Below are 115343 nucleotides of genomic sequence, written 5' to 3'. Positions count from 1 at the left end.
CGAAGGAGTCGGTGGTCTCCTCCGGTTCGGCGAGGAACTCCTCGACGCGGCGGCCGATCATCAGTTCGACGAGACCGGATTCGTCGAGACCGTCGAGGGCCCTCGTGGTCACGATCTTGCCGTCTCTCATGACCGTCACGCTGTCGCAGAGGGTGAAGATCTCGTTCAGGTGGTGCGAGACGAACAGCACGGCCACCCCGCGGTCACTGATTCGACGGACCAGATCGAACAACCGAACTGCCTCTGCGGCAGGGAGATTGGCAGTGGGTTCGTCGAGTACCAGCACACGGGCTCCACCGGAGCGATCCTGGACCGCACGGGCGATGGCAAGCATGGTGCGTTCACTCATGGTCAACGCCCCGGCAAGCTTGTCGAGGGCGAGGTCGACACCGAGCTCGGCAAGAGCCGCCTTGGCCCCAGAACGTTCTGCCCTGAAGTCGATGGTGCCGATGGCACTGGTCTTGTATCCGTGCCCGAGCGCCAGGTTGTCGACCACGTCGAGGCTCTCGACCAGTCCGAGTTCCTGGTGGACGAAGCGAAGACCGGCAGCCTCACCGCTGCCCGGAATTCCGAGGTGCAGCTCATGACCGCCGACCGCGATCCGCGCACCGTCGTCGGGATCGTGATATCCGGCAAGCACTTTGATGAGAGTGGACTTGCCGCACCCGTTCTGCCCGACCAATCCGCGGATCTCGCCGGGTGCGAGGAGAAGCTCGACGTCGTCGAGTGCCCGATGACCGCCGAAGGTCTTGGAGAGACGGCTGATGCTGAGCGCATCTGTCATGGAATCCTACCTACGTGAGGTGAGTAACTTGAATTCTTGTGTTGTTACCTAGGTCATACTCAACTATGTACATGAATAAGTCCAGCATTCCGACAAAGTTGGTTTTGTGCACTGACGTGCCAAAACAGGTCCGTCGGGCGCGCGCTCGAGTGAAGTTGACACGATTCGGGTCTCGACGCCCATCGAAGTATTTATAGTTGCCGCCAAGTTAGCCAAGGTCTCCGAAGGAGAAACCAGTGCGCGAGTATCAGCTGGGCAGCGTCGTACAGATCGCCTACATGGTCGACGACGTACGGAAGGCGGCCGCGGACTTCTCGTCCCGCACCGGCGCCGGGCCGTTCTTCGTCCGACGCAACCCCGGAGCGTTCGATCACACCTCTGCCTACGGCCAGTGGGGGCACACCCAGATCGAATTGGTGCAGGCCCATAGGTCGACTCCACCGGAATTCGCGGAGACCACGACGGCACGACACTGCGTACACCATGTCGCGATCATGGTGGCCTCGTTCGCCGAGCAGCAACGCATCTTCACCGAAAGCGGTTGGCCCGCAGTGTTTTCTTCCACCACGCCGAACGGGAACAGCTTTGCGTTCCACGATGCCCGCGGCGAGCTGGGACATCTCGTCGAGATCTACGAACCGCGGCCGAGCATTCTCGCGTTGTACCGTCACGTCGCCGACGCAGCCACGAACTGGGACGGCACCGACCCGGTTCGTGACCTCTGACGGCGTTCGGTGCCGAACCGGTCAGGCGGCGAGCAAGGCGGCCGCGCGCTCTCGGGCCATGTCCAGAATTTGCGGGTTACCCGAGTTCCACAGCACCGTCAGTTGCTTCTTGCAGATCTTCCACTCACCGTCGACCCGCCGGAGCGAATCGGTGTAGTAGCCCCCGATGGTGAACATCGCGTCGCCGGCTGTGTTGGGGAGCACGTGCTCCGCGCGCACATAAGAGATGACTGTTCCGCTGTCACCGTCGACGGTGATGTCGAGATTGGACAGAAAGTGCTGAGACGCTGCGAGTCCCGGAAAGAGCATCCGCCCTCGCTGCACCCAGTCGTCCGCCTTGAACGGACCACCGTTGCCGGCGCGGTAGCTCGTGTAGTCGATCTCGATGTCGTCGGTGAACACCGACCGGTACATGTCCCAGTCCCGCAGATCGATTCCGCGCGCGAAGCGGGACATGAGCTTCGTGATCTCCTGATGATCGTCGGCGCTCATGTCACGTCGCCTTTGCGGGCAGCTGCAGCGAAACCGACTCGAAGTACTCGTCGAGGCCGTCGGGTCCGAGCTCGCGGCCGATGCCCGATTTCTTGAAGCCACCGAACGGTGCAGCCGCGTTGAACCGGCCACCGTTGACGGAGACCTGGCCCGTGCGCAACCGGCGAGCGATGGCAATCGCGGCGTCGTCGTCGCCGGCGAACACTGCTCCGGAGAGTCCGTAGTCGGAGTCGTTCGCGATCGCGACTGCGTCGTCGATGCCGTCGTAGGTGATCACGGCGAGGACAGGACCGAACACCTCTTCGCGCGCGATCGCGGACTTGTTGTCCACGCGGGAGACCACAGTTGGCCGCACGAAGAATCCCGATCGCAGATCCGCGTCGAGTCCCTGGACGTCGCCGGGTCCACCGACCAGGAAGACTGCGCCTTCCGGCACCTCGGCCAGATGTTTCAGCACGGACTGCTGCTGTTCCCGAGACGCCATCGGTCCGATGTCCACCGACTCGTCGAGGGGGTCGCCGACCGTCTGTGACCCCACTAGGTCCACCAGCTTCTTCTCGACCTCGTCGATACGGTCGGCGGGGACCAGCAATCGCGTGGTGGCGGTGCAGGTCTGACCGTTGTTGACATAGCAACCCCGAACGGCTGCGGTGACAGCGGCGTCCAGGTCGGCGTCGGGAGCGACGATGAACGCAGACTTTCCGCCGAGTTCCAAAGTGACTTTCTTGATTCCGGCTGCAGCTACTTGTCCGACGCGGGCACCGGCCGAAGTGGAACCGGTGAGGCTCACCAGGTCGACGTCCGGATGACCGGCCAATCGCTCCCCGACCTGGCCGCCCGAACCGGTCACGACGTTCAGCACGCCCGGCGGCAGCCCGGCCGAGTGGGCGATCTCGGCTACGACGAACGCCGCCAGCGGCGCGACGCTGCTGGGTTTGACGACGGTCGTGCAACCGGCTGCGATCGCGGGTGCCACCTTGGCTGCCAGCTGATACAGCGGGTAGTTCCACGGCGTGATCGCCCCGACGACTCCGATACCCACCTTGATGATCAGAGATGTACCTCGGCGCTCTTCCAGCGAGATGCTCTCGAGGGTATCCGCCATCGATCGGAAGATCGTGACGCCGAGTCCGACCTGCACGGTCCGCGACCGCGCAATGGGCGTACCGACTTCGCGCGCCATCATCTCGGCAAGCTCGGTCTCACGCTCGACGAGCCCGTCGGCGATCTGCCGCAGCACTGTCACTCGTTCGGCGATCGTCGACCGGGACCATCCACCGAATGCGCTGCGCGCTGCGGCGACAGCATCGTCGACGTCCGATTCGGTGCCGGCCGGTACCCGGGCCAGCAACTGCCCCGTTGCCGCTTCTAGCACGTCGATCGTTCCGTCGCCTGACGACGGAACCCATTTGCCGCCGATGTAGAGCTCATGCCGGTCGTTCATTCGAGGCCTCACTTCGTCTGCTACACGGCCGAGTGGCGGCCATCACAGTCACCCTAGCGGGGTTAGAGGACTTGTTGTCAAGTAACTATGCCGAATCAAGTCTGTACATAGTTTGCGGATTGTTTCTTGACATCCACTACTAATTGGGTAGGTTATGAGCACCGTCACAGTCCTACCGACAGCAAGCGCCGCATCACTTGCCGATGACCGTCCCGACAGGGACCGGAGAAGAACGAGGAACACCATGAACGACCTCGCGATCAACATGTCCGCACCGACCGTCGTCACGAGCGAGTTGGTCGATCTGGTGGTCAAGGGCATGGTTCGTGGCCCGATCACACCCGAACTGCAAGCAGTGGTCGATGCCGGAGATGCCGTCGCGAAGGGCCCCGTCGTCATGCCGACACAGGCCGGTATCGACCACGCCGGAGCGCAGGTTCGCCTCCCCGAGGGCAGCGACGAGGTCAAGGCCGTCGCCGATCTGCTCCATGTGTTCCTTCCGGTCAACCGTCGCCTGCGCGAGCTGTGCACTGCTTGGCAGTGCCGCCCCGACGGCTCCGCGAACGACCATTCGGACGCCCAGTACGACGCGAGGATTCGCGATCGGCTCGAAGACATTCACAACGACGTGACCAAGATGCTCCGTCGGTCGGGAAAGCAGTGCCCGCAGCTCCTCGACTACCGCGAGCGGCTGATAGCAGCGCTCGAACGGTTCGACAACGGCGACACCGCGTCTCTGACGTCGCCTCTGACCGACGGCTACCACACCGTGTGGATGTGGCTGCATCAGCACGTTCTCATGATGCTGGGTATGACCAGGGCCGAGGATGAGGCCCTCGAAGAGAAGCTCGTCTCCGGTAGCGCAGAATGACCCTGTTCGACAACGTCATCCACGCATCGACACGAGCGGCAGTGCCCTACGGTCAGGGCCGGGCCCGAGGACTCGGCGCCGACGTACTGGGTGTTCACGGTGTGGAGATGGACAACCTCGTGGCGCTCGGGTTGCCGGTGGTGCCCGGGCTGACCGTACCGATCGGGTCCGGTACCGGACTCGAGAACCGCGAGACCGCTTCCACCGCAATCGATCTGCTCGAAAAGCTGGCCGTCCGCGGAATCTGGCCCGATGTTCGCACCGAACGCAGGCCGATGTTGATGCATCTGCGCTGCAGCGCCCCGGTGGCAGTATCCGCTCTACCGCCCGCCATCTCGGCTATCGGTCTGTCGAGCCGCAACATCGACGCGCTCGTCGAGGTGATCGGCCGCGAACGCGACATCTACGATTCCTGGGCTGCCAATCTTCGGTTCGTCGCCGAGGGCGCTCTGGAGATCGACACCGACGATCTCGACGACCTCGACGACGACCACCCCGACAGTCGTGCCCGCGTGCCGGCACTTCTCGAACTGATCGAGAAGTCCACCGGTGCACCGTTTCCCACGGATCCAGCCGAACAGCTCGGCCTCGCCGCCAAAGCCATGCTCGCTCGCTGGGCCTCTCCGCGCGGACAGCGGGCGCGCAACGCCCTGTCGTTGCCGGGCGACCTGGGAATCGCTCTCCACGTTCGCGCCCTGCGGCTCGGTTCCTGGGACGAGTCCGGGTACGGATCGGCAATCAGTCGCGACCTGGAGAGCGGAAAATACGCGCCGCACGGTGTCTTTCATCTCGGAGTGCGCCGGGCCGACCCCAATCCCGGTCCGGGCGCACCACTCACACACACTCCCGGTGGCGTGCAGATTCTCGACCAGATCTTCGCCACGCTCGAGCCGCATCTCCGCGCGGTCGCAGAAGTGGAGTTCGAGGTCCGCGACCGCCAGCTAGCACTGCTCAGCGCCGGCGCGCTGGAACACCCGGGCCCCCGCGCGGTCACCAATCTTGCCGTCGATCTCGCCACCGGTCGGTCGATCGGACGCGACGATGCCGTCCGCATGCTCGAACCGGACCTGATGCAGGACCTCCTCCACGCGCAGCTCACACTCAGCGGCCGGGAACACCTACTCGCCCATGGTCTTCCCGCGTCGCCGGGTGCGGCCACGGGCGAGATCGCCCTGTCGAGCGAGCGGGCCCTTCGGCTCGCCGCCGAAGGCAAGAACGTCATCCTCGTTGCGTCGGAGACCAGCCCGGCAGATGTCCCCGCCCTGCTCGCCGCGACCGCGGTGATCACGTCCAACGGTGGACTGGCGTCGCATGCTGCTGTCGTAGCCCGCGGCGCAGGCCGTCCGGCGGTGTGCGGGGCGACGACGCTACGCATCGACCTCGGTGCCGCCACCGTGACGTCCGACGGCATCACCCTGTCCGAGGGTGACACAGTGTCCGTCAACGGCCGAACCGGCGACGTCTACGCAGGTGCCGTGCCGATCAGGCCCGCGGAACCATCGCCGGAACTGGAGGTGCTACTCGGGTGGGCGGACGAGATTCGTCAACTGGGTGTGCGCACCAACGCCGACAACGCCGAAGACGCCGCGACCGCGTTCCGTCTCGGTGCCGAAGGGATCGGGCTGTGCCGCACCGAACATCAATTCCTGGGTGACCAATTGCCGCTGGTGCAGCGGCTCGTTCTCGCCGAGAACGAAGCCGAGGAGATCGAGGCGATCGCCGCTCTGACGGCGGCTCAACAATCGGACTTCACCGACCTGCTTCGCGTCGTGGGCGACAGGCCGATCACCGTCCGGCTACTCGATGCACCGCTGCACGAATTCCTGCCGTCGGACGGGCACTACCGAGACGATGCCCAGGCCGAACGAGCGGCTGCCACACACGAGTCCAACCCGATGCTCGGTCTTCGCGGGGTGCGCTTCGCCATGGTGCAGACCCGCCTCTATCCCGCACAGGCGGAAGCATTGTTCCGCGCATGGGTCACGGTGAACGCCGAAGGACTCACGCCTGCACTCGAAGTCATGATCCCGCTCGTTTCCCTGCCAGGGGAGCTGACCGAGGCCATCGCACAGGTTCACCGCGCCGCCGAGACCGTCGCCGCGGACACCGGGGTCACGGTTCCCTATCTCGTCGGCAGCATGATCGAGACTCCACGGGCAGCGCTACTCGCGGCACCATTGGCCGCCGAGGCGCAATTTCTCTCCTTCGGCACCAACGATCTGACCCAGCTGACGTACGGATTCTCGCGAGACGACGTCGAGAAGACGATGCTCGCGCACTACCTCGAGCACGGACTGCTGACCGACAGCCCCTTCGCGGTACTCGACCGTGACGGTGTCGGCGCCCTGGTCTCTCTGGCCTCGGACAGCGCGCGCTCCGTTCGCCCCGACGTGAAGCTGGGCGTCTGCGGCGAGCATGGAGGCGATCCGGATTCCATCTCGTTCCTCAGTTCGGTTGGGCTGCACTACGTCTCGTGCTCCCCGAGGCGTGTTCCGGTGGCCCGGTTGGCGGCTGCGCACGCAGCACTCGAAGCCGAGTGAGCAGACCTGACGTGACTACGGAACTCGACGACCTACGGGCAGCTGTGCGCGCTGCGACGGCCGATCTCGGCGGACCCGACCTGTGCCGCTCGCTCGATCCTGCAGGCCCGGGCTGGGATGCCGACGCATGGTCGGTCATGGCAGGACAGATCGGGGTCGCCGGCTTGGGACTGCCCGAATCCTGCGGCGGTCTCGGTGGTCGGGCCGAACTGACGGTGGTCGCCGAAGAGTTGGGCACCGCCCTGTTTCCGGTCCCATTTCTGTCGACGATCTTCGCCGGACAGGTGCTCGTCCACGCCACCGACGCCGACGACGTGATCGCGGACATTGCCGAGGGACGGCCGGCCGCGTTCGCGGGACTCGACAGGCGTGGATGGTGGTCACCCGGACACGAAGTCTTCACCGCCACCGAAACGGGCACCGGGTGGTCGTTGTCCGGCCACGCACCGGCTGTCCTCGGTGCCGCCGGCGCGCGGTGGCTCGTGGCCGTCGCGCACACACCGGACGGTCCCGACGTATTCGTCGTGGACGCCGCCGCAAGCGAACCTACGGTCACACCGCTGCGAACCCTCGACCTGTCGCGGGCGCAGGCCGCGCTGACCTTGTCGGGTACGCCGGCCCGGCGCCTGACGTTTGGTGGAAGCGCCTGGGCTGCAGTCGGTCCCGCTCTCGATGTGGTCTGCATCGTGCTGGCCGCCGAACAACTCGGCGGTGCACAGGTAAGCCTTGACCATACCGTCGCTTACGCGAAGGAACGACGCCAGTTCGGGAGAGCCATCGGCAGCTTCCAGGCCGTCAAGCACACGCTCGCCGACCTGATGATTCTCGTGGAGTCCAGCCGATCGGCAGTGGTTCGCGCGGTGGAGGCCACCGACCTCACCGAGGCGAGCGCAGTGGCGCAGGCGTGGTGTTCGGACGCCTACCGGACCGTGACCGCCGAAGCCGTTCAATTGCACGGAGGTGTCGGCTTCACGTGGGAACACCACTGTCATCTGTATTTCCGGCGAGCCCGCGCCGACGCTCAGCTCTTCGGCGGGGCCGCGTTCCATAGGGAACGGCTCGCCCTTTCTCTCGCCTGGTGAAAGTTCAGCGCTTGTCGCGCTGGGACCACGGCTGGTCGCGGTTCTCCCGGGGCTCCGGCGGCAACCCGAGTACCCGCTCGCCGATGACGTTGCGCTGAATCTGGTCGGTGCCACCTGCGAGCCGGTAGCCCGGGCTGCCCAGTAGGTGTTCGGTCCAGGCGAAGCGGTCGTCGTCGACCGCGGCGGTGATCTCGGTGCCCAGCAGATCCGCCGCGATCTCGCCGATCTTGCCCAGGACGTCCGAAGCCATCAGTTTGCCGACCGATGCTGCCGGCCCCGGAGATGCACCCGCGGCAGCAGCGCGGGCAACCCGATCGGCCGTGGCCACCCGCAGTTCCGATCGGATGTACACATCCGCGATGTTCTGCCGTACCAACGGATCGCTCGCGACACCGAGAGATTGCGCCAACGAGATCAATTCGGTTACCGAGCCACCCTTCTTGCGAGTCACCGATCCGGACGCGGTGCGCTCGAACGCCAGCGTGGCATTGGCGACCTTCCACCCTTGACCAACCTCGCCGAGGCGCATGCTGTCCGGCACCCGGACCTCGTGTAGGAACACCTCGTTGAACGATGATCCTCCGCTCATCTGCCGAATCGGCCGAATGTCGACTCCCGCGAGATCCAGGGGAATCAGAAAAGCGGTGATGCCCTTGTGTTTCGGTGCATCCGGGTCGGTGCGGGCCAACAGCATCCCGAGATCGGCGAAGCGAGCTCCGGACGACCACACCTTCTGCCCGTCGAACACCCAGTCGTCACCGCGGCGGACGCCGCGGCACCCCAGAGCCGCCAGGTCCGATCCAGCCCCGGGCTCGCTGAACAACTGGCACGCGAGAACGTCGGTGCGAAGCAACGAGTTTGCGTAGGTGCGCCGCTGATCCTCGGATCCGAACATCACCACCGCGGGCCCGACGAGACCGGTTGTGACGCTGATGAGTTCGGTGGACGGCGGGACGTCGAACTCACGCTCGGCCTGCGCGATGGCCGAGGCGTAGGACGCGGGCAATCCGCGACCGCCGTGCTCAACGGACAGGGTCACCGCCCCGTAGCCGGCGTCGAACCGTTGTCTGCGGTAATGCCGTGCGGCGTCGAGCAACGATGTTTCGTCCTCGTCCGACAGGTTGCGGAAGACGGCGAGGTCGGGCCGGTCCTGCGGTGACGGTGCCGGCCGAGGCGGCAGGATGGACCCCAGCCACGAGCGTACGTCCGCCTGGAATTCGGCCAGTTCGGGGATGGTACCGAGACCCGTTGTCATGGTGCCCCTCTCGTCATTCTGCGGTCAATACGGTGCACGCCGACAACCCGGGTGCACCGTAAACGTGGGTGAAGCCGATTGTCGGCCGGCTCGGCACCTGATTTCCCAAGGCCCGGCCCTGCAATTGCCGGACGACCTCGTGTACCTGCCGCAACCCCGACGCACCTATCGGCTCGCCGCCCGCCAAACACCCGCCGTCGGTATTGATCGGCATGGAGCCGTCGTGGTGTGTGGCACCGGAGTCGAGCAACTTCGCCTGCTCGCCGTGCGCGCAGAGACCTGTCTCCGCCATATGGATGATCTCGGAGCCGGAGTCCGTGTCCTGCAACTGCGCCACGTGGACGTCGCCGGGTCCGAGGCCGGCGGCGGCGAACGCCGCCGCGGCCGCATCGATGCTCGGACTGCGTATCGGACGAGGAGCGAGCCATGGCGAGAACACCTCGAACGATCCGGACCGCCGAGTACGCACCTCCACCGCAGCAAGCCGAATCGGTCGCTCGCACAGGTCGTGCGCTCGGTCTCCGCGCGCGAGAACGAGTGCGACGCCGCCCTCACCCGGCGAACAGAACATGTACTGGGTGAGCGGGTCGTTGACCATGACGGACGCACGGACCTGCTCGGCGGTGAATTCTTTTCGCCGCCACGCCATAGGATGCGCGGCCCCGTTTGCGAAGGCGCGCTCGGACACCGCCGCCAACGCGGACTCGTCCAGCCCGTGCTCGTGGAAGTACCGGCGGGTCTTCATCGCGAAGTACTGGGTGGTGACCATCATGCCGGTCCGGGCGTACCAGGGGTCCAGACCGTAAGCGGCCGGGTCGGACGCGAATGCACCGCGCGGGTGTTTGTCGAAACCGACCACTGCCACCACGTCGGCTCGGCGTGCGGTGAGCATGTCGGTGGCCGTGGACAAAGCTACTCCACCTGTGGCGCAACCGTTCTTGACCGTGATGAACGGAATGCCGGTCAGGCCGAGCCGCGAGACGAGCGAGTCGGGCTTTCCGGAAACATTGCTACCCCCGACAGCGGCGTCGACGTCGGACCACGCGACTCCGGCGTCGGCCAAGGCACCGCGCAGAGCGTACTCACCCATGTCCAGGCCGGAGACCCCGTCGTGCCGACCGAACGCATGCATGCCGGCTCCGACGACGTAGACGTCGTCGCTCATCGCTCGACCTTCTCGAAGGCGAACGTGACCTCGGTCTCGTTGACCGGAAGCAATCGAAGTTCGACTTCGTCACCTATAGCGACGACGCCGACGATACGAGATTCCGCCAGCACGCTGCCAAGGTCGACGTAGCCGACCACGAACTGCTCGAATCCCGACGCGGGCACCTCGAACGGCGGCTTGGGCGCGAACGACTGAGTGGTCCAGGTCCAGACCGACCCGCGTGTCGGCAACGCGCGCCGCACTACCGCCGACCCAGCGCACCCCGGGCACCGCGCTACTGGCGGAAACGCCACGACTTCACAGTCGCCGCACTCGCTTCCGGCCAGCACCGGCGGATCCAGTTGCGCGAAGAGCCCCTCGTCGACCACGAGCATGCGCGCTATCCGGCCAGCAAGGCCAGAGGCCGGGCGAGAATCGTGCCGAGAGTGCGCAGGTACTCCGCCGCGGGAGCACCGTCAACCGCCCGATGGTCGAAGGTCAGGCTCAGGGTCATGACCTGCGTCCGCACCGGAGTCTCACCCTCCCAACGGAATCCGTCCTTGACCCTGCCGACGCCGAGAATGGCCACATTGCCCGGATTGACGACCGGGGTGAAGAAGTCGACGCCGTAGGCACCGAGTGTGCTGACCGAGAACGTCGCACCCTCCATATCCGTCAGCCCCAGTTTGCCCGTCCGAGCAGCAGTGGCCACCGCGCGGGTGCGGCGGGCGATCGCGGCGAGTGACACAGCGTCGGCATTGCGCACAACGGGAACCACGAGTCCGCCATCGACGGCGACCGCGATTCCGATGTTGATCTCCTCGAACAGTGTCACCTTGTCGTCGGCGATCCCGGCATTCAGCGCCGGATGCTGTTGCAACGCAAGGGCAGCGGCTTTGACGACGAAGTCGTTCAGGCTCGGCGGCTTCGAATTGGCTTGCACGCTCTCGGTCTTGAGTTGTTCGCGAACGGCGACGAGCGCAGTGACGTCCACCTCGTAGCCATGGGTGAGCTGCGCCATCGTGTGGAGGCTGTCGACCATGTTGCGGGCGATCGCGCCGCGCATACCCGAGAGCGGGATGACGTCACCGGGCTGCGGACCGGAGACACGGGCATGATTCGTCGCAGACGTATTCGAAACAGACTGTGGCGCAGCTGCGTTCTCCACATCGGCTTTGGTGACGCGGCCACCGATTCCAGTGCCGACGAGCCGAGTCAGGTCCACGCCGAGCTCGGCCGCCCGGCGCCGGATCAACGGGCCGACGAACTGTCCGGCCGCAGAGTTCGGCTCGGAGGCGGTGGATTCGGAGACAGTGGCCTCGGCGATGATCGTGGGCTCGGACGCCACAGTCATGGGTGCCGGAGAACCGGGTGTCGGAGAAGCGACGAGGAACTCCTCGACGTCTTCGGAGACGATGCGCCCGCCGGGACCGGTGCCCCGAACGGCAGCGAGGTCGACGTTCGACGCCGCTGCGACGCGACGGGCATTCGGCGACGCTTTGAGTCGAGTGCCGTCGGCCGAAACCGGTGCTGCGGAAGCCACTGCCGATGCGGTGTCGTCGACGACGGCGTCGGTGGTTGCGGGCGCGGCGACACCGTTCGGTGCCTGCTCTCCGTCACCGAGAAGCCAGCCGATCACCGCGCCGACCGGTAGGACGTCGCCGGCCTTCGCGGAAGTGGCGAGGATGCCTTCGGCTTCGGCTTCCACGTCGACATCGACCTTGTCGGTCTCCAGTCGCAGGAGCACGTCGCCGAGGCCGATGCGCTGGCCCGCCTCGGCCACCCACTCCCCGATGACGCCTTCCTGCATCGTGAGACCCAGCTTCGGAAGCACGATCTGCTGTGCCACTTCTCAATTCCTTTCGAGCAGGCGGCGGGCTCCGGAGACGATCCGGTCGGCGTCCGGCACGTAGGCCTTCTCGAGCGGGGTGCTGAACGGCACGGGGGTGAAGGGTGCGCCGATGCGCAGGACCGGTGCGTCGAGGTAGTCGAACGCTTCTTCCTGGATCTGCGCAGCTACTTCGGCCCCGATGCCACCGAACGTGACGGCCTCGTGCACCACCAGAATGCGGTTGGTCTTCGACGCCGACTTCACAATCGTGGCCGTGTCGAGTGGCTGCACCGACCGCGGGTCCACGACCTCGACCGAGACTCCGGATTCGGCGAGAATGTCAGCGGCCTTCAGGGCTTCGGTGACCATACGGCCGAAGGCGACGATGGTGACGTCGTCACCCTGACGCGGAATCGCGGCCTGACCGATGGGGATCGAGTAGATCTCCTCCGGCACCTCGGCACGCGCTCCGAGGAGCACCTTGTTCAGCATGAACACGACAGGATTGTCGTCGCGTACGGCCGAGACCATCAGGCCCTTGGCGTCGTACGCGTTGGACGGCATCAGTACCTTCAGTCCCGGCGTGTGAGCCAGCCAGGCTTCGAGCGACTGCGAATGTTGTGCACCCGCGCTCACGCCCGCGCCGTAGGCGACCGCGATGACCATCGGTACCTTGACCTCGCCGCCGTACATGAACTTCATTTTGGCGGCCTGGTTCACCACTTGGTCGAGGGCGACGGCCAGGAAGTCCATGAACATGATGTCGACGACGGGACGCAGCCCGCGCGCGGCGGCACCGACACCGAGCCCGATGAGACCCATCTCGGCGATCGGCGTATCGACCATGCGCCGTGGCCCGAACTCGTCGAGAAGTCCGTCGTACATGTGGAAGACGCCGCCGTATCCGGCCACATCCTCGCCGATTACGAAGACGTTCTCGTCCTCACGCATGGTCTGCGCGACGGCCTCGTTGTACGCCTTGACGTAGGTTGTGATGCGTGCCGACGCGGCCTCGGCCGGTGTTGTCGAATTCGGTGATGTTTCTGTTGCAGTAGACATCGTTCCAGCCTTTTCGATTCTTCAGTCGCTGTAGACGTTGAGGGCGAAGTCGGCCACGTCCGGGAAGGGACTGGCCTCGGCGAAGCTCACGGATTCTGCGATGTCCGCGTCCACTTCGGCCCAGACGGTGGCGAACTCGGATTCCGTCACCAGACCTTCGGACACGGCCCGTGCTTCGAGGAGCTTGATGGCATCGCGCTCCTTCCACGCCTCGACCTCTTCCTGAGTGCGGTAGGTCTTGCGGAGTCCCTTCACACCCTGGTGGTCGTAGTAGCGGTAGGTCTTGGCCTCGACCAGAGTGGGTCCACCGCCGTTGCGGGCCCGTTCGACCGCACGCCCGACGGCTGCACGCACCGCGATCGCATCCATGCCGTCGCAGATCTCACTGGGAAATCCGTAGGCCGGTGCGCGATCGGCGACGTTCTCGAGCTTCATGTGATCCCGCAGTGCGGTGAATTCCGCGTATCCGTTGTTCTCGCAGACGAATACAACCGGGAGTTCGAGGATGCCGGCCATGTTCGCGGCCTCGTGGAACGCGCCGATGTTGCTTGCCCCGTCACCGAAGAACGGGATGGCGACGGAGTCCTCGCCGCGGTACTTGGCGGCGAACGCTGCCCCGACGGCGATCGGAATACCGCCGCCGACGATGCCGTTCGCGCCGAGCATGCCGATGGACAGATCGTTGATGTGCATCGAGCCTCCGCGACCCTTGCAGTACCCGCCGACGCGGCCGAACAATTCGGCGAACATCTCGCGGAACTGGGCACCCTTCGCGACAGCGTGACCGTGTCCGCGGTGTGTCGAGGAGATCTGATCGGTGTCTCGCAAATTGCTCATCGCACCGGCTGCGACGGCCTCTTGGCCGACGTACAGGTGCAGGAAACCTGGCAGCTTGCCGCCTTCCATCAGCCGGCCGGCCTCGGTCTCGAATTGCCTGATCCGAACCATGCGCCGGTGCAGATCCAGCAGGATCTCCCGGCTCGGTGTCGGATCGTTGGATCCGATGGGCTCGACGGCCTCACGGGTTGGGTCGGTCGCGGTCGAAGTCACCACGTACACCTCTTCTCTGGTCCGAACGATGCAACGAGCATTCCGGCGGGGACTTTGTTTACGTCTTCTACAGTATGGCCGCAACAGTAGCCGAATGTAAGTAGAATCACTATAAAGTTACTATTGCACATCCGAGGACCGAACCGTTGAAGGAGTGAGCCATGCTCGACCTCATCAGGGACCGAGCGACGGCCGACCCGCACGGCCTGGCTCTGGTGGACGACCGTAGAGCGATGACCTGGATGGACGTCGCCACCACCCTCGATGCCCTGGGCGAGGGACTGATCGGCATCGCCCCGAACTCCGACGAACGCGTCGCGGTGATCGGGGAGAACGCCGTAGAGACTCTCCTGGCGCATGTAGCCGGGATCCGGCGCGGTGTCGGCACGGTAGCCGTCTCCCGGCAGCTCAAGCCCGACGAAATGGCCGATCAGCTGGTGGACTCCGGGTCCGTGGCGGTGGTGACGGGGCCACTCGGCCTGATGTCATCCCTCGCAGCGGGCCTCGAGGTCGGCCTTCGGGCGGTGATCATCCACAACGCCGACGCCTTCGGCGGCGTCGACTGGTCCGAGTTCGTCGTGTCGCGAGAGGACGTGTCCGCGTCGGCACTTCCACTCGAACGCCCGGCTCGACCACCGCTCGTGTACACCTCCGGCACCACCGGCCGCGCTCGCGGCACGCAAGTGCGTTGGTTGCCCGCTCCCGCCGAGACCGCCGCGGACTTCGTCGACGCGGTGTCCGCGCGGTCGGGATATCCCGCCGGCGTCCATCTCGTCGTCGGACCGCTGCAACACAACGGTCCACTGACCGCGATACGCCATCTGCTCTCCGGTCAGCCGGTGGTGGTGATGGGCCGCTTCGACGCCGAACGCACGTTGGAGCTGATCGACAGTCACCAGGTCACGTCGACACTGATGGTTCCCACGCACTTCCAGCGTCTGCTGGGACTCGACGATGGCGTCCGCTCGCGCCACGACGTCTCGTCTCTGCAATACGTCGCGCATACCGGCTCCGCGTGTCCCCAGGACGTAAAGCGGTCGATGATCGACTGGTTCGGTCCGGTACTCGTCGAGTCGTACGGCGGCAGCGAAATCGGGTCGGTGTGCAAGATCGACTCGACGGAGTGGCTCGGGCACCCCCGGTCGGTCGGCCGAGCGGTCCCCCCGTTCGAAGCCGTGGTCGTCGGATCCGACGGCGGCGAACTCGGCCGCGGTGAGGTGGGTGTGCTCGGCTTCCGAACGCCGCCCGAGCGCAGCGTCGTCTTCCACGCCGATCCCGAAAAGACCGCTGCGGCTTACATTCTGCCAGGAGTCGCAACCCTGGGCGACGTCGGCTACGTGGACGACGACGGGTACGTGTTCATCACCGATCGAGTGGCCGACATGGTGGTTTCCGGCGGTGTGAACCTGTATCCCGCAGAGAGCGAGCGCGTTCTGTCGACGTACCCGACCGTCGCGGAAGTCGCGGTGATCGGCGTGCCGGACGACGACCTCGGCGAAGCCCTGCTGGCCCTGGTGGTGGCGCGGCCCGACACCTCGCTGGACGTGGACGAACTCGCCCGCTTCGCGAAGGACTCGATGGCCTCCTACAAATGCCCGAAGAACTACGTCGTGGTCGATGAACTGAGCCGCAACGCCATGGGCAAGCTCGACAAGAAAGCCATGCGCGCTCCGTATTGGAGTACCGAACGCACCATCGCCGGCTAGCTCCCACACCACCGAAAGGCAATCGATGATCGAGGTTCTACTGGTCCGGCACGGCCAACCGGTCTCCCGAGTGCGCAATCCCGGGTTGGCCCCCGAAGGCGTCGCGGATGCCCGCAAGCTGGCGACGTGGCTGCGGCACGAGAACATCGATGCGATTGTTGCCAGTCCCCTGGTTCGGGCCCGGCAGACGGCGGAAGAGCTTGCGGCAGGGATGGATCGGGAGCTCGATCTGGTGATCGAGGACCTGCGCGAGTGGGACGACGACATCAGCCCCGCGGACTACATGGCCGTCGAGGACATGGCACCCGACGATGCTCGACTGCGCGCGGTGGCCGACGGCCGGTTCGAGGAGTACGTTCCTGCCCTCGATCTGCCGAAATTTCGCGCCCGCGCTCGGTCGGCTCTGGATCAGGTCTTCGACCGGTATCCCTGCGGGCGCGTGGTGGCCGTGGCGCACGGCGGCATCATCAATGCAGTCGTCGCCGACATCCTCGAGATGCCGAAGACGTTCTGGCACAACCCCGCCTACACCTCGATCGCACGCGTACAGAAGTTGGACTCCGGCGTGATCGTGGTCGCTTCCCTCAACGACACCGCACATCTGCGCGGCACGGTGTCCGCATGACGCAGGACACTCTCGCCACGGCGAGCCGGGTGATTCTGGTGCGGCACGGTCTGCCTGGCGAGGAGGGCGCGGCCGATCCCGGACTCGGGGACGCCGGTCACGGCCAGGCCCAACGCCTCGGTGCGTGGCTGCGCCGCGAACCGGTGGCGCAGGTGGTGTCGAGTCACTACAAGCGCGCCCATCAGACCGCGCTACTGGCGGCAAGACCACACGGACTCGACGTCATCATCGACGAGCGGTTCCGGGAATGGGACAGCGACCGCACCAGCTACGCCACCCCGGAGGCCATCGCCGACACACCTCAGGGTCGAGCATTCGCCGAGGGGCGGTTCGAGGACTTCGTTCCGAAGTACGACAAAGCCGAAGTCGCGCAACGAATGCGCGCTGCGGTCCTCGACGCCACGCGACGGGCACCGGGTCAGCTGACTGTGGTGGCGTCGCACGGCGGCGCCATCAACACGCTGTTGTCCGACATCCTGCAGGCACCGTCACCGTTCTTCTTCAACCCCGGATACACGTCGATGAGCCGCATCGCGGTGCTGCGCTCGGAGCGCTTCGTCATCGAATCGGTCAACGATACGGGGCATCTCCGCTGAGCCGTCAGGACAATCGGACCAGCATCTTGCCGACGTTCCCGCCGCCGAGCATGGACAGGAACGCGTCGACCGCGTTGTCCAGCCCATCGTGGATGGTGGACTCGGCGATCAACTTCCCGGATGCCAGCCAGTCCGCGACCTGATCCTCGAACTCGGGCCGCAGATCCTCGTGATCGCGGACGATGAAGCCCTGCAACGTGATCCGTTTCAGAATGGCGTTCATCAGGTGATCCATGGGCGGGCTGTCCGGACCCCCGTTGGATATCATGCCGCACAGCGCCACCCGACCACGCTGATTCATGGACCCCAGTGCAGCAACCAGGTGGTCGCCACCGACATTGTCGAAGTAGAGGTCGATGCCGTCCGGTGCGACTGTGCGCAGCGCGTCACCGATCGGCCGCTCGCGGTAGTCGATGCCTTCGTCGAAACCGAATCGTTCCGTGAGCAGCGCCGCCTTGTCCGGCCCACCGGCGCTACCGAGGACCCTCGACGCACCGAGCAGTTTCGCGAACTGGCCCGCAGCACTACCGACCGCCCCGGCTGCTGCGGAGACGAACACGGTGTCACCGGTCCGAAATCCACCCGCGCGCACCAGTCCGACGTAGGCGGTGAAGCCCGTCTGGCCGAGCACTCCGAGCCAGTGGTGCAGGTCGATCCCCCGCGGCTCGATCACCGTGGCCGCAGCGATGTCGACCACCGCGTGCTCGCGCCAGCCCAGGCGATGCCGCACGTAGGAACCTGCGGGCACGTCGTCGGTACCGTCGACGACCACACCGAGTGCGGACCCGTCGAGCGGCGCGCCCACCTGAAAGTTGGTGGTGTAGTGCATCTCCGACGTCGCCAACCGTCCCCGCATCGATGGGTCGACACTCATGAACAGGTTGCGCACGACTACCTGGTCGGCGGTGCGTTCGGCGAGAGGGAGGTCACGGATCTCGAAATTCTGCGGCCCGGGGTCACCACCCGGACGCTCCGACAGGAAAACGGCCCGCGTGCTGGTGCCGACCCCGGTCGTCACGGCAGTTCCAGGATCGTGACCGTGCCCTTGGATCCGTCGATCTCGACGAGGGTCCCGTTGGGTATGCGACGCGTCGCGGCCTGAACGCCGGCCGCGCACGCGATACCGAGTTCACGGCTCACGATCATCGCGTGCGAGCCCATGGCACCGACGTCGGTGATGGCACCGCCGGAGACCATGAACAACGGGGTCCACGACGGATCGGTTTGCGGTGCAACGAGAATATCGCCGACCTCGAACGTGTCCAGTTCTGCCATCGACGTGATCACGCGTGTACGCCCCTGCGTGATTCCAGGCGAGGCTCCGGAGCCCTGCAGGACATCGCCGACTTTCACGGGGGCGGCGGCCGACTGACCCGTGCGGCCCAGTGTCGACAGGGCGGGGATCGGTTCACGGGTGTCGAGGAAGGTGGGCAGCTCCAGTCCGAACAGCTCCCGCCAGCCGCTGTGTCGTTGCGCCAGAGTGGTTCTCATCGATTCAGGGGCACTCGCCAGCGCGTCGAGTTCGTCGTCGACCGCCATGAAGACGTGGTCGGCCGAGTCGAGGTGACCGTCGGCGTGCAATCGGCGACCGAGTTCCACGAGCGGCACGCGGGCCTCGTGCAGGACCTTGATGCAGTTGGTCTTGGCGCGTTCACGCCATGCAGCGAATCTGCGGGCCGACGCCAACGCCGCCGCGAGCGTCGCCTGCCCCGCCTCGTCGTCACCGACGATCTCCCGCGCTCGGGCCCATGCGTCGGCTCCGCCCGACGCCTGGTCGGACAGACGTACGTCCGGCGCGGCCGAGTCGTCCTGGAGCCGCAGCCGGTCGATGAGGCCGAGAACCAGCTCGGGCCGGGTCTCCCACGACACGGACCCGAGATCCCACTCGTTGGGCCCTCGGTATCCGTAATCGAGAAGGAACCGGTCGAGGGTGGCGTCGAACTTCGGGTCGATTCCGACAATGCGATCACCGACACCGGCAACCCCGGAATCGAATGCCGCCATCAGTTTGTCGTCGGCCCGCACCAGGCGGCCGAGTTCCCACAACGCGTACGACGGCATGGCCGAGTCCACGTCACCGGCTGCACCGACCAGGGTGACGACGAGGTCTTGGTTCTCTGCGCCCAGCAGCTGGCCCAGAACGGCGGGACCCACCGCGGCACAGTTGGTGGCGATCACTTCCCCGCGCCACGCGACGCGCTCGAGCGGCATCACCGACCGGGCTCGCGCGACGAGCGCTGCCGGTGTCAGTGCGGACAGGTCGGGACGTTCGGCCCGCAAGCGGTCGGCGAGAATTCGGTCCTCTTCCAGTTCCGGGAATGTCTCGGTCGACAGCGCCCACGCGTTACGGGCCTCCAGGCGGCTGCCTGCCTCGGCGTTCTCGTCGTCGGGATGGCCGACATACGCCGGGATGTTCGGGTCTCCGCCGTAGAAGAGCTGATCGACGAGTTCCACCGGTAGACCGCCACGGATGCCGACCAGGCGAGACATCGACAGGTTGATGTAGAGGTGCCCGTAGAAGATGCCGGACGAGGCCGCCACATCGGGTCTTTCCGCGAGCGAATAGCTACCGAGGCTGGCGTACCCGAAGTTCCACCCGGGCAGGATGTTCTGGATCCAACCCAGATCCGCACCGAGTGGCGTGATCGGGTCCGACAGCACATCGCTCGCGTTCAGACGCGTGTACACGGGCAGACGGGGGCTCGGGTCGGTGTCGACCAACCAACGCTGGTCGGACATTTCACTTCTCGTCTCTGACATCGGCGACTGCACCTCGTAGGTAGTTTTTTGTATCCGTCTGCAGAATTACTGTGACGTGAGCCACTCTACATGCCAGACTGTAGTCGATGACAAGTTACTTGTCTCTGGTCCTGAGCGAATCGGTATGGGAGAAAATCAATGAAGCTGCAAGACAAGGTTGTTGCCGTCACGGGCGGAACGCAGGGAATCGGTCGCGGTATCGCTGAAGCGGCGCTGGCCGAAGGGGCGAAGGTGTCTCTCAACGGACGCTCGAGAGACAAGGGCGAAAAAGCTCTCGCACAGTTCGGGGTCGGTGATCGCGCTGCCTTCTTCCCCGGAGACGTCACCGTGCAGTCCGATGTGGAGGACTTCATCGAGCAGACGGTCGCCACGTTCGGGCGGATCGACGTTCTCGTGAACAATGCCGGCGGGGCCAAGGACCTCCAACCCACGGCCGGCCTCAGCGACGAGGAGTGGACTCTGGTGATGAACTGGAATCTGAACTCGAACTTCTGGGCCACCCGCCGAGCCCTTCAACATATGCTGCCCAACAAGTCCGGCCGCATCATCAACATTTCGTCGGTGGAAGGCAAGCACGGCAAACCTGTGTTCACCGCCTACGTGGCCGCGAAGCACGCCATCAACGGCATGACGAAGTCCATCGCCCGTGAGGTCGGTACCGAAGGCATCACTGTCAACTCCATCTGCCCCGGTCTGGTGATCACCGACATCATCAAGGACAACGGCCCTGCCACGGCCAAGGCCATGGGAATGTCCTTCGAGGAGATGGTCGCGCTGTTCGCCGAGGAGTCGGCGCTCAAGCGTCCCAACACGATCGAGGAGGTTGCCGCGATGGCGATGCTCCTCGCCTCCGACGCCGGAGCCGGCATCACGGGCGCGATCCTCAGCGTCGACGGCGGCACTGCGAACTACTGACCGCAGTTTCCCCGACCGAACACTCCAAGGAGAGAACTTCGATGGACGTCACCGCTTCCGAATACTTCATCGACACCGGTACGGTGAGCAGGTCATGAGCCGGGCAGGCTTGTCGGCGAGTCGCGAGCTTGCCGACCGATACGGGTCCGTGGTCCGCAGTCTCACCGTCGACGAGTGGTCGGCTCCCAGCCGTTGCGCAGGCTGGTCGGTGAAAGATCTGGTGGCGCATACCGGTTCGAATTTCGCGGTCATGGTGGATCCGCCGCCTTCCGATCCGGCCGCGCCTACGCCCAGCACCGCCGAAGAATTGCAGAACCAGTTGGTCGACGCACGCCGGGAGTGGTCCAATTCGCAGGTTGCCGACGAGTTCCTGGACAACGTCGACGGCGCGATGGCGGTCCTCGAAGCCATGCAGCAGACCGAGACGGCGTCGGCCCCGATGACACTGACCGATCTGGGAACCTATCGCACGCATCAGCTTTCGGATGCGTTCGCCTTCGACATGTGGTGCCACATGTATGTCGATCTGCTCGGATCCGACGGACCGGTCACCCGGGAGGTGCCCGACCCTGAAGACGATCTGGTGCGCACCGCCGTCGAGTGGATGTGGACCGGGTTGCCGCAGATGTGCACTCCGGTGAGTGGGGTACTCGACCGCCCGCTGGGGGTGCGACTCACCGGTCCCGGCGGTGGCGAGTGGACCCTGCGGCCGGGTTCGAAGCTGCTGACCGTCGAACCCGGGGCGGCGGCCGCCGACACCGTGATCACCTCGGCCGCTACCGATTTCGTCCTGTGGGGCACCACCCGCAGCCCGTGGCGCAAGCACGTGACGATCGTCGGCGACTCGGCCTACGCCGAAAGGGTTCTCGACACGGTGGACATCATCTGACCCAGCTCAGTGGTGGGCCGTCAGCTCTCCGGTGACGGCCCACGACACACAGCGCTGGAGGACCGTTCGGAACTCCGGGACTGTCCAACTCCCTCGGTCGACCCGGCCCAGATCGTCGATTCCGAGGTCCTGGACGTCGACCCGACCCCGGCAATGTCCCAACGTGAAGTAACAGACCGTCCCGTCGCCGTGGTCCTTCAGGTACAGGACCGGCCTGGGCTCGTCCTCAGTGGTGTGCCCCTCGGCGAATCCCGTGGACTCACCGACGAAGCGAGTGTGAGCGAGCACGCGAATCGGTGGATGAAGCTCACAGACGTAGAGCTCGTCGGTGACCTCGAACGGGCCGATCCCGGCGACGAACGGGTGCTCGGGTTCGGTGAACTCCACCGTGTACGGAGCGATCGGCGGGTGCCCCAGGAATTGGCTCCCCAGCACACCGGCCAGGTCACCCAGGGTCCGCGGTGTCACGTACTTGCTCGGCGATCCGTTCGGCGTCCGGTCGATCGCGGAGTTGGTGCCGTGCAATGCCAGCCAGCGACCACCGCGAGAAACGAATGCCTCCAACGCTTTCTGCTGCACGTCGGTCGGGACCCGATTACACGTGTAGGTGACCAGCAGATCGGCCGAAGCCAGAGCATCGAGACAGTCGTAGTCCTCGAACACCCTTGTCCGGACCAGCTCGTACTCACTCAGCGACGACAGCAGTTGCAGCCTCGCATAATCGAAGTCGTGCCACTGCCCACCGCACACCACGACCGCGTCGAGCCGGCCTGCAGGTCCCGCCATCGTGTCCTCTTTCGGTGATCAGCCGTGCGCGTGCAGCGCTTTACCTGCCAGGGCCAAGTGCGCCTCGCCCAGTGCCTCTGCTTGAGTAGGGTGCGCGTGCACGTGTTGGGCGACGTCCCCCGCTGTCGCCTCCCAGTTGTAGATGAGCTGCGCTTCCCCGATGAGCTCTCCGACGCGCGCGCCGACGAGGTGGATGCCCACCACCGGTCCGTCCGGGCCGGCCTGGACCAGCTTCACCCCGCCTGCCGTGCGGAGTATGCGGCTCTTGCCGTTGCCACCGAGGTCGTAGACGACGGTCTCGACATCGCCGTACTTCGCTGCCGCTTCGCTTTCGGTCAAGCCGACCGACGCGACCTCGGGGTTGGAGTAGGTGACTCGCGGGATTCCCCTGTCCGCGACGGGCGTGCAATCCAGACCGGCCAGTTGCTCGGCCACCATGATCCCCTGCGCGAAGCCGCGGTGGGCCAGCTGTGGCCCCGCCACGATGTCGCCGACGGCGAACACGCCCGGCACGGATGTCTGCAGCCACTCGTCGGTCACCACGAAGCCGCGATCGAGATCGACGCCCGCTTCGGCGAAGCCCATGTCCGCGGTGCGTGGACCGCGGCCGACGGCCACGAGCATGAGGTCGGCGTCGACGGTGGATCCGTCGGCGAGCTCGACGTGCACTCCTCCGCCTGTTCGAGCGGAGACGGCGGTGAACGACGTCTTCGTCTTCAGCACCATCCCGCGTTTGCGGAACGCTCGCTCGATCTGTTTCGACACCCACGGGTCTTCGGTCGGCAGCAACGTGGGTGCCGCCTCGACGATCGTCACATGTCCGCCGAGCGACGACCAGACGCTGGCGAACTCGCACCCGATCACTCCGCCGCCGAGGACGACGACGCTGTCCGGGACGGTGTCGAGTTCCAGTGCGAGGTCACTGGTAACGATCGAACCACCGATGTCCAGGCCCGGCAACGACTTCGACTGCGAGCCGGTCGCCAGGATCAGCGCCTCGCCGCGGTAGGTGGCGACACCACCGTCTGCGAGTTCGACCGCAACGGTGCGGTCACCGACGAGGCGACCTCGCCCGGCGACGAGCTCGATCGCACGGGAGGCAACGAGGCCCTGCAACCCGCGGTACAGGCCGGCGATCACGTCGTCCTTGTAACTGTTCACCGCACTCATGTCGACACCGTCGAGGGTCGCCTTGATTCCGAAAGTCGAAGCCTCGCGGACGGAATCGGCGACCTCGGCCGCATGCAGCAGTGCCTTGGTCGGAATGCATCCGTTGTGCAGGCAGGTACCACCGAGTTTGTCCGCCTCGATCAAGATCACCGACATGCCCAGCTGGGCAGCCCGCAACGCGCAGGCGTACCCGCCGGACCCGCCGCCGAGGATCACCAGGTCGGCTGTGCCGGTCACATCAGACGACATGTCGGGACTCAGAAGTCGAAGCGGTTGGTGAAGCCGCCGTCGACCACCATGTTGATTCCGGTGACGTGTCCTGCGGCGGGTGACGACAGAAAGGTCACGGCGTTCGCAACGTCCTGTGCTGCACCCAGTTTGCCCAGCGACGCCGATCCGAGCGCAGCCTCGTAGAGAGCAGGACGACTCGTCTGGATGGTCTCCCAGGCGCCACCCTCGAAAAAGATGGGGCCCGGCGACACGGCGTTCACGCGAATACCCTTCGGACCGAGTGCCCGCGCCTGCGCCGAGGAGTGCTGCAGTACGGCAGCTTTCAGCGCACCGTAGCTGTTGGCGGTGCTGATCGGACCGGCCTCGAGCGCCGATGTGGTACTGATGGTGACCACCGACGCCGAGGCACTCGCTTCGAGATGGGGCGCGGCCGATTCGATGAAGTTGACCAGGCTCATGAGGTCGACGTTGAAACTGTCGATCCACGCCTGCGGGCCTTTGCCGGTGGCGGCGGAGGCGTTGACCACGACGATGTCGATACCACCGAGCGCCTCGGCGGCGTCGTCGACGAACGACTTCACGGCGTCGGCGTCACCGACGTCGACTGCTTTGTGGAAAACCGTTCCGAGCTCGGACAATTCGGCGGACACCTCGTTCAGGTGTTCTTCGCCGCGTGCGCACACACCGACCGATGCGCCTTCGGCGAGCAACGTGCGGGCTATCGCTAGGCCGATGCCGCGACTGGCACCGCTGACGATGGCGCGCTTGCCTTTGAGGTCGAGATCCATGTGATGACTCCTTGATCGGTGTTCAACTGCAGGACTTAGAGATTCATGGCTCCGACGGAAGTCTGGAAGTCGAGTACATGAGAGAAATCGTTGACCGACTGGACCGCTCGGCGCGTGTCGGCACCTCGGACCACGCTGATCGAGGTGTGGTGGACTCGAACAGGCATGTCCAGACCGCTGCCCAGAGCGTCGGCGAGCACTGCGTTGATGACGCCGCCGTGGCAGGTCACCACCACCCGCTCACCGCGATGGGAGTCGACGATCGTGGAAATCTGCCCGAGCACACGGCCGCGGAACGCCGCCCCGTCCTCGGCGTAAGGGAACGCGTCGTACCGACGCGTCCTGATGTGCTCACGAAAGATCGTGGCGATCTCGTCGTGTGGCAGGGCGTCGAAGGGACTGCGGTCGGCAGGAAACTTCTGCCAGGGCTCGTACTCGGTGAGGTCGTCCCGCACCACGGGGACGAGTCCGTGTCGATCGGCGATCTCGGTTCCGGTACGTAGCGCTCTCCGAAGCGGAGAGCTGTAGACGGCATCGACGCGAGCCGTGGCCAGCCTCTGCGCCACAGCCTGTACCTGGCGTTCCCCGAGGTCGGACAGCGGCGGATCTACCGTCTCACCGGCACTGAGTTCTTTGCTCAGCACCTGCTCGCCGTGCCGGACCAGGACCAGTTCGCACAATCCCGTCAAAGGTGCGAACGGGTTGTCGAGATCGATGGATCGGGCACGCGACTGACTGAGCATGGTGCAAGTCAACCATAAACTGTCGTCGGTCTAAAGATACTTCCGCAAAGTTCCGGGTCAACGGCCCGCGGACGAGCACTTAGTTGTGTTCGGCTCCAGCAGTCCTCACAAACTGGCGATGTCGGCGGCCAGTTCGCGAACCTCGTCGGAAAATCTCCGTCGTCCGAGGTTGGCAAGAACCGTGTCCTCGGTCAGCCAGGACGACACCGAGACCTCGAGCAGACTCGACAGTGCAGTCGCGGCGGCAGCCTGTTTCGCTCGCGTCGTGACTCCGCTGCGGCTACGCAACTCGGCGGTGAAGATGTTGAGCATCGTCAAACGCACTTCCCTGCGGAGCGACTCGATCGACAGGCTCCATCCCGGCGATCGCACGAAGTACACGAGCGACGCGGCCCGATGCCGATCCGTCCACTCCAGCAATCCAACGATGATGTCGCCCAGAGAGGCGTCCGGGTCGCTCTCGACCTGGGTGCGAAGTTCATCGAGCAAACCGTCCGCATAGAGCCGCAGCCCGCCGAGCAGAACCTCGTCTTTGGACGGGTAGTGGTAGTAGACGGCGGCGGAGGTCATCTGGGCTTCCGCGGCGATATCTGCAACCGTGACGTCCTCGATGGACCGGACCGAGTACAGATGCATCGCGGCGTCGACGACGACCTCACGCCGCGACGGACGATGCGCCGCTCGCTTTGCGCCCTTGCTCGTCGGAGCCGTCGCAGTCCGCTTCGGTGCCACTCCCTTGCCTGCCATGCAGTAGATCATGGCACCCACCGCTCGATCAGGGTGTCGCGACGTGCACCAGCGAGTAAATTGAGCCCGGTGCCACGACGACGAAACAGCGACCCCGAAAACGGTCACGCAGACGAGACGCCGAACGGCTGGGATTCATCGCCCGCCACCGACGACGATCCGGTAGGCACCGTCTCGTCGAGTTCTGCCAACGCAGACGATGAGAACACCGTCGACACGCCGGCCGAGCCCGGTGCACCGAAGGGTTCTGCCCATCGGCCGTCGCGCCGGCACCTCATCGTCAAAGCAGCCGTCCGCGTCTTCTCCCGAAAAGGCTTCGCAGAAACGTCGATACAGGAGATCGCCGAGGCCGCAGGCATGGTACCGACCGCGGTCTACTACCACTTCGCGAGCAAGGAAGAGCTGTTCGAGAGCGCCCTCGGGTATGCGATGGACGCCAGTTCCGCCGCCGCGCAGCATGCCCGGCCGGACGACGCCGAGGCCGACGCAGACACGTTCAAGAGCGTCATCGACGCCGTGTGGGACTGGACGGCCGAGCACCCGAACGCGGCGCGAATGCTGTTTCTGCAAATGGCCGGCGGCGCGACGCCCGGAACTCGCCTGCTGACGAAGGAGTACGAGGACCGGCACATCCGACGTGCATTCGATTACTTCCCGGTCGCGGAGACACCGGCCAACAAGCGGTCCGCGGCAGCGCAGCAGGCCGCGCGGTCGTTGCGGGTGCGGACGATGATCGCCACGACCATCGCCATCCAGCCGCTGCGCATCGAGGGTGGGCCGCTGGCCGGCATATCGGCACCTCGGCTGCGGGCGGCGACCACCGAGGTCTGTTCGAAGATGATCGAAGGACGCTGAACTACCGCCCTCGCCGAGTAACTTGACTGCATCACAAGTTGAAATTGATCGATGGGACACCCGTTCATGCGTATTGCGGCATTCACCGGTGGGCATTCGTTCGACCGAGATGCTTTCACCGAACTCCTGGACTCGTTGCCCGGCGACGTGTCTTGGCACGAACACCCGGACGCGGATCTCGGCCCGGACGACCTGGCCCGGTTCGACGTCTCGTTGCACTACGACATGCCCGGCACATTGCCCACACCGGCCGATCCACCGGAGGCCGTGCGCGCAGCTGTAGCCGCGGCTCCGACCAGCGGACACGGTTACGTGGTGCTGCATCACGCCATCGCCTCGTGGGCGAACTGGGACGAGTGGGCCGAGTTCGTGGGTGGCCGATACCTCTACCGGCCAGGCATCGTCCGCGGTGTCGACTGCCCGGACTCCGGCTACCGACATGCAGTTCCGCAGACAATCACCGTCACCGATCGTGCGCACCCGATCACCCTCGGCATCCCCGATTCGTTCGACCTCGTCGACGAGACCTACCTGTGCCAAGTCTTCGAGGACGACGTCACTCCCCTGCTGCGCACCGACGCGGAGATGACCGACGGCGTGCACTGGTCGACGGCACTGGCCATGGCGGGCCGCCGCGACGAACGCGAGGGCTGGAGCCACCGACCGGGCTCGCAGCTGGTCGGGTGGACGAAAACCAACGGCCGCAGTCGGCTGGCGTATCTGCAGCCCGGCGACAAGTCGCCCACCCTCGCCGATCCCGTCTACCGCCGACTCGTGGCGGGAGCCCTACGGTGGGCAGCACGCACATGACCGGAGTTTTTGGAGTCAGCCTAAAGAAAAGTGTGCCCGCGATCACTGTTCGCTGTTACAGTTAATGCATTCGGCACCAAGTAAGGGCGTTGCCCCGTTCCAAGGAGATTGCGATGCGACAGATCAAGCATCCGATGAGCCACGCTATCTACGAATTCGATGACGACTTCAACGTTCTGGTCACGGACCGCCACGGCAAGACCGGAACGTTCGACCCCGAGGGCCGCTACCTCCACGGCGAGGTGAAAGCGGTCGACCCCGAGCTGGCCCGGTGGGTCGGACTCGGCCCCCGCGAACCCGTGCCGATCACACAGAACCGGCGATTCATGGGTGCGGCGAAACTACTCGAGAAGATGCAGTCCGACAAATTGGCGGAAGAGGCCCGCGCCATCACGCTCGAACAGGGAGGCAAACTGTGACCAACACCGAAGAACGCCCCGCCGAGGACGCCGGGTTCATCGAGAACGGCGTTGGCTACCAACGACTCCTGGACACCGACACCCATCCCGTACCGGAGATCCTGCGCATCGAGTCACACGAGATGTACGAGGACCAGAACTTCGTCCCGATCTCGCGTTACATCAGCCGCAAGTACCACGAACTCGAGCGAGATCGCGTGTGGTACAAGGTATGGCAGATGGCGTGCCGTGAGGAGGAGATCCCCGAGCCGGGCGACACACTGGTCTACGAGATCTGCGAGAAGTCGATTCTTCTCGTACGCGGCAAGGACATGGGAATCCGGGCCTTCTACAACTCCTGCCTGCACCGCGGACGCACCCTCCGCGAGGAGGACGGGCCGGCGGGCAACGAATTGCGTTGCCCTTTCCACGGTTTCGCGTGGAACTTCGACGGGTCACTGAAGTCGATGACGTGTGCGTGGGATTTCCCGCATGTGGACAAGGGCAAGATGGACCTCCCTCAGGTCAAGGTGGACACCTGGGGCGGCTTCGTCTTCATCAACATGGATCCCACGTCCGAGTCGCTGGACAGCTTTCTCGGTGACCTCGGAAAGCATTTCGAGGCTTGGCCGTTGGAGGACCGCTACATTCAGGCCCACGTCGCACAGGTGATCCAGGCGAACTGGAAGATCGCGCAGGAAGCGTTCTCCGAGGCGTTCCACGTCATCACCACGCATCCGCAACGCGTCGTCGGCACCGGTGACTCCAACAGCCAGTACGACACCTGGGGCAACTTCAACCGCGGCATCACCGCCAACGGCGTGCCCAGCCCGCACATCAACTTCGTACCGTCCGAGCAGGAGATGTTCGACTCCATGGTCGACGCTCGCATCGACGAGGACCCGATGGTGACGCTGCCCGACGGTGTGTCCGCCCGGGAGATGTCGGGCATGCTCGCTCGAGAAGGACTGCGCGACATCATCGGAGATGTCAAGGCCGACAACATGTCCGACGCCGAGTCGCTCGACAGCGTGTACTACACAGTTTTTCCGAATTTCCATCCATGGGGTGCGTACCAGCGCATCGTCTACCGGTTCCGCCCGAACGGCGACAACCATGAAACCTCGATCATGGACGTCTATCTGCTCGCGCCGTTCAAGGGCGAACGGCCGAAGCCGGCCAAGACCCAGTGGCTTCGCCCCGAGCAGTCCTGGTTGGAAGCAACGGTTCTCGGTAGCTCTGCGAGGGTGTTCGACCAGGACGCGTACAACATGCCGAAGGTGCACAAGGGCCTCAAGTCCGCGCAGTCGAAGACGTTGCCGTTGGCTCGCTATCAAGAAGTGAAAATCCGCCACATCCACCACTTGTTGGCCAAGTGGATCGGCGAAGAGGTGGATTGAACTGCGAACCCACATTGGCACCTGGCTATTGCACGGTGAGGCCGCATCGCGCATTCCGGGCAGAGGAGGTGTCTGGGGCTCTGCCTCGATGGGATGGATTGGTGAACTGCGCGTTCCAGGCAAGGCTGTCCCGCCGATGAACACAATCCTGGTCCGCGAAGTGCGCACTCAGGTAACCGAGCAGGTGCGAGATCGGGTGATCCCGCTCGACCTGTGGACGCGCGATACCGAATTGCGTTGGCACCGAGTCCAGCTCGTCGGGACTGACTACTCCCCCAACCGAGTCTGCATCCGTACCAACGTCTTTCGCACGTTCTGAACATCGGCGTTCTCGGCCAAAACCTTCGGGTTGCACTTCCGATACAACTGCTCCACCGCCGGCCACACCTCACCCTCTGCATCACAGAGCCCGGGACGCTTCATCAAATCCAAGACCGCCTGCTCCGCAGTCGTCACCAACACCGGACCCAACTCGGTATCGATGCGCTCCGCATCAAGACGCGCCGTGTCACGTACGGCGAACCGAACAATCGCCTTCCGGTCCGCCAACCGAATCGGATCGTGCCGCGTCGGCACAGCCACCACCGCCGTCGCCAACGGACGCGGAATCGCACCGTGCAGCCGGGCCGCGCGGACACCCATCACCACAGCGTCATCGGGGCCGTACGCCGCGACAGCGATACCGGCCGCCGCTACTTCCAAGCCCGGTCCCGACACGATCATCGGGCACCGCCACGCTGAAGCCCGTCGCCACCCGATGCAGCAGGCCCAAGTTCGTCAGACGCACGACCTCGGCCCTCGGGTGCGCGTAGATCTCGGCCACCGTCGCGACCCGTACCACCCGCATCGGAAGCCGCGCATACTCGGGAGGTAACCCGGTCTGACGGCGTCGCACATCGCTTCAAGTCACGTGTACGCCCATGAGTGTCGGATACGTAGGCTCTGGGCCAAATCGTCCGGCACGGATCACTCTGACCGCCGCGGATCTACGCCCCTCGTCGGAATCCGCACCTCCTGCAGACACCGTGAATTCCCACGAGGGGCGTATGTGCGCGCGAACCCTCCACACCGGCCCGCACAGACAAAAAACTCCGACCCCAGCAGCGGGATCGGAGCAGTGGAGCCTCCTAACGGGATTGAACCGTTGACCGCTCGCTTACAAGTATGTTGCGAGACAACCAGATACGTCCGCATGGAACCACCATGGAGCTGCTGACCTGCATCGACCGTCCAAGCGGGACCATCCGAATCCACTCTCGTAGGTACCGACATGTGACACGCTCGTGACACCGAGACCCAACTCCACCCAAATACGGTAGTTGTAAACCGACGTTGTACAACACATCCGACACCTCGGCCCACTGGCTCGAACGAACATCAGTATTCTTTGGACCGACAGACACCCGGTCGGTCGCGCAGTCCCGTTGTGGTTGGTTTCGGTCTTGCCTGGCGTGAGGGCGAACGGTTGACTCGCGGCCCCGACGGGAAAGCCGGCGCACTGTGAATTTGCCGTCGGAACAGGCATTCGGAGTTGGGTGGGTCGTGCCGAATCTCAGGGAATCTCGATACCGGTCAGAACGAGCACCTTCTCCTGCGTCAGGTCCTCCATCGCCGAATGCACCCCTTCTTTGCCCATCCCAGAATCTTTGACTCCGCCGTACGGCATCTGATCGGCGCGGAAGCTCGGCACGTCACCGATGATGACCCCGCCGACGTCCAGGACGCGTGACGCAGTGAACGCCGTCTGCAGGTTCGACGTGAAGATGCCCGCCTGCAATCCGAATCGGGATTCATTGACCTGTTCGAATGCCTCCGCATCCGAGGCGACTTTGCAGAGTACGACAACGGGCCCGAAGACCTCGTCGTCGACAACCTTGGCCCCTGGCGGTGCATCCTCGATGACCGTCGGATCGACGACTGCGCCCGTGCGTCCACCGCCGGCCAGAACGGTAGCTCCCCCCTCCACGGCTTCCTCGATCCACTCCTCCACGCGCACGGCTGCGCGCTCGTCGATCAGGGGGCCGACGTCGGTCTCGTCGTCGTCGGGTGAACCGGTCGACAGCGACGCGACGTGAGCCAGAATGCGGCGGCGCATGGCGTCGTAGAGACTGTCGTGGACGAAGACGCGCTGCACCGCGATGCACGACTGACCCGCTTGGTACATCGAGAATCGTGCGATTCTCTCGGCTGCGTACTCCTGTTTTTCCTCGTCGGCCCAGTCTGCGCAGACCACCACCGGGGCATTACCTCCGAGTTCGAGCGTGACGTGCTTGCGCGGAACGAGTTCTCGAATCGACCAACCCACCGGAACCGATCCAGTGAACGAGACAACCGGTAGCCGAGGGTCCACGACCATGTCCGATGCCTTGTCGTTAGAGACGGTCAGCACTGACCAAGCACCCGCCGGAAGCGATGTCTCGGCGAGCATTTCGCCGAGCACCAAACTTGTCAGCGGGGTGGCCGGCGCAGGTTTGACGATGATCGGCGCGCCGACCGCCAGGGCCGGTGCCACCTTGTGGGCCACCAGATTCAGCGGAAAGTTGAACGGTGCAATTCCGAGGATGGGACCGCGTGGGACGCGCTGAATCAGCGCCAAGCGGCCGTCCGATCCAGCGTCGGTGTCAAGTCGCTGAAGATGCCCGCTCCATCGTCGTGCTTCCTCGGCCGCCCACCGAAATGTCGACACCGCGCGAGCGACTTCGACTCGCGCCCACTTGATCGGTTTGCCGGATTCGGCAGAGATGAGCCGAGCGATTTCCTCCCGACGCTCGTGCAGACGCGTCGAGACATGTACGAGCGCATCCGACCGAACGTGGGCCGGCGTTCCCGCGAACTCGTCCGCCACCGCGGCGGACGCCTCGATCGCGGCGTCGACGTGTTCCGACGCCGCTTCGAACACCGTCCCCACGATGCGACCGTCGAACGGATTGCGGATCTCGGTAGCGACACCGCTGGTAGTCGATTCGCCGGCAACCCAGTACGGAAAGTGTTTGGCAGACATCGGGATCTCCCTTTCGAGGGCCGAAAAGAATGCTCGCCGGCCCCGTGTCGGAGGCCGGCGAGCATGCGGGTGTGTACAGGGTCAGGTCAGACGGAGACCGAGGTGGACGCGGATTTCTGCAAGACCTCGAGCGCCTCGATAAGGTACGTCCGGAACACCGGGTGGTTCTCGCTCATCGGGAAGTGCCCGATGTCCTTCATCTCGATGAACTTCGCATTCTTGATCTGCGCAGCTGTGCGGGCACTGTCCTCAGGGGTGGTGAGGTAGTCGTAGTCGCCGGTCAGCATGACGACCGGGCAACGGTCGCCGTCGATCTGGTCGAGCTTGTCGCGCAGGTCGTGGTCCACGGAGTAGAAGTGCAAGTCGCCCTTGAACGCCTCGGATCCCTGCGTGTAGTAGAACCAGGTCTTCCAGCGGTCGGCTTCGGGCGACTGTGGTGCCATGAGATCCCATGTGCCACTTGCACACACCTGCGCAGCGTTCGCGTGGGGGTGCTGCCACCAGTCGAGGTAGAAGCCCGGTGAGTAGTCGGCTCCCTCGACCGGGATGACTCCGGCGAAGCGTTCCGGATGGCGAAGCGCCAGCTGCAAGGCGATGTTGCCACCGAACGACGAACCCATGAAGATCGGATTCTCCAGTTCGAGTGCATCGACCAGGGCCACGATGAAGTTGGCGTAATGGTCGGCCGAGAGCTTGTACTCCTCTTTCCACCACTCTGTGTTCTCCGGCGGATCGGACTTGCCGTGGCGGGGCAGGTCGTACGCGATCACGCGGTAATTCTGCGTGATGTCCTCGTCTTCGAGCAGTCCACGCCACTGGTGGTTGTGGCACCCGGCGGTGTGCTGGCATACCAACGGTTGGCCGGTGCCGTTCTCTAGGTAGAAGACCTTGTACAGAAGACCGTCGACGTCGACATCGACGTAATGGCCGGTCACAGGTGAAATCTTGCTCATGTTCTGTTCCTTCGGTGAGTCGTGTGTGAGTCGGGGACTAGACCGGAACGCCGACGGCGCGCAGCAGTTCGATCTGGCGGGTAACGCAGCGCAGGTTCTGCATCAGGACGAGGACATCTCCCTCGAGCTTCATGTCGCGCTGGAACGACGCCGCCCAGATGCCGTGAAACATCGGTGCCGGAACGGGAACTCCAAAGCCCTGCCACGTCTCGACGCCGGCGCGGATGGCGAACTGATATGGCCGGTCGAGCGGGCCTGGGTCGACGGCGATTGCGTGGACTTTGCCGTTCGACATCTCGATGACGAAGGAGTGGGTGTCCATGTCGAGGAGGTACGAGCAAGTGAAGTACGTGCCGTGCGCGGAGATCTCGGCGTCTGCGTCGGATGCTTGGGTGAACGCGTCGGCCCACTGTTCCGGGGTCTGGGTGGTGGTGTCGGTTGGTGTTGTCATGTGACCCATCACACGCTGGACCTGCGGGTTCGTCCAATACCAATCGGTCGCCCGATCGATAGGAAACAACTACTGGTGCTGGTCTAGCTGCGGGAATAGCATCGGGGACGTGAATCTTCCGTTGGAGCTCAGGCCGTTGTCGTATTTCGTGGCCGTCGCGGAAGAGCTTCATTTCGGCAAGGCAGCAGCGCGGCTGCATATCGCACAGCCCTCGCTCAGCGTCCAGATTCGCAAACTCGAACACTCCTTGGGAACCGCACTGTTCATCCGCGATTCCCGTCATGTCTCGTTGACCCCTGCCGGGGACAAGCTCCTCGAAGGGAGCAGGCAGCTTCTCGCCGATGCCGAGCGTGTCGCGTCGTTGACACGTCAGGTGGGCCGCAGCGGGCGCAACAACCTGATCGTCGGATTCCAGGCGAACGCTGCCGCGGAGCTGACGCCGGACATCTTGTCGGCTTTCCGTGCTCTCCACCCCGACGTCGCGGTCGAGATGCAGTCGTTCGACTTCACCGACCCCTACGTCGGACTCGGCGACGGGTCGGTCGACGTCGCGTTCGTCAGGCCGCCGGTCGTCGTGCAGGACTGGCTTGCGCTCGAGACACTGTTCGTGGAGCCGAGAGTGCTTGTCGTAGCATCCACTTCGCCTCTGGCGCAGCAAGATTCGACCAGTGTTGAAGAAGTGGCGGGGCAACCGTTCGTCGCGAGGCGCAGCCCGGAATCATGGAGGGACTTCTGGCTCGCCGTCAGCTCGAGGGATGGTGAGACCGTTCGTCTCGGTGCCGAAGTCTCCACTGTCGACGAGTGCTTCGAAGCCATCCTCTCCAGCAAGGGCGTGGCGTTCTCGCAAGCGTCGACTCAAAGATTCTATGCGAGGCCAGGTTTGGCATTCGTTCCGGTGACTGGCATACCCCCCACACCGTTGTCCATCGGGTGGCGTTCGGACGTCGACTCGCCTCTGACCCGCGACTTCGTGGCTGCGGCCCGCCGTGTCGCCGTCGATTGTCCGGTTCCGAACTCGTGGGCACCCCCGACCGCCGGCGTCCCGTCGCTCCTCGATCGCTACCAAGCCAAGCTCACGTCCTGAGACCCTCCCACAGGGTCGAGACTCAAAGCTTTCCTTGTCCCGTCCGGACTTCCCCCTTCGGAACACCTCGACACCCACAGTTGATATTTCAACAGTGCGTGTTTGCCGTCAAGGTGTCGATGAACGACATCGACACCGGCACGGACGACCGCGGGCATATCCCCGCACAGGAGCGAGTTCGAACCACTCCCAGGTGAACACAATCCGCGGGGTACCACCGGTGATACCGAAAGCGGCGGGGAGACAACCACTCCCGTCGAAGGTTTCACCGTCGCAGCCGGGGAGGGCGAGCGGGTGTGGTTCGTCGCCGACACCCTGATCTACAAGGCAACCGCCGAGAACACGGGTGGAAGCTTCGCAGTCATCGAATGCATCACCACCCCCGGCGGTGGCCCGCCCCCGCACATCCACACCAACGAGGACGAGTTCTGGACCGTTCTCGACGGGACGTTCGAGATCACAATCGGCGGCGCGACCCACGCAGTCGGGCCGGGTGACTTCGCGTTCGGTCCTCGAGGAATTGCCCACAGTTTCCGCAACACAGCAGATACACCGAGCCGAATCCTGCTGGGCTTCATCCCCGGCGGGATCGAAGGCTTCTTCCGCGAGTCCGGCCAACCCGCCACCAACAACGGCCCCGCCCCAGCCATCGACGACGCAGAGATCGCACGCATGATGCTCGCCGCACCCAAATACGGGATCGTCCTGATCGGACCAGACGCGTAAGAACACAACGCAGCGCTGCACGTAGCAGTGCACCTTCGATACTTCAGGCAGAGCTCTCGCACCCTGGCGTCACCGCCGGCGAAGCGCGGCCTACGCGATGTCCACTGAGGTCGATGAACGTGCCCGTCAAACTCGAAAACTACACTCGGGCGATGACGAGCGACCCCCAATGGCTGACCCGGAGGAGATCCGGGCGTGGCTGACGCTCGCCGGTCTGGTCGAGTCGCTGCCGACAGTCCTGAGTGTCCAGCTCAAGCAAGACGCGGGAATCAACAACTTCGACTACATGGTCCTTTCATGTATATCGGACACGCCCCATCAGACGGTCCGCATGAGTGACCTCGCCGCATTCGTCGGTGGCTCTATCTCTCGCCTGTCACACACTTTGACCAAGATGGAGAATCGCGGCTGGGTGCGTCGCCGACCGGATACCGACAACGGTCGCTTCACAGAGGTGGCTCTGACGCAGGAGGGTAAGGACGTGGTCGCCCAGGCCGCCCCCGGGCACGTCCGCGAAGTCAGGCGCGTCATGATCGACGTCCTAGGACACTCGCAGACGCTGCAACTCGGCACGCTCCTCGATCAGGTTTTCGCTGCGGTCAACCCCGATGTCCAACGCGTCTTCGATGAGCGCTTCCCCGATGTCGACCTCCACGCTTCCGACGGCTGATCGACCACCCAGCTCGCAAGATACGGGTCCGGACGCGGAAAAGTTTGCTCTCCCTATCGGATTCGGTCGGAGCATCCGCGAACTGCAATTCACCAGGCAACTTGTTCGTGGGCCCGAACCTCCGATACAAATCGGCCACTTCCGGTTCGAATGCGCCAATGCGATTGAGTGCCCACAGGTCCCACAGATCACGCGACGCCCGCCGCTCACACCAGGTCACCGTCTTACCCGCAACGAACGCGGGCCGCGTGGGCACCGTCAACTCAGCTCCCGGTGCATCCTCAAACCGTTGTTCGAGCCGCCGGTTTTCCAGCGGCCATGCTGGGCGACCTTCCGCCGACAGCAACTGCACCTTGACAGCCAGACCGGACTGCGACCTCACCACTGCACCGAGGCGCTCGGGCACCTCGCTGATCGCCGAGTCCCACACCAATCGCCCGTGGCTGCGCATCACCGCGCGTGGGAGAGCGCGGACGAGATCACGAGCGACCTCCGATCTGGAACCGACCGCAATCAGGTCGATGTCCTCACTGAGACGACCATCGCCCAAATGGGTTCGAGCCAAGGCTGTTCCGCCGATGAATACATTCCGATCCGCGAAGTGCGCACTCAGATAGCCGAGCAGGTGCGAGATCAGGTGATCCCGTTCGACTTGAGCGCTCGCGACACCGAACTGCGTTGCCACCGTCTCCAGCTCGTCGGGATTCACTACTTCTCCCCCAACCGATCCTGCAGACGCGTCAGCGTCGTTCGCATCTTCTGAGCCCCAGCGATCTCGGCTAACACTTCTGGACTGCACCGTCGATACAACTGCTCCACCGCCGGCCACACCTCACACTCGGCGTCACCGAGCCCGGACGCTTCACCAAATCCAACTCGGGCACGACGCGCTCCGCATCCAGACGTGCCGTGTCGCGCACAACTAACCGAACCAGCGCCTGACGATCCGCCAACCGAATCGGATCGTGCCGCTTCGGCACAGTCACCACAGCCGTCGCCAACGCTCGTGGGATTACCCTGTGCAGCCGGGCCGCGCTGACACCCATTACGACGGCATCGTCGGCGCTGTAGGCCGCAACCGCGATACCTGTCGCCGCAGCCTCGAATCCAGGCATCCACTCGGTCCCGACCCGATCGTCGGGCACCGCCACCTAGAAGCCTTTTGCCACCAGATGCAGCAGACCCAAGTCCGTCAGCCGCGCAAGCTCGGCGCGCGGGTGCGCGTAGACATCGGCCGCCGTCGCGGCCCGCACCATCCGCATCGGAAGCCGAGTGAACTCCGAAGGTAGACCGGCCTGACGGCGTCGAACATCGCTTGTCGTCACAGACACCTCGATCCAGTGTCGGATACGTAGGCTCCAGGCCTACAGAACCGACACTGGATCCGACGTGCAATCCGGTCCGGCAACCTTCCGCCCAGTCCGTACGCGGCCACCTACATCCACGCGAACGCTCACCGATGAGTTGGCAACGAGTTGTGACATTCTGTGACACCGAACGCCGAATGGAGCCGCCGAACCGGCAAAACCCCAGGTCACAGTCGACACATAAACCCAGGTGGACGAACCGGGCTCGCGCAAGAAACGAGCGGCCGAGATAGGCCAAAAAGAGACGGCCCCAACCGTTTTCGCTGGTCAGAGCCGTCCGAAAGAGCCTCCTAACGGGATTGAACCGTTGACCGCTCGCTTACAAGTATGTTGCGAGACAACCAGATACGTCCGGATGGAACCACCACAGACACTCTGACCAGTGCCAATCGTCCAGGTGGTACCAACCGAATCCATCCTCGTAGGTACCGACTTGTGACACGCTTGTGACACCGAGCCTGATTCCGATCGGAATTTGAGCGAGGAACCTCCAATCTGCAATTCATTGGTTTGCATCAACTCTCACGGTCCAACTCACGAAGACGGGTTGCCGTTCACCGGCGGAACTGCAGGAAGCGTTCACGAAGGGTCAGCTGAACATAAGAGCGAGTAGTCGACAACGGCCGCGGGATGCGTTCGTGCTCCACCCGGAACGCAAAACCATAAGAATGACCGACTAGCTCGCGGTTGGCACCGGGCCTTCTCGCTTACGCCCACAGGGACTCGAACCCCGGACCCAGTGACTGTGCCTACCAGGCGCAAAGCGTTCAGACGATCTCTCCCGAACGCTAACTTCCCACCGTTCGGTGGGTTGACGTCTCCGCGTGCATCCGCAATAACTCACTCGTATTTGCTCGAAAGCTCGAATAAAAGTCTGATCGTAAAGTACGGATAACAACTCGCCCAGAACGCCGGCACTTGGGGGGTGGAGAGGTCCGACTTCGCGCCACAAACCCTAATACAACAATCGTGTGAACATCGCGGGGTGTCCCCAAAAAGTCGCTGCACACGCCCGCCTGAACATGTCTTTCGCGACGGGTTCCAACCTACAAGCGACTCGATCTTGGCTAGCGGAGACGCTGGTCTACTGTCGAGCAAGCGCTGACTCGTAGTCGCCCATATCGATGGCGAGCACGGTCCCGAGTTGCTGCAGTTGACGAAAAAGGCGGATCCCAAAATGAATCAGCTGGTCGGTCTCCGCGCTGAACTCAAGCGGGATCTCGCCCTGCCTGCTCCCTAGTTTGGTAGGCGCGGGTGTGTAGTCGAACGCGATCGTGTCAACCGCGATTCCGATGTCGAGGGATCCGTCCAAACCAATTGCGGGCAAATGCTCTTCGAGCTTCGCGATTGTCGCGGTGCGATCGACCCACGATGCCTTTGCAGCAAGAAGCCCACCTATGATGTGCTTCGACGTCGGGTTTGTCGCACTGAAGGCCCCGCCTGCGTGCTTGATGGGTGCTGACGTGCGGCGAAGCTGGCGAACAGACGCGACCTTCCTACACGCTGCGGCGATGTACGTAGTGTCGATGGTTGGTTTGACCTCGAACACTGCGTATACAGCTTCCACAGGAACGATATTGAAGCCGGCCTGCGATCCGAACCAGAGTGGTGAGTACTGCCTGTCATAGACCGCCACGTCAATTTGTTCGCTCCTGGCACCATCTGCGTCTACTGCAAAAATCGGACCGACAGTGTAGCGCTCAGGCAGAAAATCCTTCAACACGCCGACCCAGTCAGCCTCGGAATGGTCGCCCAGACCTGTCGGATGACTGATCACGTCGCGGACCGAGGCGTGCGAGTCCAGCAGAATCGACTGCTTTCGACGAAATGCTGCGGCGATGTCGTACTGGCCCGTCAACGGTTTCACCTCGGTGCCGGTCTGGGCGCCCGCGTCGCGAGGAGCGGTCGGGGCATTCATGCTGTCGCCTGGTCGTTGAAGGCGGCGGTGGGGCCGAGGTCCGAAGCCACTGCGAAAAGTAGGTCTGCAGTGATTGCGTCGTCGGGGAAGGCAGTCAGTATTGCGGCGGGCAGAAGGCGCTGGGTGAGGTCTGAATAAGTGAAGCCGTAGTGTTCGGGGCCTTGAGGTCCGGTCGCAATAACCAGCTTCTCTATGGTGTCATCGGCGAGGTCGTAGTTTTTAAAAGCCGTCGCGAGCACCTGACGCCGTTGACCTTCGTCCGGACGTCCAAACTCAAATATGGCTGCGGCCCTGCGCTTGACTGCCGGATCTAGCGCTGCGAGCCGGTTGGTGCACATCACCACGAGAAGTGGAATGCCAGAGCCGGCGAGATTGTCGATCGCGGCGAGGAACGCGTCGACACCTGCTCGGTCCTCGTGGTGCATCTGGGTGGCTTCGCGGGATTGGACGAGTGCGTCGGCTTCGTCGATCACCATGATGGTAACTTTCGAGACTTCGCCTGTGCGATAGTTGCGGCCGAGCTTGGCCTCGGACGTGACTTCTTCGAATGCAGAGTTGATCAGGCCGGTCATCTCGCCTACGTGGCCCGATCCACGAGTCGAGAGCTTGAGTCGCCACAGCTCGACCTCTGTTCCCAGGTGTGTAGCGAGGTCGCATCCGAAGCTCTCCGCGAGTGCGGACTTGCCAGAACCGACGTCGCCTGCAAACAGCAGCAGAGGGGCGCGGTCTTTAAGCAGGGTAAGCGATTGGTCGTTCGGTGCCACTTTCGGATGGTTCTTGGATGCCCATCCGGTGAGCATCGTCGGGTCGGCGAGGACAGCTGCCTCCTTGCGGAGCCTGGCTTTGACCGAGTCGAGGCCCACCAATCTGGCGTAGCGGTCAGCACGGACGTCGTCCGGTAGCGGGATAACTGGATGAAAAAGGCTTGTTGAACTTGCCATGGGTTTGGTCCTTAAAATGTGTTATCGGCTTTCGCCTGTGTGGGGGCACCGGGCGGTGGTCAGATATCGAGGTAGACGGTGCGGTCAACACCCCGGCCGTTGTTCGAGAATTGAGTTCCGGCAGATGAGGTCGCGCGGTTGGCGGTCGGGGCTGTTCCCGGGGTCCGACTCGTAGGGAGGGTTGCCCTGAACGCCGCCCGTTCTTCGGGCGAGAGGCCGCGGAACGCAGAGTTCTGCTGGAGGTAGCTGTGGAAGTCGTGCCCGACTACAGCCATCGCACTGGGCAGGTTTCCAGGGGTGTCGTTGCGGAGGTGCCCGCCCACGACGGCGGTGTACTGGAGCTTGAGCACCCATCTGTCTTCATCGCGGAATCCGAACTGAACAAAGTCGAGATACCCGGCCCTGAGGTATAACGCAAGTTCCTCTGTGAACATCTCAATGCAACTAGGGTCGGGTTCGCCGTACTTGGAGTAGAGGTTGCGTAGGTCGGCACCTACGCTGGCTGCGATCTCACGCGCGTTGGTGATAGTGAATGTTGCGGAACGCGTATAGGAACTGGTCATGTCAGGCTCCTGGGAAGGTCGGGCCGAAGAGCGACTTCCACGCTGTGACGGCGGCGGTCTTGTTCGTGGCGGACGAGGCGGTGTTGACCTTGTCGAGGGCTTCGGAGCACCGCTGGACGAGTCTCAAGCGGTCACTCTCGGAATAGCCTTTAGTCACGTTGTTGGACGGGTTAACTGGGTCCCAGACCTGCACAGCGTCGACGCAGATGTCGACCTCGCTTGCCTGGTAGTAGTCGGTGAAAACGATCGGCTCTTTAAGCTCGGTCATAACGATGTAGGCGAAGAACTGCTCGAAAGCGCGCGGGTAGTCCTTGATCGCGAACGGCTTCGAAAGCCAGCCGTTGTCCCACAGATGCGCCACTATGAGCTCGACGAGAAATGACTTGAAACGAAGCTCCGGTCCGGAGGCGGCGGCCTCCAGCTTGGCGCGGTGGACGAAGGCCTTCACCAGGCGGATGAATTCCCTATACTCGGGGCCTGCCACCGCGCGCCGCTTGTTCAAGAACTCCTTATGCAGCGTTACCGACGTGAGGACGCGGTCACCTGTCTGAGTGACGAGGTGTCCGCGATCGTCCGGCTCGCCTTCGTAAAGCACCGGGGCTACGTCGATCTTGAGGCCCGTGCCGTGCATCGTGATGCCGACCGCGTGGTGCGAGATCTCGAAATCGCTGGCTTCCTTAGTTGCGCCGTATACCTCGATACAGCGGTCACGGAGCCATTCCAGAAGCTTAGTTTCGTCGACGTCTACACCTCCCACTGCCGCTGCGCGTACGTACGCGGCGATGTCAGTGTCAGAGCTTGAATTGATAGCGGTGTGCTTCGCGACGCTCCCCGACCCACGCATCTTCACGAGGTTGTAGTCGGGGTGGTCTGCAATGTATGCCTCAAGTCGACTCCGTAGGTGCGCGACCTGAGTGCGCCGCGATTTGGCGGTCGCAGAGGGCACATTGACCCTCTTGACCGCGAACGTGACCAGGTCAGCGTGGGTTACGTGACTATGCATGAGACACCCCCACGCAGGCTGAGTCAGACCAAGGACTGTCGCTTTGAGCACCAGCCGCGATCGGGCTGCTTTCAATGTCACACTTTTCGATACGCACGCTGTAACCTCCGTAACTGCGGTCATGGTCCAGACGCCGCCCCTCGTCGGGCGGCTTTCCGGTCCCTCACACTGTTAGAGGCGTGCTGCGAGGCGAGATGTCAAATTCTTAAACCAGGAGAATTACAGGGTTGGCATTTTCAGGTCGCAGATGAAGATGGAGCGTCAAAATTGGATTTGTTCGCTCAAGGTCCTCACCGATCGGGCCCAGCTCTTCAGTCATGCGCGTGATACATCGCTCTGCGCACGCTGAGTTCGCGCAAACTGACACCGAACCCGGATCTGCACGCGGCCGTCGAGACTCAGTTGTTGTAGGTGGTCAACTGGCGTGTCCCCAGTGAACGGAGCCATCTCGTTTTAGAGTCTTGTTGCCCATGAGCTGGGCGGATAGGACGATGGAGAACATGGCTGGACGGAAGCGGAACTCTGCCGAGGACATCGTGCGCAAGCTGCGCCGTGCCGATGAGCTCACTGCTGCGGGCAAGACGCAGGATGAGATCGCGGCGGAGCTCGAGGTGTCGGCGGCGACGTTGTACAACTGGCGTCGTCAGTACGGCGGGATGGACACCGATGCCGCGAAGGAACTCAAAGAGTTGCGCGAGCAGAACGGCAAGCTCAAACGCCTGCTCGCCGAGGCCGAGCTGGAGAAGGATGCACTGCGGGAGGTAGCGAAGGGGAAATTCTGAGCCCAGCCGCCAAGCGCCGCGCCGTCGACATGCTTGTCAACACGATGAGTGTGTCGAAACGTCTGGCGTGCAGAGCAGTTGGGCTTGCCCGCTCCACCTACGCACGAACACCGATCGCCGAAACGCCCGCGGACCCCGACGCGGCTTTGAGGGCGTCGTTGCGGAAGTACGCAGGCTCGCATCCGCTGCACGGCTTCCGTCGCGCCTGGGCACATCTGAGGCACGACCAGGGCATGTCGGTGAACAAGAAGAAGGTGCACCGGCTCTGGAAAGAGGAGGGTCTGCAGGTTCGGATCTACCATCCACGCAAACGCGCCGGCATCAGCTCCTGCCCGCAAATCGAAGCCGATGCGCCGAAAGTGGTGTGGGCTATGGACTTTCAGTTCGATTCGACCGTAGACGGGAAGGCGATCAAAATCGCGTCGATGATCGACGAACACACCCGGCAGTCCCTGTTGAATATCGTGGAGCGCTCGATCACCGCACAGCGGCTGACCGACGAGCTCGACAAGACGTTCGCGCTGTGGGGCGGGCCGCCGTTGGTGCTGCGAATGGACAACGGTCCGGAGTTCATTTCTCATGTGCTGCAACAATTCTGCCGAGATCGTGTCGGTATCTCCTACATCCCGCCGGGGACGCCGTGGAACAACGGACACATCGAATCGTTCAACAATCGGCTACGGAAGGAGTGCCTGAACCGAAATCACTGGACGAGCCTGCTCGAAGCGAGGGTGGTGATCGAGGACTTCAAAGACGACCACAACCATCGACACCGGCACTCATCCCTCGGCTACCTCACGCCGGCCGAGTACGCTGCCCGATGCACCCACAACCACCAACCGGTCGAGGGTTGCGAGATCGACTGAAATCAATCACACCGTGGCTCTAGAACACGGTGGCCCGACTATCGGGGACCTGCCAGTCAACCCCAACAGATCAACGGGCCGCGCAGACCTCCGAACATCGCCGGGCCTGAGATGTAGGTGACCGCGGCATTCGCAGCGCTCCACGTGCAGGGGCGAACCACGTCGCGAGTTGATGTGTGCCCGCAAACAGGTCACGTGGGTCGGGCGACCGCTGGAGCTGCCGAATGTCTCGGCGAACGCACGGACACAACACCTATATGTGGCCAATCGGCCGCCCAGAGTCGAGGCTCAAGCGATTCCCGGCATTTCGGAGGGGACCCGCCAGACCTCATCGTCGGAGAGAAAATCGCTTCAGCGATTGGGCCCTCGCCGAACTCAGCACTGGTTCGCTGGGTTGCTGCGACAAGCAACCGATCACACCTCCGGTCGATGCCGGCGTGAGGATCACAGCGATCAGCGCGTTCATCACCACGTGTGGGAATACTCAACCGCATTCGCAACACACATAGCGCCCGCACATCATGATCACTTAGCCAACAACTCTACATATGAGGCCCGAGAAATCCCTAGCTACGCTGCACCAACAAGAACACGGACGGACTGCACTTTCCCAAACGGCGCAGACTCTCCAGCGCTTCGACCAATTTCTCGACTACGATTCTTCGCAACTCAACGAGAGCGCAGACGATGCGTTGATTCAGATCACCCACCTATAAGAACGATGAACTAATATTAATTTAACTTAGCGATGCGCCGACCGGTGAATTCCGCCCGCCAACTACCTGAAGGACCAGTGACTCTACCTTTCTGCCCTCTCGATCAGTGCCTCCATTAGAGCTTGCGAATCCTGTGCGGTTTCGTCGAAGAATCCCGATGGCCAGTCCGCCATTGACCCGTCAGAGGCCGGTCTCACTCCCTTATAGGTCGTAGCGCCATCGTGTCGCTCGGCAAAGATGATGGTAATGCGCTGCTGGTTGAGATCGGTTTGGTCTTCAGCTGTACGCCGCCTCAAACGGGTGATCAGATAGTCACTATGAGTCTCCACGATTAATTGCCGTCCGCTTGATGCAACTGCCAGCAGAAAATCCGCTAAACGCTGTTGCACGGCAGGATTCAAGTGCAATTCTGGTTGCTCAATCAGAAGCAGCGATCCTGGAGGGGCTTGTAGGCACATGACTAAGACAGGAAGGATCTGGCTCACGCCCGTTCCGACACTTGTTAGATCCAGATCGAGGTTCACGTCCGAAGGCCGAACCGAAAGTTGCAATCCCAGACGTCCGCTGTCCTCAGTACTGAACCCGTCCCCGATCCCTAGGTGTGCGGCCCACGAGTTTACTGCTTTAAGCAGCGTCTGACCGGATCCTTTGCCGTCGGGGAGTACCGGCGGGTTCTGAATTCTCTGATCGCCGCCAGTTTCCAGGACCGAGGCGGTGTACTCCCCCTTGGCCCCAATGAATCCCGGATTGGCGGTGGGCGATGATCGATAAACAACCTGCGGGTCCATTCGAAGCGGACCCAGATGCTGAACGCGGTTGGCAAGAAAATCCCTGGACTCGCTTACCGTCGAATCCAGAAGGTCCGGCAGTGACGCAAGTTTGGGGCCTCGCCGGTCGCCAAGGCCCAGCCGCTCTGTCACCTGTTGATATATTTCCGCCAGCTGAGTCCTAGGCCAATCACTATCCAGACGCCACTCCCGTGTATCGGCTAGTTCTCTAACGCGGATATAAAGCATCCGCTGCGCGTTCGGCGTTTGCAGCACGTCCTGAAGATCATCCAGAATTGTACGGAGGTCCGCCGTGATCGCGTCGACCACCTCCGCAGTGCCGGGCATTGGTCCAGACTCATCTCTAGCCTTTTTGGCGTCCTCGTTCAACCACCGTTCGCGAGTCCTCGCAGATGCGTCGCGAGGAAGATTGGCGCGCATCGCTGCCTGACGGCCCTCATACCACGCCCAAAACAGGATGTCAGCGAGCGGCTCCGTGTACATGTATCGAATCGGAAAACCACCACGAATATTGAGGTCGGTTAGTTCTATTGATTCGCCCGCTGCTTCGGTGACAGTTCCCCCGTACTGGTATTCATGGCCGAAAGAATTTGACGTTGGCGTTGCAGAGCGATCGGCGCGCAGGGACGAATGCAAGTCGCTAGTGACAAAAGCGGACACTTCGATCCCGACTATGTTGGTTGATGCAGACTGCTGCTTTGGGGCCCCCATTAGAGTCAAGTCCCAATCGATAAAAGTGTCTTGCCCGTGCTCACGTTGCCGACGAAATCGGCGGCGTGGAAGATGCACTGAGCCGTAGCCAGGTGCAACGGTTGAGTAGGATTCCGAACCGAAGTGAAACTGTCCACCTAGCATTATTGGATCGCCTGCCTCGCGAGCGCCCGAGAATCGCGTCTCATCGAAGGTGCCGACGCGAATTTGCTCACCGTTCAGGGGAAAAAACTCGCTGTTTGAGGTGGCGGCTTGAGCAGCGACTCTTATCGATTGCAATAGTGTGCTCTTGCCAGCCGAATTTGCACCAACGATCACAGTTAGTGGCGCTAGTTCAACATCCGCATGCTGCACCGATTTGAAGTTGCGCAGACGCCAGCGACGTAAAGTCAGGCCGTCGTGCCAAACAGATTCAGACACGACTGTCCTCTTCGTGATCAACTTTGGAAAGCACCATCTGATGTCTTCTTCCTTCCATACTTATACCAAAGTATCCTGCCCCAGAATCGAGTGCAGAACGATTCCATAGCGAAGAGATTGTTGCAACCCTTATACAACGAAGATTATCATCTAACTTAGCTATTAACCCGGCGACCGCATTCGGCAAAGGATCGTCCTCAACGTCTCGTTGAAACGCCACTTCCCCGCTGTATAGCGCGTCCGGATAGAGCAAGTGTGGATAACGAGGGATTGTTCGAGTGAGCGCTACATATGACTCGTACGCGGGAGATTTGCTGCTCACTGCAGTCGATCGCAGCACATTTGTAGACACGCGGATCGATTGAGATTTACATAGGTTAACCGTTGCAATAGTCATCTGTGCCCGATCCTCGTTCGCGACTAAATCCAGGTCGAAAGCCGCCGGATCAACAACCATTGTTAACTCGCCGTCCAGTAGTTGATAGCGGCATTCGGCAGTCAAGGCGACCAACTGGTCGAGTCGGCGCTCCTTCCATGCCCAGCGAAAATCCTTCTGGTCGCGCAGAGGGATACCAGCAGGCGGCAGTTCTGCAAAGTCCCCAACAAAAGTCGCGAGGGCCGGCCCCAGTTGTACAAACCACACAGGGCCAACCACGTCGGGCAACACGACGAGGTCGTAAGGTAACCCACTGGCGCCTCGAGGCAATAGACGATCTATATCACTGCCCATCTCAACGTCGTTAGACAGGGCAACCACTGACGCCGATGCGAGTTCACGGTCAACATCCGTCACCAGAACTAGATGCGGTGAAGGACCGCCATGATCCATGGGCTCAAGACGTCGTACTTCACCTGGTCTTGGAGTCGAAGGTCCAATGTGGACTGCAGCAGGTCCCGGCGAAGCCGACACCAGCGCACGCAGCGAGTCCTCTAACCATCCAGGTGTGTTCGGCTTCATCATTCGTCTCCCAGACCGTCTACGGAGGGTATGTACCTTTGGAGCAGATGCTCGCTGAACCGTGTTAGCACTTCATCTTGAATCTGAACCGATGCGTCAACGATCACCGCATGGACCGCGTTTGACGCCTCTCTGAAACGCTTGGCAGCAGTCGGACGTGAGATACCAAAGGACTCTGCAACGTACACGTCCGACCTATTGGATATTTTGAGGGCGAGTAGCCGCTGGCTGTCTGCCGGTAGGGCGACAAGTTGTCTAAGTGCATCGATTGCGGCAACCTCATCTTCCGGTGTGAGCCGACGATCAGGTTCGTCCTCGCCTCCATCACTATGAACAAGACCGCTTGGGAGGTAGTCTGTCAAAGCCAGTTCGAAGATGCGTGCCATGTCTCGGTCGCCGACGTCGGACCCTACGACCTCACGAACCAGGCTGAGGACTTCCTGAAGAGTCTCGGCAGAGTACACGACCGGGGCCCGGTCACTGTTGATGATTCTTACGCGAGGAAGTTTCGCGACCATGGAAGCTACGGCGCGCAGACCCGACGCGTCTAGATCGACGCGCGCAACGCCGCTGCGGGCATCGGCGATCTGCAGCTGACGGCATCTCTCCAGCAGATTGTCGATGACGGTCCGCTGTCGACCACGAGCAAGGGTTCGTCTGACGATGTGATGTACAAGGGCACGCGCCGACGAGACGTCGGATGCGGTATCGACTATGTACGCGAGTTGCCCCGCTTCAAGTAGTTGTTTGACGACAACATCCTGTACCAGGTTCTCGTACTCTCGGGTGCTCCATTCCCCGGTTTCGGTATAGCTGCTTGGCGGATATTTCGGTGCTACTGTGCGCACTGCGCGAGCTACCTCCTCCAGCCAGAGCTCGCCGATCACGCTCTCGACAAACTCTACTTTTAAATCATCCCACGTCACGGACTGGCTCATCGGGTGTCGCTCACGGTGCCACCTCTACTGCCAGTAGGGCCGTGGCTATCAATTCGTCCGGTTCCGCGCACATTGCAGTCTGATGATCCAACACTGATTTCTTTATCGTTAACGGCACCGTTGTGACTATCCTGGCGGGATTCTCGATCCAGCAAGCAGGGTATTCGTACCTGTGATCGTGTGCTTCGTGTTCAATGCCATTTGAACTACTCATGGAGCGAGCGAATACCCAAGCGAGAGGGCTGCTATCAGGCCAAGATCTGAGAATCACGGCACGGTGACGTGGGCTTTTATGTTGGGCGAAGGCCACTTCCTTCTCGTCGACCGAGAACCATGCAATTCCCGCCACCGGCGGTATGTTCAACCGCCGTCGGATTTCTGAGACATCCATTCGTTTGGTCTCGATCTCGAACTCAGCCGCCGCAAGCGGCGTTCGGGTGGTGGACGGTCACATCGTACAGGCATGAGCGCGGCACTTTCGGCCGATCGTCGGCACCAGCCCCGCCGGGAACACCTACTCGGGTCGATCTTTGACGCCTATGGAGACGAACCTGTCGCTAAAGACGATTATCGTCTCCAGAATGGGCACATTCGCCACCCTGTACAACAACCTCTCCCAGGACAACCACATCCGGGGCAGGCAGTTCGAGCGCATCTGCAAGTGGTACCTCCAGAACGACGCGTACTACCGACACACCGTTCGCAATGTCTGGCTCTGGGACGACTGGGAGCACAGATGGGGCAGCGACGCCGGTATCGACCTCGTGGTCGAAGACAACGAAGGAAAACTCTGGGCGGTACAGGCGAAGGCATATGCCGCGGATCGCGCCGTCACGAAGAACGACGTCGACAAGTTCCTGTCCGAGTCGTCCAGGAGGCGGTTCCACTATCGCCTCCTCATCGCAACCACCGACCGGATACACCACGTCGCACGGAGAACTATCGACGCCCAGGAGAAACCGGTCGGCTTGATCGGCCTTGCCGACCTCCAAACTGCCGACATCGACTGGGCGGAGTCCCCGGACCTCCTACATCCCATCCCACCACCACAGCCGGCCCTACCCCGCGACCACCAGACCGAAGCTCTCGACAACGTCGTGGACGGCTTCCAGAACGCCGACCGTGGTCAGCTCGTCATGGCGTGCGGTACAGGAAAGACGCTCACGTCTCTGTTCATCAAGCAAAAACTCCACGCGCAGCGAACCCTGGTTCTGTTGCCGTCCTTGTCCCTGCTGAAGCAGACGATGGCGGTATGGAGAACGAACGCGACCGAACCGTTCGAGGCGCTACCAGTCTGCTCCGATGAAACCGTCACCCAGGACGACGCAGCCTTGGCGTACACCAGCGAGCTGTGCCTCCCAGTTCAGAACGACCCCGCCGAGATCGCCGAGTTCCTTCAACGCAGTGGACCACGTGTGGTGTTTTCGACGTATCAGTCCTCGCCGCAGATCGCGAAAGCATTCACCCTCGGACAAGTCCCGCACTTCGACCTGGCCATCGCGGACGAGAGTCACCGTGTCGCGGGCGACGAATCAACGGTATTCGCAACGATTCTCGACTCGAACGCCATCGCGGCTCGCCGGCGGCTGTTCATGACGGCGACACCGCGCTACTACACCGGACGAGTGCTGACGGCGGCGCGTGGCTCGGAAATGGAAGTCGCGTCGATGGACGACGCCACGAAATTCGGGGAAGTGTTCCACCGTCTGAGTTTCGGAGAAGCCATTCGACGCGGACTACTCACCGATTACCAAGTCGCTGTCGTCGGGGTCGACAACTCGACATTTCGTGAGTGGGCGACCAACGGCGTTCTGATCCGTCGACAGGACCAGGACACCGACGCACGTACCCTCGCCAGCCAGATCGGGCTTGCGAAAGCGATGCGAAAATATGACCTTCGCCGCGTGATCAGCTTCCACTCCCGCGTGCTTCGCGCCAAGCGGTTCGCGGCGGAAATGCCCGACATTCTCGAATGGATGCCCGCGGAGCAGCGGCCCCCGGGAACATTGTGGACCGGGTTCGCCTCGGGCGAGATGTCGTCCGGCGAGCGGCATGTCCGCCTTCAACGTCTTCGTCACCTCGACGACGACGAGCGCGGCTTACTCGCCAACGCGCGATGCCTCGGTGAGGGCGTCGACGTCCCCACTCTTGACGGTGTCGCCTTCATCGACCCGCGAGGGTCGGAGGTCGACATCGTTCAGGCCGTCGGGCGCGCAATTCGGCTGGCCGAGAACAAAACCGTCGGAACCATTGTCATTCCAGTTTTCATCGATACCGCCGCGGATCCCGAAACCGCACTCAAAGATTCATCATTCAAGTCTGTCTGGCGTGTCGTTACTGCTCTGCGCTCTCACGACGAACATATGGCGGAGCAGATCGACGAGATACGCCGCGAACTCGGCCGCACAGGTGGGCGCGCACGCATTCCGGATAAGATTCACCTGGACGTGGCGCACACCGTCGGAAAGGCATTCGTCGACGCGTTCGATGTTCGTTTGATCGAGAAGACAAGTGCCCCCTGGAATTTTTGGTACGGGATGCTGGAGCAATACGCCGCAGACAAGGGCACCTCAAGGGTGGCCGTCGACTACGTCGTGGACGGGTACGCGCTCGGGCAATGGGCGAGTGTCCAACGGATCGCTTTGACTAACAAGACCCTCAGCGACCACAGGCGGTCCGCGCTGGACCGACTCCCCGGGTGGGCATGGGACGTACTGGCAGACCAATGGAGTACCTGGATTCAACTCATGGAGCAGTTCGTAGCCGAACATGGCCACGCCGACGTTCCTTTTCCATACGCGGTCGGTGACTTCAACCTCCGGAGCTGGGTTGCGACACAGCGTGGTCTGTACAAGCGAGGCCAATTGTCCGAAGAAAGGACACGAGAGCTGGAGGCGTTTTCTGGTTGGGTGTGGGACACCCGCAAGGACACCTGGACGCGGAACTACCAGGCGTTGAAGGCGTTCGCCGCGCGGGTGGGTCACGCTCGGCCGTCGCAGCGGTTGATCGAAGACGGTCTGAGGCTCGGGCAATGGGTGGCCGTGCAGCGCACGAACCGCGACGACATGACTTCGGAGCGGATCCAACTCCTTGAGGCACTGCCGGAATGGTCGTGGACACCACTAGCCGAGAAGTGGGACCGCGGCTTCGAATTTCTAACAGCCTTTGCTGCACGAGAAGGTCATACTCTCGTCCCCAACACACACTTAGAGAACGGCTTTCGACTCGGAACGTGGATCACCGTCCAACGAGGCAACCAGAGGAATCTCTCCGCGAGCGAAGTAGGTCGATTGCAATCGATGCCCGGTTGGGTATGGGACGCACGAGCCGCGATGTGGCAGCAGAAGCTCGAACTGCTCAGGCAGTATCGGAGACGAGAAGGCCACGCACTCGTACCGCAAGGGTTCAAGGAAGACAGTGTAAATCTTGGTGGTTGGGTACTAGAACAACGGAATCACCGCGAAAGCATCTCTCAGGAACGTCGAGAGCTCCTGGAAGCGGTCCCCGGATGGTCGTGGGACCCGCACACAGACGCTTGGGAGCGGGCGTACTCATCGCTCGTTGTATTCGCCGGGCGCCAGGGACACACAAGGGTTACGCGTGGCTATGTTGCGGACGGAGTCAATCTCGGCGGATGGGTCGGGGAACAACGGAGCAATCGCACCACGATGACAGAGGACCGACGCCAGCGGTTGGAGGCCGTTCCCGGCTGGAGCTGGAACGCGCTCGACGACTCATGGACGCAACACCTCGAGCTGCTGCGTTCCTACGCACGAAGAGAAGGCCATGCAAACGTTCCAGTCGACTTCGTCGAGGACGGCCTGAAGATCGGTCAATGGGCGAGGCTCCGGCGACGTGAGCACACAAGACTCAACTCCGACAAACAAGCTCAGCTGGAAGCTATACCCGGCTGGTTCTGGGGCACAAAAAGCGATCACATCTGGAACCAAAAATTCGAGATGTTAGAGCAATACGTCGCTCGCGAAGGTCGCATCAAGCCCCCGGACGGACACATAGAACAAGACGTCAAACTCGGCTTGTGGGTTCGGGAGCAGTGGCGTGGGAGGGACAACATGAAAGCTGAGCGATCAGCAAAACTGGAGTCCTTGCCGGGCTGGAACTGGGGTAACGGCTAACCTCCGTCGGTCGTGGATCAATGCGTGTAGCCAGTCCCAACTGCAACAGCACCAGCCTGAATGCGACTTGAGTCGATCCGGGCAGGCGCGAAAAGGTAGACCTGCCTGCAGAACCACCACCAGGGAAGAAAATTCTAAATGCTCAACGACGAAGTCTCCGCCCGCGACTATTGGGAAACACGCGTCACCGTTCACCGACCGATTGACGGCGGTGTAGACATTCTCCGCGCCTTCTCATGCGAAATTGAGCTCGCCACAGACGACGAACGCGCCGGTGCCTTTATCAGCGGTTGGATCGGCTGGAACGTCTCCGACGAGGACATCGCCGACGCGGCAGACGCGATCAGCACGGACGCCTCAGGACTCGGAGCCATCGCAGCAGAGATTCGCGACTCCCATCCCGACCACTGGGTTGACTCAGTGCTGTTGATTGACAGAATGTTCCTCCATGAATCGAAGCGAGGGAAACGCCTCACGCGACTACTCATCGAGGAGGTGGTCGCCTTCTTCCGCCTCGACCCTTACTCGACCGCCATCACGCTTCAACCCGAGCCGCAAGCAAAATCCGGCGGACCATTACCGGACGGAGCAGAACGAGATGCTGCTCTCGCTAGCCTGCAGTCCGCATACACGTCCAGCGGACTTTCGCCCTGGAACGGCTCGCCGATATGGTGGCGACCTTTTCCGCCTTACGATCTGGAGGGTCTCCGCTAGTCGCCTTACCTGCAACGAACGCAGCCCGAATGGGCACGATGAAGTCAGCCGCAGGAACGCCGTGATAACGCTGTCCGAGCTGCTTCCACTCCCAGCGTCAAACCGGGCTGCGCCATAAACGGCACCGAAATGCTCATGGCACCAAGGCACCCTGGACAGGGAGTGGGTCGGGTCGCTGAGACGGACCAACGACGTGACGGGGTTTGGAGTATGCCAGTATCAGCCGATGGCACAGATGGATTGGGCAAACGTTCTTGACTTCAAGACTGCCGCCAAGAACGTGCGCGGAGAGTTCTTCGGCGATTGGTACCACGATCCATGGGAGTGGCCCGAGATTGACTTCCTCCTTGCGTCCCCCACTCGACTCGGCAACCACATCGACAGCACACAAAACCAGAGTCCGGCGTTAATCGACGTACCAAAAGAAAACTGGGGGGCTCGACCAGCTGTCGTGCTCTCCATCGAAGACCGATTGACCTATCAGGCTCTGGTCGATGCGGTGAGTGTCGATTTGATCGGGGGGCTGCACGAGAGTGCGTACGGCTGGCGCCTAAAGCCGGACCATCCGCAGAAAGGGGACTACTCGCACAATGATCTGCAGTGGAAGCAATACCGCTCGCACCTCGGCGATGCGAGCCGCAACTTTGAAGCCGGTCTGCGCACGGACCTCGTGTCATGCTTCGCAAGCATCCCTCTCGACAGGCTTCAGACGTCGCTGGAGGATACGCTGAAGAAGAACCACATACAGACTGCGCTACTCGCATTCGTCGAACGAATGTACAAAACCTCCGGCCGCACTGGACTACCACAGCGCTCGCTTGCGTCAGCGGTAATCGCAAATATGTACATGAAGTCACTCGACGACGTGCTTGAGCATCATGCCTCCACAGTGCCCCACCTGACCATATTCGGCAAAGCGGCTCCACGTCCCCGACGAAGCTGGACCCGATGGATGGACGACGTCTGGCTCTTCGGAGACGAAGCTGGAGACATGCGGCGAGCTCAGATCGAGCTACAGCAGGCAGCTAGCGATATAGGAATGCATATCAACGCCGCGAAGACAGACGTTTTCGAGGGGGATGAAGTTTCCGAGCATGCACTAGAGATTGAACACAGTGCCGTGGATGACGCTATCCTCAAGAAAGAAACGAAGCCTTTGGAAGAATTAGTCGACCGCTTACTCGACGACCCGACTCGCGCATCAAGAACGAGCCTGAAGTTCGTCGCGAATCGTATGCGTAGTCACGCAATTCCCTACCGGATCGCAGAGTTTTCGCATCTAGCTGAACGTATGCCACACGCCTCTGATGCCTTGGCACCGATGTTCAAAATGGTATTTTCGCAGGACCATCTTGAGGACTGGTTTCTCAACTATGCAAGCAGCCCTTGGGCATCCTTTGACTGGTCGATCGCTCACTATCTCCGCATGTTCCCAAGCGAACAGACCCCCGGATCTAAACTCGTCGACTTTGTAGCAGAGCGGTCGGCGGATGCGCGCACCCCCATAGTGCTCCTCTCGATTTGCGTTCAGCGACTTGCTGCTTGGGACGCTGACAAAGCAAGGGGCGTTCTCACATCCATCGAGCGCCAGATATCCCATCCCCAGAACAGGAGAATACTTTCTTTGGCTGGAAATCAGGCAGGAATTGAGCGCCACAAGGTCAGAAAGTGGCTATCCAGTCACGACGAGAATCGTGTGACCTTAGAAATGCTTGAGCACGCAAATTTCGGGAAGCCGAAGGTGTCTAGCTACTACACAGCGTGACATCTCTTCAGCGTGGCCAATTGACGGTGAACGAGATCAGGGACGCCGTACTGTCGGTGCATTGGTGTAGTAACGACGCATGACCACCCTCGATCCGACCGGCGATCAGAGATCAGAGCCGTTCGAGAAAGCCTGGCAATCGTTGGATGCGGCGCACCAACTTCGTCATGACATCGCGACGCACTGGAACGAGCTGGGCATCGACAGCGCACTGCGCTGTTGGATCGAGCTCGACGAACGAGGCCTCGGCGAGCTGCGAGTGTCGGTCGAGTGGACAACGCAGGCCGACGCCCTCCAACAGAGTGGCCGAGACTTCATTGCTGCAGTCAAGGACAGCCTGAACGCAGCAATCCAGGCCACCGAGAGACTGACTTCGGGCATCACACCCACGCCTGACCGACCGATCCAATTCCCGCTTTGTTCAACCCCATCCGAGTTCACCGAGCTCCACCGCTCCGGCGCGCTGGATGGTCTCCGACCCGACCACCTGCAGCTCCTCACACTGTTCCAGCCCTACGCAATCGAAGCAGAAACTCCCACTCAAATCTCGATGCTGCGGTCGGCAATGGGTCTGTTGAAGAATGTCGTCGCCCTCGTCCCAGACGCGGAGGTTTTTGGAATATGGGCACACTCAGCTCAGCCGACCGTGCTGGTGGACCCACCGCACAAGATCGTCGAACTAGTTGCCGAGCCGCCCACACTCGTTCGGACACCAACCCCGATCGCGCGGTTCCAGGTGGAACCCACCGAAGGCGCGCAAGGCCTGCGCGGTCGGCCGGACGTTGCCCTCGACATCGCGTTCGCGCTACCTCCATGGCCGAGCAACCCAGACGAAGACACGGTCGGCCGCCGATGTGCCTTACTTCTCGAAGTTGCAGCAGAAATTGTTCGCGGCTTCGAGCGCTCGGTTGGTCTGCGCGAATCGCCCAACCGCCCGGACCTTGAGTTGGACGTGGTCAATTTGACTCCCGAAAACGACCACGACCCTGGCAGGTGGGCACCGGTCGATTACTCACATTACCCAGATCTCGAACCCCGGCTTGCTCAGTCCGAACTCGGCCTGGCTGTCTATCGGGATGACGCCAACAACATGGTCATGCTGGTCCACACTGAAACCGGCGTGTTCGGGCGGACGATTCCACACGCCCGAGTCCTCGAACCAGCAGTGAGTCGAGGTCCTGCAGCCGAGAACGCGACCCTCGCCGCTGCGGCACAGTGGGGGCTCCCCGATTTTGTGTTACCACCAAAGAAGATCGCTAAAGGCACAGCATCCCGTGAGCTCGGCGACGGTACGGTCATCTTCGGAAATCGAGCACTTGCTATCCAGGTGAAGTCCCGCGACGTACCCACCGACGCAAACCCTGCGCGCGAACTGAATTGGATTGCCAAGAACGCCGCGAAGGGCGCACGCCAGGCCGCAGGCACAGTACGAACCCTCACCGCCACACCCAAGGCTCTTAACAACGCTCGTGGACGCTCGATGCATGTCGACGCCGCGGCATACGCATGGGTGGGTGTTGTGATAATCGATCACGACCAGCCACCCGAGCACATCTCCCCTGTCTCATCGACGCCGTCGCTTGCGGTAGTAGCTCTTCTGCGGCGTGAGTGGGAATTCCTCTTCGACCAGCTGAGGTCGATCACCGCTGTCGGCGCATACATTCATCGAATAAAAGACGACGAAGTCGCACCGGGTGAACACGTGCCGCAGTATTTCGAGCTCGCAAATGCCGACCTCGAAGCAACCCGGAACGCTGATAGCAACCAAAACTATCCAGCACAAGCCCAGCACTTTTCGTACCCCCTCTTGCCGAGGGAGCCAGCATCGAGTGTCGACACCGCGGGGGCAGCGCTATATCGCCAGCTGCTCGAGGACGTCGCTACGTCGTCGTGGGATCGTCCCGAACTCGACCGCTTGAACGTGCTGCACATGCTCGATCAGCATCCCGTACTCGAGCGGGCCGCGATCGGCCGACGACTGCTCGACCAGCTCCGAATCGCTCGAGACGCCCTCAATGGTGAGACGCGGTTTGAGGCTCGCCGTTACTGGCTGGGAGACAATCACTTACAGTTGGCTTTCAGCGTGCTGAATCATCTCAGCGGACACCACCAAGCAGTCTTCCGTGGGTGGACGATGCTCCGCCACCACGAATGGATCTCCGGGCGTCCCGCCGAAACAGTTGATTCTTGCCGGACGGTCGCGGTTCTTCTCACTCCCAGGCACGATGGCCTTCGCCCATGGGACACAACAATGTACGTACTCTTCGGCAAAATCGATGTTGACGAAGAAGAACTGGACTCATACCGTCGAATATTCGGCAGCACAGCCTAATTCGCTCGCAGACCGCCTGCGTTACGGGCCTTTACCGCAAGACTGTTTCATGCGACTGCAGGACTAACGTATCGCCAGCGCCTGCCATGCCCGGGCCACAAGGTTTGCCGCTTCGCGCGCTGTCACGGTCAGCCGCGTCTGCCCCCGACAACTGACTCTCCCAATCGCATTCGGTCGGTATGTCCGCGAACTGCCACTGCCCTGGCAGCTTGTTCGTGGGCCCGAACCTTTGATACAAATCGGCCACGTCCGGCTCGAATGCTTTAATCCGACTCAGTGCCCACAAGTCCCACAGATCACGCGACGCTCGCCGATCACACCAGGTGGCTGTCTTACCCGCAACGAACGCGGGCCGCGTGGGCACCGTCAACTCAGCTCCGAGTGCATCCTCATACCGCTGCTCGAGCTGCCGGTTCTCGAGAGGCCATGCTGGGTGCCCTTCCGCCGACAGCAACTGCACCTTGACCGCCCTCACTGAGACGACCATCGACCAGATGGGTCCGGGCCAAGGCTGTTCCGCCGATGAACACAATCCGATCCGCGAAGTGCGCACTCAGATAGCCGAGCAGGTGCGAGATCAGGTGATCCCGCTCGACCTGTCCACGCGCGACACCGAATTGCGCGGCCACCGAGGCCAACTCGTCGGGATTCACTACTTCTCCCCCAACCGAGCCTGCATCCGCAACAGTGTCGTTCGCATCTTCTGAGCCTCGGCGATCTCGGCTAACACTTCTGGTTCGCACCGTCGATACAACTGCTCCACCGCCGGCCACACCTCACCCTCGGCGTCACCGAGACCCGGACGCTTCACCAGATCCAACACCGTCTGCTCCGCAGTAGTCACCAGCACCGGACCCAACTCGGTATCGATACGCTCCGCATCCAGACGTGCAGTGTCGCGCACGACGAACCGAACCAGCGCCTGACGATCCGCCAACCGAATCGGATCGTGGCGTGTCGGCACAGCTACTACAGCAGTCGCCAACGCACGCGGAATCACACCGTGCAAACGGGCCGCGCTGACACCCATCACGAAGGCATCGTCGGCGCTGTAGGCCGCCACCGCGATACCGGCCGCCGCTGCCTCCAAACCCGGCATCCACTCGGTCCCGACCCGATCGTCGGGCACCGCCACGTAGAAGCCCGTCGCCACCCGATGCAGCAGACCCAAATCCATCAGGCGCGCGAGCTCGGCCCGCGGGTGCGCGTAGATCTCGGCCGCCGTGGCGGCACGCACCATCCGCATCGGAAGCCTCGCAAACTCGGGAGCTAACCCGGCCTGACGGCGTCGAATACTGCCCGCAGTCACGGACACTTCCATCGAGTATCGGATACGTAGGGTATTAGCCTACGAAACCGACACTGATTCCAACACTGCACCTCGACCCGGGCAACCTCCCGCACAGTCCGACTGCATCCACCTACATCCACATGAATGCTCACCGGTGAGTTGGCAACGAGTTGTGACACTCTGTGACACCGAACGCCGAATCGAGCCGACGAACCGGCAAATCCCCAGCTCACAAGCGACTCATAAACCCAGGTGGACGAACCGGGCTCGCGCAAGAAACGAGCGGCCACAACAGGCCAAAAAGAGACGGCCCCAACCGTTTTCGCTGGTCAGGGCCGTCCGAAAGAGCCTCCTAACGGGATTGAACCGTTGACCGCTCGCTTACAAGGCGAGTGCTCTACCGCTGAGCTAAGGAGGCAGTGAAGCGAGGCAATCATATCCGTTCATCGGACGCTCAGTGTCAACAGGTACCTTGTCGGTGGATCACCCCAGCAACGTGTAAAGACGGTCATGACTTTCCTGCAAGACCTGACGGCTTCGCTGAGCCGTCTCACCGGTGAGCGTCGGGCCACCATCGATACACCGACCGCAGCACCGTCGCCCCTTCGTCCGATCGATCTGACCGACGATGCGTCGGTTGCGGAGGTCCTCGATCTCGCGGTTCGCGTCGGCGAAGTTCTGTTGGCCTCGGGCACGGCAGCGATGGATACGGCAACTCAGGTGCAGTTCATCGCCGCGACGTACGGCCTCGCACGGTGCGATGTGGACGTCACGTACAACTCGATCACTCTCAGTGCGCACCGCGGCCCGACGCGTCCCCCGGCGTCGACGATGCGCATCGTGCATTACCGGTCGATGGACTTCACGCGGCTGGCCGAGGTCGACCGTCTCATTCGCGCCGTGCGCGTGAAGATGGTGCCGCCTAGTGCGGCGCTCGAGCGGCTCGACGAGATCACCAAGGCTCCGCACCCGTACAACCGATGGATTGCGACTCTGGCGTGGTCCGGTATGGCCGCGGCCATCAGTGTGCTGCTCGGCGGTGGCGCGCTGGTTGCTGTGGTCAGCTTCCTGACGACGATGGTGATCGACCGCATCGGACGCGTACTCAACCGCGCGGGCCTGCCGTTCTTCTTCCAGCAGGTCGTCGGAGGCTTCGTGGCTGCGACACCGGCGATCACCCTCTACAACTTCCAGGACCAACTGAACATCGACATCTCGCCGTCGCAGATCATCGCGGCCGGTGTGATCGTGCTGCTCTCGGGTCTCTCGCTCGTCGGCTCGGTGCAGGACGCGATCACCGGTGCCCCGATCACCGCGGTGTCCAGATTCTTCGAGGTACTGATGATGACCGGCGGCATCATCGCCGGCGTCGCGACATCGCTGCGGTTGGCTGCGCTGATCGGCAGTGATCTACCGCAGATCAGCAACCTGGCCCCACCGGACATCCTGCAGGTCCCCACCAAGGTGATCGCCGGCGCGGCAGCGTCACTGTTCTATGCATTGGCCTGCTACGCCGAACGTCGTGCGCTGACGGCTGCATTCATGGGCGGCTTCGCGGGCTCGCTGGTGTATCTGCTCTCGCAGACTCTCAATGTGGGACCGATCATCGCCTCGGCCATCGCCGCTACCGTCGTCGGATTCGCAGGTGGTCTGTTGGCACGTCGTGCGCTGATTCCGCCGCTGATCGTCGCCGTCGCGGGCATCACTCCACTGCTCCCCGGCCTGGCGTTGTATCGCGGTCTGTACGCGATCCTCAACGACCAGCTACTGCTCGGCATCAGCTCGTTGTTCGCAGCGTTCGGCGTCGGCTGCGGTTTGGCCGCGGGTGTGACACTCGGTGAGTGGGGTGCCCGAACCCTGCGTCGACCACGCATTCTCGCGCGCACCGAGGAACTACTGCGCCCGACGCTTCGCCGCACAGAAGAACCGCGCCGACCGACAGTTCGTCGGCGGCGCGGTACGAGTCCTTCGTAGAAGGCGGAGCTCAGGCCTCGGTGCTGGGGGTTCCCTCAGCGGATGCGCGTGCAGCAGCGTCGGCCTCCATGGCCTCACGCAGGCTGCGCGGACGCATGTCGGTCCAGTTCTTCTCGACGTACTCCAGGCACGCGGCGCGGGTGTCTTCACCGAAGACGACACGCCATCCCTGAGGGACCTCGGAGAACGTCGGCCACAGCGAATGCTGGTCTTCGTCGTTGACCAGCACGAAGAAGCGTCCGTCTTCGTCATCGAACGGGTTGGTACTCATCTCGCCTCACTCGTCGCGAACGTTTGGTTGGTAAGTCTGCACCGTGAGGTGCCACACGACCCTAGCAACGCAGGTCGGGCCGTGGTGCCGTCAGGCCTTCAAGAAGCCGAGCAGTTCGGCGTTGACGGCCTCGGGACGCTCGAGATATCCGTAGTGCCCGGCGTCCGCGATCTCCACGTACCGGGCACCGGGGATGGCGTCGGCCAACTCCTTGCCCAAGTAGGGCGGGATCATCCGATCGTCGGCGAATCCGACCGACAGACACGGCACCGCCACCCCGCGATAGGCGGCAGTTCGATCGAAATCGTCCTCCATGCCCAGCTGAGCGCGCACTCCGGCGGACGGTGAGGAGGCAGAGAACTCGAACAGGTCCAGCCAGTCACGCGCCCCGCGAGAATCGCGCAACGTCGCAGGCGACAGGTTCATCACCGCGGTCACCGCAGCAGAGTAGGTGCCGGGAAGCTCCACACGCTTGTCGTAGAGGGCTCGTTCACCCTGCGCAAGTGTTTTCTGGAACTCGTCGACCCGCGCGTGGCCGGCGAGGAACACGGCTTTGCGAACCAGGTCGGGCCTGCTCAGCGCAAGCTCCTGCGCGACGCGTGAGCCCATCGACGTTCCGACGACGTAGGCCTTCTCGTCACCGTTGCGGACGAGCTCGATCAGACCGGCGGTGTCGGCGACCATGTCCTCCATGGTGATGCCGTGTGTGCTCTCCGACGAGGGAGCGATGCCGCGATTGTCGAACGTGCACACCCGGTAGCCCGCTGCTGTGAGCGCCGGCACCTGATGCAGCTCCCACACACGACCGGGGCTGCCGGTGCCCATGACGAGAACGACCAGGTCTCCACTGCCCTTGACCTGGTAATTGATGTCGATGCCGTTGATCTTGGCGATTGGCATACGTCTCCTTACTGCTGATTCGTCCGTCGGGGATCGTATCGTCCGATACCGACGTGGGGTTACTCGAACAGCCAGTGGGTACCTGGTGTTACATGACTGACGAGAACGTAGCGGGCGAAGCACGCAAGGGATTGCTCGACGGAATCAAGGGCAAGGCCAAAGAGGTCGCGGGTGCGGTGACCGGCAACGACTCGTTGACAGCCGAGGGCCAGTTGCAGGCCGCGCAGGCCCGCGAGCGCAAGGAGGCCAATGCCACGGAGCGGGTCGCCGAGGCGCAGGCCACCGAGGCCGCCGAGGAGCTGGCCGATGTGCGCACCGCGGCGGAGAGCCGTCGGGAAGCCGCAGAAGAGAACGCCGCGGTCACCGAGGCCAACGCCGATCGAGTTCGCCAGACCAAGCTCGCCGCCGCCGAACAGGAGAAGCGCGAGGTAGTGGCGCAGGAGCGCGCTGCAGCCGAGGTCGACGCGACCGCCGAGCAAATCGAGGCCGACGAGGATCGTCGCATCGAGCAAGCCGCGGCCGATTCCGACGAGATGGTGGCCGCACAGAAGCACCAGGAAGCACTTCGTCAGGCCGAAGCCGATCGCAAGAAGGCCGAAGAGCTCCGCAACCAGGCCTGAACCACTACCTCATACCAGGAGTTTCGCTTCATGAGCGTTTTAGCCATACCACTGACCATCCTTCGCATCCAGTACAAGATCGCCCGAATTCCGTTGCAGCTCATCGAGACCAACGTCGTCGAGAAGATGAATGCAGAAGCACCCGCGCGACTGGTGTACGAGCACACGCTCGGATCGCTGGACCGCGCCGTCGGAAATCTGTTGGGAGACAAGAGCCTCGCCGACCGCGGCGAGACCCTCGTCGACAGCACCGAGAACCGCGCCGAGGCAGCACGTCTCGACGCCGAGGCTCGGGCCAAGAAGGCCGCGGCCGACGACGAACTGAAGGTCGCTCGCGAGACGGCCGAGAAGGATCGCCGCGCAGCCGACGCCGCCGCGCAGGAAGCCGCACGTGACGCCCGCCAGGAGGCCGAGCAACGCAAGCGCGAGGCCGCTCAGGACGCCGAGCGCAAGGCCGCTGCGGACAAGAAGAAGGCCGACGAGCAGGCCGCTGCCGCCGCGAAGGCCGCCGAGGATCGCAAGAAGGCTCAGCAGGCCCAGGTCGACAAGCAGGAGAAGCTGGCCGCTGCGCCGTCCGAGGCCGAATTGGCCGAGGCCGCCGAGCGTTCCGACGAAGCTGCCGCCAAGAAGGACGAGGCGGAGCGCATCGAGAAGCTGTTCATCGCGGAGAAGAACAAGGACTGACTTCGGTCTTGTCGGCGAATGACGTCGACCGGTCCTATCTCCGACAGGACCTCACACCCTTCTTGCCGACTGCGCGCCCCTACTCGCATCAGAGTATGGGCGCGCAGTGGTCGATCGGGGCGCGCGGTCCCACCATCAGTTGATCAATCGAGGACGCGAGCGAGAAACGCGGCGATGTTGTCTTCGACTGCCGCGGTTCGTGTCGGGACGTCGAAGTCCTCTTTGAACTGACGGCCCAGCGCCGGGGTCTTCTTCTTGCGTGCGTAGAGCGAGCAGGCGAGGTCCGAGCAGATGTAGGTGCCCACCGTGTTGCCGCGCCTGCCGGATTCGCCTGCTTTCGCGGCAGCCATCAGAGACACTCCGCCGTTGGCGTGCGTGGTGAGGCAGATGCTGCACATCTGCGCCGTGCGCGGACCACCGACTTTGTAGCGCAACGAGATTCCGCGCAGGCGATCCTCCGAAGGAACGACGATGTAGCTCCTCCCGGCGAGCTTGGGATCGACCCAACCGAAGAAGTCGAGATCGTCCCACGGCACAGCGTCGAACATGTCGGGAAGGGAGAGCCGACCGGCGTCGCCCTTGGACGAGTTGACGAACGACGACCTGATGTCGCGTTCGGAGATCGGTTCCATGTCACTGCCTCCAGTGCTGTAAGAGTGTGTCGATTCCGTCGAGGATGCGGACCCAGGACTGCTGCGAGTCGGGGGCACTGTGATCGAACGAGCCGGCCGCATCGAGGCTCGAGTAGCCGTGAAAGACACTGCCGAGCAATCGAACTGCGTGTACCTGATCCTCTTCGCCGAGGTCGTACCCGCGGAGAATCGCCTTCATCATCGCCGAGTGACGCACTCCCGCACTCGCGAGAGCGGTCTCGTGATCGAGTGGAAACTGCGTCGCTGCATAGCGACCTGGATGTTCGCGCGAATAGTCGAGATACGCGTTGGCGACGGCAACCAGAGCGTCCTTGCCCGCTCGGCCTGCCAGGGCCTCGGACACCCGATCGGCCAGTTCCTCCAACGCCAGCAGCGCGATCCCGACGTTCAACTCGTGCGAGTTCTTCAGATGCGAGTACAGGCTCGCCACCTTCACGTCGAAGCGTCTGGCTATCTCGCTGGCAGTCACGCGATCGAAGCCGACCTCATCGGCCAGATCCGCTCCTGCCTCCACGATGCGCTGCGCGGTCAATCCTGCGCGTGCCATGCCGGCCTCCTCGTCGATTCGAGGACACCGTAACCAAAACTAATAGCTTTAGGCAAATCCCTACATCGATCAACGGCCTTGCCACGCCTCCCACAACTGTGCGTATCGTCCACCGGCCGCGACCAGCTCCTCGTGCGGACCCTGCTCCAGAATCCGGCCGTGCTCCAACACCACCACGCGGTCGGCCGCAGCGGCCTGCGTCAGGCGATGCGCGACGATCAACGTGCTGCGTCCCTTCGTGGCCGCCTCGGCGGCGGCCTCGAGATCGCGAGCACCGGAACTGCCGGCTTCCGCGGTGGCCTCGTCCAGCACCGCGACGGCGGGATCGGCGAGAACCAAACGTGCCAAGGCCAATTGCTGCGATTGTGCCGCGGTCAACTGGTGCCCACCCTCACCGACCGCGGTGTCGAGTCCGTTCTCGAGCGCCTCGACCCACCCCCACGCTCCGACGGTACGCAGCGCGGCTTCGACGTCGTCGCGACCGGCAGCCGGTGCGGCGAGCCGCACGTCGTCGATCAATCGGCCGGCGAACACGTGGACCTCCTGACTGACGATCGCCACATGTCGTCGTAACCCGTCGCTGCCCAGCGCATCCAGTGATGCTCCGCCGACACGAACCGTCCCCGCCGTCGACGCCATGGATCCGGCCGCGATCGCCGCGATCGTGGATTTGCCTGCACCGGTGGATCCGACGAGTGCGACGGTCTCGCCGTCACCGACCCTCAGGTTCACCCCGTGCAGCACCTCGTGCCCGGACTCGTACTCGTGCCGCAGATCGGTGACGTCCAAGGTGGCGTCGGCGGGCACGGAACCGTCGCCGACCGGTCGCTCGTCGGGGATGTCGATGACGCCGACCAGACGCGCCAACGACGCACCGGCGGACTGGATGTCGTCGAACGTGAACAGCAGGGTGCCGATCGGATTGAACAGGCGATGGAACAGCAGTGCCGCGGCCGTCGTCTCGCCGACGGTGACGTAATCGCCTCGTACGAGCAGGAATCCGGCCAGCAGGATCACCGACAGTCCGACGCACTCGGCGCGGTTGCTCCGAGATCCGAAGCGGGTGAACAGGCGGAACACGTCGACGCCGATGTCTCGGGCCTTCGCCGACGCTCGGTCGATCTCGCTCAGGTGCGCCGACTCGAGTCCGTACGCACGAACGGTTTTCGCGCCCTGCATGCTGCTGACGAACGACTGTGCTCGCTCACCCATCGCGACGCGTTCGGCCGCGTACTTCGGCGCCGAGCGCGGCAGATACCACCGCAGCGCGAGGACGTACATCGGCAGCGCGACGAGCCCCGCCAGGCCGAGCCGCCAATCGATGCCGAGCATCGTGATCATGCTCAGACACACGAGCAGGATCGCACCGACCAGCTGCGGGATCACCTCGCCGATCGACTTGGCCATCACCGCGACGTCGTCGCCCACCCGGGAGAGCAAGTCGCCCTTGCCCACTCGCTCCAACGTGGCAACGGGCAGATGCAGCGCGCGGCGCACGACGGCCTCACGCAGCGACGCCAGAATGCCCTCACCGAGAGTGCTGATGAGATAACCGCTGAAACCGGTGACGATGCCGCCGATCACCGCGGCCACCGAGATCACGACGACGACACCGATGATCGTCGACGTGTCGGCACCGTCGCGAACACGGTCGACCAGAACACCCAGCACGTAGACCGGTACCAGCGACATGGCCGCGGCAACCGCGCCGAGCAGCAGCGTCACCGCGGTGCGAACTTTCCGCAGACGCAGCTGTTCCAGCAGCCACCGACCGGAGCGAGCACCGGTGGCGATGGGAAGAAGTTCGGGGGCGGTCATCGCAGCACCGCGTCCTTGTACTGCGCGTCCGAGGACGCGAGATGGTGGTGCGTGCCCTCGGCGACGACGCGACCGTCGTCGACGACGAGAACGCGATGGGTCACCGACAGCAACGCGGGGCTCGTGGTGATGAGGATCGTTGTCTGCGAGCCTCGTTCGGTATGTCGAAGTTCGGCGATGCCGCGGGCGATGGCGTGCTCGGTGACGGCGTCGACGGCCGTGGTGGGGTCGTGCAGCACCAGGACCGGTGCGTCGACCGACAGTGCGCGCGCCAACGCCACTCGCTGGCGTTGGCCGCCCGACAGGCTGGCTCCGCGGTCGGTGACGGCGTGATCGAGACCGGCCTCGTGCAATTCGACGACGTCGGTGGCCGCGGAGGCGTGCAGCACGACGTCGAGTTCGGCGTCGGGCCGCTCCCGGCCTGCGGTGACGTTGCTGCGGACGGTTCCCGCGAACAGGTCGGTGATGTGGGGTTCGACGAGCACGGTCTCTCGGGCGCGTCGAAGATCGATCTCTCCCGCCGTGATGTCGCCGATACGAACCGATCCGGTGTAGTCGGCGTCGGAGATCTGACCGGACAGCAGCGTAGCGAGCGATTCCCCGTCCTGCGGCCGGTACGTGACCACGCCGAGCATCTCGCCCGGTTCGGTGCGGAACGTGAGACCGTCGAGCGATCGGAACCGAACGTCGTCGACGGCAAGATCTGTGTCTATCGGAACCGTTGACTCGGACTGCGGTAGAACGTGTTCCGCGCCGAGTACGAGGGCGAGCCGATCGGCGGATCCGCGCACCATCGCCACCACGCCGGGGATCTTCGACAATCCGGTGAGAGGTTCGATGACGAACTGAGCGAGGCCGATGACGGTGATCAACTCACCGACCGAGATCCGGCCCTGCAATGCGAACCAGCCGGCGGTACCGGCGATCCCGACGGCCAGCAACGCGTTGACCGTTGCCGACAGGCCCTGATAGACGTTGTTCGCGCGAGCGAGCTTCAGAGTCGCAGCCAACGCTGTTCGACTCGATGTCACGAATCGCTGCGTCGCGGCATCCTCGGCACCGATTCCGCGAAGCGGCCGGACACCGCTGACCAGATCGGTTGCCATACCCGACACCCCGGCCACCTCGGCCTGCTGCGCAGTGGCAGCACGGGTGAGTAACGGAGCGAGTCGTTGCAGCGCGATGAGGATGACCGGTGTCCCGATGACGACGGCGAGACCGAGCGGAACGTCGATCACGATCAGCGCGACGGCGGACGCGACGACCGCCACCGCGGACGCGAAGACCCGTGCGATCAGATCGAGGATCCAGGACTCCTTCTCGGCGTCGGACGTCGAGACCGTCAGCAACTCGCCCGCCGACAACTCGGTACGCACACCCCGCGGATCGAGGACGCGACCGGCGACCTCCACGCGCACCAGGTGCGCCTCCCGCTCGATGGCGACCACGATGATGCGGGCACCGATCCGCCACGCGTACGACAGGGTGACGAACAAGGCCGCCAGACCGACCAACGAGAGCACCATCGCGGTCACATCACCGGTGTCGACGGCCCGCGAGACGATCAGTCCGATCGCCACCGGGACCATCGTTTCGCACAGTTGATGCACCCCGAACAGCAGCGACGAGACGATCAGGCGGGTGCGATGCCGTCGAACGGTGCGACGCAGAATTGCGGAGCCGGTGGCCGGAGAGGGCACCTCCACCACTGTCCTAGCACGGCGGAGCGGCACAGAAACGGTCATTTGCTGCAGCCTAGGGCATCGGGAACTGGCGATGGGGTGCCACATTTACATAGAGTCGGGACCAACGAACCCCGTGTAAGCCCAGCAGAGAGTACGGAGAACACCATGCCTGCCAAGACCTCAACCGACAACGACATCGCCGACGAAGACATCGTCCCACTCGAATACGAGACGGCCAGCCAGGCTCAGCGCGTCGTCGCGGCCTACGCGACCGATGCCGACGAGTGCCGCATGTTGCTGTCGATGTTGGGTATAGATCCCGTAGCGAAGACCGACTGACGCTCTTCGCAGGACTGTTTACCCAAGGATCTACAAGCGGATTGGACAGTTGTGGCTGACGCCTCGCAGGGTTCGGATTTTGTCGTCGTAGCCAACCGGTTGCCGGTCGATCTGGAAAAGCTCCCGGACGGGAGCACACGATGGAAGCGAAGCCCTGGCGGGTTGGTCACCGCTCTCGAACCGATTCTGCGTGCCAACAAGGGCGCGTGGGTGGGGTGGGTCGGCGTCTCGGACGTCGACGTCGAGCCGTTCGTCGAGGACGACCTGCAGCTGCGGCCGGTGCCGATCAGCGAGAAGGAGTACACCCAGTACTACGAGGGCTTCTCCAACGCGGCACTGTGGCCGCTCTACCACGACGTCATCGTCAAGCCGGAGTACGACCGCGACTGGTGGAACGCCTACGTCGAGGTGAACCGTCGCTTCGCCGAGAAGACATCCGAGGCCGCGGCACAGGGCGCGACGGTCTGGATTCAGGACTACCAGCTCCAGCTCGTCCCGAAGATGCTGCGGATGCTGCGCCCCGACCTGACCATCGGATTCTTTCTGCACATCCCGTTCCCGCCGATCGAGCTGTTCATGCAGATGCCGTGGCGCACCGAGATCGTCGAAGGACTGCTCGGTGCGGACCTCATCGGGTTCCACCTGTCCGGCGGTGCTCAGAACTTCCTCTACCTTGCCCGACGCCTCGCCGGGGGAACCACGTCCCGCGGAACCGTCGGAGTGCGGTCGAAGTTGGGCGTCGTGCAGGTCGGCTTCCGGACCGTGCGAGTCGGCGCGTTTCCGATCTCCATCGATTCCGGTGACCTCGACACCAAGTCTCGCTCCAAGGCCGTCCGTGATCGGGCCAAGCAACTGCGCAAGGACCTGGGCAACCCCAAGCGCATCATGCTCGGCGTCGATCGCCTCGACTACACCAAGGGAATCGACGTTCGGCTCAACGCGTTCCGCGAACTGCTCGAAGAGGGCCGCGTCGATCCGGCCGAGAACGTCATCGTGCAGTTGGCGACGCCCAGCCGTGAGCGCGTCGAGAGCTACGTCGCCATGCGCGGTGAGATCGAGCAGCAGGTGGGCCGCATCAACGGCGAGTACGGCCAGGTGGGCCATCCCGTGGTGCACTACCTGCACCGGCCCATCCCCCGCGACGACCTGCTGGCCTACTTCGTCGCCGCCGACGTCATGCTGGTCACCCCATTGCGCGACGGCATGAACCTGGTCGCCAAGGAGTACGTGGCCTGCCGCAGCGATCTCGGTGGCGCACTGGTGCTCAGTGAATTCACCGGTGCCGCAGCCGAATTGCGACAGGCATACCTGTGCAACCCGCACGACCTCGACAGCGTGAAGGACGCGATCATCGGAGCCCTCGAGCAGGACCCGGAGTCGGGCAAGCGTCACATGCGCGCCATGCGCAGGCAGGTTCTCGCCCACGACGTCGATCGCTGGGCGCGCTCGTTCCTCACCGCGCTCGCAGCGCCGGCGGAGGGCACCAACCTCACCCGATAAATTCGCTTTCCTTCGACCCGTCGACGGCTGTAACTTTGCCGTCGACGGTTTCTTTTTGTGTATTCCAACAGTGAGGAGGTGGGCATCGTGGCCACCTGGACGAGCGCACACCCGAGCCCACGTCACTCCTCTCCGAAGGAACCCTCGCATGTCCTCTCTACTTCACTACGGCCTCGATCGGCACTGGCTCGATGAGTTCGAAAAGCATTCTCAGGACGCAGTTCTCGCCCGCATAGTTCGCGTCGACCGCGGCGGATTCGACGCCGCCACCGAGAACGGAATCGCTCGATGTACGGGCGGTGCCGTCTGCACCGGGGATTGGGTGGCACTCGACGGAGAATCGTTCCGGCTGATCGCCATCCTGCCCCGCCGCACGGCCGTCGAACGCGCCTCCGCCGGAACCACATCCGACACACAGGTTCTCGCAGCCAACGTCGATACCGTCGTCGTCACGGTCGCGTCGGACACCGACCTCGACCTCGGTCGCGTCGAGCGCTACATCACCCTCGCCTGGGGCAGCGGCGCTGTTCCCGTCCTCGCGATAACCAAGACCGACAGCGGAAGCGTCGCCGAAGAAGTGTTGTCGTCCGCCGCGCCGGGCGTCACCGTGTGCAGCACCAGTGCAGTATCGGACGGCGGAATCGATTCGCTGGCAGCACATCTGCGCGGCACGGTCGCCCTGATCGGCCCGTCGGGATCGGGCAAGTCGACACTCGGCAACGCTCTGTTGGGCGGTGCGGTTCTCGCCACCGGGGCGACCCGCGAGGGCGACGGCAAAGGCAGGCACACGACGGTGCATCGGGAATTGGTGCCCATCGCGGAGAGAGAACTGGTGCTGCTCGACACGCCTGGACTACGTTCGGTGGGCGTCCAAGGATCGGAAGACGCTGTGGCGAGTGCCTTCTCCGACATCGACGAACTCGCCGCGTCGTGTCGATTCGCTGACTGCGCGCACGAACGCGAACCCGGGTGCGCGGTACTCGCCGCCGTCGACGCGGGCGAGCTCACCGAGAGACGGTTAGGCAACTACCGAAAGCTGTTGCGGGAGAACGCCTGGGCCACCTCCAGGCACGATGCACGAGCACGCAGCGAGAAGCTGCGTGAGTACAAGCAGATCTCGAAGTCGCTGCGCCAGAAGTACGCAGTCGACGGTAGAGGGCGGTAGGTCAGCTCTCGTCGAACAGTGAGGGGCTGTCGGTCTCCGTCTCGGCCTGCCGAGCCGAACCTTCACTGTTCGACGCTTTGCGCACCACCTCGACCGTGGTGGTGCGTACCGACAACCGATGACCGTCGTGATGCTCGAGCAACGCCAGACCCTGACGGATCTCGAGCACCTTCCACGGGCCGGCATGCCCGGACGCCTGAACCAGGTCGCCTGGTGCGATCTCGGAAGCCACTGTTGTTCTCCATTCAGCGAGCAATCGGGTTCGAGCAAGTCTGTGACACACACCCTATCGGGCCTGCCTGGCCCGCATCTCACTTGCTCGTCGAACAATTTAGGAGTACTCATGTAATAGTTGTAGATATACAAGCATTATCGTGGAGGTGAACGTGGCCGAGTTGACTCGACGACACCGATATCTCGTGCTCGGCATCTGCTGCCTGAGCCTGTTCCTCGTCAGCACCGACAACACGATCGTCAACGTCGCGCTGCCGTCGATGCGCGCGGATCTGAACGCATCGGTCTCGGGTCTGCAATGGATCATCGACGCATACACGCTGGTCGTGGCATCACTGTTGATGCTCGGCGGCTCGATGGCCGACAAGTACGGCCGCAAGCGCTTCTTCCTGATCGGCACCGGAACGTTCGTCCTCGGCTCCCTGCTGTGCAGCATCGCACCGTCGCTCGGCTGGCTCGTCGCCTTCCGCATGCTCCAGGCAATCGGTGGCTCGATGATGAACCCCGTCGCGATGTCGATCATCACCAACACCTTCACCGATCCGAAAGAACGCGCAGGAGCGATCGGCATGTGGGGTGCCGTCGTCGGCATCTCGATGTCGGCCGGCCCCGCCCTCGGCGGAGTCCTCGTCACCGGTGCCGGTTGGCAGTCGATCTTCTGGATCAACGTTCCGATCGGAATCTTCGCGCTGGCGATGACACTGAAGTTCGTCCCGGAATCCAAAGCCGAACACTCACGCAAATTCGACCCTGCAGGCCAGTTCCTCATCTTCGCGTTCCTCGCGTCCCTCGTGTTCACCATCATCGAAGGTCCCGCGAAGGGTTGGGGATCCCCGCTGATCGTGTTCACCGGCGCCGTCGCCGTCGGCTCTCTCGTCGGACTACTGCTGGTCGAGTCGCGGATCGAGGAACCGCTCATCCAACTGAAGTTCTTCAGGAGCGCACCCTTCAGCGGAGCGACGGTGATCGCCGTGTGCGCGTTCGCATCCCTCGGCGGATTCCTGTTCCTCAACACCCTCTACCTGCAGGACGTGCGCGGATACTCACCACTGCACGCCGGTCTCTACACCCTGCCGATGGCGTTGATGACCTTGATCTTCGCGCCGATCTCCGGTCGCATCGTCGGCACCCTCGGAGCGCGCATTCCGCTGCTCGTCGCCGGAGTCGGCTTCGTGGCCTCGGCACTGATGCTCACCCGACTGACTCCGACGACGTCGTTCGCATGGCTGGCCGTCGCATACGTGATCTTCGGAATATCCTTCGGCATGGTCAACGCCCCGATCACCAACACCGCGGTGTCCGGAATGCCACGCAGCCAGGCCGGAGTGGCATCTGCCATCGCATCGACGAGCAGGCAGGTGGGTCAATCGCTCGGCGTGGCCGTCGTCGGATCCATCGTCACGGCGAGCATCGTCGGCGAGATCTCCGCCGGCTTCACCGCCGCCGCGGTCCCTGCCTGGTTCGTCATCGCAGGCGCAGGCGTGATCGTCACCGCGCTCGCAGTGGTCACCACCGGCCGATGGGCACGCGCAACCGCCGATCGAATCGACCAACCGGTGCTCGTATGACCGGCGATGCAGCACACGTCTGGCGCGAGATGCGCGCACTGATGCTCGAGAAGCACGACACCCGACGAGCCGTCGCCGACGCCACCGGGATGAGCTTCCTACGAGCAAAGCTGCTGACCAAGCTGCTCACCGGCGATCGGACGATCACCGAGCTGGCCGAGATCCTCGCCTCCGACGCGCCGTACATCTCGCTCAACGTCCGCGAACTCGAGAAACGCGAGCTGGTTCTGCGTACCGAAGATCCCGAGGATCGCCGACGCCGCATCATCGGACTCACCGACACCGGACGTCTCCTCGCCGAGAAGGCCCGAGCGATCGCCGACGCCCCGCCACCGGAATTCACGACAGTTTCCGCCGAAGACCTGGCGCATCTGCGTCGGATTCTGCAGCTGCCCTGATGTTCAGAGGACAGTGCTCGAGCGGCGGATGGTGTCGAGTGGGGTGCCGATTTCGACGAGCGCGCGCACGGTCGCTGCTTCCATACCCGGTGAGCCGCAGACAAGGATCTGGCGATCCGGGAACGGCCCCTGCGTCGCGACGACGTCGGCCACACTGCCCTCCCAGCAATGCTCCGGCTCGAAGAACGATGCGCTGGAACCGATCTCGGCATGAATGCGGTCGTTCCACCGATCCGACGCCCACGGCTCGTGCAACTGATCGACCACGGGTACCACCGTCAACCACCGGAACTCCGCCGCCATCAGCCACAGCATGTCGCCCGCATACAGATCACGAGGCGACTTACCGCCGACGAAGAGCGTCACGTTCGGCGGCTGCTCTCGACGTGTGAGGTCGAGCAGAATCGCCCGCAACGGAGCGAGACCGGTCCCACCCGCGATCATGACCACATCGCGCCCCGAATCGTCGACATGGAGACCACCCTGCGGATCGCTGATCTGCCACACATGACCCGGCCGCGTCTCGTTGACGATCGATCCGCTCACCCAACCGGCAGGCACGGCTCGAACATGGAATTCCAGCTTGCCGTCTCGAGAAGGCGGCAACGCAGGTGAGTACCGCCGCGTCAGAGCAGTGTTCTGAGGAACCGTGACCGACACCGACTGGCCCGCCCGAAACGGCACCGCGTCGCCCTCGAGTCTGATCACGGCGAGATCGTTCCGAAGACGGTGATACTGAACGACCGTCGAACTCCACGCCTGCATGCCGACCAGAATAGGGGTCGGCGCCGGGTGTCTCGCAAACGCGCGCGCGTTGGGCGGGCGCGTCGGGTGGGCGCGCGTCGGGGTCGAGGTCGAGGTCGGCGCGCGTCGGGGTCGAGGTCGGGGTCGCGCGTCGGGGTCGGGCGCGCGTTGGGGTCGCAAACGCGCGCGCATTCGCTGAACGCGCGCGAAATGGCGACCGAATCACCGGCAAAACTGCACGCACCTGACAAAAGCGCGCGCGTTTGCAAGGATGTGCGCCCGAGACACCCATAACGCAGCCCCCGTGAACCGAGCCCGACCCGCGCAGCCCCGCCCAGGTTCGCTCCCTCAGCACCACTCGCCACCGCAAACGCGCGCGCATTCGCTGAACGCGCGCGAAATGGCGACCGAATCACCGGCAAAACTGCGCGCACCCGACAAAAGCGCGCGCGTTTGCGAACAGACGGGGCCGAAACTGCGCGCACCTGACAAAGGCGCGCGCTTTTGCGAACAGACGCGGGAGAAACGTGAAGCGAAGCTAACGCTGGTGGCGCGGCTTCCAGACCACGAGAGCGTTGCGCTGGATCGGCACCAGGTCGCGGCGATAACTGGCGTGCACGTTGGCCAAATCCTGAGCCAACTCCGAAACCCGTGCCTGCAATGCCTCGACCTGATTGGTCAGCTCGATGATGCGCTTGATACCGGCGAGGTTGACGCCTTCGTCCTGCGAGAGTCGCTGCACTTCACGGAGCAGTGCGACGTCACGCGGGGAGTAGCGTCGACCGCCGCCGGTGGTGCGGTGCGGGGTGACCAGTCCGAGCCTGTCGTAGGTGCGCAGCGTCTGCGCGTGCATACCGGCCAGCTGTGCCGCGACGGAGATCACGAAGACCTGGGCGTCGGGATCAGCTTGACCGCCACCGGCTTTCGCGGATCCACCCTCGGGAGGGACCGACATCACACACCTGCCCACCCGGCCCGCGGGTCGAATCCGCTGGCCTTCTCGGCTTCCAGATAAGTCTTCAGAGCGTCGGTGGCAGCATCGTCCAGTTTTTGCGGGACGGCAACTTTGACGGTCACCATCAGATCGCCGGTACCGGACTTCTTCGGCACACCGCGACCGCGCACACGCAACACTCGGCCGTCGACGGTGCCGGGTGGAACCTTCACTCCCACGCGACCGTCGAGGGTGGGCACCGACAACGTGGTACCCAGCACCAGTTCGCCGTAGCTCACCGGAACGGTCACCGTCAGGTCGTCGCCCGTGCGGCCGAATACCTTGTCGGGCTTGACCCGTACGGTCACGAACAGGTCGCCCGACGGCGCGCCGCGCAGGCCTGCTTCGCCCTGACCGGCGAGTCGCACCTTCTGGCCGTCACTGATGCCGGCCGGGACGCGCACGGTAATGGTCCGGGTGCGGTTCTGCACTCCGGTTCCGCGGCAGTCGGCGCACGGGTCGTCGATGATGGATCCGCTTCCGCGGCAGTCGTCGCACGGCTCACTGAAGCCGAACGCGCCTTGGTTTCTGTTGACGACGCCTTGGCCGTTGCATCGGGGGCACACCCGCGGGCTGGTTCCGGGCTTCGCGCCGCTGCCGTGGCAGGTGGTGCACGAGGACGGGCTGGTCAGCTTCAAAGGGACCGTGACGCCCTGTGCCGCTTCACGGAACTGCAGTGAGGTCTCGGTCTCGACGTCGCTGCCGCGTCGGGGCCGGTTGCTCTGGGTGCGCTGCTGCGCGCCGCCGCGATTGAATAGGCCGCCGAACAGGTCGCCGATTCCGCCGTCGCCGCCGCCCTGACCGAATATGTCGCCGACGTCGAAGGTCTGGCCTCCACCGCCGAATCCGCCTGCACCGGGCGAGAATCCACCGCCACCGCGGCTACCGAATCCGCCCGAGGCGAACAGTCGTCGTGCTTCGTCGTATTCCTTGCGCTTGGCCGGGTCGGCGAGGACGGCATGCGCCTCGCTGACCGCCTTGAACTTGTTCTCGGCCGAGGCGTTGCCGGGATTGGCGTCGGGATGGTTGTCCCTGGCCAACTTTCGGTACGCCTTCTTGATCTCTTCTGCAGTCGCGCTGGAGGAAACGCCCAGCTCCTTGTAGAAGTCCTTCTCGATCCACTCCCGCTGGCTCACCGGGCGTTTCCTCCTCTCGCTGTTTTCTGTCTACTGCTCGTCGGACGCAGGTGCATCCGATTCTTGCGCTGCACTGTCCACGACGCCGACCATCGCGGTCCGCAGGACGCGCTCGCCGAGCTTGTAGCCCGGACGCATCAGCGTCCCGACGACCGGACTGCTGCCGTCGCCCTCGTGGGAGACGGCCTCGTGGATGGCCGGGTCGAAGGCGTCGCCCTCGGCTCCGAAGGTGGTCAGGCCGATGTTCGAGAACACCCCTGCCAACTTGTCTGCCACTGCCTTGAGCGGTCCGGTTTCGAGATCGCCGTGCTGGCGAGCTCGCTCGAGGTCGTCGAGAACCGGAAGGAGCTGCGAGACGACGGACGCCTTGGCGTTCTCCGCTCCGGTCTGCTTCTCGCGGTCGGTGCGACGCCGGTAGTTGGCGTACTCCGCCGAGACGCGCTGCAGATCTGCGGTGAGTTCTGCGACCTGAGTGTCACGCGGGTCTTCCACGACGTCACCGTCGACGGTCCCTTCGTCCACCGAGTCGGGCTGGGGCGCAGCCCCGGTGCCCACCAGGGGCTCCGGAACTGCGTCACCTTCCCGTACTTCACCGGTCTCGGGATCGATCTTTCGCTTGTCCACGAAAGTGACCGGTTCTTGCTCGGTGTTCTCCGACGTCACTTCTTGTCCGTGTCGTCGGCGGGCTCGTCGACAACCTCTGCGTCGACGACACCGTCGTCAGCGGCCTGGGCGCCACCCTCTGCGCCGCCCTGCTCCTTGGCCTGAGCCTCGTAGATGGCGGTGCCGAGAGCCTGCGACTCGGTCGAGAGCTTCTCCACGGCGGTCTTGACTGCCGAGATGTCGCTGCCCGCGAGAGCCGTCTTGGCGTCGGCGATAGCGGTTTCGACGCGTCCCTTGAGCTCGGCGTCGACCTTGTCCTCGTTGTCCTTGACGAACTTCTCCGTCTGGTGGACGAGGGACTCGGCCTGGTTGCGGACCTCGGCCTCTTCGCGACGAGCCTTGTCCTCGTCTGCGTGAGCTTCCGCGTCGGCGACCATGCGGTCGATCTCTTCCTTGGACAGGCCGGAGCCGTCCTGGATCTTGATCGTGTTCTCCTTGCCGGTGCCCTTGTCCTTGGCCGTGACGTGCACGATGCCGTTGGCGTCGATGTCGAAGGTGACCTCGATCTGCGGGACGCCGCGAGGAGCCGGGGGCAGCTCGGTCAGCTCGAAGGAGCCGAGGAGCTTGTTGTGCGAGGCGATCTCGCGCTCACCCTGGAAGACCTGGATCTGCACCGAGGGCTGATTGTCGTCAGCGGTGGTGAAGGTCTCGGAACGCTTCGTCGGGATGGTGGTGTTGCGCTCGATGAGCTTGGTCATGACGCCACCCTTGGTTTCGATACCGAGGGACAGCGGCGTGACGTCGAGGAGCAGAACGTCCTTGACCTCACCCTTGAGCACACCGGCCTGCAGTGCAGCACCGACGGCCACGACCTCGTCCGGGTTGACGCCCTTGTTGGGCTCGCGTCCACCGGAGAGTTCCTTGACCAGCTCGGAGACGGCGGGCATACGCGTCGAACCACCGACGAGCACGACGTGGTCGATGTCCTTGACGGCGATGCCGGAGTCCTTGACCACTGCCTGGAACGGCGCACGGGTGCGGTCGAGCAGGTCGGAGGTGATCTTCTGGAACTCCGAGCGGCTGAGCTGCTCGTCGAGGAACAGCGGGTTCTTGTCGCCGTCGACCGTGATGTACGGGAGGTTGATCGAGGTGCTCTGCCCGGAGGACAGTTCGATCTTCGCCTTCTCGGCAGCCTCACGCAGACGCTGCAGAGCCATCTTGTCCTTGGTCAGATCGATGCCGTTCTGAGCCTTGAACTTGTCGACGAGCCAGGTCACGATGCGCTCGTCCCAGTCGTCGCCACCGAGGTGGTTGTCGCCGGACGTCGCACGGACCTCGACGACGCCGTCGCCGATTTCCAGGAGCGAGACGTCGAACGTGCCGCCACCGAGGTCGAACACGAGGATGGTCTGCTCGCTGTCGCCCTTGTCCAGTCCGTATGCGAGAGCTGCCGCGGTGGGCTCGTTGACGATGCGCAGGACGTTGAGGCCGGCGATCTGGCCGGCTTCCTTGGTGGCCTGACGCTGTGCGTCCTCGAAGTAGGCGGGAACGGTGATGACCGCGTCGGTGATTTCCTCACCCAGGTAGGCCTCGGCGTCGCGCTTGAGCTTCTGCAGCGTGCGCGCGGAGATCTCCTGAGGGGTGTACTTCTTGCCGTCGATCTCCACGGTCCAGTCCGTGCCGACGTGGCGCTTCACGGAACGAATCGTGCGGTCGACGTTGGTGACCGCCTGGTTCTTCGCGGGCTGGCCGACCAGCACTTCACCGTTCTTGGCGAAAGCGACGATCGACGGGGTGGTGCGTGATCCCTCGGAGTTGGCGACGACAACCGGTTCGCCGCCCTCGAGGACGGACACGACCGAGTTGGTGGTCCCGAGGTCGATACCGACCGCACGAGCCATAATGTTTCCTCCTGTTGTTGCGTGGATTCAGTCCCTGGGTGAGCGAACTCCACTCAAGTTTGCATAACGCGATCTGTCGCGTCAACTTCCAACTTGAGCCTCATCCACTCAAGGCTGCTGACCTGCACAACGGAGGGTGTGGCGAATTTGTTCCCGAGGGAGCGGCTGCGCCGCACGTGCATGGAAATTCGGTGCCTGCTACGAACTTCTACTCACATGGGGCGAAGCCCCTCCACAGCAGTACGCCGCGACGATCAGCAAGGATCGTCGCGGCGCAGCGGGGAGAAAGCTGTTGCGGAAGGAATTACTCGGCAGGCTCCTCGGCCGGTGCGGGAATGCAGCTGTGGCTGAGAAGGCCACCGGTGATGTTGTCGAGGAAGTTCGCATCGAGTGCACTGGCGAATGCCGCGGCACCGGCGGGACGAGCGATCCATTCACGATCGACCGAGGGCACCGTGTACGTGGCCGCTTCGCCTGCCTCGATGGTCGCCTCGGTGTTCTGACCCTGCACGCCCGGCAGTGCGCCGTAGTTGACGTTGACGTTCGAGGCGTCGTCCGCGCCGACGTTGTCGACCTTGACCTGCAGTGCGACGACACCGCCCTCGGGTGCGTCCTCGACCGTGGTGTCGCAGACGGCGGCCATGGTCACCACCAGGTCCGGGCTTTCGAGCACCACCGAGCCGAACGGGCCGACGGGTTCGGGTGCCGGTTCGGCCGATGCTGCCGGTGCGAGGGCGACCGCACCGATGGCGGCGGCCAGAGCGGCCGTCGAGGCCAGGATCGATGTGCGGGCAAGACGTCGCATGAACAACTCCTGTAGCTGAGGGGGATGTGACTCATGAGTCTGATGTGACAGATGGGTCAGTTGGTACCTGACTCACTATGGCCTATCCGAATCAGACATTCCACACCAGGCGGTCTCGATTCGATGACGTTCGCATATCGAAGGAAAGGGCCCCTGGCGAATCACATCCGTGTAGTTCGGCGTAGGTTTCACCGGTCGGCGAGCCAGGTTTCACCGCTCACCGATCAGGGGAACCACAACCCTGCGGATCGGCCGCGCCCTACGTAGGGTTGAGGAAAAGCGAGGCTACGGAGGCACATGGATCCCGAAGTGCAGCACGAACCGAGCGAGATCACCTACGACGAGAAGTTCTATCCGGCTCGGCCGAAACCACTTCGACCCTCGGTGCGTCGCGCCAACCGAAGCAACAGCCCCACTCCCGACAGCGAACCGGTGGCGTCGAACCCCGAGTACGTGGACTGGCTCACCGAACAGTCGATGCTGCGCGATGCCAAGTTGATCGCCGAGCAACTCTCGGGCAAGGGCAGCATGTGGCAGAACCCGTATGCCGACCCCGATCCGCGCGCCGCCGTCGAGCGCGCACCGGTGTGGTTCACCGCGTATCCCATCTCTGTGATCAACGCCCCACAGACGAGTTTCCTGAGCACTCTCGGCGACGAGAAGCTGTGGCAGGCGTTCTCCGAAATCGGTGTCACCGCAGTGCATACCGGCCCGGTGAAGGTGGCAGGCGGTATCCACGGTTGGCGTCCGACCCCCTCGGTCGACGGACACTTCGACCGGATCGGCATGCAGATCGACCCCGCATTCGGATCGGAAGAAGAGTTCCGACGCCTGTGCGTGGTGGCCTCGGCGTACGACGGCATCGTGATCGACGACATCGTTCCCGGCCATACCGGCAAGGGCGCGGACTTCAGACTTGCCGAGATGGCCGTGGCCGACTACCCCGGCATCTACCACATGGTCGAGATCGAACCGCAGGACTGGCATCTGCTGCCGCGAGTGCGGGCCGGTGCCGATTCTCAGAACATCGACGCCGAGGCCGAGGCCAATCTCGCCCGCGCCGGATACATCATCGGTCAGCTGCAGCGTGTCATCTTCTACGAGCTCGGCGTGAAGGAAACCAACTGGAGCGCAACACCTCCCGTCGTCGGTATCGACGGCGTCGAACGTCGCTGGGTGTACCTGCACTACTTCAAGGCCGGTCAGCCGTCGATCAACTGGCTCGATCCCTCCTTCGCCGGAATGCGACTGGTGATCGGCGACGCGTGCCATTCCATCGCCGATCTGGGTGCAGGCGCATTGCGGTTGGACGCCAACGGTTTTCTCGGTGTGGAGCGTCGAGCCGAGGGACCGGGCTGGTCCGAGGGCCATCCACTGTCCGAGGCAGCGAACCACCTGATCGCCAGCGTGGTGCGCAAGATGGGCGGGTTCACCTTCCAGGAGCTGAACCTGACCATCGACGACATCAAGGCCATGGGTGCCAACGGAGCCGATCTGTCGTACGACTTCATCAACCGCCCGGCATATCAGCATGCCCTCGTCATGGGGAACACCGAATTCCTCAGGCTCACCATGACTTTGGCCCGCGATCACGGCGTCGACACGGCGTCTCTGGTGCACGCGTTGCAGAACCACGACGAGATGACGTTCGAGCTCATCCATTTCGCCACCCTGCACGCCGAGGACGAGTTCACCTACGGCGGCGAGGCGGTCAAGGGCAGCGATCTGGGTGACCGTATTCGCGGTGAGCTGACCGATCGACTCACCGGACGGTGGGCACCGTACAACCGAACGTTCACCACCAACGGAATCGCCTGCACCACAGCGAGCGTGATCACCGCATCGCTGGGCATCCGCGATCTGGACCGCATGGACGAGCGAGACATCGACACCGTCAAGCGGGCTCACCTGCTGTTGGCGATGTACAACGCGTTGCAGCCGGGCGTGTTCGCCCTGTCGGGCTGGGATCTGCTCGGCATTCTGCCCATCGACGCCGAGGAGGTCGACGACCTCATCCGCGAAGGTGACACTCGGTGGCTCAACCGTGGTGCACACGATCTGATGGGGTACTTCCCCGAGGCCGTGCGCTCGGAGTCGGGGATTCCCCGCGGGCGCAGCCTGTACGGCTCGCTCCCCGAGCAGCTGGCCGACCCACAGTCGTTCGCCCGCCAGTTGGCGCGAATCATCGAGTTGCGCAAGCGGTTCGGAATCGCAACCGCTCAGCAGATCGATATTCCGACGGTCTCGCACAAGGGCCTGCTGGTCATGGTGCACGAGCTCAGCCAGGGAACCATCCAGGCGACGGTACTCAACTTCTCGTCCGAGGAGATCAGTGCCACCATCCAGTCCAAGCACCTGGTGCCCGGTACATGCGCCGTCGATGTCTTCGACGACAACGAAATCGCCACCGTTGACGAGCTGAACAGCTTCCCGATGACCCTGCGTCCGTACGAGGGTGTGCCGGTGGTGCTGCGCTGAGACAGCGGCCCGTCACCGCCGACGGATAGACTCCTGCGCGTGGCCGATGAACAGAACGACCCGACATCGCGGAGGCCCCGCCCTCCCCGTCCGCAACCACCGCGGCCCGATGTCGCCGTCGAACCGCTGCGGCCACGGCAGGAGCCCACTTCCTCGGTACTGCCGAAGGTCGCGAATGCGCTGTGGGCACTGACAGCGGCACTGATTCTCGCGTTGGCCGCGGCGGCCGCCCTGAACTGGGAGCCTGTGCTCTCCGGCGTCGAAAATGCAGTAGCGCAACAAGATTCGACAGCAAGTGCGGCCGACGTCCGCAACACTGCCTCGGCCACGCTGCTGTCCAGCGGGGCCGCCGCGGCTGTGCTCGTGCTGCTCGGTTTCGTCGCACTGAATCTACTGCGCAATGCAGCGACGTCGTCGAAGGTCCTGATGGGCGCGGTCGGAATCCTGACCGTCGGTGCATCGATCACGTTCTCGACGTTCGTCTCCGACGCTCCCGCGTTGCTCGGTGGCGTCCTGCACTGGGGGCCGTTCGTCGTCGCGGGTGCCTCCGCGGCCACCACCCTCGTCGCGCTCGCACCCCGGCGCTGACGAGTCGCGTCCGCGCGTCCGAAGAACGTACGGTACCGGTCATCGTGTGGTTGAGTGAGTGCCGACGTCCAGGAAGGTGCCTGCCGATGGTTGACGGAAACGATGGCCATCCCAGATTGCGGGTGGTCGGAGTCGGCAGTTCGGCCGGTGGACTGGACGCGGTCGCCCGGTTCCTCTCCGGAGCTCCGGCCGCCGCTTCCTGGTGTTTTGTCGTGGCTCAGCACCGAGCTCCGAATCAGGACAGTGCCCTGGTGGAACTTCTCTCGCACCACACGACGATGGCAGTGGTGGCCGCCGTGGATGGAGCGAAACTCGAACCTGGGGTCGTCTACGTGGGGCCTCCCGGCTCGGACATCGTGGTCGCGAAGGACTCGATACGACTTCCGCAACCCAGTCCACAGAAGCGACCATGGCCGAACATCGATCGGTTGCTGCAGTCGTTGGCCTCGGAATTCGGCCCCGACGCCGTGGGCGTGGTCCTGTCCGGCAGCGGCGGTGACGGTGCCGCCGGGGCGACCGCGATCCGCGACGGCGGCGGGGTCGTTGCAGTCCAGGACCCGACGACCGCGGCATTCGAGCAGATGCCCACCTCCACCCTCGACACCGGGTCGGTGAATCTGACCGCTCCTGCCGAGTCCATCGGCACCGAACTGCACGACCTGTTGTTCGGGCGATCGGCGCGCCCTGCGGACGAGCAGACCGGTCCCACAACGGACGGGGCAGCGGCGGAGGACCGACCCCGGTCGGAAGTCTCGACCGACACCCCGGATCCGGACGCGGCAGATCTGGCGACGATCGTCGAGTGCCTGCGCCTGGCCACCGGTATCGACTACTCGCGCTACAAGCGTTCGACGTTGAGTCGACAGATCGAGCGTCGTCGACACGGTAAAGGGATCTCGGTGGCCGAGTATGCCGCCTCGCTGGCGGACGACACCGCCGAAGCCGGTGCACTCGCACGAGCGATTCTCGTCAGTGTCACCTCGTTCTTCCGCGACGGAGCAGTGTGGGAGAGCGTGGGACTGCGGTTGAAGACCGTGGTCCGTTCGCTGGCGGCTCACGAACCCCTCCGCCTGTGGATACCCGGATGTGCAACGGGAGAAGAGGCTTACACGATTGCGATGTTGGCTGCCGATGCTCTCGATGGTGCCGAGAACAGGAGTGGGCTGAGCAGCAGATTGAAGGTGTTCGCCACCGACCTCGACGACGCTGCGCTGACCGTCGCGCGGCGAGGCCAGTACCGCGCCACCGAGGTCGAGGCCGTTCCACAACGGCTTCGTGACCGATGGATGTATCAGTCCACCGCCGGATGGGCCGTCGTCCCGGAACTGCGCGAGTGCATGATCATCGCTCGCCACAATGTGGCGTACGACCCGCCGTTTCCTCGGGTGCACCTGATCTCGCTCCGCAACACACTCATCTATTTCGAGCCGCGCCTCCAGGCACGGGTGATGGATCTGTGCCACTACGCCCTGGTGCCGGACGGGCTCGTCGTTCTCGGCTTGTCGGAGCGAATCTCCAATGTCGATGCCGTGTTCACCGCGGCCGACTACACACACCGAATCTACCGGCGGGGCGACTCGAGCCGCCTGCCGTCCATCGCCGTGACTCGACGCCTTCAAGCTCCACCGGCCGGCGGGGCCAATTTCCCGAGCGGCACAGGCCCGACTCGCGCCGACACCGAACTCCCATACCGCCGCATACTCCAGATCACCTCGGCTCCGATGCTGATCGTCGACGACCGCGATGTACTGATCGAGGTGATCGGCGACGTCTCACGATGGTGCACGGTCGGCGAGGGTAGACAGACCGGGGCGGTGGCCGAGATCATCCGGGAACCCTATCGCCTCAAGGTGCGGACGCTACTCAGTCGACTGCGTCAAACCGAGTCCACAACAGTGGAATTGGTGGCCGGCGAGGCACATCGCGTGCGCATCACGGGCGCTCGGGTATCGACGGAGTTCACGACCCGGACGGTCGTGTCGTTCCGCGCCGAGGAGTCTGCGCCCACGCACGGAACGGTGGATTCGTCCACACCCGTCCTGGACATGAATGCACAACTCGACTCCACGCAGCGGGCGCTGGAGGCCATCGTCGCCGACCTCGGATCTTCGAACGAAGAACTGCAGGCGATGAACGAAGAGCTGCAGGCATCCTCGGAGGAATTACAGGCCACCACCGAAGAAGCCCAGGCCGCCAACGAGGAACTCGAAGCGACCAACGAGGAGCTGACGACCCTCAACCAAGAACTCCAAGCGCGCACCAACGAGGCGCAACAGGCCAACTCCGATCTCACCAACATTCAGTCGTCGCTCACCAGCGGACTGATCATCATCGACCGCGAACTGCGCGTCACCCGCTTCACTCCCCTCGCCGTTCGCTTGTTCTCGTTGATCGACGCGGACCGAGGCCGACCGCTCACAGCCATTCCCTCCACGGTCGAGATCCCCGGCCTCGAGGAGGACCTCAACGCGACACTCGAACATCGCCAGTCGCGCATACGCGAAATCAGCAGCGCCAACGCCGATTACCTTCTGCAGACCCAGCCCTATCTGGGTTCCGACGGCGACGTGCGGGGTGTCATCGTGGTGGTGACCGATGTCGGCGAGATCAGCGCCACGAGGCGGGCTCGCGATGCCGCACTGAGCAATTTTCACCTCGTTGCCGACTCCATCCGCGAGATAGTCTGGCAGCGCGACGCCACCGGCACGCTGACGTTCGTCAACTCACGCGTCGAGGACATCTACGGTCTCGACCGCGACAGGGTCATGGCGGAGCCGCGGCTACTTCTGTCGACCGTGCACCCGGAGGACCGAGACCGAGTCGCCACTGTTTCTGCTGCTGCCGAACAAGATTGGACATGCGAGTATCGCATCGTCCGTCCGGACGGATCGATTCGTTGGATCGAAGAAGTTGCCCACACGGTCCGTACGACCGACCCCGCCGACCGACTGGTCATCGGCAGCGCCGTCGATGTCACCGACCGCCGAGTCTTCGAGGACCAGGCAGCGGAGCGGAGTGCCGTACTCGACGCACTCTTCGGCACGGTCACCGCCGGGATCGTCGTGCTCGATCGCGAGAACCGGATACTGTCCATCAGCACCGGTTTCACGGCCATCACCCGATTCGAGCCACACGAATTGATCGGAACGAGCCTGTCGATGCTCATCGATCGAAGGGCCGGAGCCGTGGCCCCTTCACCCGAGATCGAACCGGGTCCGGCGGACAACGGTGCGTTCGACAGCTGGACGGTCGTCGACGCACATGGATCGTCGCATCCGATCAGTATCGAATTCCGTGCCGTACCGGTGAAATCCGATTCGCCCGCCGGACCGCATTCGGTTGCAATCGTTCACGACACCTCACGGATACGCGAAATCAGCGCCGACCTGGCCGCTCGGGAACAGTTCGACCGACACACCGGTCTGCTCACCAGGCAGTTCTTTCGATCACGCCTCGCCGAACTCCTGGATTCCGGGACCACGAGAGTCGCTGCACTGTGGATCGACCTGGACGACTTCAAGGAGATCAACGATCGCTTCGGGCATCGTGCAGGTGATGTCGTACTGCGCACGGTTGCTGCACGACTGCAGCAGGCTGCACGCCGACACGACATCGTCGGTCGTCTCGGCGGCGACGAATTTGCCGTTCTCGTGACCCGAAGCGAGGACCTGGACAGCCTCGAGATCCTGACGCACAGAATTCTTCTGGACTTACGGAACCCGATCACCCTCGTCGACGCGACGGTGTACGTCTCGGCATCGATCGGTATCGCCCTGAGTCCGGACGACGGCACAACTGCGGACGCACTGCTGCACAACGCCGACACGGCCATGTACGAAGCGAAGAAAGGCGGCCGTGACCGTCACATGTACTTCGCTCCAAGCATGAACGCGATCGCAGACGACCGGGCATCGATCCGCCACGAGCTGGGAGAAGCGTTCCGCAACAAGGATTTCGAGTTGCACTACCAGCCGATCGTCGATGTGAGCACCGGCCGGGTGACGATGCTGGAGGCACTGGTCCGATGGCGGCGGAACGGGGTCGTCGTTCCCGCTCAGGAGTTCATCGACCACGCCACTCAGACAGGCCATCTCCGGGCGTTGGGAAAGATCGTTCTCACGTTGCTCGATGCGGATCTGAACCTACTCGAAGACGAACTCGGTGAGACCCGCCCACAGGTGGCCGCGAATTTCTCCGGAATCGAACTCGACGAACGCGACGTCATCGACCGTCTCATCACCTGGGCACCACCAGGAGGGTTCGACAAGCTCGTCATCGAGGTCACCGAATCGGCATTGCTCGACGAGCACGGTCGAGCCCGAGACACCCTGGGCATACTGAAACGATTCGGCGCGAAGATCAGCATCGACGACTTCGGCACCGGATACTCGAACCTCGAGCTGCTCGACAGACTCGAACCGGACGTCATCAAGATCGACCGATCTCTGCTTCAGCGAGCATCGAGTCACCCGCGCGGCCGAGCCATTCTCGATGCCGCTGTGCGACTGGCGAAAGCGCTCGATGCACGAACCGTAGTCGAAGGCGTGGAGAGCCAACAGATGTGGGACTACGTGTGCACACTGGGCGTGGACATGGCGCAGGGATATCACATTGCCCGACCGATGCCGCTACGCCAGGCGATCGACTGGATCGCCGCGGCCGATTCGGCCCGATAGATCAGGCCAGAGACGCGAGTATTCCTTCGGCGCTGCGGGCCGCCGTGGCGCACGAGGTTGAGGTGAACCGGTCCAGCAGTGGATGCTCGGACAATGCGCGCCACTTGTGCACGGCCGCCAGCGCGGTGTCGCGCTGCTGAGCTCGTCCGGCATCGGGAGGCAGATCGAGACGCTCGGTGGCAGCGATACCGAAGCCACCGATGATGCGCTGCAGCTCGAGCAGTCCGCCGTCGGGCAGTTTCGGTGTGGTGGAACGCAATCGACCGAGCAGACGCAGTTCGGCGAATCCGTGCACGTCGGCGAGCATTCGGCCGGCCTCGGTGCGAAGCGCGTGAGACTCCGGCCTGAACTCCAGGATCCGTTGCAGCGCAACCAGAGCCGAATGCAACTTCAGCTGGTCGGCACGTTGACCGAACTGCACGTCGATCACCGACCGAAGTTCGGTGAGCCCACTGCGCTCGACCAGATCGGCAGCCAGCGTCGGCGAATCGCGCACCCCGAGCCGAATCAACGTCACAGCCATCCGAATACCGAACAGCCCGAACCGGTCGACGATGCTGGCCCGCAGCGCTGCATCGACCGGGAGCGTGCTCTCCGCGCGCACGAAACGGTCGGCCGAGAGCATCGCCAACTGCAGATCCTCGGTGGGCACGGTCGCCAGCATCTCGAAGGCCGCGAACTCGTTCTGCCGCAGGGTTTCCGCGCCGAGCGCGAGCAGTCCTGCAACCGGAACCACCGCCTGGCACAGGCCGGTGGCCTCGAGTTCGGACGCGAATCGCGCAGCGACCTCCTTGGCCGACATCATCGCGTCCATCCGCCCCGAACCCACCTCGTCGGCTCGCGAGACGACGCCGATCACACCGAGCGGTCCCGAATCGCCGCCCACGTGCGCGCCGATCTGACCGAGAAACGACACGTCGGTCGCATTGAGAGTGCGCAGCAGATACACGACGGCGTCCGCACCCGACGACGAGTTCTCGGGCGTGAGCATCGCCAACGTGCGTGCCGACACGTCTCGCGACAGAGACGAGGTACCGGGGGTGTCGATGATCGTCGTCTGTGCCAAAGCGCTTGCAGGCCATTCGACGTCGAGTCGGTCGACCTGCGCGGCCGTCAACGACCCGAGGTCGAAGGTCAATCGCCCGTCGCGCCGTTGCACCGGCACGTTCGCGGCTCGGTCACCGTCGTACCAGGCCGTGACGGCGGGAGTGACGCCGTTGCGGTACCACGTGACGACCTTCGTGCACTCGGTGGCGTCGGTCGGGGCGATATCCTGCCCGACGAGAGAATTCAGCAGCGTCGACTTACCTGCCTTGAGTGATCCCGCGAGGGCCACGCGCAGCGGCTCGTCCAGGCGGTAGAGGCATTCGTCGAGCATCCAGGACGCTTCGGCATCACCGGAGTACGTCGATCGTGCCGCAGAGATGAGGTCGCGGGCCCGGGCGAGAGCCGCCACGCTCATACGGCAGCGTCCTCGACCAGAGATACTGCCCGAGAATTCAGTTCGGACACCACCCGCATGTCCTTCTCCAGCGCGGCGATGCGAGCGGCACGGTCGGTGTTGTCGGCAGCGGCGGCCTCCTGCGCCGAGCGCAACGACTCGTTGAGCGAGCGCAGCGTCTGCTCGGCGATCGAGGTGAAGTGATCACGCAGGACTCGCTGAATCTGCCGCAGCCGGTCCTTGGACTCCTTGCCCACCTGGAAGCTGACGTCGTCGGTGAATCGCCTGATCGCGATCTTGGCCTCGGACCGCCGCGCTTTGACGCGGTTCTCCTTGTCCTCCTTGTACGCCTTGGTGCCCAGCAGTACGCCCGCACCGATCGAAATAGGGTTGAGCAGACTCAATCCGACGAACGTGGTGATCAGGCCGAACATCAGCACACCGCCGTAAGACCCGCGCATTCCCACCAGGACCTTCTGGGTGATTCCGATACGACCGGATTCCAGATCGGCCAGGGACGAGACGGGATCGAGGACGTTGTCGAGATCACCGAGATCCAGATCGGGCAACGCTGCCGCTCCGGACGAGGCGAAGTGTTCGGCCACCAACTCCGAAAGCCACAGTGCCCGTTCGTGAGCCCAGACGAAGTTGTCGCCCACCGACGCGGCGATCTGCTCCTCGAGCCACTCGCCGAGCTGCGGCCAATCCTTGCCCGGATCCCCCTCGTCGACGGTCTCTTCCGCTTCCCGGGTGACGCGCCGCAACCGGTCGCGCAGATCGTGATCGATGTCGGAGGCGAGATCGGCGATACCGTCACCGAGGGTCTGCTGCCATTGCGACGACCGCTTGTGCAGCTCCTCGGCGGCGGCCTTGGCGCGCTGCAGCCCGGCGACGGCCGCGGCGGCTCGCTCCGGATCCTTCAGTGCCGCAAGCTCACTACCGAACGAGAGCGTCAGATGTTCGGTGACAGAACGGACATCGAGCGAGACCGAGGAGCGCGCCAGCACATCCGCCCGGGCCACCACGTCGTCCCGCAGAAACGCGTAGAGCTGCTGGAAACCGGACTCGGCGTTGAGTTCCTCGTCGTTCAAACGCAGTGCGTGCGAACGCAACAGAGACGAGACCGGCAACATCTGCACGTCGATGCCTGCGCGATCCAGGTGTCCACGATTGGCCTCGACGATCTGCCGCCAGTGCGGATACAGGTCGATCTTGGTGATCAGCACCGCCACGGCCGGGCACAGTCCCTGCACCTGCCGGAGAAAGGACAGTTCCGGCTCGGTGAATTCGCGCGAGGCATCGGACACGACGAGCACCGCATCGGCCGACGGAATGAGACCCAATGTGCCTGCAGCGTGCGGATTCGTGTGCCCACCGACTCCGGGAGTGTCGACCAGTACCAACCCGTCGGCGAGCAACGGGCTCGCCACCCCGATGTCCAGGCGCAACACCTCACGGCCTTGGGCCAGCGGACTCGACGGGGTGACCGTCGTGATCTGCTCGGGCGGAACATCGACTCGAATCGGTTCGTTGCCCGGATCGGCGAGTACGAGCTGCGCGGACAGGCTCTCGGCATTGGACACCACGGTCGGGATGGCGGTGGTCTCGTCGTCTCCGACCGAGCACACCGTCAGATTGAGCAGCGAATTCACGAACTGACTCTTGCCCTGCTTGAGCGGTCCGACCACGATGATGCGTCGACGTGGATCCAGCACTCGCGAGCGCGCCGCCTCGACTCGATCCACCAGGTCGGATCTTCCCGCCGATGTCGCCACCGCCGCGGTTCGGCTCAGCAGCTCTGCCAGCTCCGTAGATTGCCCGTCCATACGCTCGTGCTCACAACCGTTCTCGTCGACTTCCGCGGTACCCGGGCTCCACTGACGCCCAGGAACGAACTCTAGCTACGACTCGGCCCCGAGTGCCGGGGAACACTCGGGGCCGAGTCATGTCATTGCCTACCCGCAGGCGAGGGGATCAGGGCTGCGTCGGGTCGAAGTCGTGATCGACGGTCACATGTCCCAGGGAGTCCGCTGCCGAGTCCACCGAACCGTGCAGGCTCGAGTCGCTGAACAGGCTCGAATCGGTCTCGCCCTGACCGAAGACGTCCGAGTCGACGCTCGACCAGCCGGAGCCGTTCGCCGTAGCCGAGGAATCGAACGAGCTGGAGTGATCGAACGATCCCGATGCCGCGGAGGAAAGGCTGCCGCCGGCGTCCGCCAGTCCCTCGACACCCGACTGCAGGCCACCGGTGAGGCCGCCCGCGGCCTGGCCACCGAGGTCGGCAGCGGAATCAAACCCGCCGCCCGCGGAAGCCGCAGCGTCCGCACCAGCATCCAAACCCGCACCCACGGTGGACGCGAAGTCGCCTCCGATCGAGGCACCGGTGTCCAGTCCTGCGCCGACGTTGGACGCGATCTCGCCGCCCACCGAGGTTCCGGCGTCGACTACTCCGCCCGCGGCACCTTCGAGGCCACCGGTAACCGAGCCTGCAGCTCCCGCGGCACCTTCGAGGCCCGCACCTGCCGACGCCGCTGCATCGATTCCGCCGCTCACCGCACCGGTGACGGCTCCTTCGAGTCCGGCACCGGCCGAGGCCGCAGCATCCACGCCACCGGCGACTCCGCCCGCCACTCCGCCCGCGATACCGCCGCCGAGGCTGCCGAGTCCGGCCAGGCCGCCGGTCAGACCCGCACCTGCATCACCCACTCCGGCCAGACCACCGGCCACACCTGCACCGACGTTCCCGACGCCGGCCAGGCCACCGGCCAGATCTGCACCGACGTTTCCGACGCCGGCCAGGCCACCGGCCAGTTCGCCACCCACGTTTCCGACGCCGGCCAGGCCACCGGCCAGTTCGCCACCGACGTTCCCGACGCCGGCCAGGCCACCGGTCAGATCAGCACCGACGTTTCCGAGGCCTGCGAGTCCTCCGGTGAGGCCCGCGCCCAGTCCGCCGAGTCCGGCCAGGCCGCCCGACAGGTCTGCGCCGAGTCCGCCGACTCCGGCGAGTGCTCCTTCGACGGTTCCCGAGAGGTCTGCTCCGGCGGCAACCGCTGCGTCGATCGCTCCGACGAGTCCTGCGCTGACGTCGGCTCCGGCTCCGAGTGCGGCTCCGAGGTCGAGTGCTGCGCTGGTGTCGAGTACCGATTCGAGGGCGGTGCCGAGCTGGGCTCCGGCTGCTCCGCCGACGCCGAATGCCGTTCCGAGGATGCCTTCGAGGCCGCCGGCAACTCCGCCTTCGAGGCCGCCGACAAGTCCGCCGCCGATGTTTGCGCCTGCTCCGATCGTGCCGTCGAGTGCAGCGTCGAGTGCGGCGGTGAGGCTGCCGATTGCGCTGGTGTCGAGATCGAGTGCGGTTCCCAGTGCGCCGCCGACCACTGCGCCGAGGTTGCCGCCCGCGGCCAGCAGGGCGTCGACATCGAGGTCTGCGAGGGCACCTGCGTCGAGGACTGCTCCGAGCGCGGATCCGATGGATCCTGCGATGGCACCGTCTGCGGCGAAGAGACCTCCCAGGCTCGCGCCGACTCCGCCTGCGAGGTCGCCGACCAGTGCGCCGCCTGCGCCGAGCGCGCCGTCCAATGCGGCACCGATGTCGGTGGTCAGATCTGCTCCGATGGTTCCCAGCCCGCCGAGTGCGCCGCCGATTCCCGCGGTCAGAGCGGCACCGAGGTCGCCGGCGATGTCCAGTCCGGCTCCGGCACCGAGTGCGGCGTCGAAGACTCCTCCGAGGGAAGCGCCGAGCTCTGCACCGATGGTTCCGCCGACTCCGAAGACCGCACCGAGTGCGCCGGCCAGGCCGCCCTGGATGTCGGCCAGTGCGCCGAGATCGACGGCACCGGTCGCGCCGATGGCGGCGTCGAGTGCTGCCTGCAGCTGTGCGGCGATGTCTCCGCCGATCTCACCGCCGATGCCTGCGCCTGCTCCGATCAGTCCGGTCAGTGCAGCGCCGAGTCCGACGGTTCCGCCGAGCAGACCGTCGAGGTCCAGATCCACGCCGCCGCCGAGCCCGCCGCCGATACCTGTGCCTGCACCGATCAGAGCGTCGAGTGCGCCGCCGAAGGCAGTGCCGAGCTCGAGACCGATCTGGCCTCCGACGGCCAACGCTGCAGCGAGTGCTGCCTGCAGGGAAGCAGCGATCTCACCGGTGACGTCGATTCCTCCGGTCAGGCTGCCGCCCGCTGCGAGTCCGCCGCCTGCGACTGCGCCTGCTGCCAATCCGAGTCCGGCGGACAGTCCGCCACCGAGGCTCGCGCCTCCGGCGAGTGCGCCGTCGAGTCCCGCCGACCCGCCTGCACCCAGGATGGCCGAGAGCTGGCTGCCCGCACCGGCGAACAGTCCCGACTCCGCGACCAGAGGTGCGACCGCGACGATGTCGGCGTGAGTGACGTCGCCGAGTCCCGCGGCGGCCAGCGTCGTCTCGGGATTGGCGCAGTAGGCGGCTGCGGCCTGGTCGTCGCGCAGCAGGCTGAGGATGAAATCGAGTACGGCGTTGGTAGCCATCGTGGGTCTCCTTGACGAGGGGTGCTTCGTGGTTGATCACAAAGCTATGCACCGCAGAGCCCCCGCCCAACGGGGCCGATCCCCCTACTCCCCCGGGGGTTGCCAGGGGACTTCGATTAGGGGATCTCGGCGCTTTAGGGGATTTCACTCGTTTCACGCTCTAACCTGCTGTGAGACGTAACGAATAGGTAGCTTCTGCCGACAGTGCGAGTAACGGCAGAAGTACCGACGGCAGGGCGAGACGAAGGCGGCGACACGACGATGAACGCAGGGCTCGGCATACGTATCGGTTCGGTGACGGCGGCGGCCGCACTGGACACCGATCCCGTCACCTCGGTGGTCAAGCGTTCGGCACTCGACCTCCGCCCGGGCGAAGCCCCGCGTCTGGCAGAGCTGTGGGACCGGTCCACTCGGAATCTGATCAGCGGCTTCGCCGACCGGGTCGGCGATCCGGTGGAACTGATCGACGACGACGGCCGCAGCCATCACGCCGAGGACCTGTACGCCACCGCTGCTCGCGCGCTCGTTGCCGAGGCCTCCGCCGGAACCGAGTCCGCTCCTACCGTCGTCGTCACTCACCCCACTCGCTGGACCGCGTACACCGCGGAGGTTCTCGGTGACGCGCTGGACCGCGCGGGGCTCACCGACGTCACGCTGGTCCCGGAGTCCGTCGCAACGATGCGCTGGCTCGAAGTCACCCGAGGAACGCAGTCCGATGGCCTGGCCGTGGTCTACGACCTCGGCGCGACCGCACTCGACGTCACTCTGATGCGCACCGGCTCCGAGGCAGGCACCGTCGGCACCGGGGTTCACTCGCAGGAGTACGGCGGAGCGCAGTTCGATCACGCGATCATGCAGTACGTGCTCGACACCGTCTCGGGCAGCCAGTCCTTCGAATTCGATCCCTTCGATCCCGATACCGTCGGCGCGCTGGTGGAACTGCGGGCACGCTGCGGTGAAGCGAAGGAACAACTCTCCTACGACACCTCGACGTCCCTGACGGTCGACCTGCCGGGCCTGCACACCGAGGTTCGCCTGGTGCGCTCCGAGCTCGAAGAACTGGTGCGCGCATCTCTGCTCGGGTCGATCGGGGTGGTACGCGACGCCGTCACGGCCGCCGGCCTCGACGTCACCGACATCGACCAGGTGGTCCTCGTCGGTGGCAGCTCGGCCATACCACTGGTCGCCGAGCTGATGTCGTCCGAACTGCGTGCACCCGTGGTCGCCGGACCGCGTCCCGAACTGACCGTCGCAATCGGTGCCGCGATTCTCGGCAGCGACATCGCCGACGCCACCGCCTCCGACGACGCCGCAGCCTTGGCCGCGGCACCCACCACGGCAGTGGCGTCCGATGCGGCGGCCGCGCCGATGCCTCGCCCCACCCCCCGGCCCGCACCGACGCCAACCGCCGTCGAATCCGACGCAGGGATGTCCGGTCGCAAGAAGGCCGGCGTCGTGGCCGGATCCGTTCTCGTCCTCGCCCTTCTGGCCGGCGGAGGCCTGTCGGTGGGAACGGCGTTGACCTCCGACAACACAACTCCGGCCGAATCGAACGCGGAAACGTCGATCTCGAGCACCGAGACGCCGGGCACCACCGCAGCGGTGGCGGATGCCGCTACGACGACGGCGGCCACCGGCGAGAACGGTGTCGCCGCAAGCGGATCCGAGAGCGCACCGACCACGGTGGTCAACGCCGACGGCACGGTGACGCAGATCGACCCCGCCACCGGCGCTCCGGTCGCGGGAGCGCCTGCTGCAGCCCCAGCCGACAACGGCGCGGCCACGGTTCCGACTGTCCCGTCCGTCGCTGCTCCGACCGTTCCCAACTACCAACCGCCTGCCGTGCAGGTTCCGCAGGCACCGAGCGTGCAGGTTCCCAGTTATCAGGGCCCCACTCTCGGCGATGTCGGACAGGGCGTCGGTAACGGGCTCGGCGGAGTGGTCGGCGGCGTCGGTGACGGGCTCGGCGGTGCCGTCGGCGGCGTCGGTGACGGACTCGGCGGAGCCCTCGGCGGCTTGACCGGCCGATAGGTCGATCGTGACCAGTACGCGTTCCGGACTTGTCGGCGTCGAGCGTGCCGATCGTTTCGTCCGTGATGCTCTCGTAGCCAACGGATTTCATGTCGTAGTCGGAGTGAGCGGCTCCGGCCGATCCGCGGTTCTCGAGTCCGTTGCGGCGTCGACGGACGTGTACGCGGGCACCATCGCCGACGCGCCGTCCGGCTCGACGATTCTCGTCGATGATGCGCACCTGCTGTCCGAGCAGCGTCTCGACGAGATCGCAGCGGCTGCAACCCGATCCGATATCACTCTGATCGTCGCCACCGCGCCGCGCAGTTTCGATTCACGCATCGAGAAGCTGATCGCGTCCGCCGGCTCCAACCGATTGACACTGGTTCCGCTGGACAAGGTGGCCATCGCGGCCAGGGCTGCAGCAACCGTCCGGCCGATCTCGGCGTCGCTCGCCGCTGCCGTCGCCAAGGCGACCGGCGGAGTTCTCGCCGCTGTCGACGCGGCCCTCGGTGCGCTCGGCGGGGACCGTTCCGATCCGGCTCCGCTTCGCGTGGTCGCCGAATCGATTGCCGAACAACACCGTCGGATGCTGATCGAGACCACCGACGACACACGGGCACTGCTGCTCGCAGCTCGGTTCGGCGTCACACCGGACCCGGCATCGGCCGCGCAGATCGTGCCGCGTGCGACCGATGTCGAGTCGATCGTCGATCTGGCCTGCAGCTCCGGCATGCTCGACACCACGGGCACGTTGATTCCGTCCGCCGAGGCCCCGCTGATCGAGATGATCGGAGACGGGCGCTGCCGCGTCCTGCTCTCGTCGATCACCGAGGTCGCCACCCGATCCCGCCTGCTCGACGCCACCGCGGCCCGTGCGTTGGCGGAGCGCGGCGTCGTTCATGCCGGTCTCGCCGATTATCTTGTTCAGCAGGCGGATTCGGCTCCCGTCGATGCCGCCGGTGCCCTGTACGGCGCGGCCGTCGAGGCAGGGTTCGATTCGATGATGCTGGCTGCGAGACGGTCCGAGGTCGCGGCGGCCACCGGGGATCTGGACGAGGCGGCGAGATTCGCCGATGCGATTCTCGACGGTGCCGCGGGGTGCGATGCGGCGGATCTGCGGACCGCGGTGCGAGTGTCGGCGTCGATTGCGGCGCAACGCGGAATGTCCTCGCGCAGTGCGCAGTTGTTCGCGTGGCTCGGCGAGGACCGACTCGGACCCGACGCCGTGTGGGCTGCCCTGTCCGCCGCGGCAGCCGGTGATCGCAGCGCCGCCGACCGTTCCATGGCTGCCGTGGCCGCTCTCGCGCCGACGTCGAGTACCGCGTCGGGCAGCCTGCTCGTCACCGGAGTGATCGGGTCGATCGATTCGCGAAACGCAGCGGCGTCGAGTGCGAGTGCGAATGCACTGATGCGGGCAATGACGTTGACGGGCAATGCTTCCGATCGCTCGTGCACACCGGATACTGCCGCTGCCGTGTCGGCCTTGCACGCGGTGCACTGCGGCGATCTGCCCCGGGTGGATTCCATCGTGACGCGGGCACTCGACGAACATCGTCCTGGTTCCGAGGCGCACACCAGGCTGAGCCTCGTCGGGGCCTGGGCGTCGATGCTGCGGGGAGAGACCGCCGATGCCGGTGCCGCGATCGAGGCACTGCGGATTCCGGTGTCGCACGTGCGCAATCAGTTGTTTCTGCACGCGATTCGGGTGGGTCTGGCTCGTAGGTCCGGTGACTCGGGGTCACTGATCACGGCATGGACCCAGGCGCAGAGCGTGATCGCCGAGTACTCCACAGACCTGTTCGCGCTGCTGCCCCTGGGCGAGTTGCTACTGGCCGCAACACGACTCGGCCAGGTGGACCGCGTCGAACATCTGGTGTCGCAGGCAACCGATCTGCTCGCAGCGCTCGGCGATCCGCCCGTCTGGGCGTCGGCGCTGCATTGGTACCAGGTGCAGGCGGCCATCGTGGCCCAGACTCCCGATGCGTTGGTGCCGCACGCCAAGGCCCTGGCCGCTGCCGCTCCGACTCACCCGTACAGCGCCGCTCTCGCCGCTGCCGGTCGCGCATGGCTCGGGGTGTTGCAGGGCAGACCCGACGCAACCGAGGTGGAGACCTCCGCGCGCACCCTCACCGCCTTCGGGCTGCCATGGGACGGAGCCCGACTGGCGAGCGAGGCCGCCCTGACCGTCACCGATACTGCGACGGCGACGTCGCTGCTGCACATCGCCAGGTCGTTGCGCCAACCCAGCTCGACCGGGCGCGACAACCCGCGGTCGACGCCGCAGCCGACGGGCTCGCTGAGCGAACGCGAGGCCGAGGTCGCCGAACTGCTCGTCCTCGGAGTCACCTATCGCGAGGTCGGCAGCCGGCTCTACATCTCCCCGAAGACCGTCGAGCATCATGTGGCCCGCATTCGGCGCAGGCTCGGTGCCCAGTCGCGGTCGGAGCTGATCTCGATGCTGCGCGCCATGGGCTACGGGGCCTCGACCAGCGTGGGCGTCGGCCCTGTAACTGTGCGGGGACCGGGAGCGACATAACGACCGAGCACCACTCCCCGAGTCGAGAACAGGTAGCAGCGCCATGACCGAGCAGCCCGGCAGTGCGAGTGTCGGCGCACCGGATGTCGGCCTCTACCTGGACGACGAGCGCGCCGTCGCCGCCGTGTCCCATCCGATTGCGCCCGGACCCTCGCTGCACCTGGCGTCACTGCACGCGACCGTGCTCAACACTCATCCCGACGGCACCGTCTCGCTCGGAGATGCGACCGACGACGAGTCCGAGGCCTACACACATTTTCTCGACACCCTCGCCGACGGCGTGGGTGTCAGCGGCAGCAAGGGCACTGTTCTGCCTGCCGAGCAGCTGACGTCGATGGCCCTGCTGTGCCTGCTCACCGAGGTGGCGTCGTCGATCGATCTGCAGCCGCGCGATCTGGCGGCGGCCGCGACCTACCCTGCCCGCTGGACGGCCGAGCAGGTGTTCGCTCTGCGTTCGGCGATGAACGCACACGGCCTCGCCCACGTCTCGCTGGTGCCCGAGGCCGAGGCGCTCGCCGCGTGGAACGCGTCGGTCCTGCAGACCCTGCAGAAGAAGGACTCCGGCGTCGCCGCCGCCCGCGGTGCTGCGATTCTGGCTGCTCGATTCCCCGTCGATGCCGTCACCGAGCGGTTCGCGGTGGTCTCCCCGACCGGATCCGACCGTCGCCCACTCTTCGCTGCGGCGGCGTTCGCTGCTGCGTTGACCGTCGGTGCCGCACTACTCGCACTGCAACTCGGTACGTCCACCGATACCGCGGTCCCCACCATCGACAATGCCCAGGTGGTGCCGCCGACATCCTCGATCGGCTCCGGATCGGGTGGCCCGATCGACTTCCCCACCGTCGTTCTCGAGCCTGCCGCTGAGATCGCTCCCGTCGTTCCGCTGCCCGCGACCACCACGTTCGCGGAGGAGACGACTCCGACCGAAACCTCCGACCTCCCGCGGCGCGAGCCGACCGAGACCGAGATCTCGACACGCCCGGCGAACGAGGCACCCGAGGACACCACCCCCGAAAAGCCTCCGATCTTCGTCGAACCGGTCGAGCCGGAACTGCCGGTCGAGGAGCCGACCGATCCGCCCACCGAGACTCCCGAATCCGGCCAGGACACCGAGCAGACTGCATCCGAGCAGGTTCCGGCGGCCCGCGGCGGCACACCCTCCGACCGAGAGCCGAACGACCGATCGACAGGGGACACTCGATGAGCGGTACCGGTCACCTCGGAATCACCGTGGGCAACACCAGGTCCGTCGCGGCCTACCGCGCATCGGTGGAGGACGAACCGACGATCGTCGTCCTGCCGACGACCCTGCGCTTCGACGAGGACGGCCGCGCCCACCTCGGTGAATCGGCCGACACGGCCCCGTTCACCCGGTTCGTCGATCTGGTCGGTCAGCAGGAGGATCTCGAGCCCGACGCCGACGCCTACCGCGCCGAGGACCTGATGGCCAACGCCGCCAATTGCCTCGTGACGATGGTGTCGGCGAAGGACGGCGTGGTCGGCGACATGCCCGTCACGACCATGACGTACCCGATGCGGTGGACTCGGGCCGCCGTCGCCCTGCTGCGCGACGCCCTCGATCACACCGGCCTCGCCGACGTTGCCCTGGTGCCCGACGCCAAAGCCTCGAGCGCGTTCGCGCAGCCGAGCTCTTCGGCTGCGGTCACGGTGGTCGACATCGGAGCCACCGGCACCGACATCTCCACCTATCCCGGAGGTGGGACCGTCCGTGTCTCCGGCGTAGGCGGAGACGCCTTCACCGACGCACTCTTCGATCACGTGGTGACCGATCGCGAGCACATCGACCTGTCCGACGCGGCAGTGCTGGCTGCCCTTGCCGGCGTCGTCGCCTCGTGCGAGGCGGCCAAGCAGACCCTGAGCACGGCCGAGACCGCCACGATCTCCGTCGAACTTCCCGGTGTCTCGCAGTCCACGACGGTGACACGAGCCGAGTTCGCGGACCTCGTCGCGCCGTTGCTTCACCGTCTCGACGTACCGGGGACCGGCACCGTGATACTCACCGGTGCCAGCGCCTCACTCCCGTCGGTCGCGACGCACCTCGGTGAACGCTCGTCGGGCCGAGTACTCGTCGAGCCGCTCGCTGCGACCCGCGGCGCACTGGTACTCGCCGAGGTCGAGGACGTCGACGGCAACTCGCTGGTGACCGGTGCCGCGCCGATCGTCACCCGTAACGACGGCACGGAGTCCCTCGACACCGACGCCATCCCGGTCGTCGCGCCGGAACCGTCGCTCGCCTTCTCCGAGGCCATTCCCGCGGTCGCTCCGGTGTTCGACCATTCGGAATTTCGATCCGAGCCGATCGTTCCGGTCGACGAGAACGCCGCGACCACCGGTTACGTTCCCGCCACCCCGGTTGTCGACGCATCGGCAGGGGCGAAGAAGGAACGCAGCGAGCGCTCCCGAACGATCGCCACCATCGTGGCCGGCGCAGCGGCAGGCGTGGTCATCGTGCTCGCCATCGCGGCAGTGAGCGGAGTGTTCGGCTCCGGCCCCGCCGCGACGCCTCCGACAGTCACCGATGCCGGCTCGCCGATCGTCACCTCGACTCGCACGCCGTCGACCACCACCTCGAGCCCCGTCGAGCCCGTCGTCGTTCCGGAAGTGATCGACGAGCCGACGTACGAGCCGTACGTCCCGCCCGCGCCTTCTCCCCAGCCTGCCCCGCCGCCTGCGCCGGTGCCCGCGCCGACGACGGTGGTCCCCACCACGACACCGGTGGTCACCACGACTCCGGTGACGACAACCCCGGTCACCACCACGACTACGACCACCACCACGACCTCGGCTCCGGTGACGACCACGACCGACCCGGTCCCCAACCCCTGACCTGCACGAACACTGATTCTGCGCCCGATGCCCTAGGGTGGGTCGCTGATGCCAAGCACCCGATGAAGGGATTTCATGCGTAACACCGGGGCGCTGCGTGCCGCAGTGCTGTGTTCGACGGCTTTCGTTCTTCTCGCTTCGTTCTCCGGGACGGCAGCAGCGGACCCCGTCGTCCAGTCACCCGCCGATCAGCTTCCCCGCGAGCTCGTCGAGGCCGTGCAGCGAGATCTGAAGATCTCCCCGCAGGAGTACCTCGATCGTGCTGCTCGCGCGCAGGAACTGTCCGCATACGCATCGGACTTCCGGGCCAGCCGTCCCGCCGACTTCGCCGGTGCCTGGATCGGGCCCGACGGCAATGCCGTCGTCGCCGTCACCTCGCCTGCCGCGGCACAGGCCGTCGCCAAGGACGGATACGCCACCGCGCAGTCGCCCGTGTCGGCAGACGGGCTCGAGAAGTCGCTGGCCGATCTCAACAGTTGGATCGCGGGCCTCCCCCGCGAGATCTCGGAGCAGATCAACGGCACCGCCATCGACTTCATCGACAATCAGATCGTCATCGACCTGGTGAACAGCCCGATCGGCAGCGCACTGAATCTGCCGACACTGCTGGCGAACATCAAGGTCATTCTCTCTCCCGGCGGAAACAAGCCGGTCGACCCGACTCCGATGGGCGGCGACACCTACGTCACCACCTCCGGACCCATCGCCGACGCTCCGGCCACCGACATCAGCATCTGCTCGTTCGGCTTCAACGCCGTCGCCCCCTCCGGTGCCGCCGTCAATCTCAGCGCAGGCCACTGCAATCCCGACAAGGCCACCGGATCCGGCGGCGCACCGGTCTATCTTCCCGATCCGGCCGATATCGCACGCAGCACGCAGATCGGGTCGTTCGATCGGTCGAGTCTGGGCGCGGAGGACGGCCTCGACTGGTCGGTCATCGCGTTGAACGACACCGGCATCGCGTCCGGACTCGACCGCCCCACCGTCCGTGGCGCGAACGGCAGCACCGTCACCGTCACCGGAACAGCATCACCGGTCATCGGCGCACCGGTCTGCAAGTCCGGGCAGTCGTCGTCGTTCACCTGTGGAGTGGTTGCGGCCGATCGCGTCGAGACGCAGCTCTACATGGAGGACGGCACGTCCCGCACCGTACGCGGATTCGCCAGCACCGCATGCACTCTCGCAGGCGACAGCGGTGGAGCCATCGTGACCGGGACACTCGCCCTCGGCATCACCAGCGGATCCAACAGCGGCGGCGCACCCGACTGCAACGAGGCGAACCTCGCGCTGGCACAGTACGGCGGCACCGCCAGCCTGGGCATTCCCATCGATCAGGTCACGCGCGCAACCGGAGCCACGCTGCGAACCGACTGAGTCGGGTACTTCGGGAGCCCTCCACCGCCTATAGTCGTACTCCAGGGTGAACGGCATCACATCACCAGATGCCCGGGGGAGAGGTTTCTATGCGTCGCCGAGCTTTCCGGCTGTCGTTCGTCGCGGTTCCGATTCTGGCGACGATGGCGGTGTTCGCACCGACCGCGAGCGCAGAACCACCATTGCCTCCCGCGCTGGCCGACGCCGTGGCCCGTGACCTCGGCCTGACTCCGCAACAATTCCTCGATCGGGCCGACGCGGCACGTCGACTGGCCGACTTCACCGATACGGTCGGTTCCGACGGGGTCGCGAGCGCGTGGCTGGACGCCGACGGACGCCCCGTCGTCGCGGTGGCGGACGGACCTACCCGCGCCGACGTGGCAGATGCCGCGTCCGCCAACGGCTTCGAGATCGATGCCTCGCCCCTCGTGATCCCCCAGGCCATGTTCGATGCCGTCCGGCCGCTGTGGGACCTACTCCACTTCGATCCGTCACCGACGGCAGGCCCGATCCGTGCGAGTTCGTATCTCGGCGGCGACAGCTTTCTCGCGGGCACACCGGCCGGCCTCGGGCAACGTTGCTCGCTCGGGTTCAATGCCGTCGACACGACGCGCGGATCGGTCAACATCACTGCAGGCCACTGCAATCCGAGCACCACCGATACCGGCTCCGCAGCACTGACGGGCGCGTACCCGATGTACGGCAGTCTCGTGGGCTCGAAATTCGGAACGTTCTACCGAACGAGCCAGTCGCGCAACGACTACGCCTTGATCGACATCGACGACGCAAACGTCGCCGAATTCGAGAGCAACGCAGTGCGAGTCCCCGGAGCGGACCCGCTGCATGTCACCGGCACGGTCGACCCGATCGTGGGTGCGCCGGTCTGCAAGTCCGGATCCAGAACCGGATTCAGTTGCGGCACAATTCTTTCCACCGGCCTGCAGGTGGCACTGGGAGACAACGTCCTGGACCGCAGTTTCTCCACCTCGATCTGCGCGCTACGCGGCGACAGCGGCGGCCCCGTCGTCAGCGGCACCCTCGCCGTCGGAATCGCCAATGCGTCGAACGTGGGAGACCAGCCCTCCTGCGAGATCGCGACCGTCGTCAGCATGCTGCAGGGTCAGCGACCCGAGCTGTTCGCCACCCCCATCAACGACGTACTCGCAGAGAACCCCGGTCTGACCATCCGAACCTCGTAGGCGTCCACCCGGACAAACACACCCGCGCTCCGTATGATCCGACGAGTCCATCGCTGCGAGGCGCATTGGCGCGCTCGAACAGTGCACCCGTTCGACTGCTGAGGCGGAACCTTCCATGACCGAACTGCTGTCCGTCGGATTCACACTCTTCGGCTACGCCTACACCATCGTCGTCGAGGCCATCTCGCTCGCCACCATCCACGGAGCCTGACGGATTCGAAAGAAACAGGGCCCGCACTCTCGGTGAGAGTGCGGGCCCTGCTCGGCGTATGGGCTGAAGGCTACTTGGCCCAGACCGTGGTGCCCGGTGCCGCGTTCAGCGTGTTGATCAGGTCGATACCGGCAACGACGAGAGTGGGACCGCCGGCGATGATCGTGCCCGCGATGCCGCCCACCGTTGCACCGAGCGGTACCGACGCCAAGCCGACGGGTCCGCCCAGGAAACCGAGTCCACCGACAACAGCACCGATGGCTGTACCCGTGAAGCCACCGATCGCGGTCGCGATACCGAGCTGCGACGAGAAGTTCTGCTGCGCCTTGAGGTTCTCCTCGGGCGAGGCGACGGTCGTCGCGCCGATGCTGCGCGAGTTGGCCGATGCCTTCGTGAAGTCGAGGTTCGGAACCAGACGCAGGGTCTTGCCGTTGTCGTCGACGTTCTGCTCGTAGGGGAAGTTGAGTCCGCCGAGGTTGAACGAGAGCGGAAGCGTCACGAGGGTGTTGTCGGCGGCGTCGAGGACGTCGACCGTCTTGCCGTCGTCGGCGACCTTGAAGACGCCTGCATCGATGGTGGTGACGATCGTGCGATCTTCGAGGTCGACGGTGTAGTTGGTGTCACCGGGGGCTGTTTCCTCGGCGGGCTGCGCGTACGCGGTTCCGCTGGCCAGGCCCATCGCGACTGCGACGAGGGCCGATGTGACGGCCAGTTTGCGAAGTTTCATGTGGAGTTCAGTTCCGTTTCTGTGCAGTGGGTGCTTGGCAGTTCCGCTAGGCAACCGTCAAACGCAAAGTCACCCCGATGACGCGTCTGAGACTTGTGGTGCGCTCGAAATTGTAGCGTACAAATCGGACCGATCGTTGTCCTTCTGAAACCGCCCCGACCTCCACCACTTGTTCACTGTCACAGTCGGATTCGCCGCCTGTGCAGCATCGGCATACGTGAACTCCATCGAAGTCGCTGCAATCTGTCGTAGCCCCCGAGACTGGAGCGCAACCAGTACTCGGCGTCGGTTTCCGCTGGATACCGATACGGCGACTCCCCGCCAAGTAAGGACTGCCTTTGCGAGAACACCTCGACGGCATACGCATACGGTGATCTGCGAGACAACCTACTGACGAGTTCAGCCCACCCGTCGGACGGCCTCATTTGCGCACCAACCAGCATCGCTTCACCCGGCGATGCTAAGTTACCCATCAGTACAGCGGAATTACTACTGGCGAGTAACATAGACCGGAATCCAGCTCGACGGGCTGAACCCGCGGTAGCCCTCCAGCTGCCACCTTTAGCGAAAGGCCGCGACATGAACGCCCTGACGATCACGTTGGGCACAGTCGGTGCTCTGCTCAGCCTCGTGTGTTGGTACGTCTTCATTCGCGGGGGCCTGCGGATGTTCAACATCGTGCGACTGGGCCAGCCGGCACCCGACCGCTGGCGACCGATAGTCCCTCGCTTCAAGCAGATGGTCGTCGAGTTCCTGGCTCACACCAAGATGGTCAAGTTCCGCACCGTCGGCTGGGCACACTGGCTGGTCATGATCGGCTTCATGCTCGGTGCCATCGTCTGGTTCGAGGCCTACGGCCAGACGTTCAACCCCGAGTTCCACTGGCCCATTGTCGGTGACACCGCGGCCTACCACCTCATCGACGAGCTGCTCGGACTCGGCACCGTCATCGGCATCACCACGCTGATCATCATTCGCCAGCTCAACCACCCGCGTAAGCCCGAGCGTCAGTCGCGCTTCGCCGGCTCCGGGTTCAAGGCCGCCTACTTCGTCGAGGCCGTCGTGCTCATCGAGGGCCTGGGCATGGTGTTCGTCAAGGCGGGCAAGATCGCCACCTACGGACACTCGAACCCGTACACCGACTTCTTCACGATGCGCTTGGCCGAGCTCCTGCCGGCCAACTCGAACATGGTCTCGGTGTTCGCCTTCATCAAGCTGATGTCCGGCATGATCTGGCTCTACATCGTCGGCTCGCGCATCAACTGGGGTGTCGCGTGGCACCGCTTCACCGCGTTCCCCAACATCTACTTCAAGCGCATGGACGACGGCACCGTCGCACTCGGGCCGGCCAAGCCGATGATGTCCGGCGGCAAGGTCCTCGAGATGGAAGAGGCCGACCCCGACGTCGACGCGTTCGGCGCAGGCAAGATCGAGGACTTCAGCTGGAAGGGCTGGCTCGACTTCACCACGTGCACCGAGTGCGGCCGCTGCCAGTCGCAGTGCCCCGCTTGGAACACCGGCAAGCCCCTCTCCCCCAAGCTGCTGATCATGTCGCTGCGCGACCACAGCCACGCCAAGGCCCCGTACCTGCTGGCCGGCGGCAAGAAGGACATGGCCGGCGACGAGGTCGGACTCGTCGACGCCGAGGGCAACGTCGATCAGAAGGCGCTCGACGCCATCCCGCAGAACGCTCGTGACGAAGCCGATCGCAAGCTCGTCGCCGACGCCATCGAGGGCGGCATCATCGATCCCGAGGTGCTGTGGAGCTGCACCACCTGCGGTGCGTGCGTCGAGCAGTGCCCGGTGGACATCGAGCACGTCGACCACATCATCGACATGCGCCGCTACCAGGTGCTGATCGAATCGGAGTTCCCGTCCGAGCTCGCAGGTCTGTTCAAGAACCTCGAGAACAAGGGCAACCCGTGGGGCCAGAACTCCAAGGACCGGCTCAACTGGATCAACGAGATGGACTTCGACATCCCGGTCTTCGGCCAGGACGCCGATTCGTTCCAGGACTACGAGTACCTCTTCTGGGTCGGCTGCGCCGGTGCCTACGAGGACCGCGCGAAGAAGACCACCAAGGCCGTCGCCGAGCTGCTCGCCACCGCAGGCGTGAAGTTCCTGGTGCTCGGTGCCGACGAGACCTGCACCGGTGACTCCGCTCGCCGCGCAGGCAACGAATTCCTGTTCCAGCAGCTCGCCATGCAGAACATCGAGACGCTGAACAACGTCTTCGAGGGTGTCGAGCAGAACAAGCGCAAGATCGTCGTCACCTGCGCCCACTGCTTCAACGCACTCGGCAACGAGTACCCGCAGGTCGGCGGCGACTACGAGGTGGTCCACCACACCCAGCTGCTCAACCGACTCGTGCGGCAGAAGAAGCTGATCCCGGTGGCCTCGGTCAGCCAGGACATCACCTACCACGACCCGTGCTACCTGGGCCGTCACAACAAGGTGTACGACGCCCCGCGTGAGCTCATGGCGGCGTCGGGCTCCAACCTCAAGGAGATGCCGCGTCACGGTGAGCGGTCCATGTGCTGTGGTGCCGGTGGCGCACGCATGTGGATGGAAGAGAACATCGGCAAGCGCATCAACATCGACCGGGTCGACGAGGCACTGGCGACCAACCCCAAGAAGATCGCCACGGGTTGCCCGTTCTGCCGCGTCATGCTCACCGACGGTGTCACCGCACGTCAGGAAGGCGGCGCACACGAGGGCGTCGAGGTCGTCGACGTCGCACAGTTGATGCTCGAGTCGATCACCCGCGTCGAGTCCTCGGTGCTGGCCGAGAACATCAAGGTCATCCCCCGCGAGCGCACTCCTCAGGAGGAGCTGGCAACGGAGAATGCCGCCGAGGTCGAAGAGGCCGAGCGGATCGCACCCGTCGAGGAACCGGCCGAGGCGAAGTCCGCTCCGGCAGCTCCGGCTCCCAAGGCCGGCGGACTGAAGATGAAGGGTCTGGCCAAGGCTCCGGGAGCCAAGGCACCCGGTTCCGCTGCACCGGCCGACAGTGCCGACGCAGAACCCGCCGCCAAGCCCAAGGGTCTCGGCATGGCCGGCGGCAAGGCACCCGGCGGCAAGGGCCTGCAGATGAAGGGCAAGGCACCCGGCGCGAAGGCGGCTGCACCTGCACCTGCCGAGACTCCCGCGGCGGCCGAAGCACCTGCCACCGCAGAGACCTCGGAGTCGACTCCGTCGGTCAAGCCCAAGGGTCTGGCCGTGAAGTCGGGCTTCAAGAAGCCGGGCGCCAAGGCACCGGGTAAGCCTGCCGAAGCCCCTACTGCCGAGGCCACGGCGTCGGAGGCACCCGCCACCGAGGCTGCAACCGAATCCAAGCCGACCGTCCAGCCCAAGGGTCTGGCCGTGAAATCCGGATTCAAGAAGCCGGGCGCCAAGGCACCGGGTAAGCCTGCTGCCGAAGCGCCTGCTGCTGAGGCTCCCGAGTCCGAGGCTCCTACTGCCGAGGCGACGGCGTCGGCGGCATCCGCCACCGAGGCCGCAACCGAATCCAAGCCGACCGTCCAGCCCAAGGGCCTGGCCGTGAAGTCCGGATTCAAGAAGCCGGGCGCACGCACGCCCGGTGCGGCCGCCGCGACACCCGTCGAGCCGAAGACTGCAGAGCCCGAGAAGGCCGAGCCGACCGAGGAAGCCGCTGCACCCGAGGCACCGAAGGCCGAGGCACCGAAGGCCGAGGCACCGGCACCAGAGGCACCGGAGGCCGAGGCACCGGCAGCAGAGGCACCGAAGGCCGAGGCGTCGGACGCAGCGGGTGAATCCGACGATCGCACTCCGCCCAAGCCGAAGGCCGGTGGACTCGGATTCGCTCCGGGGGCAAAGGTTCCGGGTCGCCGGAAGTAACTTCACACCCTTTTCACCGACTGCGCGCCCTTGCTCACCTCAGAGCAGGGGCGCGCAGTCGTCAGTAAGGGTGTGAGGTCCACTCCTACGAGTTATCCACAGGCACACCGGTTATCCACAATCTGCCGAGTGGGGGTTGTCGAAAGCGATTGCGCCCGAGAGCATTCGTTCATGACCCGCATCGTCTCGCGATCCGACGCACTCTCCCGCGGCATTTCCGACGCAGAGTTGCAGCGCTACTGCCGAACGCGAGCGTGGCGTCGACTCCGTCCAGGACGGTTCGTCAGCAGAGACGAATTCGACGCACTGCCCAGGGAAGACAAGCATCGGGTCATCGCCGAGGCGGTGTTCGACGCGACCATCGCTCCCGATGCCGTGGTCAGCCATGTGAGCGCAGCGATATTCCATGGTCTCGACGTGTGGAATGCCGACCTGAGCCGGGTGCACATCACCCGCAATCGTGCCCGGGGCGGCGGTCGTAGCAGTGCCGTTCGAGCAGTGCACACCTCGCCGTACACCGACGAAGAGATCGTCGACCTCGGCGGTGTGCGTGTCACCGGTCCGGCGCGCACGGTTGCCGATTGCGCTCGCACGCTTCCGTTCGAGACGGCCGTCTGCATCGCGGACTTCGCTGCGAGAACCCGCGGGATCACCTCCGAAGATGTTGTCGCAGCGCTGGATTCATGTCCGAACCATCCAGGCAACCGGATGGCGCGCCGAGTCGCGGAATTCATGGACGGCCGGTCCGAGAGTGTCGGGGAGTCACGTGCCCGAGTAGTGCTGCATCAGCTGGGCTACACACCGCAGCTGCGGGTGCCGATCACGGACTCCCGCGGTTTCGTCGGGCGCGTGGATTTCGATCTGCCCGACCTCGAGACCGTTGTCGAATTCGACGGCAAGGTTAAGTACGGACGCTACGTGCCCGAAGGGAAGTCTGCGGCCGATGTGTTGTGGGACGAGAAGCGTCGCGAGGATCGCATTCGCGCAACCGGCCGCCAGATGGTGCGCATCGCCTGGTCGGATCTCGATCACCCCGAGCTCGTCGATCGGATGATCCGCGACGCTGCCGACAGAGCCGCACGAGGCAACGTAGGCAACCTGGGCAACCTGGGCAACCGAGCGACCCTTCTATCGACCGCGCGCCCCTCGTCGCGTCGAAACAGGGGCGCGCACCCTGCACAAGCGGTGTGAGGTTGCCGAGCACCCCCCTCGAAAGTGCCCGAATCGGACACCGTGAGTATGGTCGGACCCGAAGGCGTACCGACAAGTAGGGAGCAGGCATGACCGACGACGCGGACAAGCTCTTTCGCCGCTACGACGAGTGGTGGACGGCGTTGACCCCCGACGACCGAGCACACGTCGAGCAGTGCTGCGAGTCCGGCCGCACCGACGAGCGCCTCTGTGCCCTCATCCTCGAGAACGACGGCCCGTCCAAGGCAGCGTTCGAGGTGGGCAGCAGGTTGTCCGAGGGCAACAGCAAGTACTGCGCCATCCCCAGCGCGCTCCTCGAATTTCTGGAAGCGAAGCGCGCGCACCCACCACTCAGCTAGCGGGACGCCACAACTGCAGCTCCGGGATTCCGGGCGGAGTGAAGCCCATCACCTGGCCGTAGAAGGACAGTTCTGATTCCCGCGCGTTCACCTGCGTTTCCAGTTTGCGGAATCCGTGCGACTCGCCCGCATAGGCCAGGTAGGCGTGCGGAATTCCCTTCTTCACCATGGCATCTCGGAACCGCTCGGCCTGCGACGGCGGCACGATCGGATCGTCGAGCCCCTGCAACAACAGCACCGGGCAGGACAGTCCGTCGACGTTGTTGACCGGCGCGCGGGTGCGGTACAGGTCGATTGCCTCGGGCAGAGGTCCGATGAGCCCGTCGATGTAGCGGGACTCGAAGTCGTGGGTCTCGGCGACGAACAGCTCCAGCTCGGCGACGCCGAAGTACGATGCACCGCAAGCGAACACGTCGGAAGACGTCAGCGCGGCCAACACCGTCCAACCCCCTGCGGACCCGCCTTCGATGGCCAACCGGCGTGGGTCGGCGAGCCCGCTGTCGGCCAGACCCTGCACCGCGGCGATGGTGTCTTCGACGTCGACCACTCCCCACTGCCCGCGCAGCCGGTTGCGGTATTCGCGGCCGTATCCACTCGACCCGCCGTAGTTCACATCGACGACGCCGATGCCGCGGCTGGTGAAGTAGGCGAACAACGGGTTCAGAGCAGGGGCGACGTGCGCTGTCGGGCCGCCGTGAACGAACGCGACGTACGGCGGCAGTTCACCGTCCAAGCCCTCGTACGACGGGTTGCGCGGCGCGTAGGTGATGGCGTGCACCTCACGGTTTGGCCCCTGGAATGTCACCTGACGTCCCTCGGGCAGGTATGCGCTGTCGGGTACGGATTCGAAACCCGAACGTACCGAGGTCAATTCGCCGGATTCCAGGTCGAGGGCGAACAACCCCGCTGCCACCCTGGCTCCACCGCACTTGAGGAGCACCGTCGACCCGGCGCGCCCACCGAGCCCCACCGAGGTCACACCGTCGAGCGTGATGTCCTCCAGTGCCCCGGAGGCAGGATCGAGCACCGCCAACGTGTCGGTGCCGACGGTGCGCACGGTGAGCAGCTTCCCGTCGTCCAGCACCGAATACCAGATCGACCCCAACCGCCACAGCGGAGCCCCGAAGTCGGCGTCGAGCGTCACCAGCGGAGTCACCGAACCGTCGAGCGTGACCGAATACAGGTTCCACCAACCACTTCGATCGCTGATGACGTACAGCGATTCGTCGTCGATCCATTCCGGCTGCATCACCGATTCCTCGGTCGAACCGAGCAGCACCGTCCAGGACGACGGATCGGCCAGCGAAGCCACGCGCAATTCGGTTCCGTCCCAGGGCATCTGCGGATGGTTCCAGGCGATCCAGGCAATGCGGGTGCCGTCGGGCGAGAGTCTCGGGAACGCAAGGAAGTCCGAGCCCGCCACCAGCGAACGCACCCCACCGCCGCCGAGATCGATGGCCACGATGTCTCGTGACACCGCGCCTGCGTCGTGCATCTCACGAACTGCGATCACGTCGGTGCCGACCACCGAGAGATCGCCGTACCGAATGGCCGACGCCACAGCAGGTTTCGGAGTCAGCGGTACCGGTGCCCCGCCGGGGGTGAGTCGGTAGACGCGTTGATCGGAGAACTCGGCGAACACCAGGTCTCCGTCTGCCGTCGCGGTCCAGGCTCCCCCGCCGTATTCGTGGACGCGGGTGCGGGCGTTGAACGGTGCGGGCAGAATGGGCTGCACTTCGCCGTCGACATAGCGGCAGATGGCCGTCCTGCCCTGCTCGGCGGGCCGCAGTTCCGACCACCAGATCTCGCTGCCGACGAAGCAACCACCCTCGACGGGGTGGCCCGCCGAGGACAGATCTGCTGCGGTGATGGGCGAGGGCCAGGATCCGAAGGCGAGTGCGGTCACCCCGACCACCCTAGTGAACTGACGCGCACGTAACGCAGTGTTCACCGGCTCTTCAACCGTGACCCGGATGATGGGAGGCAAGTAATACGAGGGGGAACACCATGCGCCGGACCACTACCCATTCGGTGGACCACGAGATTCTGACATTCGGCCGAACCTGGCGTGGGTACGGCGGTGGCAGCGACGAGGACATCTACGTGGCATTCGGCGTCGACGCGCGTACCTACTTCCAGCGACTGCGTCGCATACTGGATTCGCCGGTCGCCGAGGAGCTGACGCCGGACGAACGGGCCGCGATCGCCGACATCTGCCGGTTGCGACTCGGCTGAGCCACCCCTACACCGGCGTCAAGAGCTCCGGGCTGTTGTTCTTCACGCTGTTCACCGCGGTACTCACCTCGTAGGGCTCGAGCCGTGGTTCCGGGATCGCGGCCAACAGGTCTCGCACGTCACCGAGGTCCGTCACCGCAGGGTCGAGCCAACTCGCGCGCAGATCCGGCGGGAGCACGACGGGCGAGCGATCGTGGATGTGGCCGAGCGCGTCGGCGGCAGGCGAGGTGAGCACGGTGACCGACCAGACCCAACGTGCTTCGTCGTCCTCGGCCTTGGTGGGGTCTCGCCACAGCTCGTACAACCCGGCCATCGCGAGCACGCCGTCCTGGTGCAAGAAGTACGGCACCTTCGCTCCGTCGCGCTTCTCCCACTCGTAGTACCCGTCGGCAGGGACGATGCATCGCCGACGGCTTGCCGCCTTCTTGAACGACGGCTTCTCGGTGATGGTCTCGGATCTGGCGTTGATCAGTCGGGAACCGATTTTCGCGTCCTTTGCCCACGACGGAATCAGGCCCCACCGCGCCGACCGCAGTTGCCGCACGGCGTCGGCCTCGGGTTCGTCCTTCGGCGACCGTTCGAGCACTGTCCGCACCGTCTGCGTGGGGGCCACGTTGTACGACGGTGGCACCTCCGCACCGACGGTCTCGGCGATGTCGAACACCGCCTGCAGGTCGCTGTCACTCCGGGTACTGGCATACCGTCCGCACATGGAACGAGATTGTTCCACCCGGCACCGACAACGCGCTCGAACAACCCCGCGCGAAACAACCTCGTGGAAACCGATACCGCCCACCTGGCACGATGTGACGGGTGACCACTCCGCAGATCCACTCCCAGCCGCGTTATCGCACGTTGCAGCAATCGACCAAGCTGCAGAACGTGCTGTACGAGATCCGCGGACCGGTACACGCCCATGCCGCCCGGCTCGAGGCCGAGGGGCATCGCATCCTCAAGCTCAACATCGGCAATCCGGCACCGTTCGGATTCGAGGCCCCCGACGTGATCGTTCGGGACATGATCGCGGCGCTGCCGGTGGCCCAGGGGTACTCGGAGTCCAAGGGCATCCTGTCGGCGCGACGGGCCATCGTGACGCGCTACGAGCTCGAACCGGGTTTCCCCGAGCTCGACGTCGACGACATCTATCTGGGCAACGGAGTCTCCGAGCTCATCACGATGACGATGCAGGCGTTGCTCGACGACGGTGACGAGGTCTTGATCCCGGCCCCGGACTACCCGCTGTGGACGGCGATGACGACGCTGTCCGGTGGCAAGGCCGTGCACTACATGTGCGACGAGGAGAACGGGTGGAATCCCGATCTGGCGGACATCGAGTCCAAGATCACCCCGAAGACCGTCGCACTGCTGGTGATCAACCCGAACAATCCGACCGGCGCGGTGTACTCGAAAGAGGTACTGCAAGGCCTCGTCGATCTGGCGCGCAAGCACCAGCTGCTGTTGCTCGCCGACGAGATCTACGACCGGATCCTCTACGACGACGCAGAGCACACCTCGCTGGCGAGCCTGGCTCCCGACCTGCTGTGCCTGACGTACAACGGCCTGTCCAAGGCGTATCGGGTGGCCGGGTACCGCGCCGGATGGCTGGCGATCACCGGACCGAAGGCCCACGCCGCAGGTTTCATCGAGGGCATCGACCTCCTCGCGTCGACGCGACTGTGCCCCAATGTGCCTGCGCAACATGCCATTCAGGTCGCACTCGGCGGATATCAGAGTATCGAGGATCTGATCCTGCCCGGCGGCCGACTGCTCGAGCAGCGCGACGTCGCGTGGGAGAAGCTCAACGCGATCCACGGCGTCTCGTGCGTCAAACCGCGGGGTGCACTCTATGCGTTCCCGCGACTCGATCCCGAAGTCCACGAGATCTACGACGACGAGAAGCTCGTCCAGGATCTGCTGCTGCAGGAGAAGATCCTGGTGGTTCAGGGCACCGGATTCAACTGGCCCGGCCACGATCACGTGCGCATCGTCACGCTGCCGTGGGCACGAGATCTGGCCGTGGCAATCGAGAGGTTCGGCAATTTCCTCGCGTCGTACAAGCAGTGAGACACGAAGTTACCGAAAAGTAGTTGAAAGTGATGCACAAAACATCGGGGCGATCCCGCCTGAACGACGAATGATCTGTACATTGGCGGACGGCACTTCGGTGCCCGCGAGCCCTGGTCGTACCCCTCCCCCCCGGGTCGGTCAGGTGGTGGCGGGGGACGCCCCCCCCTGCTCCCCGCCACCGAGCTCCTCGCATCGGCCACTAGCCTGACACCGTGGAATCACACGGCAGTCCTTCCGACGGCAGTAAACCGAGCCTCGGATCTCATGTGGGTCATGGTCACGGTCACGGCCACAGCGACTCACCGGTGCCGTTGGGACCGGTGGCGGCCAAGGTGGTCGTCGGACTGCTGGTCGCCATAGCCATCGCCGTGATCGGCGGGGCCGTCGCTCTGTGGCCCAGCCAGCAGAGCATCGACATCCCGCTGCCGTTCCAGACCGCAGGCGGTGGCGCGGTGTCCACCGAGGCAGGCACCATCACCTCGCAGAGCATCGGGCCGTGCGGAAGTCCCGACGCAGGCCGGGCGTTCACCGGCGACCCGACGCCTGCGGTCAACGACTCGTACGAATGTCAGCGCAGCATCGTCGACATCACCACCGGTGCCGACGCAGGCAAGCGCACGGTACTCGAGATCGCGCCCGGGCCCGGCCAACCGAGCCTGAGCGCCGGTGAGGACATCCGGCTGGTCGTACAGACCGACCCCGCCGGTGGAGTCCGCTACTCCTTCAACGACTACTCCCGCGGACTGCCGCTGGCGCTGATCGTCGGCGTGTTCGCCGTGGTCATCTGCGTCGTCGCGCGCTGGCGGGGATTCCGTGCACTGGTCGGGCTGCTCATCGCGTTCGCCGTGCTGGTGGTGTTCATGCTGCCCGCCCTGCTCGACGGTGCACCCGCCATTCCGGTCGCCCTCGTCGCCGGGGCGGTGATCCTCTACGCCGTGCTGTATCTGGCGCACGGGGTGAATCTGCGCACCAGCTCGGCGCTGCTGGGCACTCTGACCTCCATGGCGGTGGCGGCGGTGCTGTCCTACATCGCCATCCGTATGACCCACCTGACCGGGTTGTCCGAGGAACAGAACACCGCCGTACAGACGTACATCGGCAACGTCAGCGTCACCGGCCTGCTGTTGGCAGGCTTCATCATCGGCTCGCTCGGAGTGCTCAACGACGTGACGATCACGCAGGCCTCGGCCGCCTTCGAGCTCGCCTCGGTGGACGAGACGGCGTCGCGGCGCGAGATCTTCACCGCCACGATGCGGGTGGGGCGTGACCACATCGCCAGCACGGTCTACACGCTCGTGCTCGCCTATGCCGGTGGCGCGCTGCCGCTGCTGCTGCTCTTCAGCGTCGCCGACCGGTCCATCCAGGACGTACTCACCGGCGATTCGGTGGCCATCGAGATCGTTCGGTCCGCGGTGGGCGGTGTGGCGCTGGCGTTGTCGGTTCCGCTGACCACAGCGATCGCTGTGCTGTTGGCGCGGCCGATCACCGTCGTGGGAACCTCGAACCGAGCAGAGCGCCGGGCCGCGGTACCTACCCGCAAGACCCGGCGCTCCGGCCGCCACAGTGCGTAGAGCGGCTTCGCCCCATGTGAGCAGAAGTTCGTAGTGGGCTACGTGTTGAGTCCGGAGACATATGAGACACGAGATGTCCAGGGACATGTGACACACGGGCTGTGGTGATACTGCGGGGCACTGTGACCGGCTATGGAGTA

Annotated in this window: 95 protein-coding genes and 1 tRNA gene (1 of these 96 running past the window's edge); 44 read left to right on the top strand and 52 right to left on the bottom strand. The window is 64.2% G+C overall.

The annotated features are described in order from the left end of the window. A protein-coding gene (locus CH274_RS04430; RefSeq protein ID WP_094656880.1) for a sugar ABC transporter ATP-binding protein crosses the window boundary here: on the bottom strand, positions 1-784 show its 5' portion. 761 nt of this gene lie to the left of the window's left edge; 784 of the gene's 1545 nt are visible here — the first part of the coding sequence; it begins with the start codon at positions 782-784; the stop codon falls past the left edge of the window. A 236-nt stretch (positions 785-1020) separates the two neighbouring features. Between CH274_RS04430 and CH274_RS04425 the strand changes: the two genes are divergently transcribed. Next, on the top strand, positions 1021-1509 hold the full coding sequence (locus CH274_RS04425; RefSeq protein WP_094630337.1) for a VOC family protein: 489 nt from the start codon (positions 1021-1023) through the stop codon (positions 1507-1509). Positions 1510-1530: 21 nt separating this feature from the next. Here the strand turns inward: CH274_RS04425 and CH274_RS04420 are convergent, their stop codons facing one another. Then, positions 1531-2001, bottom strand: coding sequence for a nuclear transport factor 2 family protein (locus tag CH274_RS04420; protein WP_094656879.1), 471 nt, complete (start codon positions 1999-2001; stop codon positions 1531-1533). A gap of 1 nt (position 2002) precedes the next feature. After that, complete coding sequence (locus CH274_RS04415) at positions 2003-3445, bottom strand: aldehyde dehydrogenase family protein (RefSeq protein WP_094656878.1); 1443 nt, start codon at positions 3443-3445, stop codon at positions 2003-2005. Positions 3446-3689: 244 nt separating this feature from the next. Between CH274_RS04415 and CH274_RS04410 the strand changes: the two genes are divergently transcribed. From CH274_RS04410 to CH274_RS04400, 3 genes are read left to right on the top strand one after another with little or no spacing between them, the layout of a single operon-like run. Beyond that, positions 3690-4316, top strand: a complete 627-nt coding sequence (locus CH274_RS04410; protein ID WP_094656877.1) for a hypothetical protein — start codon at positions 3690-3692, stop codon at positions 4314-4316. After that, positions 4313-6856, top strand: coding sequence for a putative PEP-binding protein (locus tag CH274_RS04405; RefSeq protein ID WP_094656876.1), 2544 nt, complete (start codon positions 4313-4315; stop codon positions 6854-6856). Before CH274_RS04410 ends, CH274_RS04405 begins: the two co-directional genes overlap by 4 nt. 11 nt (positions 6857-6867) lie before the next feature. Continuing rightward, the gene (locus tag CH274_RS04400; RefSeq protein ID WP_094656875.1) at positions 6868-7938 is read left to right on the top strand and encodes an acyl-CoA dehydrogenase family protein; all 1071 of its coding nucleotides are present in this window, start codon (positions 6868-6870) and stop codon (positions 7936-7938) included. Between the two features lie 4 nt (positions 7939-7942). Here CH274_RS04400 and CH274_RS04395 read toward each other — a convergent pair whose 3' ends face one another. Genes CH274_RS04395 through CH274_RS04370 form a run of 6 tightly spaced genes read right to left on the bottom strand, consistent with a single transcriptional unit; the run spans position 7943 to position 14280 of the window. After that, positions 7943-9193 carry an acyl-CoA dehydrogenase family protein gene (locus tag CH274_RS04395; protein WP_094656874.1) on the bottom strand — a complete coding sequence of 417 codons (1251 nt, stop codon included), beginning with the start codon at positions 9191-9193 and terminating at the stop codon, positions 7943-7945. A gap of 13 nt (positions 9194-9206) precedes the next feature. After that, positions 9207-10358, bottom strand: a complete 1152-nt coding sequence (locus CH274_RS04390; protein ID WP_094656873.1) for a thiolase family protein — start codon at positions 10356-10358, stop codon at positions 9207-9209. Continuing rightward, positions 10355-10735, bottom strand: a complete 381-nt coding sequence (locus tag CH274_RS04385; RefSeq protein WP_094656872.1) for a Zn-ribbon domain-containing OB-fold protein — start codon at positions 10733-10735, stop codon at positions 10355-10357. Before CH274_RS04385 ends, CH274_RS04390 begins: the two co-directional genes overlap by 4 nt. 5 nt (positions 10736-10740) lie before the next feature. Next, positions 10741-12189 (bottom strand): 2-oxo acid dehydrogenase subunit E2, encoded by a 1449-nt coding sequence (locus tag CH274_RS04380; protein WP_094656871.1) that lies wholly within the window; start codon positions 12187-12189, stop codon positions 10741-10743. A gap of 3 nt (positions 12190-12192) precedes the next feature. Further along, positions 12193-13230: an alpha-ketoacid dehydrogenase subunit beta gene (locus tag CH274_RS04375; protein ID WP_218829196.1), complete on the bottom strand. Its 1038-nt coding sequence runs from the start codon at positions 13228-13230 to the stop codon at positions 12193-12195. A 21-nt stretch (positions 13231-13251) separates the two neighbouring features. Continuing rightward, positions 13252-14280, bottom strand: a complete 1029-nt coding sequence (locus tag CH274_RS04370; RefSeq protein ID WP_256993482.1) for a thiamine pyrophosphate-dependent dehydrogenase E1 component subunit alpha — start codon at positions 14278-14280, stop codon at positions 13252-13254. A 161-nt stretch (positions 14281-14441) separates the two neighbouring features. Between CH274_RS04370 and CH274_RS04365 the strand changes: the two genes are divergently transcribed. Genes CH274_RS04365 through CH274_RS04355 form a run of 3 tightly spaced genes read left to right on the top strand, consistent with a single transcriptional unit; the run spans position 14442 to position 17207 of the window. Beyond that, a complete protein-coding gene (locus tag CH274_RS04365; RefSeq protein WP_094656869.1) occupies positions 14442-15986 on the top strand; it encodes an AMP-binding protein in 1545 nt (514 codons plus the stop codon). 25 nt (positions 15987-16011) lie between these two features. Continuing rightward, positions 16012-16611 (top strand): histidine phosphatase family protein, encoded by a 600-nt coding sequence (locus CH274_RS04360; RefSeq protein WP_094630325.1) that lies wholly within the window; start codon positions 16012-16014, stop codon positions 16609-16611. Beyond that, the gene (locus CH274_RS04355) at positions 16608-17207 is read left to right on the top strand and encodes a histidine phosphatase family protein (RefSeq protein ID WP_094630324.1); all 600 of its coding nucleotides are present in this window, start codon (positions 16608-16610) and stop codon (positions 17205-17207) included. Before CH274_RS04360 ends, CH274_RS04355 begins: the two co-directional genes overlap by 4 nt. 4 nt (positions 17208-17211) lie before the next feature. On the opposite strand, the gene CH274_RS04350 is transcribed toward CH274_RS04355, so the two are convergent. Continuing rightward, positions 17212-18225, bottom strand: a complete 1014-nt coding sequence (locus tag CH274_RS04350) for an NADP-dependent oxidoreductase (protein WP_094656868.1) — start codon at positions 18223-18225, stop codon at positions 17212-17214. Continuing rightward, positions 18222-19946, bottom strand: coding sequence for a PEP-utilizing enzyme (locus CH274_RS04345; RefSeq protein ID WP_094656867.1), 1725 nt, complete (start codon positions 19944-19946; stop codon positions 18222-18224). The genes CH274_RS04350 and CH274_RS04345 overlap by 4 nt, the downstream gene beginning before the upstream one ends. Positions 19947-20105: 159 nt before the next feature. Here CH274_RS04345 and CH274_RS04340 point away from each other — a divergent pair, with 159 nt between their 5' ends. Both CH274_RS04340 and CH274_RS04335 read left to right on the top strand, forming a co-directional pair. Continuing rightward, on the top strand, positions 20106-20882 hold the full coding sequence (locus CH274_RS04340; protein WP_094630321.1) for an SDR family NAD(P)-dependent oxidoreductase: 777 nt from the start codon (positions 20106-20108) through the stop codon (positions 20880-20882). 94 nt (positions 20883-20976) lie between these two features. Then, positions 20977-21771, top strand: a complete 795-nt coding sequence (locus CH274_RS04335; RefSeq protein WP_094656866.1) for a maleylpyruvate isomerase family mycothiol-dependent enzyme — start codon at positions 20977-20979, stop codon at positions 21769-21771. A 6-nt stretch (positions 21772-21777) separates the two neighbouring features. Here CH274_RS04335 and CH274_RS04330 read toward each other — a convergent pair whose 3' ends face one another. The 5 genes from CH274_RS04330 to CH274_RS04310 form a co-directional block, all read right to left on the bottom strand. Further along, the gene (locus CH274_RS04330; protein ID WP_094656865.1) at positions 21778-22557 is read right to left on the bottom strand and encodes a ThuA domain-containing protein; all 780 of its coding nucleotides are present in this window, start codon (positions 22555-22557) and stop codon (positions 21778-21780) included. 18 nt (positions 22558-22575) lie between these two features. Then, positions 22576-23976, bottom strand: coding sequence for a dihydrolipoyl dehydrogenase (gene lpdA / locus CH274_RS04325; protein WP_179275640.1), 1401 nt, complete (start codon positions 23974-23976; stop codon positions 22576-22578). A gap of 8 nt (positions 23977-23984) precedes the next feature. Further along, on the bottom strand, positions 23985-24746 hold the full coding sequence (locus tag CH274_RS04320) for an SDR family NAD(P)-dependent oxidoreductase (protein ID WP_094656864.1): 762 nt from the start codon (positions 24744-24746) through the stop codon (positions 23985-23987). 35 nt (positions 24747-24781) lie between these two features. Continuing rightward, positions 24782-25489 (bottom strand): histidine phosphatase family protein, encoded by a 708-nt coding sequence (locus CH274_RS04315; protein ID WP_094656863.1) that lies wholly within the window; start codon positions 25487-25489, stop codon positions 24782-24784. Between the two features lie 105 nt (positions 25490-25594). Further along, positions 25595-26236, bottom strand: coding sequence for a TetR/AcrR family transcriptional regulator (locus CH274_RS04310; protein ID WP_254924164.1), 642 nt, complete (start codon positions 26234-26236; stop codon positions 25595-25597). A gap of 69 nt (positions 26237-26305) precedes the next feature. On the opposite strand from CH274_RS04310, the gene CH274_RS04305 reads away from it, so the two are divergent. From CH274_RS04305 to CH274_RS04290, 4 genes are all read left to right on the top strand, one after another. After that, positions 26306-27091: a TetR/AcrR family transcriptional regulator gene (locus CH274_RS04305; protein ID WP_094656940.1), complete on the top strand. Its 786-nt coding sequence runs from the start codon at positions 26306-26308 to the stop codon at positions 27089-27091. Between the two features lie 51 nt (positions 27092-27142). Next, positions 27143-27901: a ThuA domain-containing protein gene (locus CH274_RS04300; RefSeq protein ID WP_256993481.1), complete on the top strand. Its 759-nt coding sequence runs from the start codon at positions 27143-27145 to the stop codon at positions 27899-27901. 113 nt (positions 27902-28014) lie between these two features. Next, entirely contained in the window at positions 28015-28320 is a 306-nt protein-coding gene (locus CH274_RS04295) for a hypothetical protein (protein WP_094630315.1), read from the top strand. Continuing rightward, a complete protein-coding gene (locus tag CH274_RS04290; protein ID WP_094656862.1) occupies positions 28317-29699 on the top strand; it encodes an aromatic ring-hydroxylating oxygenase subunit alpha in 1383 nt (460 codons plus the stop codon). Before CH274_RS04295 ends, CH274_RS04290 begins: the two co-directional genes overlap by 4 nt. A gap of 267 nt (positions 29700-29966) precedes the next feature. Here CH274_RS04290 and CH274_RS04285 read toward each other — a convergent pair whose 3' ends face one another. From CH274_RS04285 to CH274_RS04270, 4 genes are all read right to left on the bottom strand, one after another. Then, positions 29967-30422 (bottom strand): type IV toxin-antitoxin system AbiEi family antitoxin, encoded by a 456-nt coding sequence (locus CH274_RS04285; protein ID WP_256993480.1) that lies wholly within the window; start codon positions 30420-30422, stop codon positions 29967-29969. Between the two features lie 829 nt (positions 30423-31251). Next, a complete protein-coding gene (locus tag CH274_RS04280; protein WP_094656861.1) occupies positions 31252-32700 on the bottom strand; it encodes an aldehyde dehydrogenase family protein in 1449 nt (482 codons plus the stop codon). Positions 32701-32786: 86 nt separating this feature from the next. Then, positions 32787-33653: an alpha/beta fold hydrolase gene (locus CH274_RS04275; RefSeq protein ID WP_008719926.1), complete on the bottom strand. Its 867-nt coding sequence runs from the start codon at positions 33651-33653 to the stop codon at positions 32787-32789. 37 nt (positions 33654-33690) lie between these two features. Then, a complete protein-coding gene (locus tag CH274_RS04270) occupies positions 33691-34104 on the bottom strand; it encodes a hypothetical protein (RefSeq protein WP_094656939.1) in 414 nt (137 codons plus the stop codon). Positions 34105-34213: 109 nt separating this feature from the next. Between CH274_RS04270 and CH274_RS04265 the strand changes: the two genes are divergently transcribed. The 3 genes from CH274_RS04265 (at position 34214) to CH274_RS04255 (ending at position 36584) form a co-directional block, all read left to right on the top strand. Continuing rightward, positions 34214-35188, top strand: coding sequence for a LysR family transcriptional regulator (locus CH274_RS04265; RefSeq protein ID WP_094630310.1), 975 nt, complete (start codon positions 34214-34216; stop codon positions 35186-35188). Positions 35189-35482: 294 nt separating this feature from the next. Beyond that, positions 35483-35914 (top strand): cupin domain-containing protein, encoded by a 432-nt coding sequence (locus tag CH274_RS04260; RefSeq protein ID WP_179275638.1) that lies wholly within the window; start codon positions 35483-35485, stop codon positions 35912-35914. Positions 35915-36083: 169 nt separating this feature from the next. Beyond that, on the top strand, positions 36084-36584 hold the full coding sequence (locus CH274_RS04255) for a MarR family winged helix-turn-helix transcriptional regulator (RefSeq protein ID WP_179275637.1): 501 nt from the start codon (positions 36084-36086) through the stop codon (positions 36582-36584). On the opposite strand, the gene CH274_RS04250 is transcribed toward CH274_RS04255, so the two are convergent. From CH274_RS04250 to CH274_RS04225, 6 genes are all read right to left on the bottom strand, one after another. Further along, positions 36514-37293 carry a nucleotidyl transferase AbiEii/AbiGii toxin family protein gene (locus CH274_RS04250; protein WP_094656858.1) on the bottom strand — a complete coding sequence of 260 codons (780 nt, stop codon included), beginning with the start codon at positions 37291-37293 and terminating at the stop codon, positions 36514-36516. The two genes, CH274_RS04255 and CH274_RS04250, sit on opposite strands and share 71 nt — an antisense overlap. Positions 37294-37735: 442 nt before the next feature. Next, positions 37736-37915, bottom strand: coding sequence for a hypothetical protein (locus tag CH274_RS29625; RefSeq protein WP_256993479.1), 180 nt, complete (start codon positions 37913-37915; stop codon positions 37736-37738). 1120 nt (positions 37916-39035) lie between these two features. Next, positions 39036-39869, bottom strand: a complete 834-nt coding sequence (locus CH274_RS04240) for a DUF6602 domain-containing protein (RefSeq protein ID WP_094656857.1) — start codon at positions 39867-39869, stop codon at positions 39036-39038. After that, on the bottom strand, positions 39866-40732 hold the full coding sequence (locus CH274_RS04235) for an AAA family ATPase (protein WP_256993478.1): 867 nt from the start codon (positions 40730-40732) through the stop codon (positions 39866-39868). The genes CH274_RS04240 and CH274_RS04235 overlap by 4 nt, the downstream gene beginning before the upstream one ends. Before the next feature lie 137 nt (positions 40733-40869). Continuing rightward, the gene (locus tag CH274_RS04230) at positions 40870-41373 is read right to left on the bottom strand and encodes an HORMA-1 domain-containing protein (RefSeq protein WP_094656855.1); all 504 of its coding nucleotides are present in this window, start codon (positions 41371-41373) and stop codon (positions 40870-40872) included. Position 41374: 1 nt separating this feature from the next. Then, positions 41375-42376, bottom strand: coding sequence for a CBASS oligonucleotide cyclase (locus CH274_RS04225; protein WP_306436594.1), 1002 nt, complete (start codon positions 42374-42376; stop codon positions 41375-41377). A gap of 500 nt (positions 42377-42876) precedes the next feature. On the opposite strand from CH274_RS04225, the gene CH274_RS04220 reads away from it, so the two are divergent. After that, positions 42877-44024, top strand: a protein-coding gene (locus CH274_RS04220; RefSeq protein WP_373453907.1) for an IS3 family transposase whose coding sequence is annotated in 2 segments (ribosomal slippage) — positions 42877-43153 and positions 43153-44024 — 1149 coding nt in all. Because the reading frame shifts where the segments join, the coding sequence is not laid out codon by codon here. Between the two features lie 799 nt (positions 44025-44823). On the opposite strand, the gene CH274_RS04215 is transcribed toward CH274_RS04220, so the two are convergent. From CH274_RS04215 to CH274_RS04210, 3 genes are all read right to left on the bottom strand, one after another. Then, positions 44824-46659: an AAA family ATPase gene (locus CH274_RS04215; RefSeq protein ID WP_143546526.1), complete on the bottom strand. Its 1836-nt coding sequence runs from the start codon at positions 46657-46659 to the stop codon at positions 44824-44826. After that, positions 46652-47452 (bottom strand): hypothetical protein, encoded by an 801-nt coding sequence (locus CH274_RS28830; protein ID WP_143546525.1) that lies wholly within the window; start codon positions 47450-47452, stop codon positions 46652-46654. Before CH274_RS28830 ends, CH274_RS04215 begins: the two co-directional genes overlap by 8 nt. A 164-nt stretch (positions 47453-47616) precedes the next feature. Then, the gene (locus CH274_RS04210) at positions 47617-48555 is read right to left on the bottom strand and encodes a hypothetical protein (protein ID WP_094656852.1); all 939 of its coding nucleotides are present in this window, start codon (positions 48553-48555) and stop codon (positions 47617-47619) included. Positions 48556-49136: 581 nt separating this feature from the next. On the opposite strand from CH274_RS04210, the gene CH274_RS04205 reads away from it, so the two are divergent. The 4 genes from CH274_RS04205 (at position 49137) to CH274_RS04190 (ending at position 57502) form a co-directional block, all read left to right on the top strand. Further along, positions 49137-52691 carry a DEAD/DEAH box helicase gene (locus tag CH274_RS04205; protein ID WP_094656851.1) on the top strand — a complete coding sequence of 1185 codons (3555 nt, stop codon included), beginning with the start codon at positions 49137-49139 and terminating at the stop codon, positions 52689-52691. A gap of 138 nt (positions 52692-52829) precedes the next feature. After that, the gene (locus tag CH274_RS04200) at positions 52830-53405 is read left to right on the top strand and encodes a hypothetical protein (protein ID WP_094656850.1); all 576 of its coding nucleotides are present in this window, start codon (positions 52830-52832) and stop codon (positions 53403-53405) included. A 226-nt stretch (positions 53406-53631) separates the two neighbouring features. Further along, a complete protein-coding gene (locus CH274_RS04195; protein WP_094656849.1) occupies positions 53632-55170 on the top strand; it encodes an RNA-directed DNA polymerase in 1539 nt (512 codons plus the stop codon). A gap of 79 nt (positions 55171-55249) precedes the next feature. Beyond that, on the top strand, positions 55250-57502 hold the full coding sequence (locus tag CH274_RS04190; protein WP_094656848.1) for a hypothetical protein: 2253 nt from the start codon (positions 55250-55252) through the stop codon (positions 57500-57502). Positions 57503-57533: 31 nt separating this feature from the next. Here the strand turns inward: CH274_RS04190 and CH274_RS29895 are convergent, their stop codons facing one another. From CH274_RS29895 to CH274_RS04175, 4 genes are all read right to left on the bottom strand, one after another. Further along, complete coding sequence (locus CH274_RS29895; protein WP_306436593.1) at positions 57534-57989, bottom strand: nucleotidyl transferase AbiEii/AbiGii toxin family protein; 456 nt, start codon at positions 57987-57989, stop codon at positions 57534-57536. Then, entirely contained in the window at positions 57892-58155 is a 264-nt protein-coding gene (locus CH274_RS29890) for a hypothetical protein (RefSeq protein WP_306436596.1), read from the bottom strand. The genes CH274_RS29895 and CH274_RS29890 overlap by 98 nt, the downstream gene beginning before the upstream one ends. Further along, entirely contained in the window at positions 58155-58748 is a 594-nt protein-coding gene (locus CH274_RS04180; protein ID WP_094656847.1) for a type IV toxin-antitoxin system AbiEi family antitoxin domain-containing protein, read from the bottom strand. Before CH274_RS04180 ends, CH274_RS29890 begins: the two co-directional genes overlap by 1 nt. 391 nt (positions 58749-59139) lie before the next feature. Then, positions 59140-59211 (bottom strand) — tRNA-Thr (locus CH274_RS04175). Positions 59212-59303: 92 nt separating this feature from the next. On the opposite strand from CH274_RS04175, the gene CH274_RS04170 reads away from it, so the two are divergent. Beyond that, the gene (locus CH274_RS04170) at positions 59304-60767 is read left to right on the top strand and encodes a threonine/serine ThrE exporter family protein (protein WP_032396059.1); all 1464 of its coding nucleotides are present in this window, start codon (positions 59304-59306) and stop codon (positions 60765-60767) included. Between the two features lie 10 nt (positions 60768-60777). On the opposite strand, the gene CH274_RS04165 is transcribed toward CH274_RS04170, so the two are convergent. Together CH274_RS04165 and CH274_RS04160 are read right to left on the bottom strand one after the other, a co-directional pair. Continuing rightward, positions 60778-61038, bottom strand: a complete 261-nt coding sequence (locus CH274_RS04165; protein ID WP_008710007.1) for an MbtH family protein — start codon at positions 61036-61038, stop codon at positions 60778-60780. A 90-nt stretch (positions 61039-61128) separates the two neighbouring features. Further along, positions 61129-61938: an alpha/beta fold hydrolase gene (locus CH274_RS04160; RefSeq protein WP_045196859.1), complete on the bottom strand. Its 810-nt coding sequence runs from the start codon at positions 61936-61938 to the stop codon at positions 61129-61131. 92 nt (positions 61939-62030) lie between these two features. Here CH274_RS04160 and CH274_RS04155 point away from each other — a divergent pair, with 92 nt between their 5' ends. Both CH274_RS04155 and CH274_RS04150 read left to right on the top strand, forming a co-directional pair. Continuing rightward, positions 62031-62558 carry a general stress protein CsbD gene (locus CH274_RS04155; protein WP_094656846.1) on the top strand — a complete coding sequence of 176 codons (528 nt, stop codon included), beginning with the start codon at positions 62031-62033 and terminating at the stop codon, positions 62556-62558. A 30-nt stretch (positions 62559-62588) separates the two neighbouring features. Further along, positions 62589-63242 (top strand): hypothetical protein, encoded by a 654-nt coding sequence (locus tag CH274_RS04150; protein ID WP_094656845.1) that lies wholly within the window; start codon positions 62589-62591, stop codon positions 63240-63242. A 143-nt stretch (positions 63243-63385) separates the two neighbouring features. Here the strand turns inward: CH274_RS04150 and CH274_RS04145 are convergent, their stop codons facing one another. The 4 genes from CH274_RS04145 to CH274_RS04130 form a co-directional block, all read right to left on the bottom strand. Next, positions 63386-63874, bottom strand: coding sequence for an FBP domain-containing protein (locus CH274_RS04145; RefSeq protein WP_094630303.1), 489 nt, complete (start codon positions 63872-63874; stop codon positions 63386-63388). A gap of 1 nt (position 63875) precedes the next feature. Then, complete coding sequence (locus tag CH274_RS04140) at positions 63876-64442, bottom strand: TetR/AcrR family transcriptional regulator (RefSeq protein WP_094656844.1); 567 nt, start codon at positions 64440-64442, stop codon at positions 63876-63878. Between the two features lie 69 nt (positions 64443-64511). Next, positions 64512-66260, bottom strand: coding sequence for an ABC transporter ATP-binding protein (locus CH274_RS04135; RefSeq protein ID WP_094656843.1), 1749 nt, complete (start codon positions 66258-66260; stop codon positions 64512-64514). After that, positions 66257-68005 carry an ABC transporter ATP-binding protein gene (locus CH274_RS04130; protein ID WP_179275636.1) on the bottom strand — a complete coding sequence of 583 codons (1749 nt, stop codon included), beginning with the start codon at positions 68003-68005 and terminating at the stop codon, positions 66257-66259. Before CH274_RS04130 ends, CH274_RS04135 begins: the two co-directional genes overlap by 4 nt. Positions 68006-68110: 105 nt before the next feature. Here CH274_RS04130 and CH274_RS29070 point away from each other — a divergent pair, with 105 nt between their 5' ends. The 3 genes from CH274_RS29070 (at position 68111) to rsgA (ending at position 70949) form a co-directional block, all read left to right on the top strand. Further along, complete coding sequence (locus CH274_RS29070) at positions 68111-68284, top strand: hypothetical protein (RefSeq protein WP_008710019.1); 174 nt, start codon at positions 68111-68113, stop codon at positions 68282-68284. A gap of 51 nt (positions 68285-68335) precedes the next feature. Further along, positions 68336-69784 (top strand): alpha,alpha-trehalose-phosphate synthase (UDP-forming), encoded by a 1449-nt coding sequence (locus CH274_RS04125; RefSeq protein ID WP_094656842.1) that lies wholly within the window; start codon positions 68336-68338, stop codon positions 69782-69784. Positions 69785-69932: 148 nt separating this feature from the next. Beyond that, positions 69933-70949, top strand: a complete 1017-nt coding sequence (rsgA, locus tag CH274_RS04120; RefSeq protein WP_094656841.1) for a ribosome small subunit-dependent GTPase A — start codon at positions 69933-69935, stop codon at positions 70947-70949. Position 70950: 1 nt separating this feature from the next. Here the strand turns inward: rsgA and CH274_RS04115 are convergent, their stop codons facing one another. Then, positions 70951-71181, bottom strand: coding sequence for a hypothetical protein (locus tag CH274_RS04115; protein ID WP_032396068.1), 231 nt, complete (start codon positions 71179-71181; stop codon positions 70951-70953). A 154-nt stretch (positions 71182-71335) separates the two neighbouring features. On the opposite strand from CH274_RS04115, the gene CH274_RS04110 reads away from it, so the two are divergent. Continuing rightward, positions 71336-72751, top strand: coding sequence for an MFS transporter (locus CH274_RS04110; protein WP_094656936.1), 1416 nt, complete (start codon positions 71336-71338; stop codon positions 72749-72751). After that, positions 72748-73149, top strand: coding sequence for a MarR family winged helix-turn-helix transcriptional regulator (locus CH274_RS04105; protein ID WP_045196871.1), 402 nt, complete (start codon positions 72748-72750; stop codon positions 73147-73149). The genes CH274_RS04110 and CH274_RS04105 overlap by 4 nt, the downstream gene beginning before the upstream one ends. Positions 73150-73152: 3 nt before the next feature. On the opposite strand, the gene CH274_RS04100 is transcribed toward CH274_RS04105, so the two are convergent. The 6 genes from CH274_RS04100 to CH274_RS04075 all read right to left on the bottom strand — a co-directional run bounded on the left by CH274_RS04100 (position 73153) and on the right by CH274_RS04075 (position 79332). After that, the gene (locus CH274_RS04100; RefSeq protein WP_045200378.1) at positions 73153-73914 is read right to left on the bottom strand and encodes an FAD-binding oxidoreductase; all 762 of its coding nucleotides are present in this window, start codon (positions 73912-73914) and stop codon (positions 73153-73155) included. Positions 73915-74431: 517 nt separating this feature from the next. After that, positions 74432-74848, bottom strand: a complete 417-nt coding sequence (locus tag CH274_RS04095; protein ID WP_045196872.1) for a heat shock protein transcriptional repressor HspR — start codon at positions 74846-74848, stop codon at positions 74432-74434. Further along, positions 74848-76023: a molecular chaperone DnaJ gene (gene dnaJ / locus CH274_RS04090; protein WP_045196873.1), complete on the bottom strand. Its 1176-nt coding sequence runs from the start codon at positions 76021-76023 to the stop codon at positions 74848-74850. Before dnaJ ends, CH274_RS04095 begins: the two co-directional genes overlap by 1 nt. A gap of 30 nt (positions 76024-76053) precedes the next feature. Next, positions 76054-76686 (bottom strand): nucleotide exchange factor GrpE, encoded by a 633-nt coding sequence (gene grpE / locus CH274_RS04085; RefSeq protein ID WP_032396072.1) that lies wholly within the window; start codon positions 76684-76686, stop codon positions 76054-76056. Beyond that, positions 76683-78527: a molecular chaperone DnaK gene (gene dnaK, locus CH274_RS04080; protein WP_032376212.1), complete on the bottom strand. Its 1845-nt coding sequence runs from the start codon at positions 78525-78527 to the stop codon at positions 76683-76685. Before dnaK ends, grpE begins: the two co-directional genes overlap by 4 nt. 304 nt (positions 78528-78831) lie before the next feature. Then, positions 78832-79332: a Pro-kumamolisin, activation domain family protein gene (locus tag CH274_RS04075; RefSeq protein WP_094656840.1), complete on the bottom strand. Its 501-nt coding sequence runs from the start codon at positions 79330-79332 to the stop codon at positions 78832-78834. Positions 79333-79629: 297 nt separating this feature from the next. Between CH274_RS04075 and treS the strand changes: the two genes are divergently transcribed. The 3 genes from treS to CH274_RS04060 all read left to right on the top strand — a co-directional run bounded on the left by treS (position 79630) and on the right by CH274_RS04060 (position 87074). Continuing rightward, positions 79630-81810 (top strand): maltose alpha-D-glucosyltransferase, encoded by a 2181-nt coding sequence (gene treS / locus CH274_RS04070; protein WP_032396074.1) that lies wholly within the window; start codon positions 79630-79632, stop codon positions 81808-81810. Positions 81811-81849: 39 nt separating this feature from the next. After that, entirely contained in the window at positions 81850-82398 is a 549-nt protein-coding gene (locus CH274_RS04065; protein WP_094656839.1) for a hypothetical protein, read from the top strand. A gap of 86 nt (positions 82399-82484) precedes the next feature. After that, positions 82485-87074, top strand: a complete 4590-nt coding sequence (locus tag CH274_RS04060) for an EAL domain-containing protein (RefSeq protein ID WP_094656838.1) — start codon at positions 82485-82487, stop codon at positions 87072-87074. Between the two features lies 1 nt (position 87075). On the opposite strand, the gene CH274_RS04055 is transcribed toward CH274_RS04060, so the two are convergent. The 3 genes from CH274_RS04055 to CH274_RS04045 form a co-directional block, all read right to left on the bottom strand. Further along, a complete protein-coding gene (locus CH274_RS04055) occupies positions 87076-88536 on the bottom strand; it encodes a dynamin family protein (RefSeq protein ID WP_032396077.1) in 1461 nt (486 codons plus the stop codon). Then, complete coding sequence (locus tag CH274_RS04050; RefSeq protein WP_045196879.1) at positions 88533-90341, bottom strand: dynamin family protein; 1809 nt, start codon at positions 90339-90341, stop codon at positions 88533-88535. The genes CH274_RS04055 and CH274_RS04050 overlap by 4 nt, the downstream gene beginning before the upstream one ends. Positions 90342-90489: 148 nt before the next feature. Further along, positions 90490-93015 (bottom strand): IniB N-terminal domain-containing protein, encoded by a 2526-nt coding sequence (locus CH274_RS04045; protein WP_094656837.1) that lies wholly within the window; start codon positions 93013-93015, stop codon positions 90490-90492. A 261-nt stretch (positions 93016-93276) separates the two neighbouring features. Between CH274_RS04045 and CH274_RS04040 the strand changes: the two genes are divergently transcribed. The 6 genes from CH274_RS04040 to CH274_RS04015 all read left to right on the top strand — a co-directional run bounded on the left by CH274_RS04040 (position 93277) and on the right by CH274_RS04015 (position 102984). After that, positions 93277-95046 (top strand): Hsp70 family protein, encoded by a 1770-nt coding sequence (locus CH274_RS04040; RefSeq protein ID WP_094656836.1) that lies wholly within the window; start codon positions 93277-93279, stop codon positions 95044-95046. 7 nt (positions 95047-95053) lie between these two features. After that, complete coding sequence (locus CH274_RS04035; protein WP_094656835.1) at positions 95054-97564, top strand: helix-turn-helix transcriptional regulator; 2511 nt, start codon at positions 95054-95056, stop codon at positions 97562-97564. Positions 97565-97607: 43 nt separating this feature from the next. Next, a complete protein-coding gene (locus CH274_RS04030) occupies positions 97608-98768 on the top strand; it encodes a hypothetical protein (RefSeq protein ID WP_094656834.1) in 1161 nt (386 codons plus the stop codon). Then, positions 98765-100411: an Hsp70 family protein gene (locus CH274_RS04025; RefSeq protein ID WP_094656833.1), complete on the top strand. Its 1647-nt coding sequence runs from the start codon at positions 98765-98767 to the stop codon at positions 100409-100411. The genes CH274_RS04030 and CH274_RS04025 overlap by 4 nt, the downstream gene beginning before the upstream one ends. A gap of 75 nt (positions 100412-100486) precedes the next feature. Further along, on the top strand, positions 100487-101785 hold the full coding sequence (locus CH274_RS04020; RefSeq protein ID WP_179275635.1) for a S1 family peptidase: 1299 nt from the start codon (positions 100487-100489) through the stop codon (positions 101783-101785). Positions 101786-101874: 89 nt separating this feature from the next. Further along, the gene (locus CH274_RS04015; RefSeq protein WP_094656832.1) at positions 101875-102984 is read left to right on the top strand and encodes a S1 family peptidase; all 1110 of its coding nucleotides are present in this window, start codon (positions 101875-101877) and stop codon (positions 102982-102984) included. A gap of 281 nt (positions 102985-103265) precedes the next feature. Here the strand turns inward: CH274_RS04015 and CH274_RS04010 are convergent, their stop codons facing one another. Next, positions 103266-103922: a hypothetical protein gene (locus CH274_RS04010; protein WP_032396083.1), complete on the bottom strand. Its 657-nt coding sequence runs from the start codon at positions 103920-103922 to the stop codon at positions 103266-103268. A 579-nt stretch (positions 103923-104501) separates the two neighbouring features. On the opposite strand from CH274_RS04010, the gene CH274_RS04005 reads away from it, so the two are divergent. The 3 genes from CH274_RS04005 (at position 104502) to CH274_RS03995 (ending at position 109330) form a co-directional block, all read left to right on the top strand. Then, the gene (locus CH274_RS04005; protein WP_094656831.1) at positions 104502-107780 is read left to right on the top strand and encodes a (Fe-S)-binding protein; all 3279 of its coding nucleotides are present in this window, start codon (positions 104502-104504) and stop codon (positions 107778-107780) included. A 171-nt stretch (positions 107781-107951) separates the two neighbouring features. Continuing rightward, positions 107952-108971 (top strand): type IV toxin-antitoxin system AbiEi family antitoxin domain-containing protein, encoded by a 1020-nt coding sequence (locus CH274_RS04000; protein ID WP_256993477.1) that lies wholly within the window; start codon positions 107952-107954, stop codon positions 108969-108971. An 89-nt stretch (positions 108972-109060) separates the two neighbouring features. After that, positions 109061-109330 carry a hypothetical protein gene (locus tag CH274_RS03995; protein ID WP_032396085.1) on the top strand — a complete coding sequence of 90 codons (270 nt, stop codon included), beginning with the start codon at positions 109061-109063 and terminating at the stop codon, positions 109328-109330. Here CH274_RS03995 and CH274_RS03990 read toward each other — a convergent pair. Then, positions 109323-111236, bottom strand: coding sequence for a dipeptidyl-peptidase 5 (locus CH274_RS03990; protein ID WP_094656934.1), 1914 nt, complete (start codon positions 111234-111236; stop codon positions 109323-109325). The genes CH274_RS03995 and CH274_RS03990 overlap by 8 nt on opposite strands. 101 nt (positions 111237-111337) lie before the next feature. Between CH274_RS03990 and CH274_RS03985 the strand changes: the two genes are divergently transcribed. After that, entirely contained in the window at positions 111338-111565 is a 228-nt protein-coding gene (locus CH274_RS03985) for a DUF3263 domain-containing protein (protein WP_094656830.1), read from the top strand. Between the two features lie 7 nt (positions 111566-111572). Here the strand turns inward: CH274_RS03985 and CH274_RS03980 are convergent, their stop codons facing one another. Further along, positions 111573-112277: an SOS response-associated peptidase gene (locus CH274_RS03980; RefSeq protein WP_094656933.1), complete on the bottom strand. Its 705-nt coding sequence runs from the start codon at positions 112275-112277 to the stop codon at positions 111573-111575. Between the two features lie 101 nt (positions 112278-112378). On the opposite strand from CH274_RS03980, the gene CH274_RS03975 reads away from it, so the two are divergent. Together CH274_RS03975 and CH274_RS03970 are read left to right on the top strand one after the other, a co-directional pair. Continuing rightward, complete coding sequence (locus CH274_RS03975) at positions 112379-113629, top strand: pyridoxal phosphate-dependent aminotransferase (protein ID WP_094656829.1); 1251 nt, start codon at positions 112379-112381, stop codon at positions 113627-113629. A 215-nt stretch (positions 113630-113844) separates the two neighbouring features. Next, positions 113845-115203, top strand: a complete 1359-nt coding sequence (locus tag CH274_RS03970; protein ID WP_094656828.1) for a YibE/F family protein — start codon at positions 113845-113847, stop codon at positions 115201-115203. Positions 115204-115343 lie beyond the last annotated feature (140 nt).

This window comes from Rhodococcus sp. 06-418-5 (assembly GCF_002258285.1).
In the GTDB taxonomy this organism is placed as follows: Bacteria; Actinomycetota; Actinomycetes; order Mycobacteriales; family Mycobacteriaceae; genus Rhodococcoides.
This window is presented reverse-complemented; position numbering and strand designations above follow the sequence as displayed.

Coding starts and splice junctions, on each gene's coding strand:
- lpdA (WP_179275640.1), bottom strand. CDS start 23,976: ATGTCGTCTGATGTGACCGGCACAGCCGACCTGGTGATCCTCGGCGGC.
- CH274_RS04010 (WP_032396083.1), bottom strand. CDS start 103,922: ATGAAACTTCGCAAACTGGCCGTCACATCGGCCCTCGTCGCAGTCGCG.
- CH274_RS04060 (WP_094656838.1), top strand. CDS start 82,485: ATGGTTGACGGAAACGATGGCCATCCCAGATTGCGGGTGGTCGGAGTC.
- CH274_RS04210 (WP_094656852.1), bottom strand. CDS start 48,555: ATGAGCCAGTCCGTGACGTGGGATGATTTAAAAGTAGAGTTTGTCGAG.
- CH274_RS04105 (WP_045196871.1), top strand. CDS start 72,748: ATGACCGGCGATGCAGCACACGTCTGGCGCGAGATGCGCGCACTGATG.
- CH274_RS04020 (WP_179275635.1), top strand. CDS start 100,487: ATGCGTAACACCGGGGCGCTGCGTGCCGCAGTGCTGTGTTCGACGGCT.
- CH274_RS03985 (WP_094656830.1), top strand. CDS start 111,338: ATGCGCCGGACCACTACCCATTCGGTGGACCACGAGATTCTGACATTC.
- CH274_RS04285 (WP_256993480.1), bottom strand. CDS start 30,422: ATGATCGTGTCGGGACCGGGCTTGGAAGTAGCGGCGGCCGGTATCGCT.
- CH274_RS04025 (WP_094656833.1), top strand. CDS start 98,765: ATGAGCGGTACCGGTCACCTCGGAATCACCGTGGGCAACACCAGGTCC.
- CH274_RS04375 (WP_218829196.1), bottom strand. CDS start 13,230: ATGTCTACTGCAACAGAAACATCACCGAATTCGACAACACCGGCCGAG.
- CH274_RS04275 (WP_008719926.1), bottom strand. CDS start 33,653: ATGAGCAAGATTTCACCTGTGACCGGCCATTACGTCGATGTCGACGTC.
- CH274_RS03995 (WP_032396085.1), top strand. CDS start 109,061: ATGACCGACGACGCGGACAAGCTCTTTCGCCGCTACGACGAGTGGTGG.
- CH274_RS04335 (WP_094656866.1), top strand. CDS start 20,977: ATGAGCCGGGCAGGCTTGTCGGCGAGTCGCGAGCTTGCCGACCGATAC.
- treS (WP_032396074.1), top strand. CDS start 79,630: ATGGATCCCGAAGTGCAGCACGAACCGAGCGAGATCACCTACGACGAG.
- CH274_RS04000 (WP_256993477.1), top strand. CDS start 107,952: ATGACCCGCATCGTCTCGCGATCCGACGCACTCTCCCGCGGCATTTCC.
- CH274_RS04205 (WP_094656851.1), top strand. CDS start 49,137: ATGGGCACATTCGCCACCCTGTACAACAACCTCTCCCAGGACAACCAC.
- CH274_RS04180 (WP_094656847.1), bottom strand. CDS start 58,748: ATGCGGATGGTGCGTGCCGCCACGGCGGCCGAGATCTACGCGCACCCG.
- CH274_RS04340 (WP_094630321.1), top strand. CDS start 20,106: ATGAAGCTGCAAGACAAGGTTGTTGCCGTCACGGGCGGAACGCAGGGA.
- CH274_RS04345 (WP_094656867.1), bottom strand. CDS start 19,946: ATGTCCGACCAGCGTTGGTTGGTCGACACCGACCCGAGCCCCCGTCTG.
- CH274_RS04030 (WP_094656834.1), top strand. CDS start 97,608: ATGACCGAGCAGCCCGGCAGTGCGAGTGTCGGCGCACCGGATGTCGGC.
- CH274_RS04200 (WP_094656850.1), top strand. CDS start 52,830: ATGCTCAACGACGAAGTCTCCGCCCGCGACTATTGGGAAACACGCGTC.
- CH274_RS04140 (WP_094656844.1), bottom strand. CDS start 64,442: ATGGCACGCGCAGGATTGACCGCGCAGCGCATCGTGGAGGCAGGAGCG.
- CH274_RS04355 (WP_094630324.1), top strand. CDS start 16,608: ATGACGCAGGACACTCTCGCCACGGCGAGCCGGGTGATTCTGGTGCGG.
- CH274_RS04395 (WP_094656874.1), bottom strand. CDS start 9,193: ATGACAACGGGTCTCGGTACCATCCCCGAACTGGCCGAATTCCAGGCG.
- CH274_RS04130 (WP_179275636.1), bottom strand. CDS start 68,005: ATGACCGTTTCTGTGCCGCTCCGCCGTGCTAGGACAGTGGTGGAGGTG.
- CH274_RS04280 (WP_094656861.1), bottom strand. CDS start 32,700: ATGTCTGCCAAACACTTTCCGTACTGGGTTGCCGGCGAATCGACTACC.
- CH274_RS04225 (WP_306436594.1), bottom strand. CDS start 42,376: ATGCATAGTCACGTAACCCACGCTGACCTGGTCACGTTCGCGGTCAAG.
- CH274_RS04135 (WP_094656843.1), bottom strand. CDS start 66,260: ATGACCGCCCCCGAACTTCTTCCCATCGCCACCGGTGCTCGCTCCGGT.
- CH274_RS04075 (WP_094656840.1), bottom strand. CDS start 79,332: ATGCGACGTCTTGCCCGCACATCGATCCTGGCCTCGACGGCCGCTCTG.
- CH274_RS04040 (WP_094656836.1), top strand. CDS start 93,277: ATGAACGCAGGGCTCGGCATACGTATCGGTTCGGTGACGGCGGCGGCC.
- CH274_RS04420 (WP_094656879.1), bottom strand. CDS start 2,001: ATGAGCGCCGACGATCATCAGGAGATCACGAAGCTCATGTCCCGCTTC.
- dnaK (WP_032376212.1), bottom strand. CDS start 78,527: ATGGCTCGTGCGGTCGGTATCGACCTCGGGACCACCAACTCGGTCGTG.
- CH274_RS04310 (WP_254924164.1), bottom strand. CDS start 26,236: ATGGCAGGCAAGGGAGTGGCACCGAAGCGGACTGCGACGGCTCCGACG.
- CH274_RS04405 (WP_094656876.1), top strand. CDS start 4,313: ATGACCCTGTTCGACAACGTCATCCACGCATCGACACGAGCGGCAGTG.
- CH274_RS04155 (WP_094656846.1), top strand. CDS start 62,031: ATGACTGACGAGAACGTAGCGGGCGAAGCACGCAAGGGATTGCTCGAC.
- CH274_RS04295 (WP_094630315.1), top strand. CDS start 28,015: ATGCGACAGATCAAGCATCCGATGAGCCACGCTATCTACGAATTCGAT.
- CH274_RS04170 (WP_032396059.1), top strand. CDS start 59,304: ATGACTTTCCTGCAAGACCTGACGGCTTCGCTGAGCCGTCTCACCGGT.
- CH274_RS04055 (WP_032396077.1), bottom strand. CDS start 88,536: ATGAGCGTGGCGGCTCTCGCCCGGGCCCGCGACCTCATCTCTGCGGCA.
- CH274_RS04050 (WP_045196879.1), bottom strand. CDS start 90,341: ATGGACGGGCAATCTACGGAGCTGGCAGAGCTGCTGAGCCGAACCGCG.
- CH274_RS04150 (WP_094656845.1), top strand. CDS start 62,589: ATGAGCGTTTTAGCCATACCACTGACCATCCTTCGCATCCAGTACAAG.
- CH274_RS04195 (WP_094656849.1), top strand. CDS start 53,632: ATGGCACAGATGGATTGGGCAAACGTTCTTGACTTCAAGACTGCCGCC.
- CH274_RS04385 (WP_094656872.1), bottom strand. CDS start 10,735: ATGCTCGTGGTCGACGAGGGGCTCTTCGCGCAACTGGATCCGCCGGTG.
- CH274_RS04230 (WP_094656855.1), bottom strand. CDS start 41,373: ATGACCAGTTCCTATACGCGTTCCGCAACATTCACTATCACCAACGCG.
- CH274_RS04415 (WP_094656878.1), bottom strand. CDS start 3,445: ATGAACGACCGGCATGAGCTCTACATCGGCGGCAAATGGGTTCCGTCG.
- CH274_RS04390 (WP_094656873.1), bottom strand. CDS start 10,358: ATGAGCGACGACGTCTACGTCGTCGGAGCCGGCATGCATGCGTTCGGT.
- CH274_RS04190 (WP_094656848.1), top strand. CDS start 55,250: ATGACCACCCTCGATCCGACCGGCGATCAGAGATCAGAGCCGTTCGAG.
- CH274_RS04015 (WP_094656832.1), top strand. CDS start 101,875: ATGCGTCGCCGAGCTTTCCGGCTGTCGTTCGTCGCGGTTCCGATTCTG.
- CH274_RS04360 (WP_094630325.1), top strand. CDS start 16,012: ATGATCGAGGTTCTACTGGTCCGGCACGGCCAACCGGTCTCCCGAGTG.
- CH274_RS04300 (WP_256993481.1), top strand. CDS start 27,143: ATGGGACACCCGTTCATGCGTATTGCGGCATTCACCGGTGGGCATTCG.
- CH274_RS04270 (WP_094656939.1), bottom strand. CDS start 34,104: ATGACAACACCAACCGACACCACCACCCAGACCCCGGAACAGTGGGCC.
- CH274_RS04160 (WP_045196859.1), bottom strand. CDS start 61,938: ATGCCAATCGCCAAGATCAACGGCATCGACATCAATTACCAGGTCAAG.
- CH274_RS04365 (WP_094656869.1), top strand. CDS start 14,442: ATGCTCGACCTCATCAGGGACCGAGCGACGGCCGACCCGCACGGCCTG.
- rsgA (WP_094656841.1), top strand. CDS start 69,933: ATGTCCTCTCTACTTCACTACGGCCTCGATCGGCACTGGCTCGATGAG.
- CH274_RS04145 (WP_094630303.1), bottom strand. CDS start 63,874: ATGGAACCGATCTCCGAACGCGACATCAGGTCGTCGTTCGTCAACTCG.
- CH274_RS04255 (WP_179275637.1), top strand. CDS start 36,084: ATGGCTGACCCGGAGGAGATCCGGGCGTGGCTGACGCTCGCCGGTCTG.
- CH274_RS04240 (WP_094656857.1), bottom strand. CDS start 39,869: ATGAATGCCCCGACCGCTCCTCGCGACGCGGGCGCCCAGACCGGCACC.
- CH274_RS04315 (WP_094656863.1), bottom strand. CDS start 25,489: ATGCTCAGTCAGTCGCGTGCCCGATCCATCGATCTCGACAACCCGTTC.
- CH274_RS03980 (WP_094656933.1), bottom strand. CDS start 112,277: ATGTGCGGACGGTATGCCAGTACCCGGAGTGACAGCGACCTGCAGGCG.
- CH274_RS04320 (WP_094656864.1), bottom strand. CDS start 24,746: ATGGATCTCGACCTCAAAGGCAAGCGCGCCATCGTCAGCGGTGCCAGT.
- CH274_RS04045 (WP_094656837.1), bottom strand. CDS start 93,015: ATGGCTACCAACGCCGTACTCGATTTCATCCTCAGCCTGCTGCGCGAC.
- CH274_RS04410 (WP_094656877.1), top strand. CDS start 3,690: ATGAACGACCTCGCGATCAACATGTCCGCACCGACCGTCGTCACGAGC.
- CH274_RS29895 (WP_306436593.1), bottom strand. CDS start 57,989: ATGGTCGTCTCAGTGAGGGCGGTCAAGGTGCAGTTGCTGTCGGCGGAA.
- CH274_RS04005 (WP_094656831.1), top strand. CDS start 104,502: ATGAACGCCCTGACGATCACGTTGGGCACAGTCGGTGCTCTGCTCAGC.
- CH274_RS04100 (WP_045200378.1), bottom strand. CDS start 73,914: ATGCAGGCGTGGAGTTCGACGGTCGTTCAGTATCACCGTCTTCGGAAC.
- CH274_RS04165 (WP_008710007.1), bottom strand. CDS start 61,038: ATGAGTACCAACCCGTTCGATGACGAAGACGGACGCTTCTTCGTGCTG.
- CH274_RS04095 (WP_045196872.1), bottom strand. CDS start 74,848: ATGTCGGTCCCTCCCGAGGGTGGATCCGCGAAAGCCGGTGGCGGTCAA.
- CH274_RS04330 (WP_094656865.1), bottom strand. CDS start 22,557: ATGGCGGGACCTGCAGGCCGGCTCGACGCGGTCGTGGTGTGCGGTGGG.
- CH274_RS29070 (WP_008710019.1), top strand. CDS start 68,111: ATGCCTGCCAAGACCTCAACCGACAACGACATCGCCGACGAAGACATC.